The sequence below is a fragment of the Pseudarthrobacter sp. TE3704 genome (assembly GCF_056279405.1).
In genome coordinates, this window is the sequence record NZ_JBWCCJ010000002.1 from 55250 (window position 1) to 170592 (window position 115343).

Genomic DNA, 115343 nt, shown 5'->3' on the forward strand with positions numbered 1-115343 from the left:
TCACGGTCCTGATGCTCTCGGTCGTGATCGGGTTCTATGTGATCGGGAAAGTCCACCACGCCCTGCACACCCCGCTGATGTCCGTGACGAACGCGATCTCCGGGATCATCGTCGTCGGGGCCCTGCTGCAGGTCACCTCCGAGAACATCGTGATGCAGGTCCTTGCCGCCGTCGCGGTCCTGCTGGCCAGCATCAACATTTTCGGCGGCTTCGCTGTCACCCGGCGCATGCTCGCCATGTTCTCCGCCGGAAAGGCACGTTCATGAGCGCCATCACCGATGCAGCAGCAACACTTACGAGGAGCTTTACCGTGTCTGACACCGTCTCCGGTCCATTGACCGCCGACTCCATCGCGGGGGCGGCTTACATCGTCGCGGCCCTGCTGTTCATCCTGTCCCTCGCCGGGCTGAGCAAGCACGAGAAAGCCCGCGCCGGCGTCGCCTACGGCATCACGGGGATGGTCATCGCCCTCGCCGCCACCATCTGGCTGACCCTGCAGGACGCCTGGGGCACCGGCCACGCCCTGACCGGCCTGGGCTTGCTGGTCGCCGCGGTAGTGGTCGGCGGGGCGATCGGGCTCTGGCGCGCCCGGGTGGTCGAGATGACCGGCATGCCCGAGCTCATCGCCCTGCTGCACAGCTTCGTGGGCCTCGCCGCCGTGCTCGTGGGTTGGAACGGACACCTTGAGGCTCCTGCGTTGTCTTCGGAGCTGATGGCGATCCACCACGCCGAGGTCTTCATCGGTGTGTTCATCGGTGCCGTGACCTTCACCGGCTCGATCGTGGCGTTCCTGAAACTCTCAGCCCGGATGAAATCCTCACCCCTGATGCTGCCGGGCAAAAACGGGATCAACCTCGGCGCCCTCGTTGTGTTCGTCGCCCTGACCGTCTGGTACGTCAACGATTCCCAGCTCTGGCTCCTCGTCGTCGTCACCGTCCTTGCGCTGGGGCTGGGCTGGCACCTGGTGGCCTCCATCGGCGGCGGCGACATGCCCGTGGTCGTGTCCATGCTCAACAGCTACTCAGGCTGGGCCGCCGCTGCGGCGGGCTTCCTGCTGAACAACGACCTGCTCATCATCACCGGCGCCCTGGTCGGCTCCTCGGGTGCCTACCTGTCGTACATCATGTGCAAGGCCATGAACCGGTCCTTTATCTCCGTGATCGCCGGCGGGTTCGGCATCGCCGCCCCCGCCAGCAAAGGAGACACGGACCAGGGCGAACACCGCGAAATCACGGCCGAGGCGACGGCTGAGATGCTCACCAACGCCTCGTCCGTCGTCATCACCCCCGGCTACGGCATGGCCGTCGCCCAAGCCCAGTACCCTGTCGCCGAACTCGCCCACCAACTCCGCGAAAAAGGCGTGAACGTCCGGTTCGGGATCCACCCCGTCGCCGGGCGCCTGCCCGGACACATGAACGTCCTCCTCGCCGAAGCCAAAGTCCCGTACGACATCGTCCTGGAAATGGACGAAATCAACGACGACCTCGGCGACACCTCCGTAGTCCTGGTCATAGGCGCGAACGACACCGTCAACCCCGCCGCCGCCGAAGACCCCGGCAGCCCCATCGCCGGCATGCCCGTCCTCAAAGTCTGGGAAGCCGAAAACGTTATCGTATTCAAACGCTCCATGGCCGCCGGCTACGCAGGAGTCCAAAACCCCCTCTTCTACCGCGACAACTCCCAAATGCTCTTCGGCGACGCCAAAACCCGCGTCGAAGACATCCTTCGCGCCTTCTGATTACGAGACGAGAGACCATGACCCTGTCCCGAATATTTCGTAACTGCACTCCCAGCATGGCGACGCGGCTCAGTAAACCGGAGCCAATCATCAACACCGAACAAGCACAAGCACCAGCGCAGCTTGTCAGTTTCATCGACGAATTCCATGCATCAGCGTGGGTAGGACTCCACCACAGACACGAGTTTTTGCTCCATTACAAGCACGAGCTTTTGGAGCACCAGCATCCAGTGGCCGGTGGGCGTTGGTGACCTGACAGGTCACACTTAGGATTAACTGGCTGCCCGAGCGATGCAACAAAAACGAGTACGAGCCCCGTCCCGGAGGGACAGGGCTCGTACCCGTTTAAGTAGCGGGGCCGGCGGCGGCTGGGGGAGGTGCACGTGGTCTCAGCCGTACACCTTCGCCGCCGGCTCCGATGTCAACAGTACGGACGCGACCCGAGGGTTACCCGGGTAACGGGTACCCGATTCCCGTGGAAGCCTTACTTGCCCGAGCCTGCCGGGACCGTGCCCGGACTAATGCGTCTCCTTGATTTCGTGGATGGTCAGGTCCCGAAAGGTGGCGGCTCCTTCGTGGGCATAAAGGCGGATTCCGTTGTCGCCTTCAAGGGGGAAGACCCGGTGCGAGTGCACCACCCGTCCGTCTCCGATGAACATTTCCACGCTCGTGCGGTCCACGAGGATGCGGATGGTGAGCCGTCCCGTCGAGGGGTCAATCGGCGTCTGGGTTTCGCCGCCGGTCGGGTTGATTGTGGGACGCCTGTTCAGGTAAACGAAGGGGCCCCGCAGGAATGCGCCGGCGGCGACATGCCGGCCGCCGCCGGGTGCACGGCATACTTCCAGACCCACGTTGGCAGGTGGGGAAGCGGCGTCCCATGTGAGCTCGCAGGTAAGGTCGTAAGCGGCTGTGCGGACGTCGAGGTCGCGGGTGCCCCTGACAACAACGTCGCCCAGGAGATGCGTGCGTTTCACATAGTTTTGTAGCGCCGACGTGGGGGCGGAGACGAGATGGTACACACCGTCCGTGTGTTTGAGGCGGATGTCGCGCACGATCATGTCATCGCCGTTATAGCCGTCGGTCTCGAGGGTGGGCGTGTTGTGGGGGTAGTCCCAGAAGTTGGCCCACCCGATCGCCCGGCGGAGGGTCTGATCTTCCGCGCCCGAGGCGTCGTGATATGGATATGTAACTGCCCCATAAAAGTCGTAGCCATAGTCGAGCCATTCGGGCTCGGGGTGATCAGGCGTGAAAGATGTGCCGTCGAAGGTGCCTGTCCAGTACGCGTAGGTGGCGGGCAGGCCGCGGCCTTTGCCGTTGGCGCTCGTGCCGAGGATCCAATGCGGGCTGCCGTCGTCGGCAGTCATCCGAAAGATATCAGGGCATTCCAGCAGCCCAAGATCGGTACGCACGAACTCGCCCACGCGCTGCCAGGACCGCAGTTCGGCCGATGTGTAGAAGCCGAGCTTTTGCCCCTCGGCGTTCATCATGAACCATCGCCCGCGGTCGGCGTCCCAGATCACCTTGGGATCGCGGAAGTCATGCACTCCGGGGTTTGGCAACACGGGGGCTGTACCCGCGGGCTGGAACGAGCGTCCCCGGTCGGTTGAGTACCAGAGGTACTGAGCCTGGCGACCATTCGGCGCCTGCGTCACGAGGGCCATTACCGCACCCTCGCCATACCCGGCGGTATTCCGCTCGTCGACCACAAGGGATCCTGACCAGCAGTCGCCGTTGCCGTCGCTGAACTTGGGGATCGCGACGCCGCGGTCGGTGAATGCCACGTGATCCGTGGTGGTCGCGCGGCGCCACGACGTGCCTCCGCCGCCCTGCAGGTAGTCGGCGTTGTACAGGTAGTAGTAGTGGTATTCCCCGTCCATGTAGATGGGACGCTGGGGATCGTTCTTCCAGTTGTCGGGGACGCTGAAGTGATAGGTCGGGCGCATCCGGCGTGATCCCTTTGACAGTGAGCCTTTTGATCCGGAGTCAGGCGTCTTCGCCGGCACGGCTGCAGCGGGTTCGGCGAAGGAGGCTGAAAGTGCAAGCGAACCGCTGAGTGCAGCCACCCCGCTTCCGCTAAGGATTGCACGGCGGGAGACCGGGGGCGGCAGTTCAGTCATGCGGATGCCTTTTCTTGAACGTTCGACGGCGGGACGTTGGGTTGGGCCGGTTCGCCCGCCAGGGCGTGGCCGTCGGCACCGGCCCAGGGCCGGTAGAGGTGGCAACGCACCCAGTGGCGGTTTGCAGGGTCACCAACCTGATGGCGCACGGGTTCCTCGGCCGAACAGGCCTCGTTCGTGTCGCCGTCGTAAGCGCACGTCGTTGAAGCCATGACTGCTTGCCGCAGTTCGGCGCGGCGGACGGGATCGTATGAGCCTGCCCGCGCAGGATCCGGGACAGCCGACACCAGGAGTTGCGTGTAGGGGTGCGCGGGGTTTGCCAGCAGGTCCAGGGACTCGCCCTCCTCAACAACTTCACCGGCGAACATCACGGCCGTCCGGTCCGCCAGGTAGCGGGCGGACGCGAGGTCGTGGGTGATGTAGAGCATCGAGATGTCCTGCTCGTCGCGGAGCTTGCGCATCAGGTTCAGCACGCCGATGCGGACGGACACATCCAGCATGGAGGTGGGCTCGTCAGCCAGGATGACTTGCGGTTCAACGGCGAGGGCCCGGGCGATTGCAACGCGTTGGCGCTGGCCGCCGGAGAGCTCGTGCGGGTACGAGTTCAGCATGTCAGCCTGCAGGCCAACAGTGGTCATGAGGTCTTCGAGACGCCGCCGGGTCTCCTCCTCGGTACCGCCACTTTTCCCATGGATCGCCAGCGAACGCCGCAGGAAATGCTCGATCCTGTGGGCAGGGTTCAACGAACCGAAGGGGTCCTGGAAGACCATCTGCAGCTGGGACCGAAACGCACGCGACGCCTGGAAACGATCGCGTTTGAGGATGTCGACTCCGTCGATCAGGATCGCGCCGGAGTTCGGCTTCTCGAGCCGGGCCACACAGCGGGCCAGCGTGCTCTTGCCGGAACCGGACTCGCCAACAAGCGCCACGATTTCGCCGCGGTCCAGGGTCAAGTCGACACCATGCAGGGCGCGGACCGACGAGCGGGTGAACAGTCCTCCAATGGGGAACGACTTACCCAGGCCACGAATTTCAAGGGCGGGTGTGCTGGTGGTGGACCCGGCCGCCGGGAACGTCAGGGAGTGGCTCATCGTGCGGCTCCTTCCAGGTTTGCGGAATCAATGACTGAAGCGTCGGCACCAAACGGAGCCACGAAATGGCCGGGGGCCGCCTCGCCCAGGTCCGGGATGTTCCGGAACTTCACGCCGTCGGGCAGTCCCGCCAGCGGAACCCGCGGACCGGTGAGCGGCGGGAACGCGCCCATCAGCGCCTGCGTGTAGGGGTGAAGGGGGTTGGCGTAGACGTCCCGGGCTTTCGCGGTCTCCACGATCCTGCCGCCATACATCACGGCCATGCGGTGCGAGAGTTCCACCATGAGCGACATGTCGTGCGTGATAAAGAGGACAGAGAAGCCGAGCTCGCGCTGGAGGTCCTTGATCTGCGCCATGATCTCCTGTTGCACCACCACGTCCAGCGCGGTGGTGGGTTCGTCGAGGATCAACAGCGACGGCTTGAGTGCCACTGCCATCGCTATGACAGCGCGTTGACGCATGCCGCCCGAGAGCTGGTGCGGGTAGGACTTGAGGCGCGCCGGGTCTATCCTCACGAGTTCCAGCAGTTCAGCTGCGCGCCGCAGCGATTCCTTGCGCGAGTAACCGGCGTGGGTGGTAAAGATGTCCACGATCTGTTCGCCGATGGTCAGCACCGGGTTGAGCGAGTTCATGGCCGACTGGAAGACCATTGCCACGTCCTGCCAGCGGAAGCGCCGCAGCTCCTCCGGGCTCATGGCCAGGACGTCCTTGCCGCCAAAGGAAATGCTGCCGCCTGCGATCTTCGCAGGATCCTTCAGGAGCCGCATGATCGAATTGGCGATGGTTGACTTCCCGCAGCCGGATTCGCCGGCCAGCCCGAAGACCTCACCGGTGCCGATGCTGAAGGAAACACGGTCCACGGCGGTGGTGGAGCGGGTGTCGCCGATGTACTTGACGGTGAGGTTCCTGACCTCGAGGACTGGTTCGTGGGTTCCGAAGGAAACTTGGGAGATGGTCATTTGGCGGCGCTCCTTTCGGTGTCTTTCGGGGTTTTGATCTTCCGCAGCCGCGGGTTGGTGACCTCGTCCACGGCGTAGTTGATAAGGGCAAGGGCGAAGGCGACCAGCGCTATACAGACACCGGAGGGTACGAACACCCACCAGCTGCCGGTCAGCAGGGCGCCTTCGTTGCCTGCCCAGAAGAGGTTGTTGCCCCAGGAGACCGTGCTGACGTCGCCCAGGCCCAGGAACTCCAGGCCCGCCTGGGCGCCGATTCCATAGATCACGCATGCCAGCAAGGTGCCCATGACGATCGAGGCCATGTTGGGCAGGATTTCGCGGAACATGATCCGGCCCGCCCGTTCGCCGGACACCACGGCCGCGGCCACAAAGTCCTTGGAGCGGATGGATAGGGCCTGTGAACGCAATACGCGTGCCGAGCCGGCCCACCCGGTGACCACGAGGACAAGAATTACCGTGCCCAGGCCCGGCGGCAGGAACGCGGCCAGGATGACCAGGAGCGGCAGGCCGGGCAGGAGCAGGAAGATGTTGGTTACAAGCGACAGCGCTTCGTCGATGAACTTGCCGAAGTACGCGGAGGCCAGGCCCACCAGGATGCCGATGAAGGTGGATGCGAAGCCCACGGTCAACCCGACGAACAGGGAACTGCGGGAGCCGTGGACGGTCAGGGCGAGCACGTCCTGCCCTTTGGCCGTGGTGCCGAGCCAGTGCTCGGGAGACGGTTCCAGCGAGGCCATGGCGGTGATCCGCGACGGGTCGCCGGGGAACAGCACGGGGGCCAGCAACGCCAGGGCGATGAACACGAGCATCACGGCCATGCCTGCCAGGGCCTTTTTGTTGCTGAGGAGGCCGTGGATGAAGCTGCGGTTGGGCTTGCGGGCAGCCGGCGTTTTTCCGGCCGTCTTGCCGGGTTGCTGCAGAATTACGGTTGTCATGATCGGTCCCTCTAGTTGCTGCGCACGCGCGGGTCGAGGCGGACGTAGAGGATGTCCACCAGGAAGTTGGCCAGCAGCACGGCGGCGGTAATGGTCAGGAACAGGCCCTGCATCAGCGGGTAGTCGAGGCCCTGGACGGCGTTGAGGAGCTGGTAGCCGACGCCGGGGTAGGCGAACACCACCTCGGTGAGCAGCGCACCGCCCACCACGAATCCCAGGCCCATGCCGAAGCTTGTGACCGACGGGAGCATGGCATTGCGTGCTGCGTAGCGGAGCATGATGCGGCCCGGGCGGAGTCCCTTGGCTTCGGCCATGGTGATGTAGTCCTCGGAGTTCGTGGCGATCATGGTGTTCCGCATGCCCAGCATCCAGCCGCCGATGGAAACCAGGACGATGGTCAGCGCCGGAAGCACCAGGTGGGCCCCAACATCGCCAATGAACTCCCACGTGAACCCGGGCTCCAGGCCATCGGTGAAGGCGTGCCGGATGGGGAACCAGTTCAGCACCACGCCGAACAGGTACAGGGCACCCATCGCGAGCCAGAAGTACGGGAACGAACCGATGAACACGAGCAGCGGCGGGAGAGCGGAATCGATCGCGCCGCCGCGCCGCCAGGCGGCCATGATCCCCAGCAGGTTACCCACGACGGCGGCAATCACCAGTGCGGTTCCGCCGAGCAGGAGGGTCCAGCCGATCTGGGACGAAATGACCTCGGTGACCGGGGTGGGGAAACGTGAGATGGAGACTCCCATTTGCCCGGTGAAAATGTTGTGAAGGTAGTCGATGTATTGCTCCCAGAGGGGCCGGTCGTCAACGCCGAGCAGCTTGCGCAGGGCCTCGATCTGTTCCGGCTGCATTCTGTCCTGGGAGCGGGCGAACATGCGGGAGACGGGGTCCCCGGGCATGAAGCGCGGGAGCAGGAAATTCAGGGTGATGGATGCCCAGAAGGCGATCAGGTAGAAACCCAGGCGGCGCAGGATGAAGCGCACGGTTTCCCTCCATTTCGGGAATTGCGGAAAGTTTGGGGGCACGCCCGGCGGGAATTATCGCCCGCCGGGCGTGCAGTTCGGGGGCCCCGCCCGGGGCGGCCCGCTTCGCTACTTGCGCGGTTCCAGCGTGGTCAGCACGAGCACTGTGGTGGGCGACTTTACCGAGAGGGTGGCGTAAGGATTGTTCTCGGTGGGCCAGCCGGTGAAGCGGGTGTCGCTGTAGGCGCCCCATTCCGGACCGGAGAAGAGCGGCACCAGCGGTGCGGCGTCATCGTATTCTTCCTGCAGTTTGTTGGCGATGTCCTTTTGCTTGGACTCGTCCGCCTCCGCAGCGAATTCTGCGAGCAGGGCGTCTGCCTCGGCATCGCCAAAGCGGTGGTAGTTGTCGAACGTCTTGGTGCCGACGGGCTTGACGGTGGCTGTGCCCATGGAGGTGTTGAAGTACTTGTACGGGCTGGGGTCGTTGGCGCTCCAGACGATGCCGGAATCGAAGTCGCCGGTTTCGTAGCCGGCAACCACGGCAGCCCAGTCCGGGGACTCCACCTTCACGGTCACGCCAACCTCTGCCAGGTTCTGCGAGATCACGTTGGCCACGGACAGCCAGTCAGAAGAAGTGGCGCCCACGGAGATCTTGAACTCGAAGGGCTTGCCGTCCTTGAGGGTGCGCTTGCCGTCCGCTCCCTTGGGGTATCCGGCCTTGTCCAGCAGCTCGTTGGCCTTTTGGGCGTCCAGCTTGGTCCAGGTGCAGTTGTCCTTGACCTCGTTGTTCTTCCAGGCCTCGTAGTTGCCGGAGAGTCCGGTGCAGTCTGCGGGTTTGGCGTAGCCGCTCATGCCGATCTTGGTAACCTGCTCCCGGTCAACGGCCATGCTCAGGGCCTTACGGACGTCGACATCGTTGAAGGGGGCCTTGGTGGTGTTGAGCTGCCAGTTGATCATGGCGCCCGTGGCAGGGAACCAGTAGTGGCGGTGGTCCTTGTCCTTGGAAACAAAGGTCTTTTCGATGTTCGGGATGTACTGCGGAGCCCAGTCAACGTCGCCGTTCGCGGCGGCGAGGTTGGCGCCGTCGTTCCCTGCGAAGGCGAGCATCTTGATGCCGGCGATCTTTTGCTTTTCGGGCTGCCAGTAGTTGGGGTTCTTCTTCAGCACGAAGGACTGGGCCTGGAAAGTGTCTACCTCGGTGTAAGGGCCTGTGCCGACGGGCTTGGCGTTGGCGTCCTTCTCCGGGTCGGCGAGGGTGGACCAGATGTGCTTGGGCAGGATGGTGAGTTGTCCGACGTCGTGAAGGGCGGGGGACCAAGGCCTGTTGAAGTTGAAGGTGACTTTGTTGGTGCCTTCGGCGGCAACGGTGTCCAGATACTCGTAACCACCCTTGATCTTCTTCTGGAGCTCGAAGGTGTAGGCGACGTCATCCGCGACGAACGGTTGTCCGTCGGACCATTTCACGCCGTCGCGCAGGGTGAAGGTGATGGACTTGCCGTCGTCGGCCGCCTTCCATTCAGTGGCGAGCCACGGCACCGTTTCTCCCTTGGCAGGGTTGAAGATCAGCAGCGACTCGTAGATGGACTGCTGGACCATCGGGTTGACGGTGGGCGCGAACGGGTTGAAGTTCTGCACGAACGTGCCCATATCCTCGCGCGGAATGGTGAGAAAGGCGCTGGCGTTCGCAGCAGCGTCGGTGCCGCCAGGCTTGTTGGCTGCACAGCCGGTGAGCAGCAGTGCGCCTACCGCCAGTCCGGCCACCGTGGTGCGGGCAGCCCTCAGGAATCGGGGTTGTGACATGATGGTTATCTCTTTCCTGTCTTCATCAGCAAGGTGAAGGGGTGGGGGAGGGGTTGCTCTTCGCTATTGATTTCGCGGTCAGACCGAAGAGCGTTCTAGCAGCGGACAGCCGACTAATTGCTGGTCGGCAATTACCGGCTGTCCTGCTGTCAGAGCTGCGAGCGTCTGGACTCCCAGGGCGCCCATTTTTTCGAACGGCAACGCAACCGTGGTCAGCTTGGGCCTGAGGTAGGCCGCAATCAGTTCCTGGTTGTCGAAGCCGATCACGGCGATGTCCCCGGGGATGGTCAGGCCCCGTTCTTTGATGGCGTCGTAAGCGCCCATCGCCATGCGGTCGTTGAGGCAGAACAGCGCAGTTGGCCTGTCCTGTTGTGGATAGCGGTCCAGGATCCGGCACGCAGCTTCGTAGCCGCCGTCGGCCGTTGCGTATCCGGACACCACCAGTTCCGGGTCCAGATCCAGTCCGGCGGCGGCGAGTGCGTCGCGTGCACCTTGCAATCGCCCCACTGCAGCAGGAATGACCGGGTCGAGGTTGATGACTCCGATGCGGGTGTGGCCGGCTTGGAGCAGACGTTCGACGGCGACCCTGCCACCCGCACGCTCGTCAGGGACGATCGAGGGCAGCTTTCCATCCGCGTCGAAGCAGTTGATCAAGACTGTGGGTACTTCCTTGGCACTCTCCGGAACGTGGACGCCCCGGTGAAAAGTGGCTGCGTACAGAAGTCCTTCCACCCGCTGCTCCAACAGCTTTTCGGTTGCGGCATCTTCCAGGCCCTGGTTGGGTCCTACGGCATCAGCCTGGTCGGAGGGCGCGATGAGCAGGAACTTGCGGTCGAGCCAGGCTTGGTCTTGTGCACCCTTGATGATGTCGACGGCGAACGGGGCCGTCACGATCTCGGTGACAATCCCGTACCAATCACTGCGCTGGGACGCCAGTGCCCGTGCTCCGGCATTCGGGCGGTAGCCCAGGGCCTGAACAGCTTCGATGATCCGGGAGCGGGTTTCCTCGGAGATGCTGGCATTTTCGCGGTTGCTCAGCACGAACGAGACCGCAGTCCGGGAAACACCGGCGTGTTTGGCCACATCATTCATGGTGACACCCCGCTGCCGCGCAGCCGCGGCATGCTTCGAGGTGGTGGTGTTCGCCATTGAATGCTCCGGAGATCGTCGTGATATTGCTGAGGGAGTAACGCGCGTTACTAGTGTGTGTGATAGAGGTTACGCGCGTTACTCCGGCACTGTCAAGGGGCTGATTTTCGTTCCTGTGGGTGTTTCGCTACGCGAGCTGCGTGACCTGAAGGCTGTTGATGGTTGCCGAGCCGCCAACGGCGTAAACGGCGAGGTCGGTGCTGGTCCCGGCCGGGAAGATCAGTTCGGTCATGGTGACCCGGCCGCCTTGGGCAAAGACTTCAACGGAGCAGCGGTCCACGTAGATGGTGAGGTCGTAGGACCCGTCCTTCGGCAGGACAGGAGCGGTGTCAATGGAGAGGAAGGATGCGTGGAAGTCTGTCTTTCCGGATTCCCGCCGGTCCACGAACAGTTGGGCTTGGCCGGGCCGGATGCCCACACGGGTTCCCTTCGTGCCGTCCCCTCGCAGGATGATCCCGAATTCCTCTGCACTTCCCGGCGTGAAGCTGGCGTCAATGCGCTGGACCGTGCCGGCCGCGCCGGCCAGAACCTGCACGCCGTCGTGGATGGTGGTTTCGGGGAGGTGGAAAGACTCCGGCTGGGCCAGGGCAGCCAGGTCACCCGCGGGCTGCTGGACCAGGCACAGTTTTCCGTCGCTGGCCTGGAGTGAGATTTCGCGGGCGAGGCTCATCGGACTGCGCCAGGGCGTGGTGGGGATGTGGTTGGCGTAGTCCCAGTTGTTCATCCAGGCAATCATGAGGCGGCGGTTGTCTGGGGCGTCGCTGAAGGAGACGGCGGCGTAGTAGTCCCGGCCCCAGTCCAGCCACCGGTATTCGCCCAGCCGGTCAGCGTCCTGGAGGCCTTCGGTGACGGTGCTGGCGGAGGTGAAGGTGGTTCCGTCGAAGTCACCGATGAAGTATTGGCCGGCTGAGCCGTTGTTGGGCCCGCCGGGGTTGAGGTTGACGGTAAGGACCCACTTGAGGTTTGCCGGGTCGCCGTCCACGGGGAGGGGGAACAGGTCGGGGCATTCCCAGACGCCGCCCGTGGCGTTTGCGGGGCCGAAAGTGCTCAGCAGTTCCCAGTTTTTCAGGTCGTCGGACTTGTAGAGGACCACCTGGAAGTCTTTGGCTTCGACGGCGACCATCACCCAGTAGCTGCCTGCGTCGCCGTCGTACCGGATGACTTTGGGGTCGCGGAACTCGGCGGACCCGCGGTTAAGGACAGGATTGCCTGTGTGTTTTGTCCAGGTGTAGCCCCCGTCCAGGCTGTACGCCAGGGACTGGGCCTGGACGCCCTCATGCATGGAGCCCGGTCTGTAGGCGCTGGTGTAGATCGCCACAAGCGGGGCAACGGACCCGCTGCCGAATCCGCTGGTGTTCTGACGGTCATACACGACGCTGCCGGAAAAGATATCTTCGTCCTCGTCGCAGGCGATGGCTACGGGGTGTTCGGTCCACGCCAGCAGGTCGGTAGAGGTGGCGTGGCCCCAGGACATGTTTCCCCACACGTTTCCCAGCGGGTTGTTCTGGTAGTAGAGGTGATAGACGCCGTCGTGGAAAATCAGGCCGTTGGGGTCATTGAGCCAGGTGTCTTTTGCGGTGTAGTGCAGGGCCGGGCGGTAGGAGTCTGTGGTGGCCGTGCTGATCGGGGTGAGGGTATCCATGGGGTTCCTTTCGAAATGTGTGTGTTATTTGCTTGCGCCGGCCGTGAGGCCTTCGCGCAGGGTGCGTTGGCCGAAGATAAAGACGACCAGTGCGGGCAGCATGGACAGGATCACGCCGGCGAGGACCACCGATATGCTCCCGGTGCCGAGGTTGCCCTGCAGCGTGACGAGGCCGAGGGGAAGCGTGAAGTTCTGTTCGCTGATGGTGAGGATCAGGGGCCGGAAGAACTCGTTCCAGTGGAAGTTGAAGGCAAGGATCCCGACGATGGCCATGCCCGGGACCGCCAACGGTGCGTAAACGGAACGGAAGATCCGCCACGGCCCGGCACCATCCAGGGCGGCCGCTTCCGCAAAATCATTGGGCAGGCCCAGGAAGTATTGGCGCATCAGGAAAGTGCCGAAGGCGGTGGGAATGGCCGGCAGGATCAGGGCCAGCAGCGTATCGGACAGGCCCATCCCGCGAATGAGCATGAACACCGGGACGATGGTGACCTGCACCGGGACCATCATGGTGGCCAGCACCAACGAAAAGATGGCCTTCTTGCCGCGGAAGTCCAGGCGGGCGAACGCGTAGCCGGCCAGGGTGGCCGAAGCCATCTGGCCAAGCGCGATCAGCCCGGTCACCAGGGCGCTGTTCAGGACCAGGAGGCCGACGTTGATCTGCCTGAACACCTCCTGGTAGGCGGTGAAATCAGGATTGATGGGCAGGAAGGACGGCGGGAGGTTGAACGATTCCGACGGCGCCCGCAGCGACGTGGACAGGGTCCACAGGACCGGGCCGAGGGTCAGCGCGGCCGCCACGGCCAACGCGGTGTACCGGCCGACGGTTCCAGCCGCGGGCAGGCGGCGGTTGCGGGAGCGCTTGTGGCTGGTTGGCGTGCCGGTAGTGGAACCGGAAGTCTTGTCGGTCCCGGTGTGCAGGGTCTGGCTGGACATGAGGGACCTCACTGGTAGAAGACGAAGCGGCGGCTGAGGCGGAACTGCAGGGCGGTGACGGCAAGGATCAGCACGGTGAGGACCAGGCCGATGGCGGAGGCTTCGCCGAACTCCAGTTGCTGGAAGGCGGATTCAAAGATCACCATGACGGCAGTGCGGGTGGAATCACCGGGACCGCCGTTGGTCAGGACGTAGGGCTGGTCGAAGACCTGCAGGGCACTGATGATGGCCATGACGGAGGCGACGAGCACCGTTGGACTGATCAGGGGAAGGGTTACATTGCTGAACTGTTTCCAGCCTGTGGCGCCGTCCAGGTTCGCTGCCTCGTGCAGTTCCTTGGGAATGTTGGTCAGGGCGCCGAGAAAGAGCAGAAAGGAGAACCCGAAGTTCTGCCACACGTAGACCAGAACCACCACGGCCGCCGATGCCACGGGACTGGTCAGCCATGGCACTGCGGGAATACCGATCAGGGACAGGAGCCAGTTCACCACGCCGAACTGTTCGTTAAACATGTACCGCATGAAGATGGACACCGACGCGGCGGAGAGGACCAGGGGAAAGAAGAAGGTGGAACGGAGGAACACCCTCAGCCAGGACGGCATCCTGCCCTGCAGCATGGAAGCCAGGCCAAGGGCGATGCCGAGTTGGAGGATCACCGCGACGATGACGAACAGGATGGTGTTCAGGAAGGACACGCGGACGGTGGGGTCCTCTGCCAGCGAGGCGAAGTTGGCGAAACCGACGAACTGTGGTGCCGAAATGATGTCCCAGCGGAAAAAGGCCAGGACCAGCGAGCCGATGATCGGCAGGAAGGTGAACAGGGCCATTCCCAGCAGCGTGGGGGCCAGGAAAATCATGGCCAGCCATCGCTCGACGAACGAGCGGCGCGCGGCCGGCGGTTTTGCGGTCTGGCGTGAGGCGGTGGAAGTGGTGGTCATGGGTTCCTCCTCAGAGCCAGTTCGAGATCACGCTGCAGGGTGCCCATCGCGGCCCGCACATCAGCGGAGCTGCCGCTGACAGCGGTGGAAACATTTTTCATGAGGGCAGTTTCGACGGCGGCCTGCTGGGGCGGCGCGGGGATGGGGCCGGAGGTGGGGAACCGGTCGAGGGTGTCGTAGAACACTTTCCAATGCCGGGGCCCGGTGGCCGCGTAAAAGGACTCGTTGACCATTGAACGGCGGGTCGGAGTGGTGTTCGGTTTGGAAATGGCCATTTGCATCGCTTCCCGGCTGGAGCAGAACTTTACCCATTCCCAGGCTGCATCCTTGTCCTTCGCCGTGCGCATGATGGCGTAGCCGGCTGCGCCGAACTGGTGCCGCTGCGTCCGCCAGCGGGGGAAGAACTGCACATCGAACTGGTCGGCGGTCATGCCGGCGTCGTGCAGGCCCTGCGCCCAGTAACCGCCGGCCGGCGTGGTGCCGATGCGGTTGTTGCCGAACAAGCCCACCAGGGCGTTGCCGCCGCCTGCTTCAGGACGGACGCCAAGTCCTTCGGCAACGAGTTCGCGCAGGTAGTCGAAGGTCTCGATAACCCGCCCGTCTTCCGCGTTGGGGGCAAGCCATTGATAGCCGCCGCCACGTGTGGCGCGGGCGGGGTCGTTCGGGTAAAAACGGTCCCACATCCAATCCCCGCCGGAAGCCTTGGTTTCGGTGAGGAAGCTGGTGTCGTTGGCGTAGAGCCACGGCACAACCCCGCCGAAAAGCCGGTTGGTCCAGTAGTACGGGGTGAAGTCGGCCGGGCGGGCTTTCCGCAGGGCTCGGAGGGTGGCGCTGAAGTCGTCCTGCGTCCAGTCGTCCTTGGGGCGCTCGAGCCCGGCCTGGGCGAAGGTGGTGGTGTTCAGGTACATGTTCGCCGCGTTCCAGTCCAGCGGAAGCTGGTACAGACTGCCTTGGTACATAAAGGCTTCCAGCAGGCTCGGATGAACGTCATCGAAGTAGTCACTCATGTCGGCAGCGTCCCGGCGGACATAGTCATCCAGCGGCTCGGCGAGCTTGTCGGCGAACAGCTGGGCGCCCTCGGTGGCCACGTAGACGACGTCCGGCGGTGTTCCGGCGGCCACCATGGTGAGGATTTTGGAAAAGAAGTCTTTCCAGTCGGCGCCCTGGATGGCCTGCACCTGGACCGGAATATCAGGGTGGGCGGCGGTGAAGGCGTGAACCAGGCCCTGCCGGGCCGCCGCATCCGCTGCCGTTCCGAGGATGGCGATGTTTAGGGCCTTGCTGCCGCGGCCCGGAATATCTGTGCCTGTCAGTCGAGGCCAGGCTCCCAAGGTGGCTCCCGCCACAGCAAGTCCCGTAAGGCCCAGCATGGAACGCCGCGTGAGTTGCGAAATTCCGCGGCCGGACCGCGGCGCATGCGAGGGGGCTGGTTGCCCCGGTGTCTTTTCAGACGTCATTGTCGGCTCCTCCTAACACGTGTTAAGCAGAGTAGATTCGCGACCTAACACGTGTCAAGTAGTGGTGCAATTGTTCGTCAGGCCCTGCTCTGAGGTTTAGAAACCGCAGCGGCTGAAGGTCCGCTGGTCAGCCGGCCGGGACCGCTGCGGTTGAAGCCCGCGGGATGATCCGGCAGGGCATGTAGAGGGTTCCTGCTTCCGGGTTCCCCGCTGCCGGGGTTTGTCCTTCCACCGCATCCAGCAGCATGGACATGGCCGTTGCTCCGATTTCGGCGTGCGGAAGTGCCACGGTGGTCAGGGCGGGAACAAGGTTGGCGGCAAGGTTCTGCTGGTCGTCGTAGCCCACCACGGAGAGATCCTGCGGTACGCGCAGTCCTGCGGCAGCGGCGTACAGCAAGACACCGGTGGCCACCCTGTCGTTGGAGCAGATGATCGCCGTCGGCCGGTCTCTACCGCCCAGCACAGCGGAAGCGGCCCGGTAGCCTTCATCGATGTCCCATCCGGTCATATGGACGTGCTGCTGTTCACTGCCCAGCCCCGCCTCTTCCATGGCCTCCCGGTATCCCTGTTCGCGTTGCGGTGCGGCAGGTGAGCTGAGGGTTCCGGCCAACAGGGTGATGCGGCGGTGGCCCAGGTCAATGAGCAGCTGTGCCGCGGCGCGCCCGCCGTCGACCTCTGCCGGTATGACCGACTGGAGTTGGGAACCGGCATGGGTGCAATTGGCCAAAATGGCGGGCAAGGTGAGCATTGCCGGCGGGGCAGTAATTTCACGCAGGCTGCCGGTGGCGTACATGATCCCGTCTACCTGCCGATGCACGAGTTGCTGTGCCGCCGCGCTCTCGCGGGACGTGTCGTGTTCTGAATCGACCACCAGGACCATGTACCCGCGGGCCAGGGCCGTGCGTGAGGCGCCGCTGATCAGCCGGCCGGCGAAAGGGCTGGTGACGATGTCATCCGTAATGATGCCGATCGTTGATGTCTGCTGGTTGCGCAGGCTGAGGGCAACGGAGTTGGGCGTGTAATCAAGCTCCGCCGCGGCACGGAGGATGCGCTCCTGGCGTTCTGCAGTGACGTTGCCGTTTGCCCTGCCGTTGAGCACCAGTGATACTGCACTGCGGGACACGCCTGCCCGTCGTGCCACATCCAGTGCGGTAGCTTTTCGTTTCACCATGCCGATCTCCTCGCTTTGGATTCAGCATACCTAACTCGTGTGAGGTCCGGGCGGCGAGGTGGCCATGGGACTCAGCCGCGGGTTCTCAGCCGATGAAGGCAGTCATACGGATCGAAACGAGTACTCCCGGAAGATCGACGCCGAGCTTGGCGACGTAGCGCGTCGGAGGGTCATGCGGGAACCACCGCGCATACTCCTCATTCAATCCCGCGAAGTCCGAGGGAGCACTGAGCAGCACGCCGACCTCAACGACGTCTCCCAGCCCTGCCCCCGCTGCTTCAAGGATGGCCTCGCAGTTTGCAAGAGCCTGGCGTGTCTGGTCCTGGATGCTGTTGCCCGCAAGCTGGCCGCTGACCGGATCGGCGCCAACCGTCCCGGAGACAAAAACGAATGGTTTCGCTTTGACGCCCTGGCTGAAAAACGGTGAACCAGGTGCCTTGTCCGACCTGACGATCTCCCTCGGCATGGCCGATCCTTTCCCGGAGCCCGGTGGATGCTGGAAGCAGAATGGCAGTCATCGCTGGATACCGCAACCCCTTGCCCTCCTCAGTATCCGCCGGGCTTGGCCTGCGGAAACGCGGGTCGCGTCCCGGCGCGGTTCCACCACTGCAGAGGGCTGGGCATGTTTACTGAAGCGGGGGTGGGCAGTGTCATGTCCGGCTCCACATCCATGGCACCATCACCGCCCAACGAAAGCAGAACCATGGCCGAGAAAACCAGGCCCTTTTCACTTGCCCTGGCAGTGATCGCCGTTATGGGAAGTGCCTTTGCCGGTATCAGCAGCGCACAAGCTGCATCTCAGGTCTACAACCCTTGCCAGCGTCTGTCCGCCGGTCAGGTCAAATACTCAAGCTTCGGCGCCAACCGGGTGACGTTTGCAACCGCAGAGAGCCGCGAATCGAACAGGGTCACCATCACCGGATGCGTACGCTCCGGCAACCAATATATCCAGGAATGGCAGGACTGGGGCTACGCCGGACTGAAGGGCTTCGCCCCTCCCGGCCTCACCTGGGAGGACACCTACAAGTCTCCCTCCGGGTCCTACAGTGTGACCGAAGCCCTCGGCCGTTCCAACCCCGGAACCGCGCTCGCCTATCACACCGTCAACTCGAACTCCCGCTGGGGCGGCGAATACGGGCCCACCTACAACCAGTACTTTGAAGGCCGCGGCGGTCCCTCAGACGAGAACCTCTACACCTACATGAACCAGGGCTACTACGAGCAGGCCGCGGTCATCAACTACAACCGCCAGCCTGACATGCCGGTAACCCAGGGCGCCTCCTACGCGATCTTCCTGCACGCCGGCCGCACCACCTCCGCCGGCTGCATCTCCACCAGTCTCGAAGTGGTGAACCGTTTCCTTCGCAGCAACCGCCCCGGAGACCGCATCATTATGGGTGCGGTGGACGACGTCTTCACACCCCACTCCAGTGATCCGTTCGGCGCCGTCACGGAGAAATACGCTCAGTCGGGTGGACCGGCGGGCAGGCTCGGAAGTCCCACGTCCAGCGAAACAGGCGGACTGAAGGATGGGGGTGCCTTCCAGAATTTCCAGGGCGGTGCGATTATCTGGTCACCTGCAACCGGCGCACGGTTCTCCTGGGGAGCAACCCGCGACAAGTGGGCTTCCACCGGCTTCGAGAATGGTCCCCTCGGATACCCCATCACTGATGAAGTGGGCGGGCTCAAGGGCGGCGGCGTGTATCAGGTGTACCAGGGCGGCGTCATCATGTACTCGCCCGCATCCGGCGCGCGGCTGTCCTCGTTTGGCCCGATCCGCGACAAGTGGGCCGACACCGGATTTGAGAGCGGGGTCCTTGGCTACCCAATCAGCGACGTCATCACCGGCCTGAGGAACGGCGGCTCCTACCAGGCGTACCAGCACGGCGGAATCTTTTCCTCACCGGCAACGGGAACGCACGCGATCACACATGGGATCAACGGCAAGTGGCGGGCGCAGGGATCCGAGAACGGCCCGCTGGGCTACCCGACCACTGACGAAGTGCAAGGAATCAAGGACGGCGGATCATGGCAGGGTTTCGAGGGCGGGGCGATCATGTTCTCTCCCGCGTCAGGCGCCGCCATCAGCACAGGCGTCATCCGTGACAAGTGGGCATCCACAGGCTTCGAAAATGGCCGTATGGGCTACCCGGCCACTGACGTTGTCACTGGCCTGAAGGAAGGCGGCTCATTCCAGAACTATCAGGGCGGATCCATCCTTCATACGCCTGCCCATGGTACTCACCTTTCCATAGGAGCTATCCGCACCATCTGGGCTTCGCTTGGCTTCGAGAACGGCAGGATGGGCTACCTCACAACCGACGAATATCCGGTCCCGGGCGGGGTGGCCCAGGACTACCAGGGCGGCGTGATCACGGCTGGCCGCTGGGGCGTTTTCCCGGTTACGGGAGCCACCGCTGACGAATACAAGGCCAACACGTGGCTTGGCACTGCAACCACCGGGGCCAACCCTGGTAAGGATGGCGGCGCCTGGCAGGGCTTTGAACAGGGCGTCATCATGTGGTCCCCGGCGTCGGGCGCCCACATTTCCTTTGGACCCCTCAGGGACGTCTGGGCCCAACACGGGTTTGAAAACGGTGCATTGGGCTACCCGACGTCAAACGCACTCGGTATGAACAGCGGCGTGTACCAGACCTACCAGGGTGGCATCATTTTCTGGTCTCCCTCCACAGCAGGGCATGCCCTTCTTGCCGACTACACGAAGAAGTACAACGACGTCGACGGAGGGGGCATCCTCGGCTTCCCCACCTCGGGCAGGGTCAACGGTCTGAAGGACGGCGGCTCGTACCAGAACTTCCAGTGGGGCGCGTTGATCTCCAATCCCGTCGTCGGCGTTCGTGTCTCCGTCGGAAAGACCCGCGAAGCGTGGGCCGCTACCGGGTTCGAACACGGAAAGCTCGGCTACCCGACCACGGACAATTACGTCACCGCCGATGGCAGCACCGTTCAGGACTACCAGGGCGGGCGGATCACGGTGACCAAGGACGGCACCACGAAGGTCGAATATGGGGTGCCGGCACCAGCTGCCACGGTGGCCCCAGAAGCAGCTAGCCCCACTGCAACTGCCGGCACTCAAGCTCCGATGACGGAAACCGGCCCTGCTCCAACGGCAACTCCTACTCCTGAAGTGAGCAGCCCTGCTCCGACGGCAATCCCGACTCCTGAAGTAGACAGCCCGGACCCGACGGCGACCTCCACCAAGGATTCATAGGCAGGGCCCATAGAGGGTGCCGGCTGTCAGCGGCTCGGGTCGCATTGTCTGCCGCACCCCTAAGGACTCTTACCGCAATGGCGCGGCGGAATTCCTCGCCGGGGGCAGCACGAGAGTTAGGTGCCGTCGGCAGCGGCTTCAAGGCCGACGACGACGGACGCGGGTTCTGCAGCCAAAGGAAGATTTTGCTGGTCCCGGACTCCATCGATGCCGCCGCTGGGATCGCGGTCAAGGCGCGCGAACAGAGGATCGAGGAAGGGCTGCTCTGGTCCGAGTTCTGCGACGAGTTCGATCGTGGTGTGGGCAGCCTCCGCACATGTCAGACTGTCGATGAGTGATCTGGAGCTGGTGCTGTCGTTGTAATCGAACCAGCCGGGCCGCACGATTGTGTAGGGCTTACCGCTGGCGCGGATGAGGCGTTCGCTGCGGCGTTTCCAGTCGTAGTACTCCGCCCGTGTGATGGCCCGATGGCGGTCATCAGCTCAGAGAACAGACAGGACAAGATGCTATGACTGGACTACTGCTGCGCAACGAGAAGGACACATCATCGGAAACGGAACTGGGGTGATCGGCCCCGGAATCTACGGATCAGCGCTGGTCCCTGAGCTGGCCGCTGCCGGCACCCACACCGTGCCCGTGCGGCCCGCGTGTTTGCTGTCGTGTTGACCAACGACGGGAGGCAGGGGACCCGGCGCCGCCCGCTTCGGTTGCTCTTAGGCCTGCTGCTGGTCGGGGTGCTCGCAGCAATGCTGGTGCTCTTCGGACCCGGCTTGCTCAGTGGCTTCCGCACCGGGATCACCCCGGTGCTGTTGCCCCCGGACTGTACGGTCGCAACCTCGGAGGGGGAGGTCGGGCTCGACCGCGACGAGGCGCAGCTGGCAACGACCGCCGTCGCTCTCCTGGCCCGCGGGATGGAAGCACCGGACACCTCCGGCATCGATGATGGGGTGTTGCAGCGGCTGGCCGAGGGGCCAGCTGAAGACGCTGGTCCTTCACTGGCCTGCCGGGGTTCCGCCGCCGGGGACCTGCAGGAACAGCAGTTGGGTGCCGCCGGCCTGACACCCCGCGCCGAACATGTGCGCGAGGCCATGACCGAAGTGTTTGGCGACCAAAGCCTGGGCGGGTTCGCCCCGGGCGGCGTCGGCCAGGGGCACGGAGCGGACTCCACGCACTACGACGGCCGGGCGATCGACATCTTCCTCCGCCCCGTGGCCGAAGAGAACCGGCGTCAGGGATGGATACTCGCCCACTGGCTCGTCGCCCATGCCGAGGACCTGGACATCCAGTACGTGATCTTCGACGACCGGTTCTGGAGCGTACACAGCTCGAGCGGGCAATGGCACTCTTACGACGCACCTGAGCCCCGCAACGAGATCCTGCGCCACCTCGACCACGTACACGTAGACGTGCTGCGCGGAGGCTGACTGACGTCAACGCCGAACTCATCCAGCGACTAAACAACACGGAACGCCGGGTAGGGCGCTGTCAGTCCTCTTTCGGTGCAACGAAGCCAGGTTCTCCTGGAAAAGGGTAGGTGCTGTAGGGGAAGTTCTCCCTGGTGATGTCAAGGATTCCTGGATTCTTCTCAAACCACCGACGGGCCTTGTCATCTGTGACCTCGTACATGGGCTTTGGCAGCCCCTTGGGTTTCCGGAGCTTGCGTGCCCGCCATTCCTTCCGGAGTATTGCGGTGCTGGCCAACCAGCCGCCGGTACATATGAGGGTCAGGAATGCGAAGAACAGCGTCACCACCACGCCCATGCCCATGTCACCCGGATCGGGAAAGGACATGATGATCGTGAGGATCCCGAAGGGAATTCCAAATGGGGCCAGGATGGCAGGGACCGTCATGATCAGGGCGACCAAACTCTGGCCGATAACGCTGTTGGCCATGTTGGAGGATTCTGTGGCATTGTGCCCTCCGAGGCCCCATTCTTCCTCTGTGTAGGCGTAGACCACGTACTCCTTACTCCACCCTCCAGTCCCGTACCGGTACTTCGGCACATGCTTCTTGACGTACTCCTCAGTGCGCCTCTGCCTCTCAGCCTTGCGCAACTGCCTCTCGGCCTTGGTTCTCATGTTTGAGGGATCCCCGTGGAGCCAATAACGGCGAAGCGAAGGAACAGTAGAGAAGCGCGATAACCGCAATGAGTGTGGTGAAGGAGCTTGTTCAAGATTGTCCAATGGGCCGGAGGGCGCGCGGAGGCGGCGCGCCCCCAGCACGATGCAATCCCAGGTACCGGTGAACCACCGGCCTCTGTTGCTCACATAGTCTTCACCCTAGCGAAAAACGACCGGTAAGTGCCGGGGATCAGCCCATGCGGCTCACGCGGACACCGCCAACCGCTCCCGTCCACGGCGTATCGCCCGGGCTGGGCAGGGTCAGATGCGCGAAAACGTACCCCTGCTGAAGTTCAAGGACGTGCGACGTGCTCCCGGCACAGTCCAGTGCGAGCACTAATGGCCGGAAAGGCGCGCCGGGGTGCTCCTGTCCGACGGATATTTCCGCTCCGGAAGCACCAACACAGGCTGCGGTGACGGTGTACCGCCCGGCCGCCGGTACCCTCTCAGTTTTGCCGAACCCCCTGACCGGTCCGTCCAGTGGCCCAACCTCGGAAAGGAGGACTGGCTCCGGCAATTCCCCCAGGAGCCGGTCCAGCTGAGCGTAGTTCACGGCCTCAAGTTCGAGGATCCGCCGATCGTTGTAAGGTTTCGGGGCCCCTGCCATTGGCGTTGGGCCGGCTGTTGGCGTAGGCCCCTGTTCGTAGGCGGGTACCGGTGTGTGCACCGGCTCGGAGTATTCATAGGCGCATCCCGCCGTTCCGCTGATCGGGATCAGCAGGCACATGGCAAACGCGAGCCGGCGCAGCCTGTCCTTCATTTCCACCCTTCAATGGTGGGCAACCCGGCCGTCCAAAACAACCACAAGCATGACCAGTGAAGTACGCGACGAAATTGCTAATGATAATGATTTGCATCTAGGGTGTTGGGTCGGACTACTAACGCTTGGCGATCAGAAGGAAAGAACAAATGGGTTGGCAAAAGATGAGGGTGGCTGGCGCGTCCACCGTCGCACTGTTGATGATTGCGGGGTGTGCCGCTGGCGGCAACGACGCCCCGGAAACTACGCAGCCGCTGAGGGTGGTGGGGCAGTTTGAGTTCCACAGCCTTGACCCCTCCACGGCCGGCGGCTTCTTCACCCGGCTGCAGGTGGCAGAAACCCTGGTGGACGCGGACGTCCAGGGCGTCCTCCAGCCCGGACTGGCCGAAAGCTGGAGCGCCTCCGCAGACGGGCTGTCCTGGACCTTCGCGCTCCGTCCGGATGCCCTCTTCCATGACGGCACGGCTGTCAATGCCGAGGTGGCAGCGGCCGCGCTGACCACGGCACAGGGCAAGGCCGGCACCCCGCTGGCAACGGTTCCCCTCAAGGCGATCTCGGCAGAGGGCAATGCTGTCCGCGTGGACCTGGCGGAGCCGTTTGCACCCTTGCCGGCGGTACTGGCCCACACGAGCACCCAAATCCTCGCCCCCAGTTCCTACGGTCCCGATCAGGCAGTCACCAAAGTGGTGGGCTCAGGGCCATACCAGGTGTCGCACATCGTGCCGCCGGCCAAGGTTGAACTTGCGGCCTTCGAGCAGTGGCATGGCGAGAAGCCGGACATCTCCGAGGTTACTTATCAGGCCGTCGGGAGGGCCGAAAGCCGGGCTTTGATGGCCGAAAGCGGCCAGGCGGACGTTACCTTCGGCATGGACCCCACCAGCCTTCAGAAGATCAGGCAGGCAGGCAAGCTGGATATCGCCGCCGTGACCCTGCCCAGGAGCATCCTGCTGAAGGCCAACTCCGGCCACAAAATCCTCGGCGACGTCCAGGTGCGCCGCGCCCTCAGCTTGGCACTGGACCGCGAATCGATGGCAACGGCATTGTTGCGTGATCCGGAGATGGCGGCCACCCAGCTCTTCCCGCCATCCCTGCCGGACTGGCACCAGGCATCGGCCAAGCCCCTGGAGCACGATCCGGCCGCCGCCCGGAAACTCCTGGCCGACGCCGGCTGGGTCCCCGGCAGCGACGGCATCCTGGAACGAGACGGCAGGAAATTTACAGTCACCCTGCGGACCTTCCCTGACCGCCCGGAACTTCCCATCCTCGCCACGGCGATCCAGGCCAAGCTGAAAGAACTGGGAATCGCCGTGGATGTGAAGGTGGGCAACTCCAGCGAAATCCCGGCCGGGCATAAGGACGGATCCCTCGAGCTGGCGCTGTACTCCCGCAACTACGCACTGGTACCCGACGCACTGGTGACCCTGAGCGACGATTTCGCCCCCGAAGGCGGAGACTACGGTTCCATGGGCTGGAACGACCCCGCCCTCACCTCGGCTTTGCACGACCTGGCCAACGGCAACGACGCCGGGAAGGCAGCGGAGTCCCGCGGAAAAATCGCGGACATCCTGCAGGCCCAGTTGCCCGTCATCCCGGTGGCCTGGTACCGGCAGAGCGCCGTGGTCAGCGCCCGCGTCGACGGCGTGACGCTGGACCCGCTGGAGCGTTCATGGCGCCTGGGCGACCTGGCCTGGAAAAAGTAGGAGGGGGACATCATGACCTTATCCACCGCAGAGCCCCGTCCCTTATCCAGGCCCGCTGTTCCTCCCGCCGTGGCCACCACGGCAGGGGTCCTGGGCCGCCGCGCCCTCCAGGCGGCCGGGGTAGTCCTCGTCGTCTCCACCGCCTGCTTCGCCATTGTCCAAAACCTCCCAGGAGATATCGCTTTTCGGATTGCCGCCGGCCGCTACGGCTATGACCAGGTCACCGCTGCGTCCGCCGACACCGTCCGTGCTGAACTGGGGCTTGACCAGCCGGTCTGGCTCCAGCTCATGGACTGGCTGGCCGGCCTGGCGTCCTTCGACCTGGGTAATTCGCTGGTCACGGGGGCAAGCGTGGCCGGGGAACTTGGCCTTCACCTCGCGAGCAGCCTGCAGCTGGCGGCTGCCGCGCTGGTTCTTGCCTTGATCGCCGGGGGCACCGTGGGAGCCCTGGCAGCGGCCCGGCCGGGCGGCCTCCTGGACCGGCTCACCACAGTCTGGGTGTCCGCCGCGCGGGCCCTGCCGCCATTCCTGCTCGGGCTGCTCCTGATCCTGCTGTTTTCCGTCCACCTGGGCGTGCTGCCCGCCGCCGGCCATGGGGAAGCGAACAACATCGTTCTCCCGGCGGCGACACTCGCCGTCGGCCTCTCCGGGCTGTTCGCCCGGGTAACCCGGGATGCGATGGCGCAGATCCGCCAATCAGACTATGTCCGCTTCGCTGCCACCAAGGGGCTGGGCGGCTGGCTCGTGTTCCTCCGGCACATCTGCAGGAACACCGGCGTGACCCTGATCGCCTACGTCGGCGTGCAGGTCCTGGTTCTCATCGAAGGCGTTGTGGTGGTGGAAAGCCTCTTCGCCTGGCCTGGCCTGGGGCATGCCCTGGTCCATGCAATCTTCTGGCGGGACATCCCCATGATCCAGGCGACGGCACTGGCGCTGGCGCTCATGGTGGTCGCCATGAATACGCTCGTTGACCTCGCCACAGCAGCTGTTGATCCCCGGCCCCGCCACAAGGAGGCAGTACTGTGACCAACACCGCCGCCATGCACGAACTCTCCCCGGCGCCAGCCCAATACGCCAACCGGCCGCAGTGGCTGGCTGACCGGACAAAAACACAACTCATTTCCGCAGCCCTGCTGGCCGCCCTGGCCGTCTTCGCCATAGGCGGGCCCCTGGCCTGGCCGGACCACGCACTCCAGGACCTGTCCACGTTCCTGGACCCACCAAGCCCCGCCGAGCCGCTGGGCCGTGACCACCTGGGCCGCAGCGTCATCGCGCGGCTGGCCCACGCCACCCAGCTCTCCCTCATGATGGCGGTGCTGTGCGTCAGCGCCGCCATGCTCTTCGGCACCCTGGCCGGCATAGCGGCAGCATGGCGCGGCGGCTGGGTCGATTCGGTACTCCACGGCCTGTCCGAAGTCTTCATCGCGCTGCCGGCCCTGCTGGTGGTTCTCGTTGTCTCAGCCATCGCCAACGGTGACCTCTGGACGCTCTGCCTGGGACTCGCCTTGGCGCAGTGGGTGGAGTATTTCCGCATGGTCCGCGCCCGGAGCGGCCTTGTCCTGGCCGGCCCGGCGGTGGAGGCCGCAGGCCTGCTCCGGCTCGGACCCGCACACATCGTGCGCCGGCACCTCTTCCCTGAACTGCGGCCGCTGCTGACCACCATGGCGACCTTCGGCGTCGGCTCCTCCATCCTTGCGCTGTCCACGCTCGGCTTCGTGGGGATCGGCGTCCGGCCGCCCACACCCGAGCTGGGACTGATGATCACCGAAGCCTTCCCGTATTACCACGAGGCACCCTGGATGGCGCTGGCGCCGGTCCTGGTTCTCACCACTATCCTGATCGGGCTCCTGGGCCTGCGGAGCAAGGAGTCCCGAGCATGAGCCTGCGCCTGAGCAACCTCGTCGTAAGCCACGGCGGCAAAGTCCTGGTCGAGGCCGACCAGCTGGACTTCGAGCGCGGGCAACCCGTGACGATCGTTGGTGAGAGCGGCTCGGGCAAATCCCTGCTTGCCCACGCCATCATGGGGACGCTCCCACCGAACCTCACAGCCCGCGGCACCCTGACCGTGGACGGCCGCTCCTACGACGTCGGCGACCAGTCGAACCGGCGCGGCCTGTGGGGCCGGACCATGTCCCTTCTGCCCCAGGAACCCGTGCTGGCCCTGGACCCCACCATGCGGGCCGGCGAGCAGGTGGCTGAAGGAGCCCTTACCTTCAGTACGGACAAACGCGGCGCGCGGCGGGCTGCGGATACCCTCCTGTCCGCGCTGGGCCTGGGTAAGGCTGCACGGGCCTTTCCACACACGCTGTCCGGCGGCATGGCGCAGCGGGTGGCGTTCGCGGCGGCGACCATCGGCGGCGCTCCTGTTCTCATCGCGGACGAGCCTTCCAAGGGCCTGGACCAGCGCGCCAGGACGGAACTGGCGGAACTGCTCCGGAGCCACCTCGACGGCGGCGGCGTCCTGCTGACCATTACCCATGACCTCGACCTGGCCCGCGGGCTCGGCGGGAAGGTCCTGGTGATGAAGGCTGCCCATGTTCTGGAGCAGGGGCCCGCCGGGCAGGTCCTGGCACAGCCGGAACATCCGTACACCCGGCGGCTCCTGGCTGCCGAACCCTCCCACTGGAGGCACCCGTGGATGAGGAGCCCGTTGGATCTGGCGGACCGGACAGGCGCCGCTCTGGTCTCGGGAGAGGGCCTCAGCAAGTCCTTCGGCAGCCAGCAACTGTTCAGCGATCTCTCCCTGGAGGTCAGGGCAGGGGAGCGGATTGCGTTAAGCGGTCCGAGCGGAAGCGGGAAGACCACCCTTGGGAATGTACTGCTGCGCCTCCTTCGGCCCGACACAGGGACGGTGCGGCATGCGGACGTCCTCAAACGGGGCCGGCTCCAAAAGCTGTACCAGGACCCGGCCCTGGCATTTCCACCGCGTGTTCAGCTGAAGGACGCGCTGGGGGACGTGGTCGGCCGCCACGGCCTGGACCGCTCCCGCATTGAGGAGCTCATGGGCTCGCTGCGGCTTGCCCCCGAACTTCTGCACCGCAGGCCGGGGCAGATTTCCGGCGGGGAGCTGCAGCGGATTGCCATCATCCGGTCGATGCTCCTTGAGCCCGCCCTGGTCTTCGCCGATGAGCCGACATCCCGCCTGGACCTCATCACGCAGGAAGAAACGATGCGCTGCCTTATGGAGCAGGTGGACCGGCTGGACTGCGCGCTGGTTCTGGTAACGCACGACGACGGCCTTGCCGCCGCAGTGACCGACCGGAGTGTTGGGTTGGGGGCGGCTTCGCCGTTGCCGGTGCCGGTGCCCGACGTTCAGTTCGCAGGAGGCTAATGCGGGTGGCGGAGGGCTGAGGGTCAGGCGTTAACCAGGGCGAGCACGCGGAATGCATCACCCCTATCCTCGATTCCTGCGTATGCCAGTAACGGTGTTTGGGGTTCGCTTTGGGGATCCTCTAAGGTTGATCCCCGATGATAGCCCTTGACGAAACGTCCAGTCAGCCCCACGCCGGGTCGCCGCGTGGACCCGTGTTCGTCGACGCGTCCGGCCGGCGGCTGAGGCGGGTCAAGCTGATCGGCCTCGGAGCCCTGGGGCTTGTGGCGGCCTACGTCCTGCTCCTTTTAGTGGCGTTCATCAGCGGATCCAATGTCTCCGCGCCCTACCTGCCCCTTCCGGCCGCCGCCGAGGCCCCTGCTCCGCAGCCGGTGCCGTCGGCGCCCGCTTCCAGTGCGGCTGGCCTCCCGGCCGTGGAAGCCCCGGCGGCAGGGCCGCCAGCCCTGCCCGCCGCCCAGGCCGCGGTGGCTGCACCCCCGGCCGCGCCCGTGGCACCGCCGGTCAACAGCCCGCCGGTTCAGGCTGTGCCGCGTGTTGAAGCTCCAGCGCCTGCTGCGGAGCCGGCGGCGCCCGGCATGAGCGGGTCCGCCCCGGGCCAGGCAACCCGGCCGTCCGCCCCGCCACGCCCGTGAGTGTGCGCCGGAACAAGGGCGCTGTTCCTGTCAACGTAAGGGCTCATTGGTTCGTCCTCATGGCGGTCCTGTTTGCCCTGGGTATTGCCCTCGTGGTGCAGGGATACATGCACCACCTCGCCGGAGTCGGCTACGACTCAGCTCCTGCGAATGGACCCTCGGGCAGCGTCCCGAACGCCGTGTCGCAGGGCGGTCCCGTGGTCGACGCCCGTAACGGGGCTGTCCGCACAGTGACGCCACCGGACCGAACGGTCGCCCTGACCTTCGACGACGGCCCGGACCCCGTCTGGACACCACAAATCCTCGACGTCCTTCGCAAGCACCAGGTACATGCGACGTTCTTCGTCGTCGGTTCGGCCGCGATCGAGAACCCAGATATTGTGCGGCGCATCATGGCCGAAGGCCACGAAATCGGCGTCCATACGCTCACCCATGCCGACCTTGGCACCGCCGACGAGTGGCGCCGCCAGCTTGAACTCCAGGGTGCCCAGGACGCGATCATGGGCATCACCGGCCAAGCGGCGTCCCTGCTGCGTCCCCCGTACAGCTCCGGAAACGGTGCCGTGGCCGGCGGTACCTGGTCCGCGATGCAGGCATCGGCGGACGAGGGGTACCTCACCGTGTTGAGCAGCCTGGACAGCGGGGACTGGCGGCTGCCGGGCGCCGCGGAGATTGAACGCACTCTGGCTCCTTCCGGGCCGCAGGGGCAGGTGGTCCTGATGCACGACGGCGGAGGAGACCGGGAGCAGACAGTGGCCGCCCTGGACTCCGCCCTTGCACACTTCGCCGACAAAGATTTCCGGGTCACCACCGTTGGTGATGCGATCGGCGTCGACACCATGCGGCCGGCAACCGCTATGGAACAGGCCAGCGGGACGGCCCTGGCGTGGGGCATCCGCCTCAGCGGCTTCGTTGTCACGGCCATCTCGTGGGCGCTCGTTGCAGCCGGTGCCGTGACGTTCATCCGTGCCGTCCTCGTGGTCTTCTTCGCCGCGCGGCACAGCCGTGCCGCACGCCGCATCTCAACGGCCGGCCGCGGCCGCCGCCGGGTGGACGTGCTGGTCCGGCCGGAGGTTACAGGCGCGGTCACAGTGATCGTGCCGGCGTACAACGAGTCGGCCGGCATCGAAGCGGCGGTCCGGTCCATCGTGGCCTCCACCCACCCGGTGGAGATCATCGTCGTCGATGACGGATCCACCGACGGGACCGCCGACATCGTGGACGCGCTCGGACTGCCCGGCGTCACGGTGATCCGGAAGGAGAACGGAGGCAAACCGTCCGCGCTTAACGCCGGGCTGCAGGCCGCCACCCACAACCTTGTGGTGATGGTGGACGGCGACACCGTCTTCGAACCGGACACAGTCCATGCCCTGATCCAGCCCTTCGCCGACCCGCGGGTGGGTGCCATCTCGGGCAACACCAAGGTCGCCAACCGCGGTGGCATCCTCGGCGCCTGGCAGCACATCGAGTATGTCGTGGGCTTCAACCTGGACCGCAGGCTGTTCGACGTCGCGGAATGCATGCCCACTGTCCCCGGCGCCATCGGGGCCTTCCGCCGCGATGCCCTCCTCCGCGTCGGTGGAGTCAGCGATGACACACTCGCGGAAGACACGGACCTGACCATGTCACTGTGCCGGGACGGCTGGCGCGTTGTTTCAAGGACGACGCAAGGGCCTGGACCGAAGCGCCGGCGAGCCTCTCGGCGCTTTGGAAACAGCGGTACCGCTGGTGCTATGGAACGCTGCAGGCAATGTGGAAGCACCGCGGCGCGGTGGTGCAGGGAGGGGCAGCCGGCAAGCTGGGGCGGCGCGGCCTCGGCTACCTGCTCGTCCTCCAGGTGCTGCTTCCGCTGTTCGCGCCGGTCGTCGATATCTTCGCTGTCTACGGCCTGATCTTCCTCGATCCACTCCGGATCGTGGCGCTGTGGTTTGTCTTCCTGGCTGTCCAATTCCTCATGGCCGCCTACGCGTTCCGGCTCGACAATGAGCGCCTCCGCCCGCTGTGGACGCTTCCGCTTCAGCAGTTCGTTTACCGGCAGCTCATGTATCTCGTCGTCATTCAGGCCGTTGTCACCGCCGTGGCCGGCGTGCACCTGCGGTGGCACCGGATGGAGAGGTACGGCAGCCTGCGCGTCCCCACCGGACAATCCCAAGAGTAGGGGCCGCCTAGCGGACCAACCGGTAGCGAACATGCGTCACCAGGCTGGTGCCGCTGACTTCCGTCGGTTCAAGCCTGACGTTTCGGACGCCATCCATCAGACGCTCGCCCCCTCCGAGGATGAGCGGTGAGGTGTGGAGCCGCAGTTCGTCGATCAGCCCCGCCGAGAGATATTGCTGCACCGTTTTGGCGCCCCCGGCAATCGCGACGTCCTTGCCGGCCGCAGCTTCCCGCGCCCGGGCCAATGCTGCCTCAATCCCATCGGCCACGAAGTTGAATGTCGTGCCGCCCTGCATCTCAAGGGGAGGGCGCGGATGATGCGTAAGGACAAACACCGGTGCGTGGTACGGCGGATCCTCACCCCACCAGCCGCGCCAGTCTTCCGGCCAGGGCCCCGGGCCGGGGCCAGCGAACATGTTCCGGCCCATGATGAAGGCGCCTGCCCGGAGGATGCCCTCGATCGCCGCCGCGTTCGCCTCCGGTTCTTCGAACATCCAGCGGTGCAGGTCCTCGCCGCCCTCGCCCAATGGCTCGGCCAGGCTTTGATGCGGACCGGCGACGAATCCGTCGAGGGAAACGGTGAGGTCACACGTAACGCTGTTCATGGCTTCCTTCTCCAGTGCAAGGGACATTAGGAACGCCGGGCACCGCCAATGCTAGCGGGACCCGCCGGCGACTGGAAGGCGCGTGGGATTGTGCGGAGGTCCGGCCGCCGCGACCGCCATGGGCATCGGCAAAGTGGGCATGATGTCAGTGTGGCATCGAGGGGCTGCGCAGTCCGCTGTACGCCGCCACCGCCCCGGCCAGGAAAATGAGCGCGGCCACGTAGACCGGTCCGAGGTGGCCAAGGGTTGCCAGTCCCCAGGGGTAGTGGGCGGGGAGGGCCACGGCGAGTCCGACGACCGGGACGATAACGGCTGTGGTGAAGGCCCACCGTTCTCCACGGCGTACGCCGTACCAGGACAGACCCGCGACGGCGAGCCCGGCGGCCGCGATGAAGCCGCTGATCGTGATGTGGAGATGGCTGATGTAGTGGTACAGCTGCGGGCTGAACGCCTCAATCTCCGTTTTTCCCTTGTCCACTTGGTCGGGTCCTATGCCCAGCTCCAGGAATGCGCCTGTGAAATTGAGCACAAAGAAGACCGCGGCGTACCCCACGAATGCCAAACCGGCCAGTGTCATGAGGGCCGCTCCCGTCCTCAGCCGGGACTGCTTTCCCGGGGGAACCTGGATGTCAGGCATGGTCAGCACCCCTTTCTTGTATACGTAGGTCCTCGAATGAGAGTCCTGGGCTCGGTGGCCTGTCAAGAGACTCCCGAACAGGAAACGAATCTGGGCCTTGCAGAGGGGCGTAACCCGATGTGCGGCGGGCAACGGGCACTGGGTACTGTTCTTCGGATGCGAAAAGACAAGAAACACCTCGCTGCCCTCCTGATCACCCTCGTCCTGGCCGGCGGCCTGCTGACCGCCGGTTCCGCTCCTGCAGGCGCCGCTTCGTGGCCCTTTGGGTGGTGGAACTGGATCACCGCCGGTGCCCAATCGCCGGCTCCTTCGACGACTGCCTCAGCTCCCGCAACGCGGACGCCCGCACCGGTTCCGGCCACATCGAGCCCCGCTGCCGCGCCGGCGACGACGCCGCCGGCGGAAGCTCCCGCAGTTCCTGCTGAGGCTCCGGTTGCCGCAGCGCCCGCTCCGGCTCCTGCCGAGGTTCCGGTTGCCGCAGCACCGGCACCGGCTCCCGCTGAGGTTCCGGTTGCCGCAGCACCGGCACCGGCTCCCGCACCGGCACCGGCTCCCGCACCTGCTCCTCCGGTGGCGCCGTCCGCCACCGGCACGCCGTCCAACGCCGTCGCCCAGCGATCCTTCCAGCTCATCAATGAATACCGGGCCGCAAACGGCCTTGCCCCGTTGCGCTACAACAGCGGCCTCGAAGCGGTTGCCCAAAACTGGTCGAACACCATGATGAATGACATCAACACCCAGGGCAGCGCCGGTTTCCGGCACAACCCCGACGCGGCCGCCCAGATCCCGTCCGGCTGGAGCCGCACCGCCGAAAACATTGCCGTGAACGCCGACGCCGATGCGCTCTTCGCTGCCTGGAAGGCCTCACCCGGCCACAACGCCAATATGCTCAACGCTGCCCTGACCGACTTCGGGTTCGGCTCTGCCCGGCTCTCCGCCGGTTCGCCTTACGGGGCCCAGCTGGTGGCCACGCAAAACTTCGCCACCTACGCATAGTTAAACAAGGAACGACGGCGGCCCGGCCGCCGTCGTTCCTTGTCCCGCGCAGCTGCCGAGACAGTTTGCCGTGCGGCTGTCTGAGAGACGCCTCTCCCTAAAGAAGAAGGGGGATTTGTTCGTTGACTTTCCAGTGCAACGTGAGGATCCTCAGACTTACATATTCGGTGTAGTAATCCCTGCTGAAATCAGGCCGCCATGGGCAACGATGACTATGGAACTTTGGAACTGGACCTCCTGCGGTCCTGGCAACTGCGCCGTGATGGGGCGCTGGTCCATGTTGCCGCCCGGCAACAGCGGCTTATTGCGGCACTGGCGGTCCGTGGTCCCAGCCTCCGTAACTACCTTGCCGGCATGCTCTGGCCGGAGTATCCGGATGCCAAGGCACTGGAAAGCCTCCGGGTGGCCGTCCATCTGATGACACGGCAGGTGCCGGGCCTGCTCGTCAAGGACGGAGCCCTGCTCAGCCTCAACAGCCGGGTTGCTGTGGACCTGTACTCGGTTCGCGCCCTGCTGAAAGAGGCCGCCCTTTCGAGTACCGGCAGCACGTGGACCCTGTTGCGGAACCTGCGCGACGCGGAATTCCTGCCCGGCTGGTACGAGGACTGGGTGATCTTCGAGCAGAGCCGGCTGCGGCACGACCAGCTCCGCGCCTTCACGCTGGCGGCACGGGAGTCTGCTGCCCGCGGGGACCACGAGGACGCTGCGGAAGCGGCGTTGGCCGCCCTGGAAATCGAACCTCTCTATGAAAGCGCCGTCCGGGTGCTTGTTGCGTCAGAACTGGCACAGGGGAACCTGGCCTCCGCCCTGCTCGCCTACGACAAATACCAGGAGCAACTGCTGAAGGACATGGGTGTCCCACCCTCCGAGGGTTTGAGGCAGCTGATTGGCCAGACAGCCAGGCCGCCGGCCCCCCGCGCGGACGTGCCGCTAGTTCCTGCGCTGGACATCGGATTGGGTCAGCAGCCAGTGCTGCACAACGTGTAGCACTTTATCCCGGTCGGCAGCGGAAACCGTGATGCGCTCCTCGCCGCGGCCCGGGCCGTAGGTGATCCTGGCCCGGAACCTGGGTGGCTGCGCCCCATCTTCATGCCACGCCCGGATCACCAGCGTGCTGGCGTCGGGAACCGCAGACGTCCCGTTGTGGCCCTCGCCAGGTGCCGGCCCGACGTCGTTCATCCGCATGGTTTTCCCGCTTTCAGCCAAGCCCAGCGTTATCCAAGTAGACCCGGCACGGCGTTACTCCTGCATGACCAGCCCCGCGCCCTAACGGACGGCGTGCACGGGGGACAGTAACGCCGTCGTAACGGGCTGTCTGATCAGCTGTCCCCACAAGGTACATGCCCACGGGGGAGGGACACAGGCTTCCGGAAGAGGGTCAGCGCAATGGGCAATCCAGGCGGCGACGGCAGGCTGCCCATCATCTATGTGCGCGGCTTCGCCGGAAACGGCAGCGCCATCAACAGTGCGGTGGACGACCCGTTCTACGGCTTCAGCCAGGGATCAGTCCATGTCCGCTCGGACAGCCGCGGCCGGGCGCAGTTCCACCAGTTCGAATCGCCCATGCTGCGCCTCATCACGGACCACAAGTACGAGGTCCCGGTGCATGGGGACCAATGGGCATTCCTCCAGGGCGTGGAAACCGGTACGGTCAGTCCTGCGTCCATATGGATCTACCGCTTCTACGACAACTCCGCCGACACCTTAGCGGAGGAACCGGACAGCTTTTCGTTCGAAACGGCCGCACGGGACCTGTTCAAGCTGATCAAGCTGGTCCTTGACAGGACGGGGGCTCCGAAGGTCTTCCTGGTGGCGCACTCCATGGGCGGGCTGATCTGCCGCTCTCTCCTCCAGCGCGTGATCCCGGAAGAATCCGCCGGCGCGGACGGAAACATCGACCCCGCCGCCGGAACCAGGTACGTGGCCAGGGTCTTTACCTACGCCACACCGCACGGCGGAATCAGCTTCGCCATCGGATTCGGCCTGCTGGAGCGCATCCGGGATGCAACAGGAATCCACGGTGCCGACATCTTCGGCCCCGACCGCATGTATGACTACCTCACTCCTACGGCCCGGCGGCCTGTCCTGAAGCGCGACGGCTTCAAGGGAACGGAGATTCCGGCCGGCAGTTTCCCGGTAGATGAGCTCTTCTGCCTGGTGGGCTCAAATCCTGAGGACTATGACGTTGCACTGGGCTTGTCCTCCAAGGCAGTGGGTGCACGCAGCGACGGATTGGTCCAGATCGACAACGCCGCGGTCCGTGGCGCTCCGCTCGCCATCGTCCACCGGGCCCACAGCGGCCGGTACGGGATCGTCAACTCCGAAGAGGGGTACCAGAACCTGCAGCGCTTCCTCTTCGGCGACCTGAAAGTCCAGATTGAGCTGGTTGGGTTCACCGTCGGAAGGAATGCCCCGGACGAGGTGGAATTCCAGCTGGACGTTGCGTTGGCCATCCGCGGGCTGCCCGTCCTGGTCCATGAGCAGACTGCCGCCCATTTTTGCCCCATCCAGATTGAGCGCTGGAGGGAAGGGAACCCCATCGATTCGCCGCAGCCCCTCCTCACCACGTTCCTCTCCTCACAGGCACCCCGGCCCTTGGTGGGCGGAAAGATGGTGCCCAGGCTCCGGCACGCGCTGCGGCTGCGGCTGTTGTCCATGGTCGAAAAACAAGGCCGGTTTTTCTTCGATGACCACATGGAACAGACGGAAGACTGGCAGGACACGCTGGTGGTGGACATCCAGCCCCCGTCCCCCGGACAACCGCTGCCAAGGGGCTGGGCCGCCTGGAACAGCACCATCCCCACGGCGTTACGGGACTGGGACCCGGAGGACAAGGACCGCCTGGTGGACCGGGACAGGACCGCCAACAGGTGGAGCGGCCGGATTGACGTTCCGGACCTGATGAAGCCCCTTCTCGGGGACAACGCCGGCCTTCAGATCACCGTGACACCGCGGGCGCTGCCGCTGTAGCAGCGGGAAGGGAACCCGTAACGGTGACGTAACGTGCGGCGGCCTAGACTCGCTGCCTACCAGTCCAGTCCACTATGCCGGTTGAGCCAGGCGGAAGAAGGCCACGATGTCCCAGTTGCAGGGGTTTCACTACCACGCCGGGCGGGAAGGCGCGCAGGCGCGCTCCGCCGAGTCGTTCAGGAGCCAGCCGCCGGCCGGGGCACCGGACGCGCCTGCGCTTTCCTTCACCAGCAACGAGGCCGCCGCCCGGTACTACCTCGACCAACTGTTCCAGCAGGACGGCCGTCCTGCCATAAGGTCCCTGGTGGAGCCGGAACTGCCGGAGCGTGTTCCGGGGTTCGTGGTGGAAAGTGAGCGGGAAGTGCCCGCGTTGGGAACCCGCACCCTGCGCTTTTCGCAGACCTACTGGGACATCCCCATCTTCGGGGCAAGTGCGCTGGTGGAGCTCACCGCGTCCCGGGAACTCGTGAGCGTGAACGGACAACTCGGCGAAGCCCCGGAGGCCAGCCCCGTCGAATCCCTGAGCCGGCCCGAGGCGCTGGAACGGGTGGCGGCCTTCACCGGCGCGGACATTCCTGCTGAAGCCGGCGTGGGTGCCCGGCTGAACTTTTACAAAAAGGACGACGACGGGTCGTGGCACCTCGCGTGGTTTTTCACCGAGCTTCCCGCAGAACCGCCTTCTGCAGGTGACCCTGGTGCTGCCCCTGATGAAGGGCTTTTGGGCCACGGCCTGGGACGGCGGCCGGTCCCGCCCAGCTACAACTACCTGGTGGACGCCCATAACGGCGAGATCCTGTTCTGCTACAGCGCCGCTCCGACTGCCTTGGCGGTTCCCGCCCGGTGCAAGGGCATTGACGAGGACGATGAGGAGCAGACGTTCTTCGGTGAACTGGTTGCACCGAACGGCACCACGTGCCGGCTCAACGACCCCCGCCGCTTGGTCCGCACGTACGACCTGAAGTTCGCTGACATCGACAACAACCCGCGCGACCCCGACTTCCCCGTAGAGGCGGCCAGCAGCGACTACGGGACGACCAACCGGGCGGCAGTTTCGGCCCACGCCAACGCGTCCCGCGTGCTGGACTTCTACAACGTGGTGCTGCAACGCAACGGTATCGATGACCAGGGGATGGACCTCATCTCACTGGTGAACGTCACGGCATCGAGCATGCAGGCTCCGCCCGCCCTCCTGAATGCCTTCTGGTTCAGGCACCGGATGTGGTACGGCCAGATCCAGAAGAACGGGCGCCTGGTCAGCCTCTCCCGCTTCCTGGATGTCATCGCCCATGAACTCACGCACGGCGTCATCGAAACGACCTCAAACCTGGTGTACGCAACGCAGTCGGGTGCACTGAACGAATCCTTCGCTGACATTGCCGGTGTCATCATCAAGAACTGGTACGAAGCGCCGGACCGGGCGGACGTATCCACGTGGGACTGGGAAATTGGCCCCGGACTGCGGCCGGACGGGCGGCCGCTGCGGAATTTCGCCGACCCCTCACGCACCGGCCACCCCAAACATATGGACAACTTCCGGCACCTGGGGCCCGGTGAACTGCCCAGCGGAGCCAACGACCAGGGGTGGGTCCACTTCAACAGCAACATCCACAACAAGGCCGTCCACAACCTGCTGACGATGGAAAACAACGGGGCCCGGGTGTTCACCGTCGAGGACGTCGCAGTGCTGACGCACTTGGGAATGGCACGGCTGACACCCCTCGCGACGTTCCCGGAGGCCCTTCAGGCGCTGGTGGACGTGGGGCAGACCTACTTCGGCGGCGACGCGCAGAAGCAGGAGAAGCTGGACTGCATCCGAACGGCGTACCAGCTGGTCGGAATCGCCTGAGGCGATCCGCCGCTAGTGTTGCCCTTTGTCGATCACGAGTTTGTCAGGTGCCCACGATTGGATCCGGCGGGGGAGCGGGCCGCCGGCATCCGCGGCGACGGTCATTTGGGCCTGCCCGTTTCCAAGGTCTTCCCAGCGGCCGGGCATGGCCTGGCCGCGGTCATCCGGGCTGCTGCCGTGCCAGATGCAGGAGCCGTCCGCCCGTACCTCGATGGCGTCCCGCCAACGGGCTGGCCGCAAGGGGTAATCGCGCGGACGGAACACCATGGCGGAGGACGTATCCTCCTCGTGCGCGTGCAGCCAGATTCCCGTGACTTCCGGCGGGACTCCACTCATGGCTTCGCCCGTCCTGGCGCTGTGGTCATCGTCCCATCATCCACCAGTTGAGGCCGTAGCGGCACTGTTAAGCGCCGCGCGGATACCGTCCAGAATCGACTTGGTCCGCTGGTTGTCCTGGCGGAGGCGTTCGAGTTCCTGCCGCAGCCGGAGCACTTCGCCGTCCTCCTGCTCCTGATCCTGGCCGGACTGTGCAGAGGACGCCGTTACCACGGAGCCCGCCGTGACGGGTTCCGGCTGGGCTGCCCCCGAGGATGCCGCCGAGGCGCCAGGCAGGGCGAAAGCCGGTGTGGCCAGGAACGAAGCCCGGGCCCCTTCCAAGCACGCGTCCATGCGCCGGGACTGGCCTTTGGTGAACATAAACATGGCGGCGTCGTCGGTGTAGTCCATGTAGTTCATGAACATGTTGCCGTCCGGTCCGTTGTTGCAGCTGAGCTGGGGGAACGTGGGGCTGTTGAAGGTGGCGTCCGCCTGGTTCGGCGTGTCGTCGACGAAGTCGGTTCCACTGCACGACCCGCGGTCATCGCCCCAGATGTGGCGGAGATCCAGCCAGTGCCCTATCTCATGCGTTGCGGTCCGGCCAAGGTCGAAGGGGGCCTGCGCCGTCCCGCCCTTTCCAAAGCAGAAGCTTGCGACGACGACGCCGTCGGTGGTGGGCGGGCCGCCGGGGAACTGCGCATATCCAAGGATTGTCCGCCCTATGGTGTCCTTGAGGTCGTTGCATACCCAGACGTTGAGGTACTCGTCGCTGGGCCAGCCGTCTGCCCCGCCGGTGTTGCTGGACTTCACGTCGTCGAATTCGGTGGTGAAGAACTGCATGGTTGTCGGCGTCCGGGTGATTCCATCGGTCGGGTTGCCGTCCGGGTCCTGCGACGCGAGCCGGAATTCTATGTTGCAGTCCGCCACCCGGTCCGCCCATACGGCCGGAACGCCGGCAACGTCAGGGTTGCCGGCGCGGAAGTCCTCGTTGAGGACGTCCACCTGGCTCCGGACCTGGGCTTCGCTGATGTTCTGGGCAGGGTCAGCAGGATTGTGCACCACATGGACCACGATCGGGATGACCAGGACGCCGTGCCGTCCGACGCGACGGGTCTGTTCCTCATAGGCCAGCGCCCGGTTGTCGATCAGGGCGCGGCGTTCCTGGTAAGTGACGCTCTGGTTCAGCAGCCGCCGGTGTACTTCCATGGTGCCGCACAGTTCGCGGGTCCTCGGCTCCGTGGCGTTCAATTGGCTTGTCTCAAACATGGTTTCTTCTCCTTCACGTGATGGTCCGGCACTACACGTCCAGGCCGAGGGCCTGCGCAACGAAGGTGGCGTTCATCCGCAGGATCTCCATGGCAAGGCTGATGTCGAGTGTCACGAGCGTGTCCCGTTCGGTGTGGACCCGGTCGTTGGCCGAGTCGGTGCCCTCGATGGTCAGGACGGCCGGAATGCCGAGATCGATGAAGGGCACGTGGTCGCTGTTGAAAGGGTTAAGGCTGGTCTGGACGGCCAGGGAAGTGTGTTCCCGGGCGATGCCGGCCAACGCGTCCATGACCGGCTGTGACACCGGTGCACCTTCGAGCAGCACGGTGGGGTGGCTGGAGTTCAGGCAGGCAATCATGTCCATGTTGACCACGGCGCTGATGCGGGCGCGCTCGGCCCCATCGAGTCCGGCCACGTAATGGCGGCTTCCGAACAGTCCCTGCTCTTCGCCGCCGAACAGGATGAGCCGGAGGTCATGCCTGCCTGTACGGCCGGCGAGGGCCCCGGCGATGGCCAGCACGCCGGCTGTGCCCGACGCATTGTCGTCCGCGCCAGGTGCCTCTGCCGCCATGCCTTGGGTGTTGACGGAATCCAGGTGGGCGGTGACGAGTACTGCCTTCCGGTCCCCGCCGTCGCCGGTGCGGTCCGCGATGAGGTTGCGGCTTGTCCCGCCGGGCACTGGCACGGTCTGGACAGATGTGACAAACCCCAGATCCTGCAGGCGGTCCTTTGCCCACTCAAGTGCACCGATGAACTCTGCGCTCCTGGAGTGCCTGGTCCGCAGGAAAGCCAGCCTGTCGACGTCGTCCTTGAACGACTCACGCGACAGCGCAGCGGCCGCCGTGCCCGTGGCATCAGCGGCAAAGGCCCCGCGCCGGGGAGGCAGTTCATCGAACACTACTGCGCCTGCCGGCAGCGGCCGGACCGAGTAGCAGTACGCGTGCAGGCCTCCCGGCAGGGCACCGGGATCGGCGTCGACCACCAGGTAGCGTCCCTTGTCCACGACGATCCGGGCGTCCGGGTGGTCCTCCTGGAAAGTGCGGCCGATCTGGGTGACGAGGTGCAGGCGCTCCTCCGGAACGAATAGGCGGCCATCGCCGGCCATGCCGCCTTGCGGGGCGCGGGCTCCTGCCGCGGCGGGTGACCTAACCACCAGCACGTCGCCGAGCCTGGTCCATGTACCCCCGGTGGCCGCAACGCGGTCCATGACCGTGCTCCGGGTTGCAGGCGGAACATCCACGACGGTCGTCTCGACCGGCTCCCCATTCCCAAGGAACACCTGCACCAGCGGAACGAGTTCAGCCAACGTTTCCAACCCGCCGTCCGGCTGCCCGGGACCTCGCACGCGAACTGCCACCAGTCCGAGCAGGCCGGCGGCGCGAACGTGGTCGTTGTTCTCGGTAACGAAGAATATGTCCTTGAATTCAAGTGCCGGACTGATCTTCGATGCTGCCGTCCGGAAGACTGCCTCGTCCGGCTTGAATACGCCCACCTCCGTGGAAAGCGTGACCCGCTCCGCGACGGGCTCGAAGAACCCCCGGATGCCGAGGTCATCAAGCAGGCTGTAGTACTGCTGCTGGATGGTGCCTATATCCGATGGCTGGTCAGGCATGTGGAAGTCCGACACGAGGCCCAGGAGCGGCGCGGCCTGCCCGTCCCTGCCGAGGGAAGCGATGGCCTCCAGCGTCTCAAGTGCCCCGGGACGCAGGACGCCGTCGCTTTCGAGCGTGTCCCCAAGATCGAACAGGACGAGTTTCACGGCGCGGCGCTCCATTTCCGGCCCCTCACCACTGGATGTCCGCCAGGCTGCTTAGCGGTACCCGCTCGCCGGCGGTCCGCAGCGAAATACGGCCGTCAGCGTTCCTCAATGCTTCGGCGAAGCGCAGCCGGGTGCGTTCTTCCAGTTCCGCCGTGCTGACCTGGAACGCCCGGAACTCGTCCAGGTCGAGGGCTTCGAATGGGTTCAGGTTCTGGGTCAGCAGGAAGGCCCTGCTCTTGAACTCGCCGCCTGACATATAGGCGAGGATCTTCCAGTATTCCCGCGGCAGCCTGACGCCCCGGTACTCGCGGTCATTGTCCTGGAAGATGGGTCCCCCAAAAGCGGTCACCTTCAAATCCTGGACGTCTGCATCGGCGAAGACTGCGTCCTCCAGCCGCCCCCAGACCCCGTCCTTGCTGCTCTGGTTGAAGTCGTCCATCTGCGGCGCGATGTTCGTGAAAAAGAACGAGTCCTTGTTTGCGCTCCTGGCCTCCGTCTCTGAACCCCATACAAGGTCCGCACGGCGGGCGAGGTGCCCGCGGTCCAGGCGGTTGCCGCTGTACAGTTCATCGCCGTTCTGGAACTGGGCCGGGATGCGCGTGTCCTTGACGAATGGGATACCGTTCCGGCTCACCTTCCTGATGCTCCCGCCGTCGATGTTCCACGCGACCCACCGCGCAAACCCCCGCGACTTGCTGAGGGCGAGGGAGAAGTGCGTATAGGGAATCGCGGCGGAACCGTCGAGCTGGACGGCGTCGTCCGACAACGCGGCATCAAGAGCGGGCGGTTCCAGCTCGTTTCCGAGGAACCCGGACGCGTAGCCGCTGATGTGCAGTTTTTGGTTCTGGACCATGGCCGCAACCTAGTACCGGCGGCGTTATCCGCGCGTTACGGCGCCCGTCGGGTTACCGGGCGGAGCCCGCTTGGCCAGCCTACCGGTGCAACTGTGCCAGTGCTTCCGCAAGTGGCATGCGCATTGCGGGACCATGGCCGGGCAGGATGACCGAAGCGTCGACACCGGCCAGGCGGCGGGTTGCAGCGACGGCCGCTGCCGGATCCGCGTGATACATGGGGTGGAGCATTTGGGGGCCGGTAGTCCGGCTGAGTGGGTGGCCTCCAACAAATGAGTCCCCGACGGCGATCGCGCCTGCATGGGGTAACAGGACTGAGGCGTTGCCCGGGGTGTGGCCCGGCAGCAGGATTGCTTCCGGGGAGCCCGGCAGGCTCCGCAGCCCCGCCGGGTTCCACGCCCGGGCCTGCGTAGCCGGCTCCGCTTTCAGGGCCCCGGCTTGAATGACGTGGAGCATCCAGCGGAAGACGCGCGGGCGCCAGGCCCGGACCAGCACCTGGCCGAACGTGACCTGGTGCTTTTCCTTCCCCTGGACATGGGGCAGCTCCTCGGGGGCGCACAGGATGGGTGTCCCGAATGACGTGGAAAAAAATGCCGCGGAGCCGGTATGGTCCACATGGCCGTGGGTGATCAGCATGGCCTTGGCATCGGCCGGCTCCAGCCCCAGATAATGGATGGATTCAAGGACGAGGGGCCGGTCTGCGGGATAACCGCTGTCGATGAGGATAAAGCCGGCCTGGTCACGGACCACAGTCCAGTTGGCAGCCGGGCCTTCGACGAAATACACGCCGGGTGCCTGCTCTGAAGCGTGGTCCGCCGGCTCCCACCGGGTTAAATGCTGCACAGGTTCCAGACTATCTGCTGCCCCGGCCGGTCCCTCAAACCAGGGGCCACGGGTGCGGCAGGGATGGCTTCGCCGCGAAATCAGATAACGGTGCGCAGCTTAAACCCGGAGGAAAATCACAGTCGGTGGTCGATGGCCCGGACCCGTCCGTCATGGCCGCGCAGCACATGTCCGCGTCCCCATCGCATGGGCACCGCAGCCTTGATGGGCTCGGCGTGGGAGAAGCACACGACGACGCCTCCGGGGTGTGCCGAGCGCAGCACCTCGAGTGCGCCGACCATCCGTGACTACATCTCCCTGAAGCCCTAAGCGTAGATTCCCGGTGGCCGGAGGGCTACCGTAGTGGGGTGACTGACCGTCCAGATATCTTCACGGTTGGCGAACTGCGCGCCGCCGGCCACGTCCATAAAGACCTAAGGCGCGAAATCCGGGACAACCTGCTCGCTGCGCTGGCCAGCGGCCGGGATCCGTGGCCCGGCATGTACGGGTTCGGCCGCACGGTCCTTCCCCAGCTGGAGCGTGCCCTGATCGCAGGCCACGACGTTGTCCTGCTCGGTGAGCGCGGCCAGGGCAAGACCCGCCTGCTGCGCACCCTCGCCGGGCTGCTGGACGAGTGGTCACCGGTGATCGAGGACTCGGAGCTGAACGAACACCCATACCAGCCCATCACCGAGCAGTCCAGGGCCCGGGCCCTGACTGAAGGGGACCGGCTGCGGGTGGCGTGGCGCCACCGCTCGGAGCGTTATGTCGAAAAGCTTGCGACGCCGGACACCTCGGTGGCCGACCTCATCGGCGACGTCGACCCGATGCGCGTTGCCGAGGGCCGCCGCCTCGGTGACCCGGAAACCATCCATTATGGCCTTATTCCGCGCTCCAACCGCGGAATCATCGCCATCAACGAGCTGCCCGACCTCGCCGAGCGGATCCAGGTGGCGATGCTCAACGTGATGGAGGAGCGGGATATCCAGATCCGCGGCTACGTCCTCCGCCTGCCGCTGGACGTGCTGGTGGTGGCGTCCGCCAACCCTGAGGACTACACCAACCGCGGCCGGATCATCACCCCCCTGAAGGACCGCTTCGGCGCCGAAATTCGGACCCATTACCCCATAGAGCTCGATGACGAGGTAGCCGTGATCCGGCAGGAGGGCCGGCTCCTGGCCGACGTCCCGCCGGTGATCCTTGAGATCCTGGCCCGCTATACGCGCGCGCTGCGGCAGTCCCCGGCCATCAACCAGACCTCCGGAGTGTCCGCCCGGTTCGCCATCGCCGGCGCGGAAACCGTTGCCGCGGCGGCCCTGCGGCGGGCAAGCGTGCGGGGCGAGGACCAGGCTGTTGCCCGGATCATCGACCTGGCGCCCGCGGCCGAGGTCCTCACCGGGAAGATCGAGTTTGAATCGGGTGAGGAAGGGCGTGAGCAGGGTGTCCTTGACCACCTCCTGCGAACGGCCACTGCCGAAGCCGCGCGCGCGCATTTCCAGGGTATCGACCTCGGCCCCCTCGTGGCCGCGCTGGACGGCTACACCACCGTGACCACCGGTGAGCACGTCACCGCCCGGGAGTTCCTGCAGAACCTCCCGTCCCTGAACGGTTCAGGCCTCTATGACGAAATCAGTGCACGCCTGGGTGCGGAAAACGACGGGCAGCGTGCCGCCGCCGTCGAACTTGCGTTGGAAGGCCTCTACCTTGCCCGGCGGATCTCCAAGGAGTCCGACGACGAGGCGACGGTCTACGGCTAGGTACAGGAGGCATCGTGGCGGCTTACAACCGGTCCGCCAAATACGGCCGGTACGCCGGAGGGCCGGATCCACTCGCCCCGCCGGTGGACCTTGCGGAGGCGCTGGACGCCGTCGCCGAGGACGTCATGGCCGGATACTCGCCCCGGCACGCGCTGCAGGAGTTCCTGCGGCGGGGTGGCCGGAACCGGGAAGGGCTGGACGACCTCGCCCGGCGCGTCCGGGAGCGCCGCAGCGAACTGTTGGGACGGCACCGGCTGGACGGCACCCTCAACGAGGTGCAGAAACTGCTGGAGACGGCTGTGCTGGAGGAACGCAAGCAGCTTGCCCGCGACGTCACGATGGACAACGCCGACCGTGCGTTCCGTGAGATGCAGCTGCAGAATCTTCCCGCCTCCACGGCAGCGGCGGTCAACGAACTCGCCTCCTACGACTGGCAGTCGAGCACCGCACGCCAAGCGTACGAGAAGATCAAGGACCTGCTGGGCCGGGAGGTCCTGGACCAGCGCTTCGCCGGCATGAAGCAGGCACTCGAGAACGCCACCGAGGAGGACCGGGCCGCCGTGGCGGAGATGCTGCGGGACCTCAACGAACTGTTGGACAAACACCGGCGCGGCGAAGACACCGACGCCGATTTCCAGGACTTCATGGCCAGGCACGGCGCTTACTTTCCGGAGAATCCGCGGTCCGTCGAAGAGCTGATCGATGCGCTCGCCAAACGCGCCGCGGCGGCGCAGCGGCTCCTGCAGTCCATGTCCGCGGAGCAGCGGGAGGAGCTCATGCGGCTCTCCGCCCAGGCCTTCGGCTCGCCCGACCTCATGGCCCAGCTCGATCAGCTCGATGCAAGCCTGCGGTCCCTGCGGCCCGGTGAGGATTGGACCGGCTCGGAACGCTTCGAGGGCCAGGAGGGGCTCGGGCTGGGTGACGGTACCGGTGTGCTGCAGGACATCGCCGAGCTGGACGAGCTGGGCGAACAGCTGTCCCAGTCCTACAACGGGTCACGCCTGGACGATCTTGACCTTGATGCCCTCGCCCGCCAGCTGGGGCAGGACGCCGCCGTCAGCGCCCGGACCCTTGCCGGGATCGAGCGGGCCATGCAGGACGGGGGCTACCTGCGGCGCGGCGCCGACGGTGACCTGCGGCTGTCCCCGCAGGCCATGCGGCGGCTCGGGAAGTCACTTTTGCGGGATACGGCCAGGCAGCTTTCCGGCCGGCAGGGGCGGCGGGAAACCCGGGCGGCGGGCGCCGCCGGCGAACAGACCGGCTCCAGCCGCCAATGGGAGTTCGGGGACGCCGAGCCGTGGGACGTCACACGGACCATGACCAACGCCATCCGCCGCACCGTGGCGGACGGCGGTGATCCCGGCCGCGGCTTCCGCCTTGGGGTGGGCGACATTGAGGTGACGGAAACGGAGGCGCGCACCCAGGCCGCCGTGGTCCTTTTGGTCGACGTCTCCTTCTCGATGGCGGCTGAGGGCCGCTGGGTACCAATGAAGCGGACCGCGCTCGCCTTGCACCACCTGGTCTCGACCCGGTTCCGTGGCGACCGGCTGCAGCTTGTCACGTTCGGCCGCTATGCGCAGTCAATGGACATCGGCGAACTCACGGCACTGCCCGCCCTGCGGGAGCAGGGCACCAACCTGCATCACGGCCTGCTGCTGGCCGGCCGGTTCTTCCGCCGGCATCCGTCCATGCAGCCCGTCCTCCTGGTGGTGACCGACGGCGAACCCACCGCGCACCTGCTGGCTGACGGTGAGTCATGGTTCTGCTGGCCACCGGATCCGGAGACCATCCGCGTCACGGTTGCCGAACTTGACCGCCTTGCGCGTGCCGGCACGCAGGCCACGTTTTTCCGCCTCGGTTCGGACCCAAGCCTTGAGCGGTTCGTGCAGCGCCTGGCACGCCGCATCGACGGCCGGGTGTCAGCGCCTGACGTGGGGGACCTTGGCGCAGCGGTGGTGGGGGAGTACCTCCGCGCACACTTCCGCCGCCCCTACGACACGGACGACTGGATGTGACAGACGCCGGAGGCACTGGAGTGGCCGGAACATTTAGTCGTTGGAGACAGCACCGTCCCCGTGCGGAGTGTCCAGTCCCGCCTGAGCCACGAGTTCGGTCAGCCACGGCCGGTGTTCACGATGGAAACGGATGCCCTCCGGCAGCCCTTCCACAGAGGGTTCCGAACTGCTGATGTTGATGGTCATGCGGCCTCCGGCCATGGGCGCGTTGCTGATATGCAGGTCCCCAAACGACTCGGGCAGAGCCGGGTCCATCCAGAACCCGCCCCGTGACACGTGGGCGTCGTACCGCATCAGGCTGGTAATCAGCATGATCGGGGTGGTGGCCGCCCACGCCTGCGGCGAACAGGCGGTGGGATACGGCACCGGTTCGGCCACCTGTTCCCGGCTGAAACCGCAAAAGAGTTCAGGAAGCCGGCCATTGGAGTACTCCGCCGCTTCCAGCAGCGCCGTAGCGATCCGCTGTGCCTCCTCCACGTAGCCGTAGCGCATCAGGCCCGCTGCAATGATGGCGTTGTCATGGGGCCAGACCGAACCGTTGTGGTAGCTGGCGGGGTTGTACGCGCCCATATCGGTGGCAAGGGTGCGCACACCCCAGCCGCTGAACATCTCGGGCGACATGAGCCGTTCGGCCACCAGCGGGACTTTGTCGTCGTCCACGATGCCGTGCCACAGGCATTGCCCCATATTCGACGCGCACGCGTCCACCGGCCTCTTCCTGCCGTCCAGGGCGACGGCGAACCAGCCCCGCTCGGGCAGCCAGAACTCTTCGTTGAACCTCTTCTTCAGCCGGGCCGCCTCTTCGGTGAGCCGCGCGGCCATCGGTGCGTCCCCGCCGTCGTACGCCATCCATGCACGGGACAGCAACGCGCTGTACACCAAAGCCTGCACCTCGCACAGCGCAATCGGCGGCTCGGCCAGCGTTCCGTCGGCGAAGTTGATGCCGTCCCAGGAGTCCTTCCAGCCCTGGTTGAGGAGGCCCTGATCGTTGAGCCGGGAGTACTCGACGAAGCCGTCGCCGTCCTTGTCGCCGTAGTCCCGGACCCAGTCAAGCGCCCTGTCCGCATGGGGCAACAGGGCGGCAATGATGTCCTTGGCGAACCCCCAGCGGCTGACCGACCCGAGCGTCATAACGAACTGGGGCGTGGCGTCGACGCTGCCGTAATAGACGGACTTGCCCCCCAGCGCCAGCCCGCTGGAGACGCCCAGCCGGACCTCGTGCAGGATCTTCCCGGGTTCCTCCTCGCTCATCGGATCCACCACCTTGCCCTGGCGGTCAGCCAACGTCTGCAACGTGCCCAGGGCCAGCGAGGGGTCCACGGGGAGGGCCATTTCCGACGCCCACAGGGAGTCCCGCCCGAAGAGCGTCATGAACCACGGCGCACCCGCTGCCACCACGATCCGCTCCGGATGGGCGGGATCCTCGATCCGCAGCGCACCCAGGTCGTCATAGCTGCGCCGCAGGGTGCGTTCAATGGAACGGTTGCCCATGTGCAGCCTGGGAATCTTCGCCACCCACTCCCGGCGCCGGCGGTCACTCGGAGATTCCTGGAGTCCAGCCTGATGGACGGGCGGCGCGGCAGGAGCCCCGGTGCCGGCAGCGGCCGGCGTTGCGCTCAGCCGGGTGCTCCATTGCCCGCGCGGCGGGACAAGCGTCTGATAGGTGAGTGCGTCCGGGGTGGCGACGGCACCGCTGCCTTTGATGACCACCCGCTTCATGACGTCGTGCCAGACGGCCTCGATGGTGAGCGACTCGCCGTCGGAGCGCCGTGATTCCTCCCAGTGCCGCTGGACCCGTGCCTCCTTCACTTCGAACAGATCCGCGAAATCCGCTTCGACGCTGACGGAAACGCTGCATTCGGCCGGCTCGGACGAGTAGTTCCGGATGGTTATCTCCTCGAAGAGCCCGGCGGCCACCTCGCGCAGGCGCTCCACGATCAGCGGGCTGTCCGCATACCCGTCGGAGCGGGGAACGCGGCCGATGAACAAGGCGCGGTACGGTTCCTTTGTTTCCGCCGTCAGCGGTTCCAGGGCCTGGCCGTTCACCGCCAGGTTCCAGCGGGAAACAATGCGCGTATCCTCGTGGAACACCCCGTGCGGATGTTCCGGGTGCATGTCTCCATTGGCCAGCGAAATGCAGAAGGACGAGCCTTCCACCAGGGTGTTGGTTCCGGCTCCCACAGGTCCGGCAGCTGTGTCAGCGTTCCATCCGGCCACGTCCGCTCCTTCAAGGGTCAGGGCGGAGACGGCTCCCGGCAATCCGGCTCGAACGACCCGTGGCGCCGCCCGCGGAATCGAGGTTACGCCTAACGCCACCGCGATAAAAGGTGCTCCTCCGCCGGTCCTGCCGCCTGGCACCGGCGCCCTTGATCGCCGGAGTGCTGCGGGAATAGCATTGCCCGCACACCGACATCGATCAGAGCGGGGAACGGCCATGGATGAGCCGGCAGCAGTGGGGCCCGGCGGAAGCCTGATGGTTGACCTGATCATCTCCCTGGACGGGTATGCGTCAGCCGAGGGATGGCCTGGCTGGTGGGGGCTGGAGGGGCCGGAGTACTTGGCCTGGCTCGACCAGGAGGCTGAAAAGAACTACACCGTCCTGATGGGGGCGAACACCTACCGGCTCATGTCCGGCATGTCGGCGGCCGCCTCCGCGGACGGCTCGGGATTCCCGGAAAAGGAGGGGGCCAGCCTGACTGGCCTTGCTGCCGTGCCCAAAGTCATTTTCTCCTCCACCCTGCAGGAACCCCTGGACTGGCCCAACTCGCAGCTGGTCAGGGGTGACGCCGTGGAGGCCGTGTCGGAGATGAAACGGAGCGGCGATCGTCCACTGAGCACCCTGGGCAGCCTCAGCCTCTGCCGCTCGTTGCTGGCCGCGGGCCTGGTGGACCGGTTCCGGCTGGTTGTCTTCCCGGTGATCACCGGGAAGACGGGGCGGGAGCGGATCTACGACGGGTATCCCGACGTCGGGCTCGAGATGGTGGCCAGCAGGACTTTCGACGGCCGGCTCCAGCTGCTCGAATACGTGCCCACCGTGCTCGCCGGCCCACCGGGCACCGCCTCCTGAGCCGGACCCGCCAGCGTTTCTTCATCATCGCGGCCTCCTGGAACGCCGATCGGCACCAGGATGTCCCGTCCGGTTGGCTGACCCCTGCTTTGTGCTTCGCAGAAATTTGGCAGACTGCAGGAAGTAAGTCATCGGCGAAAGGGTAGTTTTCCACAATGGGCGCGATCGGATACCTTGCTGCTTCCGTCCCCCTGCGGCTGGCCAGCGCGGGTTCGGTGGTGGCGCTCCCCATCCTCGCCGTGGAGCGGCTGGGTGACGTCGCCGTCGGGGGCCTCCTCGTGGCCGCCTCGCTGGGTCCCAGCGTTCTTGCGGCCCCGCTGGTGGGTGCCGTCCTGGACAGTTCTTCCCGCCCGGGAAGGTGGGTTGCCGCGTCGGGGATGGTCACGGCGGCTGCCTTCGCAATGACGGCGTTCATCGGCAGTATTCCGCTGCCCGCCATCTTCGCGGTCCTGGTCCTGGCCGGCGCGGCCTCCCCGTTCTACATGGGCGGGCTCTCGAGTTTCGTTGCCGGTGCCATTCCGGACGTTCGGCAGGCGTTTGCCTATGACGCTCTTTCCTACAACGTGGCGGCGGTGGCCGGACCCGCCATCGTGGCGCTGATCGCGGTGTTCCTGCCGGCCCAGTCGGCGCTGGCGGTCCTGGCCGCCACCGCGGCGGTAGGCCCCCTCGCCCTGCGAGGAGTCCGCCTGCATCCCCATGCCCGCGCCCGCGGTTCGCTGTGGCAGGCGGTCAAAGCCGGCCTGCACAGGATTGTCAGCCACCGGCCGCTGGCAGTTGTCACAGCCTCCTCCACCTTCACCCAGCTCGGCCAGGGCGGCCTGGCCATCGCAGCGGTCGCGCTCTCGATCGAAAGGGTCGGTTCGCCCAGCGAGGGCGCCATGGTGGTGACCGCGTTCGCCGTCGGCAGCCTGCTCGGGGCCCTCCTGGAGACAGCCCGGCCTGCGCGGGGCCGTCCGCACATCGTCATGATGACCGGCTTCCTGGCAACGGGCCTGCTGACAGTGGCAGCGGCTTTCGACATCGGGACGGCCTGGACAGTCGTGGCCATCGGTCTCTCGGGCCTTTTCACGGCGTCCACCTCGGCCGCCATGCTGTTCCTCCGCAACCTGCACAGCCCGTCCCACCTCAAATCCCAGATCTTCACCGTGAGTGCAGGCTTCCGCGCCAGCGCCTCGGCTGCCGGTGCGGCGCTGGCCGGGTCGGCAACCGGATGGGGTGGCGCGGTGACCGTCGCTGCGGTCGGCATCGTCTGGATTGCCTCGGCGGCTCTGATGGGCGCCTATCCAAAGGGCGAAGAGTGAAAAAGCCCTCACGCGACGTGCCCCCACCCACCCGGGGCGGACGGGAGTCAGCTGTGCCGGTTCAGCCCTGCCTGCTCCACCAGCTCCGTCAGCCACGGACGGTGGCCGCGGTGGTAGACCATTCCCTCCGGCAGCCCCTGAACCGAGGGTACGGAGTGTGCGATATCGATCGTGATCCTGCTGCCGGCCATCGGGGCGTTGCTGATGTGCAGGTCACCGAATGATTCCGGGAGGGCCGGATCCATCCAGAAGCCGCCGCGCGAGACGTGCGCGTCGTACCGCATCAGGCTTGTGATCAGCTGGATGGGAGTGGTCGCTGCCCAGGCCTGGGGTGAGCAGGCCGTCGGGTAAGGCACCGGTGCCGCCAGCTGCTCGCGGCTGAAGCCGCAGAAAAGTTCGGGAAGCCGTCCGCCGGAATATTCGGCGGCTTCCAGCAGGGCCGTGGAAATCCGTTGGGCCTGTTCCACAAAGCCGTAGCGCATCAGCCCGGCAACGATGACCGCGTTGTCATGCGGCCAGACCGAGCCGTTGTGGTAGCTGGCGGGGTTGTAGGCGCCCATGTCACTGGCCAGGGTCCGGACGCCCCAGCCGCTGAACATCTCCGGGGACATCAGCCGCTCCGCGACCAGCGGCGCCTTGTCCTCGTCCACGAGGCCCACCCACAGGCAGTGGCCCATGTTGGACGTGCACGCGTCGACCGGCCGTTTCCTGCCGTCCAGTGCCACGGCGTAGTAGCCGCGCTCAGGCAGCCAGAACTGCTCATTGAAGCGCTTCTTCAGGTCCGCCGCCTGGGCGGCGAGCCGGGCGGCCAGGGCCTCGTCCCCGGCGTCGTGGGCTATCCATGCCCGCGCCATGTACGCGTCGTACACGTAGGCCTGGACTTCGCACAGCGCAATCGGTGGCTCGGCGAGTGTCCCATCGGCGAAGTTGATGCCGTCCCAGGAGTCCTTCCAGCCCTGGTTGATCAGTCCTTGCGGGTTGAGCCGTTCGTACTCGACAAACCCGTCGCCGTCCTTGTCGCCGTAGTCCCTGATCCAGTCAAGGGCCCGGTCCGCGTGGGGAAGCAGGGCTGCGATGGTATCGGCGGCAAAGCCCCAACGGCTGACGGATCCCAGCACGGCGACGAACAGCGGCGTGGCGTCCACACTGCCGTAGTAGACGTGCTTCCCGCCGAGGGACAACCCGCTGGACACATCCAGCCTGACCTCGTGCAGGATCTTGCCGGGCTCCTCTTCGGTGATGGGGTCCACCACCGTACCCTGCCGTTCGGCCAGTGTCTGCAGGGTGCCCAGGGCCAGCGAGGGGTCAACGGGCATGGACATTTCCGAGGCCCACAGCGAGTCCCGGCCGAACAGGGTCATGAACCAGGGCGCCCCGGCGGCAACCACCACGCGCTCCGGATGGTTCGGATCCTCGATGCGCAGGGCACCCAGGTCGTCATAGCTGCGCCGCAGGGTCCGCTCAATGGAGTGGTTGCCCATCTGCAACGCGGGAATCTTGGCCACCCATTCCTGCCGCCGGCGGTCCCGGGGGGAGGTTTCCCCGTCTTGCGCGTGAAGGAACGACGGCGGGGGAGGGCTGGCTGCCCCGCCGCCGGGGATGACGCTCAGCACGGTAGTCCACAGACTGTGCGGGGCAATGGTCACCTTGTAGGTCAAAGCGCTTTGCATGGCATCCGAGCCGGGGGCTTGGATTGAAACGCTTTTACGCACGTCTTCCCAGGTACCCACAATGGTCAGCAAGCCGGGTGCTGTTTCCTGGTTCTGCTGCCACAGCCGCCGGATCCTTGCTTCCTTGACCTCGAAAAGATCGGCAAAATCCGCCGCCGCCGCCATGGTGACGGTGCACTCAAGGGGCTCCATGGAGTAGTTGCGCAGCGTGATCTGCTCCTGGATGCCGGCACCTACTTCGCGGAGCCGCTCAACGATGAGGGGGCTGTCCGCGTAACTTTCGGAGCGGGCGACCCGGCTGACGAGAAGGGCCCGGTACGGCTCCTTTGTTTCGGCGGCGAGGGGTTCCAGCGGCTGGCCGTTGACCGTGAGCTGCCAGCCGGACACAATGCGGGTGTCCTGGAAGAAGACGCCGTGCGGGTGCTCGGGGACAATATCTCCGTTGGGAGACGAAATGCAGAACGACGTGCCTTCCACGAGCGTCACGGTCCCGGGGCCGAGAGGGCCCGCGGCGGTGTCAGCATTCCATCCAGCCATGGCCCCTCCAGGAGCAGTGAAGGCGGGGGAGGCGAAGCTGCAGGCGCATCCCTTTGACCGGCCGCCCCGTTGTGCAATCACGCTACTCCTGCCCGCCCCTCCCCGCCAGAACTTGCTTGCGGGGCACTAGTGAGGGGGCCGGGACAGCTTGGTTCGCGCTGCTAGCTCACGGTTTTTCACCCTCGTGCCATGTGGCCGTCAGGTCTTCAACCGCTTTTTGCATGTGCTGGTGGATCCCCTTGAGCAGGCCCTTCCTGTCACCGGCGGCCAGGAGATCCAGGAGGTTCTGGTGTTCCTGGACAAGGGTGTCAAGGCGGGGGTAGGACACTTTCAGGTTCAGGATGCACATCCTGGATTCGGCAGCGAGTGTCCGGTAAATCCTGTTGAGGCGGGAATTGCCTGCACCCTCCACGAAAGATATGTGGAACTGCATGTCCAGCCGGGCGATGGCCTGCCAATCGGACGCGGCCACCTGCTTCGCCATGTCGGTGACGATGGATTTTAGGTTGTCCACCGTCTCATCGACCCGTTCAGGCCCGGCATCCAGCAGGGTCTGCGCAGCGGTGGATTCCACGGCCTCGCGTACGGCGTAGATCTCCCTGATGTCATCGACGGTGAGCTCCAGGACAAACACGCCCCGGTTCCGGTGGCTGACAAGGAGGCCTTCCTGGGCGAGCCGCTGCAACGCCTCGCGGACAGGCCCGCGGGAAGACCGCAGCTGGCCGGCCAGGACGGATTCGTTGATCTGCTCTCCGGGCCGGAAGGTTCCCTGGACGATCTGTTCCCGCAGCTGGTCCGCGATCAGCTGCGCAGTTGGTCTTCCCTCGATGACGAAGAGCCCCTCCGGTGCCGCCATTGCTATCAACTCAACTTTCCTTGTTCCGGCCAGGACGCGTGGAAACTGGCGCTGCCGAATCGTCGACAATTTACAGATCCTAGGTAAAAGTGTACTGGCTTGCAGTGGACGCTGACGGTACCCGGCCCATGCGAAAGGCCACGTCCTTGTGGGACGTGGCCTCCCGCCGTCGAACTTCTTTGGTTGGCGAATTGCGTTGGTTGTCGGACCGTCTCGGTTAGACGGTCACCGCGTCCGGTTGATCCGGGGCTGTGAGATCCTCCACAGCTTTGCGCATGTGTTGCTCTATGGCATGGTGAAGGCCGGAGCGTTCGCCCGCCTCGAGCAGGTCCAGAATGGTCTGATGCTCATGGACCAGGGCATCGATCCGGGGATACGCCAGCTCAAGGTTATGGATACACATTCTGGATTCGGCGGCCAGGGTGTCGTAGATACGGATAAGGCGGGTGTTGGCTGCACCTGCCACAAACGTCGCGTGGAACTCCATATCCAGGCGGGCGATGGCATGCCAGTCTGAAGCGGCAACCTGTTTCGCCATGTTTCGCACGGTTGCCTGCAGTGCCTGGCAGGTCTCCTTTAATCGGGCGGCGTCGGCGTCGAGAAGGGTATCCGCGGCGACCGACTCCACAGCTTCACGCACTGCGTAGATCTCCCTGACGTCGTCATGGGACAGTTCAAGGACGAAGACGCCGCGGTTTCTCCGGCTGACCAGGATTCCTTCCTGGCACAGGCGTTGCAGCGCCTCCCGGACTGGACCCCTGGATGAATGAAGCTGGACCGCGAGTACAGATTCGTTGATCTGTTCCCCCGGGCGGAAGACCCCCTGAACTATCTGTTCCCGCAGCTGGTCAGCGATCAGTTGCGCAGTGGGCCTTCCCTCCAGGACAAACAGCCCTTCCATTGCCGCCATTGATACCCCTCCTCCCGTTGTCCGGTTAGCGCCGATGCCTACACGGCTATTGCTGTGTACTTGGTCTCGAGGAACTCCTCGATGCCGGTTTTCCCGCCCTCGCGGCCCAGCCCGGACTGCTTGACCCCGCCGAACGGCGCCGTGGGGTTGGAGACTAGGCCGGTGTTCACGCCAACCATGCCGACTTCAAGTTCAGCCGAAAACCGGAGGGCCTTGTCCATCGCTTCAGTGAACACATAGCCCACCAGTCCCCAGTCGGTGTCATTAGCCAGCTTGATGACTTCGTCTTCGCTGTCGAAGGCGGTGATCGCTGCCACCGGCCCAAAAATCTCGGTGGACATCAGCAGGGCATCCTTCGGGACGTCCACCAGGACGGTGGGGTTGTAGAAGTAGCCGGGGCCGTCGGGGCGGTTCCCGCCGGTGAGGATGCGTGCGCCCTTTGCGACCGCGTCCGCGACCAGGCTTTCAACCTTGTCCAGCCCCTTCTGCTCAATCAGCGGGCCCACGTCGTTGCCGGCTGCGGCCCCGTCGCCGACCTTGAGTTCAGACAACTTCTTGGCAAGTTTTTCGCTGAACTCCTCAACCACCGAGCGGTGCACGAAGAAACGGTTCGCGGCGGTGCAGGCCTCGCCCATGTTCCGCATCTTCGCCTTCATTGCCCCGTCTACAGCCTTTTCAATGTCCGCGTCCGCGAGAACGATGAAGGGGGCGTTGCCGCCCAGTTCCATCGAGGAGCGCATGACGTTGTCCGACGCCTGGCGCAACAGCAGCTTGCCCACCTCGGTGGAGCCGGTAAAGCTGACCTTGCGGGCGATGCCGCTGCTCATCCAGGGTCCTACGACGGTTGAGGCCTTTGTTGTGGGGACGACGTTCAGAACACCGTCCGGCAGGCCGGCCTGGCGGAAGATGTCGGCCAGCGCCAGGGACGTCAGCGGGGTCAGTTCTGCAGGCTTGAAGACCATGGTGCAGCCGGCCGCGACGGCGGGAGCGATCTTGCGTGCGCCCATGGCCAGCGGGAAGTTCCACGGGGTCACCAGCACGCAGGGACCCACCGGTTCCTGCGTGATCAGGATACGGGTGCTGCGGTCGACGGACGTGGTGCTGTCGCCGCCGATCCGCACAGCTTCTCCGGAGAACCACCGCAGGAACTCAGCGCCGTAGGCCACCTCGCCCTTGGCTTCGGCCAGCGGCTTGCCCATCTCCGCGGTCATGATCGCCGCAAGGCGGTCGGTGTTGGCCAGGACCAGGTCAAAGGCCCGCCGCAGGATGTCCGCCCGCTGCCGGGGGGTGGACTTGCCCCACTCTGCCTGGACGCGGCCGGCCGCCTGGATGGCAAGCTCCGCATCTGCCGGGCTGCCGTCAGCGACGTGGGCAATGATTTCGTGGGTTGCCGGGTTTTCCACGGGGAACGTGGCGGAGCCGGTGGCCGGTCGCCAGGCACCGTCAATGAAGAGGTCGGTACGAAGGTCTGCAGGGTCGAATGAAGTGCTCATATCAGGCTTTCAGGATCGGTGGGAAGGGGTCAGGAGGTGGCGGCTTTGAGGGCCTGGGTGAACCGCGAAAGGCCCTGCAGGATTTCGTCACTGCTCACATTCAGCGGCGGAATAATACGGATAACGTTGCCGTGCGGGCCGCAGGTCAGAAGCAGCAGCTCCTCCTTGATGGCCGCCTGTTGGACAGCCAGTGCGGTGGCAGTATCCGGAGCGGCGGCGGGCCCCGTGAACTCGATGGACTGCATCAGGCCACGGCCCCGTACATCTCCAATTGCCTCAAATTCGGTTTTGAGGACATCGAGTCCAGTGCGCAGCTGGTCGCCGCGGACCAGCGCATTCGTGACCAAGTTTTCGCGTTCAATGACATCAAGGGTGGCGACGCCGGCCGCTGCTGCCACGGCGTTCCCGCCATAGGTTCCCCCTTGGGATCCGGGCCAGGCTTTGCCCATCAGTTCGGCCGAGGCTGCAATGGCCGAGATCGGGAAGCCGCTGGCGAGGCCCTTGGCGGTGATGACCACGTCCGGCCTGATGCCTGCCCAGTCATGCCCCCAGAACTTGCCTGTGCGGCCCACTCCCGCCTGGACCTCGTCGACGATGAAGACGATGCCGTGCCGGTCTGCGCGCTCCCTGAGGCCCTGGAGGAAGGCCACAGGGGTCGGGATGTAGCCGCCGTCGCCGAGCACGGGCTCGATGATGAATCCGGCCGTATCGGCGGGGCTGCTGATGCTGACCAGGAGGTGGTCGAGCTCTCTAAGGGCAAAGGCCACTGCTGTTTCTTCGTCCCAGCCGTACCGGTAGGCGTGCGGGAAAGGTGAAATGTGGACCCCTCCCATCAGGGGTGAGAAGCCTGAGCGGAACTTTGTCCCGGCGGTGGTGAGGGACGCCGCCCCGACTGTCCGTCCATGGAACCCACCCTGGAACGAGATGATGTTGGGCCGGCCGGTGGCCATCCGGGCCAACCGGACCGATGCCTCCACTGCCTCTGAGCCGGAGGTGGCGTAGAAGACGCTGTCCAGCCCCGGGGGCAGGTATTGGCCGAGCTTGTCGGTCAGCGCAAGCAGGGGCTTGTGCATCACGGTGGTGTATTGGGCATGGATGATCTTTCCCACCTGCTCACGGGCCGCTGCGACGACGTCCGGGTGGCAGTGTCCGGTGCTGGTCACGCCGATTCCCGTCGTGAAGTCGAGGTATTTCTTGCCGTCGGTGGCGTGGATCCAGCTGCCGAGGGCGTGGTCGACGACGACGGGCGTGGCCTGCTTGAGGATGGGACTGAGAGTTGCCATGGCTCATACTTTCTGAAGAACTGTAGATTGTCAACAATTAGCAAAAACTGCGAAGGGATGACCCTTGGAGGTGGGACAGGTCAGGCGATGGTAAAACGATGTGGGCGTACGAAGCCCAGGCCGGAAAACAGCTGCTTGCCCAGGGCCTCATGGGCGGCAATTGCGCCGTACCCCGAAGCCATTTTGAAACCGGCGCCGGAGAAGCCAGTAGCGCAGTAGATCCGGCTCGCCTCCGTCAGCCGGCCCAACAGCGGATGCCGATCGGGTGTGTAAAGATCGGGGAAGGCGTCGGAGCGGACAATGCTTGGGACCAGGCCGGGAAAGAATTCGGCCACCGTCTCCGTTGTTTCCAGGATTTCGGCCGGCGTCAGCTCCCTGGCTACCGAATCGGCACGGGCGGCCGGCTGGCTGCGGCCATCAAGGGTTGCCTTGACCGTCACGCCATCGACGGCGGGCGCCCCGTACATCGAGCGGTCCCCGGAAATACGGATGAAGACAGGAAACCTTGCCGGTGAAAACTCCGCCGGATCCCGGGCGACGAACCAGGAGAGGAAATTCCTGCGGACTTCGGTGGCAGCCCTTAGGTGACCGGGCATCAGTCTCTGCGACCAGCCCCCGGAGGCGACAATGACGTTTTCGAAGGTCCAGGATGTCTCGCCGGAGGTGACCACCACACCGTCGCTGGTCTCCCGGATGCCGTCAATGGGCCTGTTCACCACGACAGTTGCCCCGTTTGCCTCTGCCGCTGCGACTGCTGCCGTAACGGCACGGTCGGTGCGCAAGGCGCCCGCATGGGGATCGAACACTGCGGAGTCGTCCGCCCGGAGGTTGTGCTGCGGGTAGCGTTCCGCCATGGCGTCCCGGCTGAGGAGCTCGTGCTCGGCCCCGGTCTGCCGTGTGGTTTCCAATAGGCTCCGCAGGTACGGCCCGTCAGTTGTTCCGATGGAGAGGCCGCCGCAGCGGGTCAGGATGTCCTGGCCGGTTTCGGCTTCCAGTTCGGCCCAAAGACGGCGTGAGCGATCCAGGATGGGGTAGTAATCGGGGATTCCCCGGTACAGCATGCGGAACAATCGGGTGTCACCGCCGACGGCGCTCCGACCGTGCCCGGGGGAGGCCGCCTCGAATCCGACCACGGCATCCGACAGGCGGGAGGCTTGCCAGAGGGCCATGGATCCGATGCTGCCCAGGCCGATGACGGCGAGTCTTCCGTCCATGGTTTAGAGGACCTGTTTCAGGAAGGCCTGGGTGCGGGTTTCTTTGGGGTTGGTGAGGATTTCGCGGGCGTCGCCGCGTTCGACGATGTAGCCGTCGTCCATGAAGATCAGGGAGTCGGCCACTTCGCGGGCGAAGCCCATTTCGTGGGTGACCACCACCATGGTCATGCCTTTTTTGGCGAGGTCCTTCATGACGGCGAGGACTTCGCCGACTTTTTCGGGGTCCAGGGCGGAGGTGGGTTCGTCGAAGAGCATGATCTCGGGGTCCATGGCCAGGGACCGGGCGATCGCGACGCGTTGCTGTTGTCCGCCGGAGAGTTGGGCGGGGTAGTAGTCGCCGAAGCCGGCCAGGCCGACGCTGGCGAGCAGTTCGTGGGCCCGCTTGGCTGACTCCTTCTTGTCAGCATGTTTGACCAGGACGGGGCCGGACATGATGTTTTCGTGTGCGGTCATGTTGGGGAAGAGGTTGAAGGACTGGAAGACCATGCCTACCCGGGTGCGCTGCTCGGCGAGTTTTTTGGGCGGCAGGGCGTGGTAGGCGTTCTCGGTTTCGTAGTAGCCGAAGTCTTCGCCGTTGACTTTCAGGACCCCGGAGTCGACGGTTTCCAGGCCGTTGATGCAGCGCAGGATGGTGGATTTGCCGGAGCCGCTGGGGCCGATGATGCAGCAGATCTCGCCGCTGGCGATGTCGAGGTTGATGTCTTTGAGGACTGTTTTGGGTCCGAAGGACTTGCGGATCTTCTGGGCGAGGATGGTTCCGTCGTTACTCATCGTGCAGCGCCTTCCGGGTCGGTGAGCACAACGGGTTTGGCCTTGCGGGGCAGCCGGGAGGTTGCGCGGGAGTATTTCTGTTCGAGCTTGGACTGCGGGTAGCTCAGCAGCAGGGTCATCACCAGGTACCAGAGGCTGGCGACGATCAGCAGCGGGATGGTCTCGTAGGTGCGGGCGTAGATCAACTGGGCGCTTTGGAGCAGTTCGGCCACGCCCAGGACGCTGACCAGCGAGGTTCCCTTGAACATGCCGATCACCTGGTTGCCGGTGGCGGGGATGATCGAGGGCATCGCCTGGGGGATGATGACCTTGCGCATCTTCATCGCCCCGCTCATGCCCAGCGAATCGGCGGCTTCGATCTGGCCCTTGCCCACGGAGGAGAACCCGCCGCGGATGATCTCTGCCATGTAGGCCGCCTCGTTCAGGGTCAGCCCGACCAGGGCCGCGGTGATGGGTGCCATCAGGGCGTTCGTGTCGATCGCGGTGCTGATATCGGTGAACGGGATGCCGATGGACAGGTTCGGGTACAGCGCCGCGACGTTGAACCAGAAGATCAGCTGCACCAGCACCGGGGTACCGCGGAACAAGGTGATGTAGACCCCGGCCGTGGCAGCGATCGGCTTGATCTTCGAACCCCGCATAATCGCCAGGGCCAGGCCCAGGAGCGTCCCCAGGGCCATGCTGGCAACCGTGAGGAAAATCGTGAGCATCAACCCGCGCAGGATCGATTCATGCGTGAAGTACTTCGCGACCACGTCCCACTTAAAGTTCGGGTTCGTTGACACCGAAAACAGGACACCGATGCCAATCAGGCTGCACACCACCCAGGCAACATACTCAAAGGTACTGCGCCGCTTGAGCCGGGGCTTCAGCGCTGAATCCTTCCCATTCATGCCGGGTTCACTTCTTTCGATGGTTAGTTGCTGCATGGAAGCCCCTGTTACTTAAGGTTCGCCGTGGTGATGCCCGCGCCGCCGAGGCCCCACTTGTCCAGCGACTCCTTGTATTCGGGACTGTCAAGGACAGACTGCGTGGCTGCCTGCAGGGCCGGCGTCAATGCAGAGCCCTTCTTAAGCCCCATGGCATTGATGTGGTCCGTGCGGGTGTCCAGCTGGGGAGCAAGGACCTCGAAGGTGTTCGGCTGCTGCTCGCTGGCCCAGGCCAGGGACGGGGTGGCGTCGACGACCCCGTCAACACGCTTGGACACCAGTTGCGTCAGGGATTCCTGGACGTTGGGCAGCGTGATGATGTTAATTGCCGGCTTGCCCTTTTCCTCGCAAGTCCACTTCGAAACGTTCGGCATGTGCTTCAGTTGCGCGTTCGACCCCTTGGTCACGGCAATATTCTTGCCGCACATCTCGTCGTTGCTGATGTTCAGCGGATTGCCATGGACGACCGCCACCGATATGCCGCTGTTGAGGTAGGTCACCATGTCCAGCACCTTCAACCGCTCCTCGGTGGGGGACATGGTGGTCACAGTGAAGTCGTAGCGGCCGCCGTCGATGCCGGGAATGATCGTGTCGAACTGGGTGTTCTCGAACTTCAGCTTGAGGTCAAGCTTCTTCGCCACGAGACGGGCGATGTCCGGATTCACGCCGATCGGGGTGGTGTTGTCATCGGCCAGGAACGTCGTGGGCGGGTAATGCAGGTCCATCGCGACCGTCAGTTCGCCCTTGGACTTGAAGGACTCTGGCAACAGCGCCACCGCGGCAGCATCCGGCTGAACGCCTTCTGAGATGTCAGCCGTGTCGGAGGTCTTGGACTTTGCTTCTCCGGGGGCCGACGTGCTGCTGGCCGCGCCGCCGCATGCACTGAGCGTCAGCAGCACGGCAAGCCCTGCGGCTGCAGTCTGAACTTTGTTGATGGTCTTCATGGTGCTTCCCTTCGAATGGTTTCAGCTGGAGTCTTCTGCTGAAACGGGTGCAATTCTGGTTTTCAGGACCGTCCCGCATGCCCTTTGTCGCGCCAATGCGGCAATGGGAGGTTCGGTTGTGCTTCCTGCTTTATGCGGAATGTGATCCTGATCTCGTTCCGCATCCAAGAGCAATGCAACTCCTGAAATCGCTGATTGTCAACAATTGACGATAATAAAGTTGATGTACCCGCCGGGCTAGGCGAAAGGGGCTCGTCCTGTCTGAACTGTTGACAATCTACAATTACGGGGCCTAGAGTCGAAGCGAAGCGGGCAGAAGAGGTTTCCGGCACCGGAAGACATCCCGCAGCCCGCACACATCACGGACACAGAGCCAGGAACAGCGCGGTTCACGTGTAAGACCCCAAGGAACGGACGAATCATGGCAGACACGAACCTCCGGCCGAAGTACATCTCTTTTGATGTGTACGGCACGCTCATCAACTTCGACATTGATCCCACCACCCGTCGGCTGCTCGATGGCCGCATTTCTGAAGAGCAGTGGCCTGCCTTCAAGAAGCAGTTCCGCGGGTACCGGTTCGACGAGGTCCTTGGCGACTTCAAGCCCTACGAGCAGATCCTCCAGGATTCCTTTGACCGCGTGTGCAGGCGCTGGGGCATCGGGCCCACTGAAGGTGCCGGCGCAGAATTCGCCGAGGCTGTACGGGGCTGGGTTGCCCACGAAGACGTGCCGGCCCCGCTGAAGCTTATGGGCGACAACTACAAGCTCGTGGCTCTGTCCAACGCCGACGACAACTTCCTGGACATCAGCATTCCCAAGCTCGGCGCTGACTTCCACGCCGTGCTGACCGCTGAGCAGGCCCAGGCCTACAAGCCGCGCTACCAGGCTTTCGAGTACATGCTGGATACCCTGAACGCCACGCCGGAGGACTTCCTGCACATCTCCTCGCACACCCGCTACGACATGCACCCGATGCACGACATGGGCTTCCGTAACCTCTGGATGCTGGACCGTGGCTATGACCCCATCGGCCCGGGCTACGGCCTCAACACCGCCAAGTCCCTGGACGAGATCAACAAGCACCTCGGTCTCTAGACCGACGTCGAGGCGAAAGGCGACACCGTGAAACTCATTCCTTACTGGCTGGACACAGCCAAAGCATCCGGAGACTACCGGCAGACCCCGGTACCTGAAAATGTCGATGTGGCCATCATCGGCGCAGGATTCACGGGGCTGTCCGCGGCCCTGGAATTTGCCAAGCAAGGCGCAAGCGTCGCCGTTTTCGAACGGCACACCGTGGGATGGGGCGCATCCGGACGCAACGGGGGAATGGCGACCACCGGGTTGGCCATCGGCTTCAGCACCGCAGTCAAGCGCTACGGGGGTGCCCGGGCAGTCGAGATGTTCCATGAATACAACGACGCCATCGACAGCATCGAGAAGCTGGTGCACGACAATGGCATTGACTGCGACTACAAGCGGTTTGGAAAGCTCTCGCTGGCGTTCCATAAGTCCCACTACGAGGGGATGCTCAAGTCGCAGGAACTGCTGGCGGGCCTGGCGGACCACCATGTCACGGTCATCCCTAAATCCGAAATCCACAGCGAAATCGGCACCGACTTCTACCAGGGAGCCATGCTTGACCCCCTCGGAGCAGGTCTGCATGTGGGAAAGTTCGTCCACGGTCTCGCGGGGGCGGCCGCGGCCGCCGGGGCGGACATCTGCGAGAACTCCGCCGTGACCGAGCTGAAGAAGGTCTCCGGCACCGTGCACGACGTTCACACCACCCGGGGCATCACCAGGGCGAAGCAGGTCCTGGTCGCCACCAGCGGCTACACCGGCAACATCACGCCATGGCTGCAGCGCCGCGTGATCCCGGTAGGCAGCTTCATCATCGTCACCGACCCGTTGCCCGAAGACGTGGTCAACCGGATCCTGCCGAACCGGCGGCAGGCCTCGGACAGCAAGATGCTGACCTACTACTTCCGGATCACCCCGGACAACCGGCTGCTCTTCGGCGGCCGGGCCCGCTTTGCCCTGTCCAGCCCTGACTCGGATGTCAAGAGCGCCGAAATCCTGCGCAAGGCCATGCTCGAACTCTTCCCGTACCTCTCGAACGCGAAAGTGGACTACATTTGGGGCGGCCTGGTGGACCTCTCCATGGACCAGATGGTGCACGCGGGCCAGCATGACGGCCTCTTCTATTCCCTCTGCTACAGCGGACACGGAGTACAGATGGCCGCCCACATGGGGAAGCGGATGGCCCATTACATGGCCGGAGACAAGTCCGCGAACGTCTGGGAAGACCTGAAGAATCCGCCAGTGCCGGGCCACTTCGGCCCACCCTGGTTCCTGCCCTTCATCGGCGCAGCCGCCAAAATCATCGACCGCGTCAAGTAACAGACAAGGGATCACATGTCGCCATCAACAATCCTCGATGAAGCGCGCCCGGAAACAGGGGACGGCCGGTCAGAATTTGCCAACCTTCCCGGCGGCGCCTTCCTCGAGGGCCAGTGGCAAACCTCCGGCCTGGAACTGGAGGTGCGCGACCCCCAGGACGGCCTCCTGCTGGGGCGGGTTTGCACATCCACACCCCAGGACGTCCGACGTGCAATCGGATACATCCACCATCATCTGCACGCCGGAGAGTGGCCGCTGCACGCCCGGCGGGAGGCGCTGGAAAAGGCGGTGCAGCTGCTGGGAGAGCAGGCCGAGCGGTTTGCCAACATCATTGCGGCAGAGAGCAGCAAGACCATCACCGAGGCCGAGCGTGAGGTGCGCCGCTGCATCGAAACGCTGCGGCTCTCCGCAGCAGCGTCCGGCACCCTTGCCGGGGAAACCCTGGGGTTTGATGACAGCACCTCCGGCGGCAACAGGATCGGCTGGTTCAGCCGCAAGCCGGTTGGCATTGTCGCAGCCATCACCCCGTTCAATGATCCGCTGAACCTGGTGGCACACAAGCTGGGCCCGGCACTGATCGGAGGCAACGGCGTCGTGCTTAAACCTTCCACGCGGACTCCCTTGACGGGGCTTGCCCTGGTCCGCTTGCTGCTCGAAGCGGGCGTCCCGCCGGGCCGGGTTGCGGTTATCGTCACCGGTCCGGGAGTTTCCGAAGCCCTGATCACCGACCCGCGGGTGGACCTGATTTCCTTCACCGGCGGCCCGGAAACCGCTGAGCGCATTGCAGCGGCGGCGGGAGCGAAGAAGATCCTGTCCGAGCTGGGCGGGAACAACGCCACCATTGTTTGCGCAGATGCCAACCCTGAAAAGGCCGCCGCGGCGGTGGTCGCAGGGGCGTTCGGGGTGGCGGGGCAGAACTGCCTGTCCGTGCAGCGTGTCTACGTGCACACCTCCCTGTTTGACCAGGTCCTGGAGCAGGTCACGGCGCGCACGAGGGCACTGAGGACAGGGCCAAAGCTTGACCGGACCACCGACGTCGGCCCGCTGATATCCAAGACGGAGGCCCGCCGGGTGGAGGAATGGGTGGAAGAAGCCAGGAACGCCGGCGCCACCGTGCATGCGGGCGGCCGCCGCCGCGGCACCTTTTTCGAGCCCACCGTGCTGACTAACGTGCCGTCCCACTGCAGGGTCATCCGCGACGAAGTGTTCGGGCCGGTGGTGACCCTCCTGCCGTTCATCGAGGTTTCGGACGCCATCTACGCGGCCAACGACACCGAATACGGCCTGCAGGCAGGGGTGTTTACCCAATCCATCGACCTTGCCCTGGCCATCGCCGATCGGCTGCAAGTGGGAGCGGTGGTCATCAACGAGACCAGCGACGTCCGTATTGATTCCATGCCGTTTGGCGGGTTCAAGAAGTCCGGCGTTGGCCGTGAAGGCGTGCGCCACGCCGTGCATGAGATGACCGAGCCCAAGAACACCATCATCAACCTCACAGAGCCGGGACCGGGCTGGCAACAGCTTGGCGGGCTGACAGAACGGACAGCATGAGCACGCACAGCATCGCCGTCATTGCCGGTGACGGCATCGGCAAAGAAGTGGTTCCGGCAGCCATCACCTGCCTCGAGCAGATCGCCGCGATCCACGGGCTGCACCTGGAGTTCACCCACTTCGACTGGGGATCGGACTACTACCTGCGGCACGGCAGGATGATGCCGCAGCACGGGCTCGAACAGTTGGCCTCGCATGACGCGGTATTTCTGGGAGCGGTGGGCTCCCCGGATGTTCCGGACACGGAATCGTTGTGGGGACTGCTGATCCCGATCCGCCGGGAGTTCCAGCAGTACATCAACCTCCGTCCGGTCAAAACGCTCGACGGCGTGGCGTCACCGCTTGCTTCTGACAAGCCGATCGACATCCTGATCGTGCGGGAGAACAACGAGGGGGAGTACTCCGAGGTGGGCGGCCGCATGTATCGTGGCCTGCCGCACGAGACCGCTGTCCAGGAAACCATCTTCACCCGCCTGGGAGTTTCCCGTGCTGCCCACTTCGCCGCGGGGCTTGCCGCTTCGCGCACGGGCAGACTGACCTCGGCAACCAAGAGCAACGGGATCATCCACACCATGCCGTTCTGGGACGAGGTGGTGGCCGAAACGGTCCGGGACTATCCAGGCGTGAGCGTGACGCATGAGCTGGTGGATGCGCTGGCCGCGCATCTGGTCCTCAAGCCGTGGACGCTGGATGTCATTGTGGCCTCGAACCTGCTGGGCGACATTCTCTCCGACCTGGGCAGTTCCGTGACGGGGTCCATCGGCCTGGCACCCAGCGCGAACCTCAACCCCGAGGGTGACTTTCCGTCCCTGTTCGAACCGGTCCACGGGTCGGCCCCGGACATTGCCGGGAAGGGCCTCGCCAATCCGGTGGGCCAGATCTGGTCCGGGGCCATGATGCTCGAACACCTGGGCCACCCGGAGGCGGCCGCCCACCTGCAGTCCGCGTTCGAATCCGCCCTGCGCGACGGGCACGGCACCCGGGACGTCGGGGGCACCTCCTCCACCGCCGAATTCACCGCCGCTGTTCTGGCCGCCATCGACACCCTCGCCCAGGCGGAACCGGCCCTGTGAAGAGGCTGCTTCGCGAGCGGCGCCCTGTCGTTGTTGCCCTCTATCGGGAAGAGCCTCCGCCCTTCCTTGCCGAGATTGAGGACCTTGCCGAGGTCCGGCTGGCTAAAGCCGACGGACTGGCCAAGGCACTGGATGGCGCGGATGTGCTCTACCAGTGGCACTCCTTCTCACCCGCCCTGAAGCAAAACTGGGGTGCTGCGGCGTCGCTGAAATGGGTCCACGTCTCCGCCGCCGGCGTCAGCCAGCTGCTCTTCGACGAACTCATCCTCAGCGGCATCACGTACACGAATTCCCGCGGCGTGCTCAGCCGCGCGATCGCCGAATTCGCCCTCGGCTTCGTGCTGGACATGGCCAAGGACGCCCCCGGTTCATTCCGGCTCCAGCAGCAGCAACGCTGGCAGCACCGGACCAGCCGCAAGATCCAGGGCCAGTCCGCCCTCGTGGTGGGCACCGGATCCATCGGCCGGGAAATTGCCCGGCTTTTCGGTGCCGTCGGCATGGCTGTGGACGGGGCCGGCCGTGCGGAACGGCCCGGGGACGGTGACTTCGGCCGCATCCATTCCTCTGCAGAACTGGCTCGCGCGGTACAGGGGTACGACTATGTGGTCCTCGCAGCGCCCCTGACGGACCGGACGCGGGGCATGGTCAACCACGACGTCCTGGCCGCGATGAAACCCGACGCCAGGTTGATCAACGTCGGGCGCGGCGAGCTGGTCCACACCCAAGCACTCACGGAAGCCCTGGCGTCCGGGTCCATCGCCGGAGCCGCCCTGGACGTCGTGCACCCCGAACCGCTGCCGGAAGGACACCCGCTGTGGGGGATGGGCAACGTCATCATCACCCCGCATATGAGCGGCGACACTGAGGACTACCTCGATGACCTCGGCAAACTCTTCGTGGACAACCTGGTGAGGTACCGGAACGGCGAGGCCCTCCACAACATCGTGGACAAAAGCCTCGGCTTCGTCGCCACCCCCGAGCCGTCCCCGCCCGGCGGTTAGCCCGCCGAAACCGGACCACGCGTAGCCGTACTGCGCAACGGCATGTCAGGATCAGGTATGCCCCACCGCCTGATGCTGCTCGACAGTGCGTCCTTGTACTTCCGCGCCTTCTACGGCATGCCCGACACCATCCGCCGCCCGGACGGGATTCCTGTCAATGCAGTACGTGGCCTGCTGGACATGATCGCCAGGCTCACCACCGACTACCACGCCACGCATCTGGTGGCGTGCTGGGATGATGACTGGCGTCCGCAGTGGCGGGTGGACCTTCTCCCCACCTACAAGTCGCACCGCGTGGCCGAGGCAGTCACGGACGCCCCCGACGTCGAAGTGGTCCCGGACGCGCTGGAGGCGCAGCTCCCCATGATCCGACGGACGCTGGATCTTGCGGGCATCGCCGTGGTGGGCGCCGCCGAGCACGAGGCCGACGACGTTGTGGGCACCTACGCGAGCCACGCGGACCTGCCCGTCGACGTAGTTACCGGTGACCGGGACCTCTTCCAGGTGTGCGACGACGGCCGCCAGGTCCGCGTGATCTACACCGCCCGCGGCATGCGCAACCTCGAAGTGATGACCGAAGAGACCGTGGTGCGGAAGTACCGGGTGCTGCCCCAGCAGTATGCCGATTACGCCACCCTCCGCGGCGACGCTTCGGACGGGCTCCCGGGCGTCGCCGGGATCGGGGAGAAGACGGCGGCGTCCCTGCTTTTGAAGTACGGCACCCTGGAAGGGCTGCTGGAAGCGGCCGACGACGACGGCAGCGGATTGGCCGGCCCGGTGCGGGCCAAACTCGCCGCCGCCGCCGACTACCTGAAAGTAGCCCCCGCCGTCGTCCGTTTGGTGCGGAACCTGGAGCTGCCCACCCTGGAGGAAGCCGGCGCGCAGTTGCGCCCCGTCACCGGGGATGCCCGCGCCGAACTTGAACGGCTTGCCGTCGAATGGAACCTGGGCGGCTCAGTCACCCGGCTCCTTGCAGCGCTCGACCTCAGGGGACAGGCGTAGGGCAGAGCCGGAACGCCGCCCAGCCCGTAATTACTGCTTCCGCAGAGCCCGCCCCAGGCGTTCGGCAGCCTCTTCGAGGCGCGGCACCGCGACGTCGCCGAAGGCAAGGCGAAGGTGGCGTGCGGCATCGGTGCCGGGGCCGGAAGCAAAGAACGAACCACGCTGGTACTCGATGCCCTCCGCGCTGGCAGCAGCCGCCAGGCGATCGGCGTCGATGCCCTCATCCCGCAGCCTGGGCCACAGGAACAGGCCGCCGCCGGGAACTGTGATGTCGAAGGCTCCGGGGGCCTCCCTCTCAAGCGCCTTTGCCAGAGCAACCGCCCGCGTCCGGTACAGCTCCCGCGCCCGTCCCAGGGTGGCATCGAAGAGCTCCGGTTCGGTAAGCAGCATGTGACCCACGATTGCCTGGACCAGCGTGGAACTGTGTGAGTCCTGCCTGCTGCGCAGCGCCACCAGGTCCTGGGCCAGGTGCTCCGGGGCCACCAGCCAGCCCAGCCGGAGTCCGGGACCTAGCGTCTTGGTGAAGGTGTTGACATGGATGACGTGGTCCGAGGTGTTGAAAGCCTCCACGCTCTCCGGACCGTCCGTATACCAGAGCTCCCGGTAGGGGTTGTCGGCGAGGATCACGAAGCCGTACTGCTCGGCGAGCCGCACCAGCTCACCGCGTGCTTCCGCGGGCAGCGTGCCTTGTGATGGGTTGTGGAAGTCCGGCACGGTATACAGCGCCGAGGGCCGTGCCCCTTTCCGCAGCCGGTCCGCCAACTCCTCCACGTCCAGGCCGGTGGGCCCTACCCGGACCGGCAGGATGTCCGCGCCGGACAGCTGCAGCCCGCGCAGGAACAGCGGAAAAATCGGGTTGTCCACCGCTACCAGGTCGCCGCGCTCCACCACGGCCTGGATGCCGAGGGACAAGCCGTGGAAACCGCCATTGGTGATGATGATGCGCTCCACCGGAACGCCTTCGCGCGCAGCGATCCACTCCCGCAGCGGTGAAATCCCTTCGGTCCGGGAGTACTGCAGGGCGGGCACGCCCTGCAGGGCAAGGACCCGGGCGGTGGCGGCGGCGAGTTCGTCCGCCGGCAGTACGCCGGGGTCCGGGATGCCGCCCAGGAGCTCGATCGCGTCCTCCCGTCGGTCCCGGAGGGTCGCGTCACCGAACCCCTGGGGTGCCGTAAAGCCCACGATCAGCGCGGGTTTGCGGGCGGGGGCGGGGAGGACGGTGTGGAGTGTCGTTGCGGTCATGATGCAGCCTTTGCCAGGTTGTCGGGGGTGGACGTGGACGCGGATTCCGGGCCGGGGGCAGCGGTGGCCGGGCCCGCTCCCGGAATCGCGCCGAGAAGCGCGCGGGTGTACGGGTGCTGCGGGGCGGTGAAGACCTGGTCAACGGTTCCCTGTTCCACCGTCTGGCCCCGCCGCAGGACGGACACGGTGTCCGCGACCTGCCGCACCAGGGCCAGGTCGTGCGAAACGAAAAGATACGTCAGGCCAAGGTCCCGCTGCAGCCGGGCAAGGAGCTCCAGGATGTCCGCCTGCACGCTGACGTCCAGTGCGGAGGTGGGCTCGTCCAGGACCACGACGTCGGGACGCACCACCAGCGCACGGGCTATGGCTACGCGCTGGCGCTGGCCGCCGGACAAGTGCGCCGGCCTGCGCTCCGCGGTCTCCGCCGGCAGTCCGACGGACAGCAGGGCTTCCCGGACGCGGTCATCGCGGCTGGACTTGGCTCCCACGGCGAACCGGTCCAGCGGTTCCCGGACAATCCGGCCCACCCGCCATGTCGGGTCCAGCGAGGTGAACGGGTTCTGGTACACCAGCTGCAGATGCCGGCGGACATCGCGGAGGTTGTCCCGCGACAGCCCGGAGAGGGACAGGCCCCCCACCGCGATACTGCCGGTGTCGGGCTGGTCCAGCCCCAGCAGCAGCCGGACGGCGGTTGTCTTCCCGGAACCGGATTCGCCAACCAGGGCATGGGTACGGCCGCGTTCCACGGAGAAGGACACCTTGTCCAGGGCCACCACCTCCCTGGTGCCGGCCTGGAAACGCTTGGAGATGCCGTCCACCACAATCTGCGCCTGCCCGGCGCGGGTGCTCCGGTCCAGGTGCTCCGCAGCGCGCTGGCTCCGGTAGCGGTCCGGGTTCAGGGCGGGAACGTCAGCCTGGAGGCTGCGGGCATAGGCGGTGCCCGGAGCGGCGAACACCTCCCGGGAGGAGCCCTGTTCCTGCACCGCCCCGTCTTTCAGGACCACCAAGGAATCGGCGCGTTCGGCGGCGATGGCCAAGTCGTGGGTGATCAGCAGGAGGCTGATGCCCAGCTCACGCCGCAGATCCCCGATCAGGTCCAGGATCAGCTTTTGGACGGTCACGTCCAGGGCGGACGTGGGCTCATCGGCCACGATCAGCGACGGCCGGGGCAGCACTGTCAGCGCTATCAGGACACGCTGGAGCATCCCGCCCGAGAGCTGGTGGGGGTAGGAATCGTAGATCCGGCGGGGATCCGGCAGGCCCACCTGCTCAAACACCTGAAGGATGGCGGCACGCCTGGCGCCCTGGTCTGTCCCGTCAAGCAGTGCGGCCGCTTCCTGCGCCTGGGCCCCGATGGTCCGGACCGGGTTCAAGGCGGAACCAGGGTCCTGGGGGATGAAGCCCAGCCGCCGGCCCCGTAGCTGCCTGAACTGCCGCTCCGGCAGTCCAAGCACCTCCTGGCCGGCCAGCCGCACACTGCCGCTTACCCGGGCGTCGCCGGGCACCAGCAACCGGAGGATCGCCTTGGCGATGGTCGACTTCCCTGATCCTGACTCGCCGATCAGCGCAAGGCTTTCGCCCCGGCCGAGGGAGAAACCGACGTTGTGCACCACCCCGTTGCCGCCGTACGCCACATTGAGGCCTTCGACGGCCAGCAGCGGCTCCGCTTCAAGTACCGGCACCGTAGTGTCCTTTCCGTTCGGGTTGAGTGCGCTCATTTGGAGTTCCGAAGCCATCGGCTGATCCGGTTGACGGCAAGCACCGTGGCCACAATGACGAGCGCGGGCGCGTAGACCAGCCAGGGCGCGGTGGGATAGGTCTTGCCGGACGCCACCAGGAGGCCCCAGTCCGACGCCGGGGGAGGATCGCCGTAGCCGAGGAAGGCAAGGGAAGCGATCACCAGGATGGATGTGCCGAACTGCAGGACTGCCAGCACCAGCACCGGGCGGTAGGCGTTCGGCAGAACATGCGTCATCAGTGCCTGTAGCCGGTTGCCGCCCGCAAGGTAGGAGGCTTCGACGAACGCTGCCTGGCGGACCCGGATGACCTCGGCACGCATCAGGCGGGCAAAAACGGCGACGGCGGACACGCCCGTGGCGATTGCTGCGTTGATGGTCTGGAAGCCCAGGGAGCTGACAATGACCACGGCAAGGAGGAAGCCGGGAATGGCCAGGAGGACATCGACGAAGCGGCCCAGCGCCGTGTCCAGCCAGCCGCCGCGGAAACCGCTGGCCAACCCGATGGCGCTGCCAAGCACCAGGCCAATGACCACCGCAACCAGGGCGCTGGTCACCGACGACGCCGTGCCGTAGACCACCCTGGCGTACTGGTCGCGGCCCAGGTAGTCCGTGCCGAACCAGTGCCCCGCGCTGGGAGCGGCCAGTTTGCTGGCCGTGTCCCCGCTGACCGGGCTGTAGGAGGTGAAGAGCCCGGGCAGCAGCGACCACAGCACCACCAGCAGGACCACGAGGAATGACAGCACCACAGTCGGCGGGATGCCGGGCCGGGTGATGCTCCCGGCACCCGCGGTGCGAAGCCGGGCAAACGTCAGGTCGGCGCTCATGCGTCCACCGCCTCTCGGATTTTGACCCTCGGGTCGAGCAACGGGGTGAGGAGATCGGCAGCGAGGTTGACGGCCACGAAGACGACCGCGGACAGCGCGACGACGGCCTGCAGGACGGGCTGGTCCTCACCGGTCACGGCGTTCTGGACCAGGGTGCCGACGCCGTCGCGCCCGAAGATTGTCTCGGTGATCACCGAGCCGCCCAGCAGTTCACCAACGATCAGCGCAATCATGGCCACCGACGGCAGCGCCGACGGTTTGACCAGGTGCTTGGCGAAAAGTCGTGCCTCGGTCAGTCCCCGTGAGCGGGCCACGAGGGCATAGTCCTGGCGTGATTCGTGATCGAGGCCGGCGATCAGCACCTCGGCCAGCGGCGCGGACACCGGTATGGCCAGGGTGACCGCGGCGAAGAACGTGGCGGCGGCGCTGTTCGGGTCGGTGGTGGTGAAGGAGTGCAGCTTGAAGGCAAACAGCTCGATCAGCACCAGGCCGATGACGAAGTTGGGCACGGACAGGAACAGTGACGGCAGCGACCGCAGCAGGCCGGCCCACTTGCCCGGGGCGTGATGTGCGCCGTAGGCGATGGCCACCGCGAACACCAGGGAGATGAGCAGTGCACTGCCGGCCAGGGTGAGCGTGGAGGGCAGGGCATCACCCACCAGCTGGGCCACTGGAAGGTTGGACTGCAGCGAAAAGCCGAGTTGTCCCGTCAGGAACCGGCCCAGCGAAAGTGCAAGCTGTGCTGCCGCCGGCTGGTCCAGTCCGTAGAACGCTACGATCCGCTGGATGTCCGCCTCGCTGAGGCCTGACTGCGGGTCCCGGAGCGTATTGGTGATGGCGTCACCGGGCAGGACGCTGATGATCAGGAACGTCAGGACATAGGCGAGGAGGATGACGACGACGGCCTGGCCTGCCCTGGTGAGGGCAAACCGGCGGTATTCGCTGGTCACTTGGCAACCCATGCGGTGTAGAAGTTCGCGTAGGCAAGTCCGTTGTACTGCACGCCCTTGACGGCGGGCGAGATGAGGTAGAGCCGCTGGACCAGCTGGTTCAGCGGGATGAAGTATCCCTGCTCCAGCACGTACTGCTGCAGTTCACCGGCCACCTTTTCGCGGGATTCCCTGTCGGAGGCGCTGGCGATTGCGGTGGAGAGGTCGTTGAGCTTCTGGTCGCTGGTACCAAGGTTGAACCAGTCTTCACCCTTGTTCTGGCTGGTCAGGACCCCGGCCACCGTGCCCACGTCGACGAAGCTCCGGGAGGTCTGGAACAGCGGCGGGCGGCTGGCCTGGATAGCCGCGTATCCTGCCACGTCCACCACCTTGAGGTTGACTTTGATCCCGATCCGCTCGAGCTGCTGCGCGATCAGTTCGTCTTCTGCCTTCGTGGAGGGGACGTAGGGATTCGGTGTCAGCGGGATTTCAAGGGTCTTCCCGTCCTTCACGCGGAAGCCATCCGCTCCGGGCTTCCAGCCGGCGTCGTCCAGCAGTTTCTTGGCGCGCTCGGGATCGAAGGCGAAGGAGCTGCTGTAGTCCCCGGCTTCGGGAACATTGCCCTGGATGAAGGTTGTGGCTGCGTCCCAGTCGTCCGTGTAGACCGTCTTCCGGATTTCCTCGCGGTCGATGCCGTGCTGGATGGCCTGGCGCACACTCGCTTCGTTGGTGGGGAAGGCCTGGGTGTTGACCTGGAAACCGTCCACGAAGCCCAGGTACTTGGGCGTACCCACCGTAAAACCCTGCGCCTTCAGCGACTCGATCTCCTGCGGTTCCACGTTGAAGGACACCTCGGCCTGGCCCGAGGCCACCGTGGACGTCCGGACAGAGGTGTCCTTGATGACCTTGTAGGTGATGGTGTCCAGGCGCGCCGGACCGGTGTGGCCGAGCGCGGAAGGTCCCCAGTTGTAGTCTTTGCGCTTCTCCAGCACGTAGCTGTCGCCCTGCTTCCAGGACTTGAGCACGAACGGCCCGCTGCCGATTTCCTGGGCGAGGTCCGCTTGCGCGTCCACCGGCAGGGCGAGCGTCTTGGGGGAGAGGAGGATGCACCCGTGGTAGGCGAGCGTCGCGATGAAGCCGAGGGCCGGGGAAGAGAAGGAGACCTTGACGGTGCTGCTGTCCGTGGCCTCGGCGCTGACGAAGTTGCTGGATGGGAAGAGGCCTACTTTGCTGATGCCCCGGTCCGGGTCCCCTTTGGCCCAGGCGTTCAGGTTGGCCACAACGGCTGCGGCGTCCAGGGGAGTGCCGTCGGAGAACGTGACGCCCTCTTTCAGGTGCAGGACGAAGTCCTTCGCCCCGTTGAGTTCCTCCCAGCTTTCGGCGATCCACGGGCTCAGCTGGCCCTTCTCATCGACGTAGACGAGCTTGTCGGTGATCTGGCCCCAGAGGTTGCCTTCGTAGCTTGAGATGGAGGTCTTGCTGGACACCCAGCCTGTGTCATAGCCCTGGATCAGGAACGTGATGTTTCCGCCGTCCACTGGGGTGCCGGCGTCGGACGAACTGGTGGCGGACACGCCGCCGCAGGCAGTGAGCAGTGCAGAGGCGGTGATGGCGCTGACGCCGGCGATGAAGGCGCGGCGCCTGAGTGTGGTGGGATGCATGGAAAGTTCTCCTCAGAATGGTAGGTGGGCCGTGGGGCTAGATAGCTTTGCCGGGGTTCAGCAGCCCGTCGGGGTCCAGGGCTGCCTTGATGGCGTGCTGTGCGCGGCGGATCCGTGCGGAAAGTTCCAGGGCGGCCCATTCCTGTTTGATGGTTCCCACGCCGTGTTCTCCGGTGACGGTTCCGCCGAGGTCGAGGGCAACCCGCACCAAGGCTGTGGCGGCGTCCTGGAGGGAGGCCGGGGGATGTGCGGGGTCGTCGCCGGGCTTGATGTCCATGCTGATCACCGGGTGGAGGTTTCCGTCCCCGGCGTGCGAAACTGCCGAGATTTTGACCCCGAACCGGGCCTCGAGTGCAGGGAAGGATTTATAGACGCTGGGCAGCTTGGACTTGGGGACGGCGATGTCCTCCCCGATGAACCACTGGCCCTCAGGAAAGCCTCGGCCGCTGCGGCGGAGCTCCCAGAGGCGGCGGCCCGCTTCCTCGCTTTCAACGGTCACGCGGCCTCCGCGCGCCGCCAGGGCTGCCTTGAGGTCCGATGCCTGCTCCTCGATGCCGTACCCGTCGATCTCAATGAGGATCAGGGCAGCGCCGCGCTCGCTGAGCGCCGTACCGGAGTGCACATCGATATTTTCGAGGCTGGGGGTGTCGAAGAACTCGATGGCCGCCGGGCGGACGGCGGACAGCGTGATCGCGGCCAGGCCGTCGGCGCCCTCAGCGGTACTGTCGAAGAAAGCGGTGAGGGTCTTTCGGGCCACGGGAATGGGGCGAAGGCGGAGGGTTGCGCGCACCACGATGCCCAGGATGCCTTCGGAGCCTACGAACAGGGACGTCAGGTCCAGGCCGGTCACGCCTTTGATCGACCGGTGGCCTACAGAGACAAGGCTGCCGTCGGCCAGGACGACGTCGAGGGCAAGGACGGATTCGCGGGTGACGCCGTATTTGGCGCAGCGCAGGCCGCCGGCGTTCGTGGCGATGTTGCCGCCGATGGAGGAGATGTCAAAGCTGGCCGGATCGGGTGCATAGAAGAGGCCGTATGGCTCGAGCCGGGCGTTCAACTCCGCGTTGATGATTCCCGGTTCCACCACGGCCACTTCGTCCAGCGGCGAAATCTCGATTACGCCGGCCATCCGTTCCGTGGAGAGCACCACCTGGTTAGCTTCGGCGGTGGCGCCGCCCGACAGCCCCGTCCCGGCGCCGCGGGGCACCACGGAGATGCCAAGCCCGGCTGCAAGGCGGACAACCTGCTGCACCTGCCGGGCGCTCGCAGGGAAAACGACGGCGGGACCGGGGTTGCCGCCGCCGGCCTCCGCCGTTTTGGCCGTCGCCGCATCAAAGCCGTAGCGGCGTGTTCCGGAGGCGGGAGCCAGTGCCTCGATGTCGGGGTGCCGGTCAACCAGTTCCCGGTAGAAGGTGTCAATGGCGCGTGCCGGTTCGACGGCGGGTGGCGCTTCGGTGTCAATGGATGTCATGCCGGTGTTTCCTTCAGGGCGACTGGACCGGGCAAAGTGATTCCCGGTCAACGAATTCGGATATCCCGGCCGCGAAATGACTGGGGTCTGATGGAAAATTAGCGCCGTCATGGAATAGGCCGCCACTTGGCATGACGCGCGGATCAACAATTCGCAATTGCAGGACACCGGAATTAGCGTTTCGTCAAAGGGCGACACTTTTCGAGGTATTGCCCTGCTGGTGACGGAATATTTACCGATATGTCTCCGTATGGCGGGGCGCGTCCAATCGTTGCGGAAGGGCTTGAAGAACCTGAATTGCGGATGGTTTGGTGAGGTAACGATCCACAGGAGAGGCCATTCCCATGACAGCCACATCAGATCTTGCTCCCCGGCGGCTCCGGGACATCTTTGGAAGTTTTGCCACCGGACTGACCGTGATTACCAGCGCCACGAAGGACGGGCCGGCCGGGTTCACGTGCCAGTCCTTCGCATCCCTTTCCCTGGATCCGGCCCTGGTAACCTTCAGCCCGGCCCGGACATCGAGCACATGGCCCGTGCTGCGGAAAGCAGGTTCCTTTACGGTTAACATTCTTCCGGCAGAGCACCAGCACCTGGCCGGTCAGTTTGCCCGTTCAGGCTCGGATAAATTCGCGGGAGTGGCCTACACGCCTTCTCCGTTGGGCAATCCAATTCTGGACGACGCCCTCGCCTGGATTGACTGCGAACTCCATGCGGAATACGACGGCGGCGACCACACCATTGTGGTGGGGGCAGTCCGGCACCTGAATGCCCGCCAGGACGCAGAACCGCTCCTGTTTTTCAAAGGCCGCTATGCAGGATTGACGCCGGCGAAAAGCCTCCTCGAGGCTGCCGGCTGACGCCTGCCGCAAAAGCTGACAATTCGCAGACAAAATGAGGCTGCCATATCCGCGGGGGATATGGCAGCCTCCTTCTGTCTGCGTGCCGGATATTCAGTAGGAAATGAAGGCGACGAGTTCGCCCACGCGGTCCTCGGGGTAGTTCTTGGCGATATCGGCCTGGCTCAGGACGCCCACCAGGTTGTGCCCGTCAATAACGGGAAGCCGGCGCACCTGATGGTCCTGCATGGTGCGGATTGCTTCTTCAATGGAATCATCGGCGCCAATGGTCACCGGCTTGCCCTCACCCAGTTCACCCGCCTTGACGCTGCGCGGGTCGCCGCCTTCGGCCAGGCATTTCACCACGATGTCGCGGTCCGTCACCATGCCCTTGAGCCGGTTGTCTTCACCGCAGATGGGAAGCGAACCGACGTCAAGTTCCTTCATTTTCCGGGCCGCTGCTTCCAGGGTTTCGTTTTCACCGATGCACTCCGCGCCACCGGTCATGATTTCCCGTGCCGTTGTCATGATGGCCTCCTTCATGAATGCCGTGCAGTGTCTCTTTTGCCTGCTCGGATGGCTCTTCGGAACCCTGCTGGTACGTGACGGCTCCGGAGAGCTGGCCGATAAAAAATGCTAAGCCTGCTGATTATTGATGTCCAGAGCAGTGGCGCCGCACCCCTGGTGGTGTCCGGCTGGCCGCTAGTACCTTGTTGCATCCGCGGGACCAAGTAGTAAGCTTGCTGAGCATTACTGGTAAGCATGCTGATTAACCGGATGAGGGAAGCAGGGGTAATGGGCACAGTATTCGGTGTTGCCTGGTCGCTGATGCTGACGGCCGGCGGAGCCGCCGTGGCTGCGGGTGCGCCCTTCGGCGCTGCCGGACTTGGCGGTCAGTACCTGGCCGGCCATGTCCTCCTTGGGGTGGGCATCGGCCACCTGCTGGCCATGGTGGTACGGTTTGCCGCCCGCCGGATCGTGAGAGGCGCCCGCACCCGCCCCGTCGCGGTCCAGGCACCGGAAGCGCGCATGGCCAGCGTGACGGTCCTGCCTGCCAGGCCTGCCGCCGTCCCGCCGCTCCGTGGCCGGCATGCCGCCTGAGGTGCCGGGATCCACAGGATCCGGCCCGGCCCGGCCAACTGCGGTACGGCGGCTCCTGGCAGCCGTCGCGGCACTGGCAGTTGCGGGTGCCGTGGCGGCCATTGTCGTTGCCGGGGTGATGGGTTTCCGGCTTTCCGACTCTGACGAAGCCACCCTCCGCGGCTTCCAGATCAGGGTCCTGAGTATCAGCCAGGCAGCAGCGGAAAACAGGATGGACGGAGCCCTGGCCGCACTCCAGGCGCTGGAGAAGGACCTGGACGCCGCCGCGCGCGAGGGCCGGATTTCGGCTCCGCGCCTGCTTGGCATTGAAACAGCTTTAGACGCAGTCCGCACGGAAATAGCCGGCCAGCTGGCGGCCCCGGCACCGGCACCGGCATCCGGCACGGCCGGGCCTCCCGTGGCAGCACCGGCCGACCCCATTGCGCCCCAGACGCAGCCGATCCAGCCGGTGTCCGGAGAGCAGACCGTAGCGCCCCCACCGGTGCCTGTTCCGGCGGGCCAGGAAGCGGCACTTCCGGAAGCAGCCAAGGATGCCAAGGGGAAAGGCAAGGGCCAAGGCAAGCCCTGACCGGGCCGGCAGTCACTCGCCGCCCCGGCCACCCCGGGTGAGGGAACGGGCAAGGGGAACCCGCGGAAGGGGAAGGGGTCCGGGCAGAATGGACGGGTGACTTCTTCAAACCCGCCCGGCCGGCGCAACACCGGGAAAGCCTTCGACCTCGGTGCCATCGGTGCCGGCCTGGCCTTCGCAGGTTCCCTTCCGGACCTGGGGGAGGCCCTGGACAACGGGCCGGCCGCTGGTTCGGCTGTGGTGCAGGCACCGCCCGGCACCGGGAAAACAACACTCGTCCCGCCGCTGCTCGCGAACCTCGTCTCCGGCACGGGCAGGGTTGTGGTCACCCAGCCGCGGCGGGTGGCGGCACGTTCCGCTGCGCGCAGGCTTTCCTTCCTGGACGCCAGCCGGCTTGGCGGCCGCGTGGGCTACACCGTGCGCGGCGAACGGCAGGCGGGTCCCGATACCCTCGTCGAGTTCGTGACGCCCGGCATCCTCCTGCGCCGCCTGCTGGCCGATCCCGGCCTTGACGGCGTTGCCGCCGTCGTCCTGGACGAAGTCCACGAGCGCGGACTGGAGACGGACCTGCTGATCGGCATGCTCGCCGAAGTCCGCCAGCTGCGCAGCGACCTCACCGTCGTGGCCATGTCGGCAACCCTCGACGCTCCCCGGTTCGCCGCCCTGCTGGGGGACCCCGACGGCGGTCCCGCGGCTCCCGTCGTCGACTGCCCGTCCGTGCTTCATCCGCTGGATGTCCAGTGGGAACCTGCACCGGGCCCGCGGCTGGACACCAGGGGAGTGGCCCGCAGCTTCCTCGACCACCTCGTGGAAACAGCGGCACGCGCCTACGCCCGCGCCCTGGCCGGGGACGGCTCCGTGGATGCCCTGGTTTTCGTCCCCGGCGCCCGGGAGGTCTCGCAGGTGGCGGCAGGCCTCCGCGGCCGGCTGGGGGAAGGCGTCGATGTGCTGGAGTTGCATGGCCAGGCAGGTGCGGCGGAGCAGGACCGGGCAGTGTCCGGACGGCGGCCGGGGGACAATGCCCGGATTATCGTTTCAACCGATCTGGCGGAGTCCTCACTGACCGTCCCGGGCGTCCGGCTGGTCATCGATTCCGGGCTGACCCGGGAGCCCCGGCGGGATGCCGGCCGTGGCATGAGCGGCCTGGTCACTGTCTCCTGCTCCCGGGCATCGGCGGATCAACGCGCAGGCCGGGCGGCCCGCCAAGGTCCGGGCACTGTGGTCCGCTGCTACGCGCAGCAGGCTTATGGGGCAGCGCCTGCCCATGTCACGCCCGAGATCAAGGTGGCGGACCTGACCGGCGCCGCATTGACGCTGGCGTGCTGGGGATCGCCGGGGGGCGAAGGGCTCGCCCTGCCGGACATGCCGCCGCGGCAAGCCTTGGATGACGCCGTCGAGATTCTCAGGGAACTGGGTGCCGTGTCAGCAGACGGCCACGCCACCGCAACGGGGCGCACCCTTGCCGGAATTCCTGCCGACCCGCGGCTTGCCCGCGCCCTGCTGGACGGCGCGGCAACCATCGGTGCCCGGGAGGCGGCCGAGGTGGTGGCCGCCATCGCCGGAGACCACCGTGCTCCCGGTGCTGACCTTCCGCGCCTGTTGTCCCAGCTCCGTGGCGACTCCGGGCCGGCGGGCCGGCGCTGGGCGGACGAGTCAAAGCGGTTGCGGGCCCTTGCCCGGGACGTGGGAAACCCCGGATCCTCCGGCGCCCCCACCCTTGGTGTGGCCGGCACCGAGGTGGTGGGTGCCGTCGTCGCCCTGGCCTTTCCGGACCGGGTGGCCCGGCTCGTGCCCGGTGACGGGCCTGCACGGTACCTGCTGTCGTCCGGGACGCGTGCCGGCCTGCCGGCGGGAAGCAGCCTATCCGGGTACGAATGGCTGGCCGTGGCCGAAGTGTCGCGGGCGGAGGGCAGGGACTCGGCCGGCACCGGCGCCGTCATCCGGACCGCTGCGCCGCTCAACGCCGAGCTCGCCCAAGCAGCCGCCTCGCACCTCCTGGCGGAAACGGTCGAGGCGCAGTTCGTCCAGGGACGTGTTACGGCACGGAAAGTCCGGCGCCTGGGTGCGATCGTGCTCGCAGACACCCCTGTCCGTCCCTCACCCGCCGAAGGCAAGGCGGCCGTGGCCGGAGCCCTGCACAAGGAGGGCCTTGCCGTCCTGGAATGGTCGACGGCGGCCGACGCCTTACGCCGCCGTCTTGCCTTCCTGCACCGGGAGCTGGGCGGGCCGTGGCCCGACGTCTCGGACGCCGCCCTCCTGCTGCGCCTGGACGACTGGCTGGGTCCCGAACTTGAAAGCCTTGCGGCGGGAGGCGCCGTCGCGGCGTTGGACCTCACCCAGCCGCTGCGCCGCCTGCTGCCCTGGCCGGAGGCCGGCCGGCTGGATGAGCTGGCCCCGGAATGGCTGGAGGTTCCCAGCGGCTCACGGATCAGGATTGACTACCCCCATCACGACGAGGACACCGCGCCGCCTGTGGTGGCCGTCAAGCTGCAGGAATGCTTCGGCCTGGCCGATTCGCCCCGGCTGGTGAACGGCACGGTTCCGGTCCTGTTCCACCTGCTGTCCCCGGCCCGGCGCCCGCTGGCCGTAACCGGTGACCTCACGTCCTTTTGGTCCGGTCCCTATGCCCAGGTCCGGGCAGAGATGCGCGGCCGCTATCCCAAGCACCCATGGCCGGAGGATCCCTGGACTGCCCCGGCCACAGCACGGGCCAAGCCGCGCAAGTAGGGGTTCCTTCCGGGCACATGCCACCGGCCTCCGGCGGCTGCGTGAGAACTCCGATACACACCTGAAACGTCGCGTCGACGTGCTGAAACATGCCTTGGCTACGCTCGGTGGTACGTGGACAGCGTGGTCCATACCCCACATGGAAGGACAAACCGATGTTTCTCTTTAACCTTTTGCTCGACGGCCGGCGCAGTGATGACAACCGGTCCTACAACGGCGGCAGCGGGAAGAACGATTTTCCCGAAGGCCGGCTCACCTCCACAGCGTGGGAGGGCTGGTGGCACGAGGAAGCAGCGTAACCGGATGGAGCCGGGCGGGCGTACCTAGCCGGCGGCCCGGATAAAGTCGGCCACCGGAGCGGCCAGCGAAGCCCCGATCTCACCGGCCGGCCGTTTGGCACCTGCGACGGCGAAGGAATGGTCGCCGCCGTCCATCCACTGAAGAACGGCGGACGGTCCTATGCGTGACACGACGTCCTGCAGGATTTCCGGCGTGGCAAACGTGTCGCGGGTGCCCTGCAGGAACAACATGGGCGTGATCATCCCGTACAGGTGTTCATCCCGCAGCTTCTCCGGCTTTCCGGGCGGGTGCAGCGGATACCCGAGGTAGATCAGTCCCGCCGCCGCCATTCCTTCGGACACTGCCATGGACGCCATCCGGCCGCCAAATGATTTGCCCGCCGCCCACAGGGGGCCGGAGTCCCCGTGGGTTGCTGCGCGTTCCGTAGCAGCTGCCATCGCCGCATTCCAGGTGGCAATAGCGGCCGGCGGGCGGTCCGGGAACCGCCGCCCGGCTTCACGGTAGGGGAAGTTGAAGCGCAGCGTTGCCAGGCCCAGGGAGTTCAGTGCATCCGTGAACCCGCGCAGGAAGGGGTGCTCCATTCCAGCGCCGGCACCGTGGGCGACCACCACTGTGGCCCAGGGATTGTCCGGGCGGGCATAAGCGGCGGAGACGGTGACCTCGCCAACGGCAAGCGGAATGTCTGATTCTTCGGCGGGCATGTCTCCATCATGCCGCAGGGACGTCCGGAAATGTGCCGGCATCCGGACGGCGGGGTGTACGTTGTCCCCATGGCGAGCGAACAGACAAAAATCACGGTTCCGGGCCCCCACGGCGAGCGCGAGATGCGCATTTCGAGCCCCAGCAGGGTCCTGTGGCCGGACCTCGGCCTCACCAAGCTGGACCTGGTCCAGTACCTCTGCGAGGTGGGCGAGGCGTTCATTGCCGCGAACGGTGACCGGCCCGTGGCGCTGCAGAGGTACTCGGACAACGTGGACGGCGAGCAGTTCTTTTCGAAGAACCCGCCCAAGGGGACCCCTGAATTCATGCGCTCAGTGAAAGTAGTCTTCCCGAGCGCCCGTTCGCATCCCATGCTCGTCCTGGATGAACCGGCAGCCGCAGTGTGGGCTGCGCAGATGAACACCGTGGTATTCCATCCCTGGCCGTCGCGGGCCGGAAACCCCGATAACCCGGACCAGTTGCGGATCGACCTGGACCCGCAGCCGGGGACGGACTTCGATGATGCGGTCCCCGCGGCCCTGGTGCTGAAGGAGGTCCTGGCCGAGGCCGGACTCGAGTGCTTCATCAAGACCTCGGGAAACCGGGGCCTCCACGTCTACGCGCCCATCCAGCCCACCCGGGAATTCCTGGATGTCCGGCACGCCGTAATTGCCGCCGCCCGGGAGGTGGAGCGGCGGATGCCGGAGAAGGTGACCACCGCCTGGTGGAAGGAAGAGCGTGGCCAGCGGATTTTCCTCGACTTCAACCAGGCCAACCGGGACCGCACCATCGCCGGTGCCTACAGTCCCCGGGCTTTGCCGCACGCCCCGGTGTCCTGCCCCATCACGTGGGATGAGCTGGAGAACGCCGATCCCAAGAACTTCACCATCCTGACCGTCCCGGAACGGCTCCGGACCACAGGGGACCCTTGGGCCGGCTTCCACAGGAATCCGGGCAGCATTGACACACTGCTCGAGTGGTGGGAGCGGGACAGCAAAGCCGGCCTGGGTGAGCTGCCGTTTCCGCCGGACTACCCCAAAATGCCGGGGGAACCGCCGCGGGTCCAGCCGAGCCGGGCGAAGAAGCAGGACTGACGGGACGCCGGGACCCGGCCGAAGCCTATTCGAAGCGGGAGGGGTCGCCCGCGCCCTGCCGGACCACCTCGGCCACGCCGCTGGAAAAGTCCACCACCGTGGTGGGTTCCGCGCCGCAGTCGCCGGCATCGATCACGGCGTCCACCTGGTGGTCCAGCCGTTCCTTGATGTCCCACCCCTGGGTCAGCGGCTCTTCCTCGTCGGGCAGCAGCAGGGTGCTTGACAACAGGGGTTCGCCGAGCTCGGCCAGCAGCGCCGACACCACCCGGTTGTCCGGGATCCTGACGCCCACGGTCTTTTTCTTCGGATGCAGCAGGCGCTTGGGGACTTCCCGGGTGGCCGGAAGGATAAACGTGTAGCTTCCCGGCGTAACCGACTTGATGCTGCGGAAGACGTCGTTGCCGATGTTCACGAACTGGCCCAGCTGGGCGAAGTCACGGCAGACCAGCGTGAAGTGGTGCTTGTCGTCCAGTTGGCGGATACTCCTGATCCGGTCCAGCGCATCCTTGTTCCCCAGCTGCGCGCCCAGCGCATAGCAGGAGTCCGTGGGGTAGGCGATCAGCCCGCCGTCGAGCAGGATGCGGACCGCCTGGGCAATCGCCCTGGGCTGGGGGTCCTGGGGATGAACGTCGAAGTATCTGGCCATGCCTCCGAGCCTACGTTCCGAAGGCGCCAACCCGCACGTCAAAGCCCCCTACCAGCGCGCCCTTCTTTGGGGCAGGATGTTGTCTGGTCCATGTCAGTCCCCACAGCAAGGAGAACAAGCCATGCCAACTGTCCTCAATCCGTACCTCAGCTTCCGGGACAACGCCCGCGAGGCGATGAACTTCTACCAGTCAGTGTTCGGCGGGGAACTGCGGGTCAGCACCTTCGGGGAGTACCAGGCCAGTGAGGATCCCGCGGAAGCGGACAAGATCATGCACGGCATGCTGACCACCCCGCAGGGCCTGGTCCTGATGGGGGCCGACACCCCCAATGGCATGGAGTACAGCCAGGGTTCAGCCATCTCCATCTCCCTCAGCGGCGAGGACGAGGCGGAACTCCGCGGCTATTACGAAAAGCTGAGCGGCGACGGCGGGTCGGTCACGGTTCCGTTGGAAAAGTCCCCCTGGGGTGACATCTTCGGAATGTGCACGGACCGCTATGGCGTTGCCTGGCTGGTCAACGTCAACGCTGCCCAGGGCACCACGGGCGCGCCCTGATCCTGCCGGACGCGCCCGATTGAGACGGGCTAGCCCTGTTTTGACGCCACGAAGTAGGCGTTGAACGGGTCTTCGTCCAGGTCCACCGCCCGGACGTCCTGGAAACCGGCGTCCCTGACCAGCCGTTCGGCCTGCTGGACGCCCCACACGGTCCCCAGCCCGTCCCCGCCCTGGGACAGTGAAACGGACATGCAGTGGGTGGTGGAGATGGCGTAGAGGAAGGCAGCCCAGGGCAGGTCGATGTTGTCCTCGAGGTTGCTGGAGGCCTTCATGTCCACCATCAGGAAGGTCCCGCCCGTCTTCAGTGCCTCCCAGATATTGCGGAGCACGGCGGCCGGGTGGGCCTGGTCGTGGACGGCGTCGAAAACGGTGACCAGGTCCAGTTCTTCCCGGAGGTCCAGGGCGGCGGCGTCGCGCAGCTCGAACCGGACGTTGGGCAGTCCCAGCCGTTGCGCCTCGGCCCGCCCGGCGTCAAGGGCTTCCGCGAAAAAGTCGTAGCCCACGAAGCTGCTGGCGGGAAAGGCCTGCGCCATCAGGTTCACTGCGTGGCCCGCACCGCAGCCGATATCGGCCACCCGGATGCCGGCGCGCAGGTGCTCAATCCTGCCGGACAGCGGAAGGATGGTGTCCACCAGCGAGGCATCATGGACCGAGGCGCTGTCTGCCGCCTGGATCTGGACGAAGCCCGGGTAGTCGGAATAGTCCAGGCCGCCGCCCGTACGGAATTTCTCCACCACCTTGCCGGCAACCTCGCCCATCAACGTTACGTACGTGAGCGTCCGCGCAAGGTTGGCCACTCCCGGTCCGCTGACGGAGGGGGCAATGTCCCGCCGCAGGAAATACGTCTTCGCACCGGGCTCGTAATCGATGAAGCGTGCAGTCACCATTCCGCCCAGCCACTCGCGGACGTAGCGCTCAATCAGCCCCGCCGCGTCGGCGATCTGGACGCTGGTGGCGGGAGGCAGGCCGGCCAGCGTTTCGAACAGTCCCGTCTGGTGGCCGATGCTCGCGAGCACGGCTACGGAACCGTCATTAAGGATGCCCACGAGCCGTTCCGCGGCAGCCTCCGCTGCTGCTTCGGCTGATTCCGTGGCTGGCTCCGCCTGGTACGTGGTCATGATCCGCCCTTTCCTTGTTTGTCCCCGGGCCCGTTGCCCGGACCTTTGGGTGTTCGGATACTCCGACGCTATGGCGGGGGAGCGGGCGCCCGCGTCGGGTGGAATGTGCATCTTTCCGCGCAGGGATGGGGCAGATGCTGCAGCCTGTTAGCGCCACGCGGAGGGCCCTAGAGCAAGCGGTGTTCCCGGGCCCAGCCGGCTGCGCCCGTCCGCGATGTCACGCCGATCTTTTGGAAGATGTTGGCCAGATGGCGTCCCACGGTCTTTTCGCTGAGGACCAAGGCGCCTGCCACATCCCGGTTGCTGGCTCCGCGGCTGACAAGGGCGAGCACCTCCGCCTCCCGCGCGGTGAGCCCGCCCGGCAGCCCTGGCTCGAGCCGCCGGACGTCCGGCAGTGCGCCAAGCTGCCGGTAGATGGCGAGGGCAGTGGCCATGTCTGCCTCCGCGGCGGCCTGTTGGTGCATGGATGTCCTGCACGCAGCGAGCAGTTCATGTACTTGGGCGATGCTGTAGCGGGCACGCTGGCTGCGGTAGATGCGGGCCGCGGATTCCAGTGCTGCCGCTGCTTCTGCCGGCATGCCGGAGGACAGCAGCAGGTGCGCCCGGGCATGGCTGGCCCAGGCGAGGAAGCCCGGCGAAGCGAACCGCTCCGCGATCTGTTCCAGCTCGCCGCAGTAGGCTGCAGCGAGGTCTGGCTGCCGGCAGGCGAGCGCGATTTCGGTTGCAGGAAGCAGGAGCCGGGCGCGGTCCAGGGGATTGCCCTCGCCCAGGGAACGGCTGAGTTGCTCCAGTGCCTGGCCGTGGTGCCCGGCGGCATGGAGCAGCAGCGCCTCACCCGGCTGCGGGTCCAGCCCCGTCCCGCGGACCCGGGAAAATGCCTGGGCGGCACCGGAGCTGTCACCGCGGAGGCGGAGGATGTCACCCAGTTCGTAGAAGCCGGCGCCGGCCATCCAGCCGTGGGCGGCGGCCAGTTCTTCGCTCAGTGGCCCGATTTCCCGGATGACGTCCTCCCACGCCCCCTCGGTGCTGAGCAGTTGGAGTTCGTGGACGCGCGTCACCCGGGCGTAGACGAAGGTGCGGGACAGGCCGGACGTCCAATGCTCCAGCGCCTGCGTCCATGCGCGCATTCGGGCGTAGTCGCCCAGCGCATGGCAGAGGTGGGTCACCGTGCAGTAGATGTCGCCGCTCCACTCGGCCGGCACTTCGCCGGCAAGGACGGGAAGCATGGCTTCGTCGATGTCGCTGAAGCCCGCCGCCGTCTGTCCGCTGCGCACCAAGGCCAGGCCGGACAATATCCGGGCGAAGCAGAGCAGTGCCGGGTCCCGGTGGGTCCGCCACAGTTCCACCAGGGCCGCGGACGCGCCGGCCACGGGTGCCGCGTCGCCGTCGAAGTCCAGGGACATGGACGCTTCCACGTACAGGAGGTAGCCGTAGGCGGGAATGTCCTCGAGGCCGTCGAGGTTCCGCCGGGCCCGGTTCAGCCACCCGGAGGCGAGCGCCAGGTCCCCGCGGGTGCCCCAGCGCAGGGAGAGGTTGATGGCCGTCATGGCAGCACCGGGGCGGTCGCCGGCGTCGTTGAGCCGCCGGTAGAGTTCTTCAGCCCCGGCCAGCGCCCCGGGCACGTTGCCCAGCCACCAGGCCGAGCTTGCCAGGGCTTCCAGGTCCCGGGTAGAAAGCGGCGCCTGGCGGGCTGCTGCCGCAAGGTTGTTGGCGGCCGCGGGCCAGTCCCGCCGGGCGAACGCTTCCCGCCCGGACGTCAGCAGCTGGTCCAGTTCTGGCATGCCCGTCTCCCGGATGACGCCTTTAGCGTACTGCCGCGCGCCCGGACGGAACAGCAGGATGCCGAACTCCTTGAGGCCGCAGCGGGCGACTGCGAGGATGGACGGGTGGAGTCACTTCTTGAGTTCCTCTCCGACAAATGGTGGCTGGTCTTTCCGCTCAGCGCGTTTGCCGGCCACTATGCCAACAGCTGGCGCAAAGCCAGTGAGCGCCGCCACCAGCGGAGGGTGGAACTGTACAAACTGAAGAACCGGGCCCGTGAGGCAGAAAAGGCGTCCACAGCTGAAGTGGAAGCCCTGATGGCCGCCCATGACGCCACCAACAGCCGCTGGCTGGACTACGAACTCGACGTCGGAAAACTCATCGACTTTCCGCTCATGACGGACGTCAGGGAACCCCTCACGGTCGCCTTCCTCCGCGCCAAACGCGACGCTGACGGCCAGCGGCCGGCCTCGGCCGCTGACATCACGTCTCCCGCACGGCTTGAGGCGTACCGCCATGCCGTCAACAGCTTTGCCGTGGCGCTCGAAGTTGCCGAACGGGAAGCCCGGCGGATCCGGGACAGCAAATTTTCCGGTCCCGAGCGTGAGCGGCTGGCCACGGCCCGGAAGCTGCTGATGATCGCGGAGAACCATGCTGCTACGCCGGCCGAACGCCAGGCAGCCTACAAGCGGGCCCGCCGGGAGCTAGACGGACTGATCGTCCTGCCGGACGTGACCATCGCCGCCTTGGAGGAACGGGTGGCGCCGGGACTGGATGCTGGACGGCAGCCGTCGGAGTCCGGGCCCGCCTGAGCGGCTGGAAGGGGCAGCGTGGCACGCACGCTCTACATCGACGTCGACGGCGTCATCTGTCCGTTTGGCCCGGAAGGAACTACCCCGTGGGGTTCTGCCTGGCACCGTGCCGACGCCGGTCTTCTTCCCGTTGCCTATGCAACGGAACTCGTGGCGGGACTCAATGCCCTGGCGCGGACGGACGGCGTGCGGTGCGTCTGGCTCACCAGCTGGGAGGACCTCGCCCCGCAGTACCTGTGCCCCGCCATCGGCGTGGAAGGCGGGGCCTGGCCATATCTGACGGCTACGGGCGAAGGCAGCGGGAACGGCTGGTGGAAGCTTCGCGCCATTCAGGAGGACGTGGAAACCACCGGCCCGGAGGCTGCCGTGTGGATCGATGACCAGCTGGCCTTCGAAGCGGAGGCGCAGTCCTGGGCTCGGCTCCTGGGACGGAGGATGCTGGCGGTCTCCCCGAATCCACGGCGGGGAATAGCACCTGATGAACTGGCAGCTGTCCGCTCTTTTCTCAGCCGGCCGTTGTTTTGACCTGATGCCACGGACGCGTACGATCGATAGGGTTTCACGCCGGTTGTGTTAACGCCACAGGTCATTCCAAGCGAACAGCTGGTGAATTATGCTGTGCAGCACAGCAACCGGGGGACAGAAACTGCTGAACGTCGACTCTGCAGATTGGGCAACAGGTGGATATCACCTTCATGGTGGCGCTGGTCATCGCACTGGCACTATTTTTCGACTTCACGAACGGTTTCCACGACACCGCGAATGCCATGGCCACGCCCATCGCAACAGGTGCCATCAAACCGAAGACCGCGGTGACCCTCGCTGCCATCCTCAACCTGGTGGGCGCGTTCCTGTCCACCGAGGTGGCCAAGACGGTTTCCGGCGGCATCATCCGTGAAGGCTCGGACGGCATCCAAATTACGCCGGACATCATTTTCGCCGGCCTCATGGGCGCCATCCTGTGGAACATGATCACGTGGCTCAAGGGCCTGCCGTCGAGTTCCTCCCACGCCCTGTTCGGCGGCCTCATCGGTGCTGCCATCGCGGGTATCGGCTTCAACTCGATCAATCTCGAAGGCCTTATGCAGAAGGTCATCCTCCCGGCGATCTTCGCCCCGCTCATCGCGGGCATTGTCGCGTACGTCTGTACCCGCCTTGCCTACGCCCTGACCTCGCGGCATGACCCGGAAACCGGCAGCAAGCTCACCCAGAAGCGCGGTGGATTCCGCACCGGTCAGATCTTCACGTCAAGCCTTGTGGCGCTGGCCCACGGCACCAACGACGCACAAAAGACCATGGGCATCATCACGCTGGTCCTGATTGCCGCAGGTACCCAGGATCCCGGTTCCGGTCCGCAGTTCTGGGTCATTGCCGCCTGCGCCTTCGCCATCGCCATCGGCACATATGCCGGCGGCTGGCGCATCATCCGCACCATGGGCGCCGGGCTTACCGAGGTCAAGCCGGCCCAGGGCTTCGCCGCCGAAACCAGCACCGCTTCGGCGATCCTGGCTTCCTCCCACCTGGGCTTCGCCCTGTCCACCACGCAGGTGGCCTCCGGTTCCGTGATCGGTTCGGGAATGGGCCGCAAGGGAACCAGCGTCCGCTGGAGCATGGTGGGCAAAATCGCCCTCGGCTGGCTCTTCACGCTTCCCGCGGCAGGCATCGTGGGCGCACTGACCGCCCTGCTGGTCAAGACGGGTGTGGTAGGTGTGCTGATCGCCGCGGTGGCCGGCACCGCAGCCGTACTCTTTATGTTCTTCTACTCACGTAAGTCCGCGGTGGGCCACCACAACGCCATCGAGGTCGAGGAAGCCGGGCAGGCTGTCCGGTTCGCCAAGAAGAAGGCCATGGCACGTGCCCGCGCGAATGCCAAGGCCAAGGCAAAGACAACGACGGATACCCCTGTCGTTGCCGATGCTGACACTGATGCCAACGCCGAGGCCGGCGCCAACACCTCCAAGGAGACTCAGCGATGAAGTGGTTGGAACTCCTGACCGTTGCCGGTGCCACCCTGATTGCCGCGGTCACCGTGGTGGTCCTGTACTCGCTGGGGGTCCGGCTGACTGCCATCGCCGCCGATGCCCAGCAGACGTCCCCCGGGATCAAGAAGTCCTTTGCGTACGTGTGCTTCGGGCTGTGCAGCCTGGCGGTCCTTTTCGGGCTCTACCTGATCATCCCGTACTTCTCGGGCTAGTCCGGGCCCCTCTGGGCAGTGCCTCGACGGTTGGCTAGGCTGGCTCCATGTCACGGATCCAATACTTCGTAGCTGCTTCACTGGACGGCTTCATAGCCACACCCACGGACGACCTCGGCTGGCTCCTGCAGTTTGACGGCTTCGATGGCGGCAACGAAAGTTATGAGTCGTTCATGGCCGGCGTGGGCTGCATCGTGATGGGCGGAGAGACGTACGCCTGGCTGATGGAACACGAGCCGGACAAGTGGGCCTACGCAGGCACGCCCAGTTATGTGTTCACCCGGCATGAGTACACCGCCCCTGCGGGCGCGGACATCACCTTCGTCCGGGGTGACGTCACGGAATTCGTCGGGGATTTCCGGCACGACGCGGGCGGCAAAAACATCTGGCTGGTGGGCGGTGGCAACCTCGCCGCCCAGTTCGCCGAGGCGGGCCTGCTGGACGAGATCATCCTTTCGGTCATCCCCGTGGTGCTGGGCGAGGGCAAGCGACTGCTGCCGCTCTCAGGGCCGACGCCGCCCCTTGAGCTGACTTCCTCACGCGCCCTGGGGAGGGGCATTGTGGAGTCGCGGTACCTGCTGAAGGCGCCCGCGGACAACAGCGCCTGACGTAACGTGCGGTGGTTGAGCCTGTCGAAACCCGAACCCGATGCGCCTGGCCGTTCACGTGCGGGCGTGGAGGAACCTCGCCAGACCGTCTTCACCCGGGGACAGCCCGCTGGGGACGAAGTCCACATGGCCGCGGACAGCATCAGACAGTGTCGGGTAGAGGCGCCCGTTGCTTTGTGGTTCAGGTTCCACCTCCGGTCTCCGTTGTTCAGGCCAGTGTGGTGGTTCCCAGTCCTGCTCTTCGCTTTTGTATCTTCGGCCGGACGGTGAGATCCAGCCGGGTGGATCATTCTTCGTGGCCGGGGTTGGTTTCCAGGCGCTGGTGTGTCGGAGCTTGTGGTGTTTCGGGCAGGGCTGTCCCAGGTTGCTGATGCCGGTGGTGCCCCCGTGATGCCAGGCGAGGATGTGGTCGGCTTCGTTGTCGAGGGAGTGGTTGCTGCAGCCCGGGAAGGGGCACTTGCCGTCCCGCATCCGCAGCCAGTTCCGCATCGCGGTGCCGACCCGGTAGCTCGTGCGGCCGATCTCCAACGGCGCCCCGTCACGGGGATCCACCAGCACCCGATAAAACGACCCGGCCCCGTTGGCGACGAGGTCCCGGGCCATCGACGCCGGAATTGGGCCGTGCCCGTCCAGCATCGCCGGCTCGTCGGTCAGTCCTATCAGCGAGAACACGGGCACCGTGACCAGCACCTGCGGCCTGATCCACGACGACGGCCCGGAAGCCCCTTCCTCCCCGCGGGCTGCGTCTGCCCCATCAGCACCGTCGCGGCCGTAGCGGACGGCGCCGGTGCTGTTCCCGTCGAGGAGTGCTGCGGTGAATTCGTCGGCGCGCCGCTGGGAAAGGGTGCGCCGCTCGTTCGGGCCCTCCAGCCGGCGCGTCGCGGCGGTGCAGTGGTTCCAGATCGCAGTGGCGGTTACCGCGGGCAGGTAGGCGGAGATCCAGGCCATCGCGTCGTTGTCCGGGCAGTGCTCGACGCGCCGGTCCGCGACGGACCTGGCGTGGCGCTTCTCCAGGCTTTCCGGGTGGTGCCGTTCCCGCCACATCCGGGCTTTGGCTCTGAACCGGTACGCGGGCATCTCCCCGACCGGACAGCCCCCGGCCGGGTTGGGTGCGCCCGGGTCAAGGAAGTGCGCCTCCAGCGCGCTGGCCGCCGCGGGGTCAAGGGTCACCGTTTGTTCCACCATTGTCCGGGCGTGGGCCCAGGAGACCATCCCTGACTGCAGGGCCGCCAGCGTACGGGGCAGGGAGGTGGTCAGGGCATGGGACTCAGCCAGCAGGGCACCAGCGGCCCGGTCCCCAATAGCCAGCGCACACCCGACCTCAGCGACCAAGCTCCTGTCCTGCGCCATAGCCGCGTATGCTGAGGCGGCCGGAGCGTCCAAGGCCTTCAGGGCCGCGGTCAACACCGCCACGGCCTGCACCTTCAACGCGGCCAGCTTCGCTTCGCACCGGGCTACCCCGGCAAGGACATCCAAGGCTCCGTCAGCAGCCCGCCCCAACGGGTCATCATCAACTCCAGCCGGAGCCTCAGCCCTGCCGGGGGCAAGGGAGACAGCACCGGAAACGGCGAAACCGCTGCCAGCCAGCACAGCAGTAAACGCAGCAACAGAGGCGTCAACCGCTTCCTCTGCCTGCACCACCACAGGGTTCGTTTGCATACCGAAAGCATCCCAGGAGGGTACGACAATCAGTCCGTTCCGGGCCGGTCAACGCTACGAGCTATGGGGCGCCGTGTCCCGTGCCGGGTCCGCTGCGAAAACGACGTGGGGGAAAGTCCCGCTATCCCTGGGGCGGCTCGGCGTTGTCCCGGATCATGTTGGTGATCCTTGCCGTGGAAAGCCGCCTGCCGTGCTCATCCGTCATCACGATCTCGTGCGTGGCCAGTGTCCGGCCCAGGTGGATGGCCGTGCACGTCCCGGTGACAACCCCTTTAGAGATGGACCGGTGATGGGTGGCGCTGACCTCGATGCCTACCGCGTGGCGGCCCTGCCCGGCATGCATGCCCGCCGAAAACGAGCCCAGCGTTTCGGCGAGCACAACATGCGCGCCGCCGTGCAGGATTCCTGCCACCTGCGTGTTTCCCTCTACAGGCATGGTGGCGACGGTCCGTTCCGGGCTCATCTCGAGGAAATGGATCCCCATTTTCACCACCAGGGCCCCGATCCCAAACCGGCCCAGCCAGCCGTGCAGGTGATCCGGGACGCCCGCGGCCGTCAGCTCGTCAGCGAATGGTCCGGGCGTGAAATTGTCCATCATGCCAACTAGGCTGGCACCTGTGAGTGAAACAACCAAACCGGCCCCTTTTCCGTCCCAAGTTCTTCCGCAGGACCCCGCCCTGGAAGGCGGAAGCGCCCAGGGCGGCACCGCCGTCAAGGAGAAAGTTCCTGCCTCCGCCGGTGAATCCGTTTCAGCTACCGCTGCCCCCGTGGTGCCCATGACGGGCCAGCCGAGGCTCCTGGTGTTGGACGGCCACTCCATGGCTTTCCGTGCCTTCTTCGCCCTGCCCGCGGACAAGTTCTCCACGATGAACGGGCAGCACACGAACGCCATCCACGGCTTTACGTCCATGCTGATTAACCTGATCAAGGAACAGCAGCCCACCCACATCGCTGTGGCCTTCGACGTTTCGGACGAGACCACGCACCGCAAGTCCCAGTACAGCGAGTACAAGGGCGGCCGGAATGAGACTCCCCGGGAGATGAGCGGCCAGATCGACCTCATCGCGCAGGTCATGGAGGCCTGGGGCATCAAGACCATCAAGCTGCCGGGCTACGAGGCGGATGACATCCTTGCAACCCTTGCCGCAATGGGTGAGAAGGCAGGATTTGAGGTGCTGCTGGTTTCGGGTGACCGGGACGCGTTCCAGCTCATCACGGACAACGTCTTCGTGCTCTATCCCAAGAAGGGCGTGAGCGACATCCCGCGGATGGACGCCGCTGCCATCGAAGCCAAGTACTTCGTCAGCCCGTCCCGGTACTCAGACCTTGCCGCGCTGGTGGGGGAGACCGCGGACAACCTTCCCGGTGTGCCCGGCGTCGGCCCGAAGACCGCGGCCAAGTGGATCAACCTTTACGGCGGACTCGAAGGCGTCCTTGAGCACCTGGACTCCATCGGCGGGAAGGTGGGCGACGCCCTGCGGGAGAACGTCGACAACGTGAAGCGGAACCGGATGCTCAATCAGCTCCATACGGACCTGGAGCTTCCCGTCACGCTTGATGACCTGTACCAGCCGCGCCCGGACCAGGCAGCGCTGGAGGATCTGTTCGACCAGCTTGAGTTCAAGACCATCCGCAGCCGGCTCTTCGCCCTCTACAGTGACCAAGAAACACCGGCTGCCGAGCGGGAGAGCATCGACGCCCCGGAGTACACCACACCTGCCAGCGCCGCCGAACTGGAGGCATTCCTGGCCGCGGGGGCGGGGCAGCGCTCGGCCCTGGCGGTGGACCTCATTCCCGGACGGATCGGCGAGGACGCCGCAGCGCTGGCCATCGTCCGGGACGATGCCGCTGTTTACGTCGACCTGTCCGGCCAGGATGCGGAGACCGAGAACGTGCTGGCCGGCTGGCTGCGGGACCCCGAAGCGCCCAAGGTGATGCACGGCTTCAAGGCCGCCCTGAAGGCACTGACGGCACGCGGGCTGGAGCTGGAGGGCGTGGTGGACGACACCTCGATTTCCGGGTACCTCATCCAGCCCGACCGCCGCTCCTACGAACTCGACGAACTCGCCCAGCACCACCTCAATGTCGGCATTCCTGCCGCCACCGCCAAGGCCGGACAGCTGGAACTGTCATTTGACGGGGACGATACCGCCGCCGCGGACGCACTGGTCCAGGCAGCCGCCGTCGTGCAGTCCCTCAGCCGATACTTCGAGACCGAGCTCAATGAGCGCAAGGCGGAGGAGCTGCTGTCCACCCTCGAACTGCCGGTTAGCCGGGTCCTGGCCGACATGGAACTTGCCGGCATCTCCATCGACATGGACCGCATGGATGAGCAGCTTGCCAATCTTGCCAGGGTCATCGACCACGCCCAGGAGCAGGCGTTCGCGGCCATCGGCCACGAAGTGAACCTGGGATCGCCCAAACAGCTGCAGACCGTCCTGTTCGACGAGCTCCAGCTGCCCAAGACCAAGAAGATCAAGTCCGGCTACACCACAGACGCCGCCTCGCTGAAGAACCTCCTGGAGAAAACCGGGCACGAGTTCCTGGTCCAGCTCATGGCGCACCGTGAGGCATCCAAGCTGCGGCAGATGCTCGAGTCGCTGAAGAAGTCCGTGGCGGAAGACGGCCGCATCCACACCACCTACGCCCAGAACGTAGCGGCCACCGGCCGGATCTCCTCGAACAACCCCAACCTGCAGAACATCCCCATCCGCAGTGAGGAAGGCCGCCGGGTCCGCGGAATCTTCGTGGTCAGCGAGGGCTACGAATGCCTGCTGTCCGCCGACTACTCGCAGATCGAGATGCGGATCATGGCACACCTGTCCGGCGACGAGGGCCTGATCCAGGCCTACCGCGACGGCGAGGACCTGCACCGGTTCGTGGGCTCGAACATCTTCCACGTGCCCACCAGCGAAGTCACCAGCGCCATGCGATCGAAGGTCAAAGCCATGTCCTACGGGCTCGCGTACGGGCTGACGTCCTTCGGCCTGTCCAAGCAGCTGGAGATCTCCGTCGACGAGGCCCGCACCCTCATGAAGGACTACTTCGACCGGTTCGGCGCCGTCCGAGACTACCTGCGCGGCGTAGTCGACCAGGCCCGCGTGGACGGGTACACCGCCACCATCGAAGGACGCCGCCGCTACCTGCCGGACCTCACCAGCACGGACCGGCAACTGCGGGAAAACGCTGAACGCATCGCCCTCAACAGCCCCATCCAGGGCTCGGCCGCGGACATCATCAAGCGCGCCATGCTGGGAGTCCATGCCGGACTGCAGGCCCAGGGCCTGGAGTCCCGGATGCTGCTGCAGGTCCACGACGAACTCGTCCTCGAAGTGGCCACGGGGGAGCGCGAGGCCGTGGAGAAGCTCGTCACCGAGCAGATGGGCGCCGCAGCGGACCTCAGCGTGCCCCTGGAGGTCCAGATCGGCGTCGGACCCAGCTGGTACGACGCCGGCCACTAACGCGTGCGCTCCGCGTGACCGGCGTGTTTATGCTGGCCAGGCGCCGGAATCATTGACTAGGCTCGGACAAATGGCTGATCTGAGCGGAAACTATGAAATCCGGCGCTTCGGCGCGGTATCCAAAGGACAGGACGGCTACACCGAAGCGGACACCTGGAGCCGGGCCGTGTCCTTCGGGTTCCACGAGTCCACCCGGACGCCAGAGCATGTGGCAAAGGCCCTGGCCACTTACGAGGCAGACGGACGTGTCCTCACCGGGGTGTACCAGACGGGGACGGTGGCGCCGTCGTCGATGCCCGCGGAAGTGCCAGTGGCCACTTTCGCGACGTTCCGCAAGACCCTCAACATCGGGTTCGGCCGGACCCTGGACACCCAGCTGGTCACCTCGGTGACGGTGCGGACCTCGCACCGCCGCCGGGGCCTGCTGCGCCGCATGATGGGCGAGGACCTGCGGCTGGCCAGGGAGGACGGCATCGCCATGGCAGCGCTCACCGCTTCCGAAGGGACCATCTACGGACGTTTCGGCTACGGTGTGGCCAGCTTCGAGCGGGCGGTCAAAGTGGACACCACCACGCGGTTCAACCTGCAGCACCAAGCCACGGGAAGTGTGGAGGTTGCCGACCCCAAAGCCCTGCTGGACCTGGCTCCCGCGGTCTTTGAGCGTGTGCACGGGCTGACCCCGGGATCCATCGGCCGGCAGGAGTGGTACCGCCAACTGGCCTCCGGGTCAATGGGCCACGAAGGCAAGGAGGATCCCGCCGTCAAGGTGGCCCTCCACTATGGCCCTGGCGGTGACGTTGACGGCTACGTCTCGTACAAGTTCCTGGGCTGGGACATCAAGCCGTACACCGTGGAGGTCGTGGACCTGCTGGCAGCCACCAATGACGCCTACCTCGAACTGTGGCAGTATCTGGCGGCCATCGACCTCGTGGAGTGCGTCTCCTGGAATGTGGCCCCGCTGGACGACCCCCTGGCCTGGGCCCTCACCGATCCCCGCTGCATCGAATCCTCGGACAGCAGGGATATGCTCTGGCTCCGGATCCTTGACGCTCCCAAAGCCCTTGCAGCCCGGCACTACCCGGCTGACGGCAAGCTCGTCCTCGACCTCCGTGACCCGCTGGACCTCACCGCGGGAACCTACGCGCTGGCAGTCGACGGCGGCAAGGCCGCCGTCGAACGCCTGCCGGACGGCGCCGCGGCAGACCTGGCGCTTGACGTCTCCGCGCTGTCCTCGGTCTACCTGGGCGGCGTCTGCCCCGTCACGCTGGCGGCAGCAGGAAAAATCCGGGAAAACACGGACGGCGCCGCGCTCAAAGCCCGGCAGATGTTCGCCGTGGAGCGGGCCACGCACTGCATGACGCACTTCTGACAGGGATGTGTCAACGGTGCCGCTTTGACCCTTGTTGCAGCCTGCGACTAGAATAAATGGGCGTGTACCACGTGCACGTTTTCTACAATCCACAAAATCAGGATGACCCGGAGGATCCGTCGGATTCACCGCGAATCGCGCCTGCGTTCCATAACGCGGGCGCGCCGGTTTGCCTGACCGACTAACTATCCACAACGGAGCCCCTACTACATGACCATCACCTCCACCGAGAAGCCCGGTACCCCCGTAGTCGCGATCAACGACATCGGTACCGCTGAGGACTTCCTCGCAGCTGTCGACGCCACCATCAAGTACTTCAACGACGGAGACCTCGTCGAAGGTACCGTCGTCAAGGTCGACCGCGATGAAGTCTTGCTCGACATCGGTTACAAGACCGAAGGTGTCATCCCCTCCCGCGAGCTGTCCATCAAGCACGACGTTGATCCCGGAGACGTCGTCTCCGTTGGCGATCAGGTCGAAGCCCTGGTGCTCACCAAGGAAGACAAAGAAGGCCGTCTGATCCTCTCCAAGAAGCGTGCTCAGTACGAGCGTGCCTGGGGCGACATCGAGAAGGTCAAGGAAGAAGACGGTGTTGTCACCGGTACCGTCATCGAGGTTGTCAAGGGTGGTCTTATCCTCGACATCGGCCTGCGCGGCTTCCTGCCCGCATCCCTCGTCGAGATGCGCCGTGTGCGCGACCTTGCTCCGTACATCGGTCAGCAGATCGAAGCCAAGATCATCGAGCTGGACAAGAACCGCAACAACGTTGTGCTGTCCCGCCGTGCATGGCTCGAGCAGACCCAGTCCGAGGTCCGCTCCACGTTCCTCAACAAGCTGGAAAAGGGCCAGGTCCGTCCCGGCGTCGTTTCCTCCATCGTCAACTTCGGTGCATTCGTGGACCTGGGCGGCGTAGACGGCCTGGTTCACGTTTCCGAGCTGTCCTGGAAGCACATCGACCACCCGTCCGAGGTTGTCGAAGTTGGCCAGGAAGTCACCGTCGAGGTTCTCGAGGTGGATCTGGACCGCGAGCGCGTCTCCCTGTCGCTCAAGGCTACGCAGGAAGATCCGTGGCAGACCTTCGCCCGCACCCACGCCCTCGGCCAGGTTGTTCCGGGTAAGGTCACCAAGCTCGTTCCGTTCGGTGCGTTCGTCCGCGTCGAAGACGGCATCGAAGGCCTCGTGCACATCTCCGAGCTGGCTGTCCGCCACGTGGAGCTGGCCGAGCAGGTTGTCTCCGTTGGCGACGAACTGTTCGTCAAGGTCATCGACATCGACCTCGAGCGCCGCCGCATCTCGCTGTCCCTCAAGCAGGCCAACGAGGGCGTCGACGCCGACAGCACCGAATTCGATCCCGCTCTGTACGGCATGGCCGCAGAGTACGACGAAGAGGGCAACTACAAGTACCCCGAGGGCTTCGATCCCGAGTCCAACGAGTGGCTTGAAGGCTACGAGAACCAGCGCGCCGCCTGGGAGCAGCAGTACGCTGACGCCCAGACCCGTTGGGAAGCCCACAAGAAGCAGGTTGCCCAGCACGCTGCCGACGACGCTGCTGCTGCAACGTCCGGTGACGGCGACTCCGGCGCCACCAGCTACTCCTCCGAGCCTGCTGCCGCCGACACCGGCGCCGGCACCCTGGCTTCGGACGAGGCTCTTGCGGCTCTGCGCGAGAAGCTGACCGGCAACTAATTGCCACCGGCACCGGGCTGTCCCGGTGCCAACGCAACAGGCCCCCTGCGGAATGCAGGGGGCCTGTTGCGTTTAGCCGCCGGGCGGCGTGTCCTGACGGCGGGCGTTTCCTAAAGTTCGACGACGGCGCCCACCGTCCCGTCGTCGTCGTGCGTCAGGTCGCAACCAAGCCCGGCCAGGAGGCGTTGCGCGCCCAGGTTCCCCGCCAGGGTGCGCGCAACCACCCGCGCCAGGCCAGCCTGGCGCGCCTCGTCAAGGACCAGCCGCAGCGCAGCACTTCCGATCCCCTGGGACCGGAAACTCCTGCCGAGCCAAATGCCCGTTTCGGCTGCAGTGGCGCAGCCGCCGTCGTCGATCCGGCGGAGCCGCACAGACCCTGCGAGGGTGCCGCCGGACACGACGCCCCACGTCTTCTCACCCGCCTCCCCGTCCAGACCGTCCGCGGCGGCGCGGTGGTAGCTGCGGAACCAGGCGGTGCGTTCCGGGTTCCAGCCCGGCCCGCCCAGCGGCGGTGCAACCTCATCCGGGGACGCGTCGCGCTTTGCCAGGGCCAGGAGGGCTTCCATGACGGCGTCGTCCACGTCCACCAAGGAAACGTCAGGGGAGCGGGACATCAACCCACTCCGTCCCTTCGGGGGTGAGCATGGCATTGCCGGCAGTCAGGGACCGCAGGCGTTCGGCTGCAGCCTCGATGGAGGCCGGCTCGTCCGGCAGGGCCACGCGCAGCACGGTGTCCCGGCCGCCGTAGCTCGTCTCGCCCATGACAAAGCCCGCTGCGCGCAAATCGTTTTCCAGCCGGCCGGCCGATGCGGGCGGCACCGCCGTGGAACAGATCCGCAGCCGGCTCCGGCGCACCATGGAAACCGCGGCAAGGGCCGATGAGACGGATTCGGAGTAGGCGCGGACCAGGCCGCCGGCCCCGAGCAGCACCCCTCCGAAGTAGCGGACGACGACGGCACTGACGTCGCTGAGGTCGGCCACCCCGGGCATTGTCTCCCTTTTGGCGAGTGCTTCGAGCATGGGAATGCCCGCCGTGCCGGACGGCTCGCCGTCGTCACTGGAACGCTGCACATCCCGGTCCGGTCCGATGATGAAGGCGGAACAGTGGTGCCGGGCGTCGTGGAATTCGCGGCGGAGGGACGCCACGAGGTCCCGCGCGTCGTCCTCCGTCCCGGCGCGCCGCAGGACGGTGATGAACCGGGAGCGCTTGATCTCGAGTTCGTGGCGGACATCGGGGCCGGCAGCAAGGGTGGTGTAGGCGGTGGTCCTGCTGTCTTGCTCCTGCATCCGCCCAAGTCTAGCGAGGTGCCGGGTCCACGCCACCCAGGATATGGCGGTGGTGGCGAGGGATAGGGTGGGAGGGTGCTGAAGATCGGGTTGACGGGCGGAATCGCGTCCGGAAAGTCAGTGGTGGCCAGGCGGCTCAAGGAGCGTGGCGCGGTGCTGGTGGACGCTGACGCCTTGGCCCGCGAGGTGGTGGAGCCCGGTACGAAGGGGCTGCGGCGCATCGTGGCGGAGTTCGGGGGCGCAATGCTCGGCGACGGAGGACGGCTGGACCGTGCCCGCCTGGGCGAGGTGGTGTTCGGAAATGCCGAACGGCTCGCCGTCCTCAACGGGATCGTCCACCCGCTGGTCCGCTCGCGTGCCGCAGCCATCGTGGATGACGCCGCCAGCGATGCCGTGGTGGTCCAGGACATACCGCTGCTCGTGGAAACCGGCCAGGGGAGCGCCTTCCACCTCGTGCTGGTGGTCGATGCACCCGACGATGTCCGCGTGCAGCGGATGCTGGAACACCGCGGCATGACGGCAGAAGCTGCCCGTTCGCGGATGGCAGCCCAGGCATCGCGGGAGGAACGGCTGGCTGCGGCGGACGTGGTCCTCGACAACTCCGGCACGCTGGAGCAGCTGACCAAGCAGGTGGACGAGCTGTGGGACGGGCGGCTGGCGCCGTTCGCCCACAACCTCGCCGCAGGGACCCGCGCGGCGAGGACCGTCGGGCCTGTCCTGGTCCCGTACCGGGAGGAATGGGCACAGCAGGCGGCGAGGATCATGGCGCGGCTCATGACCGTGGCCCCCGGGCGCTTCCTGGCTGTGGACCACATTGGGTCCACCTCCGTCCCCGGGCTCGCCGCGAAGGACGTCATCGACCTGCAGATTGCGGTATCCAGCCTGGACGACGCCGACAGTGCTGCGCCGCTGCTGGCGGAAGCCGGCTTCCCCCTGGTTCCCGGCGCCGGATCCGATACACCTAAACCGGCGGAGCCGGACCCCCGGCTGTGGCAGAAACGCTTCCACGCCAACGCCGACCCCGGCCGTCCGGTCAACCTTCACGTCCGCGTTGCCGGCTCGCCCGGATGGCGTTTCGCCCTGATGTTCCGGGACTGGCTGCGGGACGACCCCGCTGCCCTCCGGCTCTACGCGGCGCACAAGGAAGATCTCGCCGGGCGCTTTGCCGGTTCGGGGAGCACCAGGGCGTATGCGGAGGCCAAGGAACCGTGGTTTACGGATGTTGCGTGGCCGGGAATGAGCGCCTGGGCCGAACTCACGCAGTGGCAGCCGCCGTCGTCCGCGTCCTGAAGCCGCCCAGCGGACCGGCGCCTGTTCGCCCGTAACGGACTCGCCCCGCCAGTGTCGGTGCCCGGTTGTAGATTAGATCCATGAGCCTTGCGCAGGAGATCAACCGTGTTGTAGCGCCCTTCGAGGTCATCAGCGAATTCAAGCCCGCGGGAGACCAGCCGGCCGCCATCGCCGAGCTGACGGAGCGCATCAAGAACGGTGAGAAGGACGTGGTGCTCCTCGGTGCCACGGGTACCGGTAAGAGTGCCACCACCGCGTGGCTGATCGAGCAGGTCCAGCGCCCCACCCTGGTGATGGTGCAGAACAAGACCCTCGCGGCGCAGCTGGCCAACGAGTTCCGGGAGCTCCTGCCCAACAACGCGGTGGAGTACTTCGTGTCTTACTACGACTACTACCAGCCCGAAGCCTACGTGCCGCAGACGGACACCTTCATCGAGAAGGACTCCTCCATCAACGAGGAAGTGGAGCGGCTGCGCCACTCCGCCACCAACGCGTTGCTGACCCGCCGCGACGTTGTGGTGGTGGCTACGGTGTCCTGCATCTACGGCCTGGGCACCCCGGAAGAGTACATCGCCGGCATGGTCACCCTCCGCAAGGGCCAGGAGATGAACCGGGACGTGCTGCTGCGGAAGTTCGTCTCCATGCAGTACGCCCGCAATGACATGGACTTCCACCGGGGCACCTTCCGTGTGCGCGGCGATACAGTCGAAATCATCCCCATGTACGAGGAACTGGCGCTCCGCATCGAGTTCTTCGGCGACGAGGTGGAAAACATCTACACCCTGCACCCCGTCACCGGCGAGGTCCTCCGCGAGGAGACGGAGATGTACGTCTTCCCGGCATCCCACTACGTTGCGGGGCCGGAGCGGATGACCCGCGCCATCAAGTCCATCGAGGATGAACTCGCCGCGCGGCTTGCGGCCCTGGAGGGGCAGAACAAGCTGGTGGAGGCGCAGCGGCTGCGGATGCGCACCACCTACGACCTCGAAATGATGCAGCAGATGGGCTTCTGCAACGGCATCGAAAACTACTCCCGCCACATCGACGGCCGGGCCGGCGGCACCGCCCCGCACTGCCTCATCGACTACTTCCCGGACGACTTCCTGCTGGTGGTGGACGAATCCCACGTGACCATTCCGCAGATCGGCGCCATGTACGAAGGCGACATGTCCCGGAAGCGGACCCTGGTGGATCACGGCTTCCGGCTGCCGTCCGCCATGGACAACCGGCCGCTCAAATGGGACGAGTTCCTGGAGCGCATCGGCCAGACCGTCTACCTTTCCGCGACGCCCGGCAAATACGAGCTCGGCAAGGCGGACGGTTTCGTCCAGCAGATCATCCGCCCCACCGGACTGGTGGACCCGGAAGTCATCGTCAAACCCACCAAGGGCCAGATTGACGACCTCCTGGGCGAGATCCGGACCCGGGTGGAGAAGGACGAGCGCGTCCTGGTCACCACGCTGACCAAGCGCATGGCCGAGGACCTCACGGACTACCTGCTGGGCCACGGCATCAAGGTGGAGTACCTGCACTCGGACGTGGACACACTGCGGCGTGTCGAACTGCTGCGGGAACTCCGGCTGGGCAGTTTCGATGTGCTGGTGGGCATCAACCTCCTCCGGGAAGGCCTCGACCTTCCCGAGGTGTCGCTGGTGAGCATCCTGGATGCGGACAAGGAAGGCTTCCTGCGTTCGTCCACGTCCCTGATCCAGACCATCGGCCGCGCCGCCCGCAACGTCTCCGGCCAGGTGCATATGTACGCGGACCGCATCACGGATTCCATGGCCCACGCCATTGACGAGACCAACCGGCGCCGCGCCATCCAGGTGGCCTACAACAAAGAGCACGGCGTGGACCCGCAGCCGCTGCGGAAGAAGATCGCCGACATCACAGACCAGCTGGCACGGGAAGACGCGGACACCCAGGAGCTGCTCAACAACAACCGCCTGGCCAAGGGAGCCAAGCGGACCAAGTCCGGGGCCAAGGGCGCAGCCCAGGTCCGCGCCGACGGCCTCGCCGCCGCTCCCGCGGAGGACCTGGTGGGCCTGATCGAACAGCTCACCGAGCAGATGCACGGCGCAGCCGCCGAGCTGCAGTTCGAAGTGGCCGCCCGGATCAGGGACGAAGTCAGCGAACTCAAAAAGGAACTGCGCCAGATGCAGGCGGCCGGCCACGCCTGAGCACCACCTGGGCACCTCCTGGGCACGCTCCGGCAAACATCCGGCGCGGCTGGGTGTGCCACAGGAGTGGCATCACTGCAGGCTAAGGTACAGTTAACGTCACGTAGGGGAGTATCCCAAGCGCTACGATCGTCAACACGCAGGGCATAGTTGCTCCGCCGGGCGTAGCGGGCCGCCGCATCAGCACCGAGTGCGCAGGCAGGCCGGAGAGACTTACACCGCATCTCTGTACCCTGCGAAAGGCTACCCTGTGCTCGAATTGCCCGTGTGGTTCGAGGTCGGCTCTCTTGTCGTCCTCGGCCTGATCCTCCTGATCGACCTCCTGCTTGTGGTGCGCCGTCCCCACGAACCCTCCATGAAGGAAGCCGGACTGTGGGTGGCGTTCTACGTCTCGCTCGCGCTCGTGTTTGCCGGCGCCATGTTCGCCTTCACCGGGCCTGAATACGGCGGTCAGTTCGTCGCCGGCTGGGTCACCGAATACAGCCTCAGCATCGACAACCTGTTTGTCTTCATCATCATCATGGCCAGGTTCTCCGTACCCCGGAAGTACCAGCAGGAAGTGCTGATGGTGGGCATCATTATCGCCCTGATCCTGCGCGGCATCTTCATCCTGCTCGGCGCCATCGTCATCGAGCAGTTCAGCTGGGTGTTCTACATCTTCGGAGCGTTCCTGCTGTGGACCGCCTGGAAGCAGGCCCAGGACGAAGGCGAAGACGAAGAAGACCGGGAAAACCCGCTCATCGCGAAGATCCGCAAGGTCATTCCCATGTCGGAGAAGTTCGACGGCGGCAAGCTGCGCACCACCGTGAACGGCAAGAAGGTCTTCACCCCGATGCTGATCGTGTTCATCACCATCGGCCTCACCGACCTGCTGTTCGCCGTGGACTCCATCCCCGCCATCTTCGGACTCACCCAGAGCCCGTTCATCGTGTTCACCGCCAACCTCTTCGCCCTCATGGGCCTGCGCCAGCTGTACTTCCTGCTGGGCGGCCTGATGAACCGCCTGATCTACCTGAAGCACGCACTGTCCTTCATCCTCGCGTTCATCGGCGTCAAGCTGGTCCTGCACGCCATGCACGTGAACGAACTGCCGTTCATCAACGGCGGCCAGCACATCGAGTGGGCCCCGGAGATCCCCACGTTCGTCTCCCTGGCCGTGATTGTCGGCACCATCATCATCGCGGTGGTTGCCAGCCTGCTCAGCTCCAAGGCGAAGGAAACCCACCTGGATCCGCGCCTCGAGGAAGACGTACGCCGGAGCCACAGCGACGTTGACTAGCCGCTGACCGCCCCTGTTTGACCACAATCCCGGCCGCTCCCAGCGGCCGGGATTGTTGCTTAAATTTGCCCCTTTGGGAGCCCGGCGCCGAGGACTATGCTCTGTCCATGGCCCCCACAGTGATAAGCGAACAGGACGTGCGACGGGTCCAGCGGCGTACCGTGGCTCTGCTGGCCGCGGCCCAGGTCTTCGGTGGAATTGGCACGGGCGCCACGGTTTCCATCGGCTCCATCCTCGCCGTTGAGCTCTCGGGCTCCAGCGCGTGGGCCGGTGCAGTGGCAACAGTCATGACCCTCGGCGCCGCCCTGGCGGCGCTGCCGCTGGCCTCACTGGCGGAGCGCAGGGGCCGCCGGGCGGGCCAGCTGGCGGGCTTGTCCGCGGCCTTGGCGGGCACCGTGCTAATGGTCCTGGCCGTCGTGACCGGAATCTTCGGCCTGCTGGTGCTGGGTGCGGCCGGCATTGGAGTCGGGACCGCCGCAAGCCTGCAGGCGCGTTTTGCCGCCGTCGACCTTGCCGACGGCGAGCACCGCGGCAGGGCACTGTCAACCGTCGTCTGGGCCGTCACTGTCGGAGCCGTCGCCGGCCCCAACCTGATCCAGCCCGGCACGGTGGTGGGCGCGGCCCTGGGGCTGCCGCCGGTCGCCGGACCGTTCGTCATCTCCGGCGCCGGACTGTTGGTGGCAACCGTCCTCGTCTGGGTCGGACTCCGGCCGGACCCGCTCCTCCTCTCCCGTGAACTGGCCGCACGGGCTGAAGGCCCGGCTGCACCCGGAGTGCCCCAGGCAGGGAGCGTCGCCGCCGCGGCCAACCAAGGCAGCAGGCCGCCCGGATCCCTGGCCCGTGGCATGCGCGCCATCCGCGCCTCACGGATGGCGCTCCTGGCCGTGGCAGCCGTCGTCGCGGCCCATGCCGTCATGGTAGGCGTCATGTCCATGACGCCCCTGCACCTGCAGCACCTGGTGGAAGGCCCCGGCGCATCGCACGCCGGGCATACCGCCTCCGGCGACGTACTGGTGATCATCGGCTTCACCATCTCTCTGCACATTGCCGGCATGTTCGCCCTGTCACCCGTCATGGGCTGGCTGACGGACAAGGCGGGCAGGACGGAGACCATCATGATTGGCTTCGCCCTGCTGATTACAGCCGTCATCGTGGCGGGCTTCGGCCAGGGCTCCACCACAGCGGTGGCCGTCGGCCTGGTGCTGCTGGGCATGGGCTGGTCGGCCGCCACCGTGTCCGGGTCCACCCTGCTGGCAGAGAGCGTCGGGCAGGAGGCCCGGGTTGTGGTGCAGGGCGTGTCCGACATGCTGATGGGGGCAGCCGGGGCCGTGGGCGGGGCCGTCTCCGGCCTGGTCCTGAGCTGGACCGGTTACCTGGGGCTCAACATGCTCGGTGGCGTGGTGGGCGCCTGTGTCCTGGCGGCAGCCTTCCTGACCCTCGTTACCCGGCGGCGGGCGTCAGCGGCGGCCTGACCTGGCCATCCCCAGCAGCCGGGCAAAGATCCCTTCACCGTCGTCGGCGATGCCATCGTGATGGAAGTCGCCCGTTTCCCAGACCTGGAGCCCGCGGACGGCAGCAGCCGTTTCAAGGGACAGCTTCCGGTCCACGTAGATATCGTCCGAGTAGACGGCCGCCGCCACCGGAACCCGGTTCGCGGCGAGCTGCCGGACGTCATAGAGCGGCGTCCAGTCCTGCTTGGCCGCCAGCAGCCCGGCCACCTCGCGGAGGGGCCGCAGCGCAGGATCCTGGTCGAAGTACCAGGGGTAGACCATTTCGCCGGTCAGCAACAGCGGTTCTGCGTCCGGCCGGAACTCCGGGTACTCGTCCAGCACCCGCCAGGCGGACCAGTCCGTCGCCTGGCCCTGGCCGTAGATGGATTCATGCATCAGGGCGTACAGCGGGTTGGAACGCCGCGAGACGATGCCCTGCATCTGTTCCAGGAAGGGGTCCGAGAGCCGGGGGCCTGCCGCGGTCTCCGTGAAGGCGTCCTCCAGCAGGTAGTGCAGGCTGTCCACCCGGGTGTTGCCGCCCAGGAACGCCCCCGCCATTTGGAAGCGCTCCACGGTGAGCGGTCCGCCGTCGGGCAGGAACTCCGGCGTGCTCCGCAGGTGGCGGGCAATCCGTTCCACCATGGCGCGGTCCTCGGGGTACCAGCTGAAGTACTCTGCATTCCGCGCCGCCACGCGCTGGAACGTGGCCCGGTAGACGTCATCGGCCGGTCCCGTCAGCGGCGCCAGGCCGCCGGTGATGAGCACTTCCCGCAGTCCCTCCGGGGCGAACGACAGGTAGGTCAGCGCGCAGAAGCCGCCGTAGCTCTGGCCGTAGATGCTCCAGGGCGGTGAGCCCAGCGTTTTCCGAATCAGCTCGGCGTCGGCCACGATCGAATCAGCCCGAAAGTGTTCCAGGTATGCGGCCTGCTCTTCGGCTGACCCGCGCAGCGGCAGGGTGTTCCGGTCTACCGGTGTGGATAGCCCGGTTCCCCGCTGGTCAAGCATCAGGATACGGAAGTCCTTCGCCGCGGCCTTGCTCCAGCCGCCCAGGGAACCGAACCTGTTGCCGCGGCCGCCCGGTCCGCCCTGCAGGAACAGCAGCCAGGGAAGGTTTTGCGCTTCCTCCTCGCTGTGCGCCGCCGATACATACTCGCGGGCGAAGACGGTGATGGTCTCGGGAGTGGCGGCGGATCCCACGTGGTCCAAGGGCACGGTGAAGTAGTGCTCCGCTGTGCGCATGCCGCGGAAGGCATGCGCAGCCCGGACCTCGTGGCCCGCCGTCGCTCCCTGCCCGGGCCGGAACAGGCGTGTGAGGGCCTTGACGGCGGCCGGCTGCCGTACGTCAGCCATTGGCTGCGGCGGGGACAACGCTGCCGAACTGTTCCAGGGCATCTCCGGTCAGGCGGAAGGTGGACCACCCGTCCATCGGCCTGGCGCCGAGGCTCCGGTAGAAGTTGATGGACGGCTCGTTCCAGTCAAGGACACTCCATTCCACCCGGGCATAGCCGTTCTCCACCGCAATCCCGGCGAGGTGCTGCAGGAGGGCCTTGCCGTGGCCTTCGCCGCGGGCCTCCGGGCTTACGTACAGGTCTTCCAGGTAGATGCCGTGCACACCCTCCCACGTGGAGTAGTTGAGGAACCACAGCGCGAAGCCCTGAACGTCGCCGGCTTCGTTTTCAGCCATGGCGGCGAAGACGCGCGGGTTCTCCCCAAAGAGGACCTGCCGCAGCATTTCCGGGGTGTTGCGGACGGCGTCCGGTTCTTTCTCGTAGTGCGCCAGTTCGTGGATCATCCTCAGGATCGCGGGCACGTCTTGCTCTGTTGCGGGGCGGATTAAGCTCATTGTTCGAGCTTACCGCCGTGGTTGTCGCCGCTGCCGCAGGGCCGCGGCAGCGTCAGAGCCGGTTGACGTCGGTCACCCGCACCACGGCAGTTCCGGTCTCATCCGACGCCGCAAGGTCCACCTCCGCGGAAATGCCCCAGTCATGGTTCCCCGCGGGATCATCGAAGATCTGCCGTACCTTCAACACTCCGGGTTCCTCGGTAATGATCAGCAGGTTTGGGCCGCGGGCGTCCGGCCCGGTTCCAATGTCGTCATGCTCGTCAAAGTAGTCGTCGAGAACGTCTTCCCACCGGTCCCGGTCCCAGCCGGAGGCGCCGTCCAGCTCGCCGAGAGCCGCAGCGTCCTCGTCCGCGAACAGTTCCACGCGGCGGAACATCTCGTTGCGGACCATCACCCGGAAGGCCCGGATGTTCGAGGTAAGCGACGGCGGGGGAGGCGGCGGCGCGTCGTGCGGGGTGGGAGCGGCACCGGAGGTCAGTTCCTCCCATTCGTCCAGGAGGCTGGAGTCAACCTGGCGCACCAGTTCGCCCAGCCAGGCAATCAGGTCTTCGAGGTCATCCCGGAGCATGTCCTGGGGAACCGTCTGCCGGAGCGCCTTGAACGCGTCCGCGAGGTACCGCAGCACGATGCCCTCCGAACGGGCCAGACCATAGAACTGCACGAACTCGCCGAAGTTCATGGCACGCTCGAACATGTCCCGCACCACTGACTTCGGCGCCAGCTCAAAGTCGCCCACCCAGGGGGCGGCCTTCCGGTACACCTCGAATGCCTCACCGAGGATTTCGGCGAGGGGCTGCGGGTATGTGACCTCGTCCAGCATCGCCATCCGCTGGTCGTACTCGACGCCGTCCGCCTTCATGGCGGCCACCGCTTCGCCGCGGGCCTTCTTCTGCTGCGCGGAAAGGATCTGGCGCGGCTTCTCCAGCGTCGCCTCGATCACGGACACCACGTCCAGGGCGTACGACGGCGACTCCGGGTCAAGGAGCTCCAGCGCAGCGAGTGCGAAGGGGGAGAGCGGCTGGTTGAGCGCGAAGTTCGGCTGCAGGTGCACGGTGAGCCGGACCGTGCGCCCGTTCGCTCCCTGCTGCTCTTCGGGTATCCGCTCCACAACTTCGGCAGCGAGCAGCTCCCGGTAGATACCCAGTGCCTTCTTCATCAGCCGCAGCTGGGAGGACCGCGGCTCGTGGTTTTCCGTCAGCAGCCGGCGCGCAGCGGCAAAAGGATCGCCGGGCCGCTCCATCAGGTTCATGAGCATCGCGTGCGTTACCGTGAAGCTTGAACTCAGCGGATCCGGCACCGACTCCACCAGCCGCTTGAACGTTGGCTCACCCCAGGACACAAAACCTTCCGGCGGCTTCTTCTTGACCACCTGGCGCAGCTTTTTCTGGTCGTCGCCGAACTTGGCAACGGCCTTGGCCATCGCCTTGACGTTTTCGGTGACGTGCTCGGGGGCCTGGACCACCACCGTGCCGGCGGTGTCATATCCCGCGCGGCCGGCACGCCCTGCGATCTGGTGGAACTCACGCGAGTTCAGCAGCCGGGTGCGGACGCCGTCGTACTTGCTAAGCGCTGTGAGCAACACCGTGCGGATGGGGACGTTGATGCCCACGCCGAGGGTGTCCGTGCCGCAGATGACTTTGAGCAGCCCCGCCTGGGCCAACTGCTCCACCAGCCGCCGGTACTTGGGCAGCATGCCCGCGTGGTGCACGCCGATGCCGTGGCGCACCAGCCTGTTGAGGGTCTTGCCAAAGCCGGCGGCGAACCTGAAGTTGGCGATCAATTCGGCAATTTTGTCCTTCTCCTCGCGGGTGCAGACATTGATGCTCATCAGGTTCTGGGCCCGGTCGATTGCCTCGATCTGGCTGAAGTGCACCACATAGACCGGGACCTGCTTGGTGGCGAGCAGCTCCTCCAGCGTCTCGTGGACCGGGGTCTCGTGGTAGTAGTAATGCAGCGGAATGGGCCGTTCGGCCGAACTCACGGTGGTGGTGGGTCGGCCGGTCAGATCGGTCAGTCCCTTTTCGAACCTCGCCACGTCGCCCAGCGTCGCGGACATCAGCAGGAACTGGGCCTGCGGGAGTTCCAGCAGCGGCACCTGCCAGGCCCAGCCGCGCTGCGGGTCGGAGTAGAAGTGGAACTCGTCCATGATGACTGCGCCCAGTTCGGCTGCCGCACCCTCGCGCAAAGCAGTGTTGGCCAGTATTTCAGCGGTGCAGCAGATGATCGGCGCGTCCTGGTTGACCCCGGAGTCCCCGGTGATCATTCCCACGTTCTCCGCGCCGAAGATCTCGCACAGGGCAAAGAACTTCTCCGACACCAGCGCCTTGATGGGCGCCGTGTAGTAGCTGCGCCTGCCCTGCGCCATGGCCTGGAAATGCGCGGCGATGGCCACCAGGGATTTACCGGAGCCGGTGGGGGTAGCCAGGATGACGTTGGCCCCGGTAGCCAGTTCCATAATGGCTTCGTCCTGCGCCGGATACAGCGCCAAGCCACGGCTTTCCGTCCACTCGACGAAGCGGGTGTACAGGTCATCGGGATCGACGGCGGCCTGGAGGTTCCCGGCGGGCAGATGGGTCAGCTGGTCAACGAGTTTCATTGATTTCCAGCTTAGTGCCAGGGCGCGCCGGGAAATCCGTCCCGGCCGGGCTAGGCTTCGCGATAGCAGTGACAGCACCAGACAGTGGAGAAGCCTATGGAATGGGATCCGGCCAAATACGTTCAGTTCGGCGATCACCGGGACCGGCCGTTTTTCGACCTCACCGGAAGGGTCCACGCCGACAGGCCGGCCCGGGTGGTTGACCTGGGCTGCGGCCCGGGGAACCTCACCGCAACGCTCGCCGAACGCTGGCCGGACGCGGAAGTGGTGGGCCTGGACGCCTCGGCGGACATGCTGACCAAGGCGGCGGACCACGCTGCACGGCATCCGTCGCTGCATTTTGAGCAGGCGGATATCACCCATTGGACGCCCCCGGCAGGGACGGATGTGGTGGTCAGCAACGCGGCCCTTCAATGGGTGCCCGGGCACCAGGAGTTGATGCGGTCATGGCTGGCCGCACTGCGCCCCGGCGCCTGGTTCGCGCTGCAGGTACCGGGGAACTTTAACGCACCGTCCCATGCACTGATGCGGGACATCGCCGCCTCGGAGCGGTGGGCACCGAAACTCGGCGGGGTGCTGCGCGGCGACGAATCGGTGGGGGAGCCGGCGGATTACCTGGACATCATGCTCGACGCCGGGTGCTCGGCAGACGCCTGGGAAACCACCTACCAGCAGGTGCTGCCAGGCCCGGACCCGGTCCTGGAGTGGGTCCGGGGTACCGCGTTGCGTCCCGTGCTGAATGTGCTCTCACCGGAGGACGGGGCCCAGTTTGAAGCCGAGTATGCTGCGTCCCTGAGCGGGGGATATCCGCAGGGCAGGCACGGCACAATCTATCCTTTCCGCAGGATCTTCGCGGTAGGCCGCAAGAACGAGTGACCGGCGTCCAGTCGCTGGATGATCTCTACTGGACTGGTCATGTTGTTGACGGCGGCTGAATGTGATCTGGCCTACAATGACGAACGTGGCCAATTGGGGGAGGCGACCATCGTTGTCGGCTTTCCTGACCTTACGGGAGGTGCGTTGCTGATCGGATTGATGGGGCGGCTCCTCAAGGGTCACAGATGGCCCCTCGCCGCCATCGTGCTGCTGCAGCTGGTCCAGGCCGCCGCGAACCTCCTGCTTCCCACCGTGAACGCCGCGATCATCGACGACGGCATTGTGGCCGGCAACACCGGGGTGATTTCCCGCCTCGGGGTCCTGATGGCCGGCATCGCCGCGGTCCAGGCCGGCGCGGCCATCGGGGCCGGCTACCTTGGGGCTGTAACGGCCATGGGGATGGGGCGCCAGCTCCGGTTGGAGATTTTTTCGAGCATCCAGTCGCTGTCCTCCCAGGAGGTGGCACGTTTCGGGGCGCAGAGCCTGGCCACGCGGACAACCAACGACACCCAGCAGATCCAGGCATTCGCGGTGCTGGTGTTCACCATGCTGATCGCCGGGCCGGCGATGGGGCTGGGCGGCATTGTCCTCGCCCTGCAGCAGGACGTGGGGCTGTCCGCAGTGGTCATCGTCGTTGTGCCGTTGCTCCTGCTCATCATGTCAATGATCGTCCGGCGCCTGGTCCCGCTCTACCGTCAAGGGCAGGACCTGCTGGACAAGGCAGGCGGCATCCTGCGTGAGCAGATCATCGGTGCCGGGGTAATCCGTTCCTTTGTGCGCCAGGAGCACGAGATTGGGCGCTTCGCGCGGGCGAACAGCAGCCTTACTGCCAACAACCTGCAGTCAGCTCTGCTGGTTGCGGCCATGCTGCCGTTGATCATGCTGGTGGTGAACCTGTCGTCGGTGGCAGTTGTGTGGTTCGGCGGCCAGCGCATCCAGTCGGGCCAGATGAACATCGGTGCGCTCACGGCCTTCATCAGCTACATCATGCAGATCCTGCTGGCCATCATGATGGCCATGTACGTCCTGATGACTGCACCCCGCGCCGCTGCCTGCGCGGAGCGGATCACTGCCGTCCTGGACACCGAACCCTCGGTGCTGGAGTCCCCGGGCCCCCGTGCGCATACCCTTCACGCCGCTCCGGCCGGCTGGCCGGCTACGTCCGCGCAGCCGGGAACCCTTGAGTTCAGGGGGGTCGGATTTTCCTATCCGGGGGCAGAAGCGCCGGTCCTCTCCGAAATCAGCTTTACGGCCATGCCGGGAACCACCACTGCCATCGTGGGATCCACGGGCAGTGGAAAATCCACGCTCCTGAACCTGATCCCGCGTTTCCTTGATTCCACCGAGGGGGAGATCCGGCTGGATGGCGTGAACATCAAGGAGCTGCCGTTGGACACGCTTCGCGGGGCCATGTCCATAGTCCCCCAGCACTCCCATCTGTTTTCGGGCACTATTGCCGACAACCTGCGCATGGCTGCCCCCGACGCATCGGACGAGGAACTCTGGGCAGTCCTGGAGAAGGCGCAGACCATGCGCTTCATGCGCGACCTGCCCTTGGGGCTGGCCACTCCTGTGGGCCAGGGCGGAACCACGCTGTCCGGAGGGCAGCGGCAGCGCCTGTGCATGGCGCGTGCCCTGCTGCGCACAGCGCCCCTTTATCTCTTTGATGACAGCTTTTCCGCGCTGGACTACGACACGGACACCAGGCTGCGGCAGGCGTTGGACGCGGAACTTCCGTCAGCCACGGTGATTGTTGTGGCAGAGCGTGTTTCGGCTGTGGAAGGCGCACACCTGATCCTGGTGCTCGACGGCGGGCGCATCGTGGCGCAGGGGACCCACCAGGCGCTGCTGGAGACATCCGGCACATACCGCGAAATCGCCGAATCGCAGCTGGCACTGGACGGACCGCTGTGACGGCGGCCGCCGTCGGGACATCCACGGACGGGTTCTGGCGCACATCGGGCAGGCTCCTTGGGCTGCTGCGCCCGTTCCGCGGCCTCATGCTTGGCGCAGTGGCCGCAACCTGTGCTTTCGCGGGCCTCAACGTGGCAGCTCCGAAGTATCTTGGCGACGCCACCGACGTCGTCGTAGACGGTATCTTCCTGGGCACCACCGACCAGGAACGCCTGGTCATCCTGCTGTCCACTGTGGCGGTGATGTACGTCTTCGCGTCCCTCTTCAACTGGATCCAGGGCGCCCTGACGGCCCGCTCCGTGCAGGGGCTGATGTACGGGCTGCGGGCTGCGGTGGAGGACAAGCTGCACCGCCTGCCGTCCACATATTTCAGCGAGCGTTCCCGGGGCGATGTCCTGAGCCGGGCAACCAACGACATCGACAACATCTCCCAGGCCATGAACCAGCTCCTCACGCAACTGATCATGTCCGTGCTGATGCTGTGCGGATCGCTGGCCATGATGTTGTGGATCTCGCCCATGCTGGCGGCCATAGCCCTCGCCAGCGTGCCCCTCTCCACCTGCATCACCGTTCTCGTTGCGCGCCGGTCACAGGCGCACTTCGAACGGCAGTGGAAGGAAACCGGGGAGCTCAACGCGCACGTTGAGGAGTTCATCACCGGCCACGAGGTCACCAAGGCCTTCGGGCAGCAGTCCCGGGCAGCCGACATCTTCGCCCAAAGCAACCGGCGGCTGGCGCGCGCGGCCACCAAAGCCCAGTACTCGGTGGGGGTGGTCCAGCCCCTGATGGTGCTGATGGCCAACCTGAATTACATCGCCGTTGCAGTTGTCGGCGCTCTCCAGGTCATT

The 115343-nt window shown here is 65.7% G+C and carries 99 protein-coding genes (2 of these 99 running past the window's edge); 47 read left to right on the forward strand and 52 right to left on the reverse strand.

Annotated elements, in window-relative coordinates:
* Window positions 1–266, forward strand: the end of a protein-coding gene (locus ACZ9BC_RS04225; protein WP_476244894.1) for a Re/Si-specific NAD(P)(+) transhydrogenase subunit alpha. It extends 1291 nt beyond the left edge of the window; the window shows 266 of its 1557 coding nt (coding positions 1292–1557); the start codon falls outside the window, past its left edge; it ends in the stop codon at window positions 264–266.
* A complete protein-coding gene (gene pntB / locus ACZ9BC_RS04230; protein ID WP_476244895.1) occupies window positions 263–1738 on the forward strand; it encodes a Re/Si-specific NAD(P)(+) transhydrogenase subunit beta in 1476 nt (491 codons plus the stop codon). The genes ACZ9BC_RS04225 and pntB overlap by 4 nt, the downstream gene beginning before the upstream one ends.
* Window positions 1739–2256: 518 nt before the next feature.
* Here pntB and ACZ9BC_RS04235 read toward each other — a convergent pair.
* From ACZ9BC_RS04235 to ACZ9BC_RS04295, 13 genes are all read right to left on the reverse strand, one after another.
* Window positions 2257–3855, reverse strand: coding sequence for a glycoside hydrolase family 32 protein (locus ACZ9BC_RS04235; RefSeq protein ID WP_476244896.1), 1599 nt, complete (start codon window positions 3853–3855; stop codon window positions 2257–2259).
* On the reverse strand, window positions 3852–4946 hold the full coding sequence (locus ACZ9BC_RS04240; protein WP_476244897.1) for an ATP-binding cassette domain-containing protein: 1095 nt from the start codon (window positions 4944–4946) through the stop codon (window positions 3852–3854). Before ACZ9BC_RS04240 ends, ACZ9BC_RS04235 begins: the two co-directional genes overlap by 4 nt.
* The gene (locus ACZ9BC_RS04245; protein WP_476244898.1) at window positions 4943–5905 is read right to left on the reverse strand and encodes an ABC transporter ATP-binding protein; all 963 of its coding nucleotides are present in this window, start codon (window positions 5903–5905) and stop codon (window positions 4943–4945) included. Before ACZ9BC_RS04245 ends, ACZ9BC_RS04240 begins: the two co-directional genes overlap by 4 nt.
* Entirely contained in the window at window positions 5902–6840 is a 939-nt protein-coding gene (locus ACZ9BC_RS04250) for an ABC transporter permease (RefSeq protein WP_476244899.1), read from the reverse strand. The genes ACZ9BC_RS04245 and ACZ9BC_RS04250 overlap by 4 nt, the downstream gene beginning before the upstream one ends.
* An 11-nt stretch (window positions 6841–6851) precedes the next feature.
* Window positions 6852–7829, reverse strand: coding sequence for an ABC transporter permease (locus ACZ9BC_RS04255; RefSeq protein WP_476244900.1), 978 nt, complete (start codon window positions 7827–7829; stop codon window positions 6852–6854).
* 108 nt (window positions 7830–7937) lie between these two features.
* Complete coding sequence (locus ACZ9BC_RS04260) at window positions 7938–9608, reverse strand: ABC transporter substrate-binding protein (protein WP_476244901.1); 1671 nt, start codon at window positions 9606–9608, stop codon at window positions 7938–7940.
* A gap of 78 nt (window positions 9609–9686) precedes the next feature.
* Window positions 9687–10757 carry a LacI family DNA-binding transcriptional regulator gene (locus tag ACZ9BC_RS04265; protein ID WP_476244902.1) on the reverse strand — a complete coding sequence of 357 codons (1071 nt, stop codon included), beginning with the start codon at window positions 10755–10757 and terminating at the stop codon, window positions 9687–9689.
* Between the two features lie 127 nt (window positions 10758–10884).
* Window positions 10885–12399 carry a glycoside hydrolase family 32 protein gene (locus tag ACZ9BC_RS04270; RefSeq protein ID WP_476244903.1) on the reverse strand — a complete coding sequence of 505 codons (1515 nt, stop codon included), beginning with the start codon at window positions 12397–12399 and terminating at the stop codon, window positions 10885–10887.
* A 24-nt stretch (window positions 12400–12423) separates the two neighbouring features.
* Window positions 12424–13335 carry a carbohydrate ABC transporter permease gene (locus ACZ9BC_RS04275; RefSeq protein ID WP_476244904.1) on the reverse strand — a complete coding sequence of 304 codons (912 nt, stop codon included), beginning with the start codon at window positions 13333–13335 and terminating at the stop codon, window positions 12424–12426.
* An 8-nt stretch (window positions 13336–13343) separates the two neighbouring features.
* Entirely contained in the window at window positions 13344–14273 is a 930-nt protein-coding gene (locus tag ACZ9BC_RS04280) for a carbohydrate ABC transporter permease (protein ID WP_476244905.1), read from the reverse strand.
* The gene (locus tag ACZ9BC_RS04285; protein ID WP_476244906.1) at window positions 14270–15730 is read right to left on the reverse strand and encodes an extracellular solute-binding protein; all 1461 of its coding nucleotides are present in this window, start codon (window positions 15728–15730) and stop codon (window positions 14270–14272) included. The genes ACZ9BC_RS04280 and ACZ9BC_RS04285 overlap by 4 nt, the downstream gene beginning before the upstream one ends.
* 127 nt (window positions 15731–15857) lie before the next feature.
* Entirely contained in the window at window positions 15858–16901 is a 1044-nt protein-coding gene (locus tag ACZ9BC_RS04290) for a LacI family DNA-binding transcriptional regulator (protein ID WP_476244907.1), read from the reverse strand.
* 85 nt (window positions 16902–16986) lie between these two features.
* A complete protein-coding gene (locus ACZ9BC_RS04295; RefSeq protein ID WP_476244908.1) occupies window positions 16987–17367 on the reverse strand; it encodes a RidA family protein in 381 nt (126 codons plus the stop codon).
* 156 nt (window positions 17368–17523) lie between these two features.
* Between ACZ9BC_RS04295 and ACZ9BC_RS04300 the strand changes: the two genes are divergently transcribed.
* The gene (locus ACZ9BC_RS04300) at window positions 17524–20133 is read left to right on the forward strand and encodes a hypothetical protein (protein ID WP_476244909.1); all 2610 of its coding nucleotides are present in this window, start codon (window positions 17524–17526) and stop codon (window positions 20131–20133) included.
* 116 nt (window positions 20134–20249) lie between these two features.
* Here ACZ9BC_RS04300 and ACZ9BC_RS04305 read toward each other — a convergent pair whose 3' ends face one another.
* Window positions 20250–20594 carry an NAD(P)H-binding protein gene (locus ACZ9BC_RS04305; RefSeq protein ID WP_476245389.1) on the reverse strand — a complete coding sequence of 115 codons (345 nt, stop codon included), beginning with the start codon at window positions 20592–20594 and terminating at the stop codon, window positions 20250–20252.
* Between the two features lie 201 nt (window positions 20595–20795).
* Between ACZ9BC_RS04305 and ACZ9BC_RS04310 the strand changes: the two genes are divergently transcribed.
* Window positions 20796–21557, forward strand: a complete 762-nt coding sequence (locus ACZ9BC_RS04310) for a VldE C-terminal domain-containing protein (protein ID WP_476244910.1) — start codon at window positions 20796–20798, stop codon at window positions 21555–21557.
* Between the two features lie 61 nt (window positions 21558–21618).
* Here ACZ9BC_RS04310 and ACZ9BC_RS04315 read toward each other — a convergent pair whose 3' ends face one another.
* Window positions 21619–22212, reverse strand: a complete 594-nt coding sequence (locus tag ACZ9BC_RS04315; RefSeq protein WP_476244911.1) for a hypothetical protein — start codon at window positions 22210–22212, stop codon at window positions 21619–21621.
* 232 nt (window positions 22213–22444) lie between these two features.
* Complete coding sequence (locus tag ACZ9BC_RS04320; RefSeq protein WP_476245390.1) at window positions 22445–23014, reverse strand: hypothetical protein; 570 nt, start codon at window positions 23012–23014, stop codon at window positions 22445–22447.
* 149 nt (window positions 23015–23163) lie between these two features.
* On the opposite strand from ACZ9BC_RS04320, the gene ACZ9BC_RS04325 reads away from it, so the two are divergent.
* The 7 genes from ACZ9BC_RS04325 (at window position 23164) to ACZ9BC_RS04355 (ending at window position 30835) form a co-directional block, all read left to right on the forward strand.
* Complete coding sequence (locus tag ACZ9BC_RS04325) at window positions 23164–24714, forward strand: ABC transporter substrate-binding protein (RefSeq protein WP_476244912.1); 1551 nt, start codon at window positions 23164–23166, stop codon at window positions 24712–24714.
* A 12-nt stretch (window positions 24715–24726) separates the two neighbouring features.
* Entirely contained in the window at window positions 24727–25740 is a 1014-nt protein-coding gene (locus ACZ9BC_RS04330) for an ABC transporter permease (protein WP_476244913.1), read from the forward strand.
* The gene (locus tag ACZ9BC_RS04335; RefSeq protein ID WP_476244914.1) at window positions 25737–26594 is read left to right on the forward strand and encodes an ABC transporter permease; all 858 of its coding nucleotides are present in this window, start codon (window positions 25737–25739) and stop codon (window positions 26592–26594) included. Before ACZ9BC_RS04330 ends, ACZ9BC_RS04335 begins: the two co-directional genes overlap by 4 nt.
* Complete coding sequence (locus ACZ9BC_RS04340) at window positions 26591–28045, forward strand: ABC transporter ATP-binding protein (RefSeq protein WP_476244915.1); 1455 nt, start codon at window positions 26591–26593, stop codon at window positions 28043–28045. The genes ACZ9BC_RS04335 and ACZ9BC_RS04340 overlap by 4 nt, the downstream gene beginning before the upstream one ends.
* A gap of 137 nt (window positions 28046–28182) precedes the next feature.
* Window positions 28183–28677: a hypothetical protein gene (locus ACZ9BC_RS04345; RefSeq protein WP_476244916.1), complete on the forward strand. Its 495-nt coding sequence runs from the start codon at window positions 28183–28185 to the stop codon at window positions 28675–28677.
* A gap of 59 nt (window positions 28678–28736) precedes the next feature.
* Complete coding sequence (locus ACZ9BC_RS04350; RefSeq protein ID WP_476244917.1) at window positions 28737–30569, forward strand: polysaccharide deacetylase family protein; 1833 nt, start codon at window positions 28737–28739, stop codon at window positions 30567–30569.
* A complete protein-coding gene (locus tag ACZ9BC_RS04355) occupies window positions 30515–30835 on the forward strand; it encodes a hypothetical protein (protein WP_217700308.1) in 321 nt (106 codons plus the stop codon). The genes ACZ9BC_RS04350 and ACZ9BC_RS04355 overlap by 55 nt, the downstream gene beginning before the upstream one ends.
* Before the next feature lie 7 nt (window positions 30836–30842).
* Here the strand turns inward: ACZ9BC_RS04355 and ACZ9BC_RS04360 are convergent, their stop codons facing one another.
* A complete protein-coding gene (locus tag ACZ9BC_RS04360; protein ID WP_476244918.1) occupies window positions 30843–31439 on the reverse strand; it encodes a dihydrofolate reductase family protein in 597 nt (198 codons plus the stop codon).
* A gap of 145 nt (window positions 31440–31584) precedes the next feature.
* On the reverse strand, window positions 31585–32076 hold the full coding sequence (locus tag ACZ9BC_RS04365) for a hypothetical protein (RefSeq protein WP_476244919.1): 492 nt from the start codon (window positions 32074–32076) through the stop codon (window positions 31585–31587).
* A gap of 156 nt (window positions 32077–32232) precedes the next feature.
* Here ACZ9BC_RS04365 and ACZ9BC_RS04370 point away from each other — a divergent pair, with 156 nt between their 5' ends.
* From ACZ9BC_RS04370 to ACZ9BC_RS04385, 4 genes are all read left to right on the forward strand, one after another.
* A complete protein-coding gene (locus ACZ9BC_RS04370) occupies window positions 32233–33072 on the forward strand; it encodes a CAP domain-containing protein (RefSeq protein WP_476244920.1) in 840 nt (279 codons plus the stop codon).
* Between the two features lie 198 nt (window positions 33073–33270).
* Window positions 33271–34059, forward strand: coding sequence for an AfsR/SARP family transcriptional regulator (locus ACZ9BC_RS04375; RefSeq protein ID WP_476244921.1), 789 nt, complete (start codon window positions 33271–33273; stop codon window positions 34057–34059).
* Between the two features lie 399 nt (window positions 34060–34458).
* The gene (locus ACZ9BC_RS04380) at window positions 34459–36042 is read left to right on the forward strand and encodes an esterase/lipase family protein (protein WP_476244922.1); all 1584 of its coding nucleotides are present in this window, start codon (window positions 34459–34461) and stop codon (window positions 36040–36042) included.
* A gap of 106 nt (window positions 36043–36148) precedes the next feature.
* Window positions 36149–37888 carry a M4 family metallopeptidase gene (locus ACZ9BC_RS04385; protein ID WP_476244923.1) on the forward strand — a complete coding sequence of 580 codons (1740 nt, stop codon included), beginning with the start codon at window positions 36149–36151 and terminating at the stop codon, window positions 37886–37888.
* Between the two features lie 12 nt (window positions 37889–37900).
* Here the strand turns inward: ACZ9BC_RS04385 and ACZ9BC_RS04390 are convergent, their stop codons facing one another.
* The 6 genes from ACZ9BC_RS04390 to ACZ9BC_RS04415 form a co-directional block, all read right to left on the reverse strand.
* Entirely contained in the window at window positions 37901–38224 is a 324-nt protein-coding gene (locus ACZ9BC_RS04390) for a hypothetical protein (protein ID WP_476244924.1), read from the reverse strand.
* Window positions 38225–38260: 36 nt separating this feature from the next.
* On the reverse strand, window positions 38261–39469 hold the full coding sequence (locus ACZ9BC_RS04395) for a zinc metalloprotease (protein ID WP_476244925.1): 1209 nt from the start codon (window positions 39467–39469) through the stop codon (window positions 38261–38263).
* A gap of 31 nt (window positions 39470–39500) precedes the next feature.
* Complete coding sequence (locus tag ACZ9BC_RS04400) at window positions 39501–41228, reverse strand: M20/M25/M40 family metallo-hydrolase (protein ID WP_476244926.1); 1728 nt, start codon at window positions 41226–41228, stop codon at window positions 39501–39503.
* Between the two features lie 25 nt (window positions 41229–41253).
* Window positions 41254–42081 (reverse strand): DNA/RNA non-specific endonuclease, encoded by an 828-nt coding sequence (locus ACZ9BC_RS04405; RefSeq protein ID WP_476244927.1) that lies wholly within the window; start codon window positions 42079–42081, stop codon window positions 41254–41256.
* 79 nt (window positions 42082–42160) lie between these two features.
* On the reverse strand, window positions 42161–42922 hold the full coding sequence (locus ACZ9BC_RS04410) for an MBL fold metallo-hydrolase (protein ID WP_476244928.1): 762 nt from the start codon (window positions 42920–42922) through the stop codon (window positions 42161–42163).
* 116 nt (window positions 42923–43038) lie between these two features.
* Window positions 43039–43203, reverse strand: coding sequence for a hypothetical protein (locus ACZ9BC_RS04415; protein WP_476244929.1), 165 nt, complete (start codon window positions 43201–43203; stop codon window positions 43039–43041).
* Between the two features lie 66 nt (window positions 43204–43269).
* On the opposite strand from ACZ9BC_RS04415, the gene ACZ9BC_RS04420 reads away from it, so the two are divergent.
* Window positions 43270–44658 (forward strand): sigma 54-interacting transcriptional regulator, encoded by a 1389-nt coding sequence (locus ACZ9BC_RS04420; protein WP_476244930.1) that lies wholly within the window; start codon window positions 43270–43272, stop codon window positions 44656–44658.
* A gap of 14 nt (window positions 44659–44672) precedes the next feature.
* The gene (locus ACZ9BC_RS04425) at window positions 44673–46673 is read left to right on the forward strand and encodes a vWA domain-containing protein (protein ID WP_476244931.1); all 2001 of its coding nucleotides are present in this window, start codon (window positions 44673–44675) and stop codon (window positions 46671–46673) included.
* 33 nt (window positions 46674–46706) lie between these two features.
* Here the strand turns inward: ACZ9BC_RS04425 and ACZ9BC_RS04430 are convergent, their stop codons facing one another.
* Window positions 46707–48890 (reverse strand): amylo-alpha-1,6-glucosidase, encoded by a 2184-nt coding sequence (locus ACZ9BC_RS04430; protein WP_476244932.1) that lies wholly within the window; start codon window positions 48888–48890, stop codon window positions 46707–46709.
* A gap of 217 nt (window positions 48891–49107) precedes the next feature.
* Here ACZ9BC_RS04430 and ACZ9BC_RS04435 point away from each other — a divergent pair, with 217 nt between their 5' ends.
* Window positions 49108–49740: a dihydrofolate reductase family protein gene (locus ACZ9BC_RS04435; protein WP_476244933.1), complete on the forward strand. Its 633-nt coding sequence runs from the start codon at window positions 49108–49110 to the stop codon at window positions 49738–49740.
* A 155-nt stretch (window positions 49741–49895) separates the two neighbouring features.
* Complete coding sequence (locus tag ACZ9BC_RS04440; RefSeq protein ID WP_476244934.1) at window positions 49896–51041, forward strand: MFS transporter; 1146 nt, start codon at window positions 49896–49898, stop codon at window positions 51039–51041.
* 47 nt (window positions 51042–51088) lie between these two features.
* Here the strand turns inward: ACZ9BC_RS04440 and ACZ9BC_RS04445 are convergent, their stop codons facing one another.
* The 9 genes from ACZ9BC_RS04445 to ACZ9BC_RS04485 all read right to left on the reverse strand — a co-directional run bounded on the left by ACZ9BC_RS04445 (window position 51089) and on the right by ACZ9BC_RS04485 (window position 61648).
* Window positions 51089–53248 (reverse strand): amylo-alpha-1,6-glucosidase, encoded by a 2160-nt coding sequence (locus tag ACZ9BC_RS04445; RefSeq protein WP_476244935.1) that lies wholly within the window; start codon window positions 53246–53248, stop codon window positions 51089–51091.
* A 166-nt stretch (window positions 53249–53414) separates the two neighbouring features.
* Entirely contained in the window at window positions 53415–54104 is a 690-nt protein-coding gene (locus ACZ9BC_RS04450) for a GntR family transcriptional regulator (RefSeq protein ID WP_079595989.1), read from the reverse strand.
* 217 nt (window positions 54105–54321) lie between these two features.
* Window positions 54322–55014, reverse strand: a complete 693-nt coding sequence (locus ACZ9BC_RS04455) for a GntR family transcriptional regulator (protein WP_476244936.1) — start codon at window positions 55012–55014, stop codon at window positions 54322–54324.
* A gap of 38 nt (window positions 55015–55052) precedes the next feature.
* Entirely contained in the window at window positions 55053–56507 is a 1455-nt protein-coding gene (locus ACZ9BC_RS04460) for an NAD-dependent succinate-semialdehyde dehydrogenase (protein WP_476244937.1), read from the reverse strand.
* Between the two features lie 29 nt (window positions 56508–56536).
* Window positions 56537–57790: an aspartate aminotransferase family protein gene (locus ACZ9BC_RS04465; protein ID WP_476244938.1), complete on the reverse strand. Its 1254-nt coding sequence runs from the start codon at window positions 57788–57790 to the stop codon at window positions 56537–56539.
* Between the two features lie 80 nt (window positions 57791–57870).
* Window positions 57871–59004 (reverse strand): N-methyl-L-tryptophan oxidase, encoded by a 1134-nt coding sequence (gene solA, locus ACZ9BC_RS04470; protein WP_476244939.1) that lies wholly within the window; start codon window positions 59002–59004, stop codon window positions 57871–57873.
* A gap of 3 nt (window positions 59005–59007) precedes the next feature.
* Window positions 59008–59775 (reverse strand): amino acid ABC transporter ATP-binding protein, encoded by a 768-nt coding sequence (locus ACZ9BC_RS04475; protein ID WP_476244940.1) that lies wholly within the window; start codon window positions 59773–59775, stop codon window positions 59008–59010.
* Window positions 59772–60668, reverse strand: coding sequence for an amino acid ABC transporter permease (locus tag ACZ9BC_RS04480; protein ID WP_476244941.1), 897 nt, complete (start codon window positions 60666–60668; stop codon window positions 59772–59774). Before ACZ9BC_RS04480 ends, ACZ9BC_RS04475 begins: the two co-directional genes overlap by 4 nt.
* A gap of 47 nt (window positions 60669–60715) precedes the next feature.
* Window positions 60716–61648 (reverse strand): ABC transporter substrate-binding protein, encoded by a 933-nt coding sequence (locus tag ACZ9BC_RS04485; RefSeq protein ID WP_476244942.1) that lies wholly within the window; start codon window positions 61646–61648, stop codon window positions 60716–60718.
* A gap of 421 nt (window positions 61649–62069) precedes the next feature.
* Between ACZ9BC_RS04485 and ACZ9BC_RS04490 the strand changes: the two genes are divergently transcribed.
* Genes ACZ9BC_RS04490 through ACZ9BC_RS04515 form a run of 6 tightly spaced genes read left to right on the forward strand, consistent with a single transcriptional unit; the run spans window position 62070 to window position 68676 of the window.
* The gene (locus ACZ9BC_RS04490; RefSeq protein ID WP_476244943.1) at window positions 62070–62744 is read left to right on the forward strand and encodes a haloacid dehalogenase type II; all 675 of its coding nucleotides are present in this window, start codon (window positions 62070–62072) and stop codon (window positions 62742–62744) included.
* A 27-nt stretch (window positions 62745–62771) separates the two neighbouring features.
* Complete coding sequence (locus ACZ9BC_RS04495; RefSeq protein ID WP_476244944.1) at window positions 62772–64049, forward strand: NAD(P)/FAD-dependent oxidoreductase; 1278 nt, start codon at window positions 62772–62774, stop codon at window positions 64047–64049.
* A 15-nt stretch (window positions 64050–64064) separates the two neighbouring features.
* Window positions 64065–65600 carry an aldehyde dehydrogenase family protein gene (locus ACZ9BC_RS04500; protein ID WP_476244945.1) on the forward strand — a complete coding sequence of 512 codons (1536 nt, stop codon included), beginning with the start codon at window positions 64065–64067 and terminating at the stop codon, window positions 65598–65600.
* The gene (locus ACZ9BC_RS04505) at window positions 65597–66673 is read left to right on the forward strand and encodes a tartrate dehydrogenase (RefSeq protein WP_476244946.1); all 1077 of its coding nucleotides are present in this window, start codon (window positions 65597–65599) and stop codon (window positions 66671–66673) included. The genes ACZ9BC_RS04500 and ACZ9BC_RS04505 overlap by 4 nt, the downstream gene beginning before the upstream one ends.
* Window positions 66670–67674, forward strand: a complete 1005-nt coding sequence (locus ACZ9BC_RS04510; protein ID WP_476244947.1) for a D-2-hydroxyacid dehydrogenase — start codon at window positions 66670–66672, stop codon at window positions 67672–67674. Before ACZ9BC_RS04505 ends, ACZ9BC_RS04510 begins: the two co-directional genes overlap by 4 nt.
* Before the next feature lie 57 nt (window positions 67675–67731).
* The gene (locus ACZ9BC_RS04515) at window positions 67732–68676 is read left to right on the forward strand and encodes a 5'-3' exonuclease (RefSeq protein WP_476244948.1); all 945 of its coding nucleotides are present in this window, start codon (window positions 67732–67734) and stop codon (window positions 68674–68676) included.
* 30 nt (window positions 68677–68706) lie between these two features.
* On the opposite strand, the gene ACZ9BC_RS04520 is transcribed toward ACZ9BC_RS04515, so the two are convergent.
* The 6 genes from ACZ9BC_RS04520 to ACZ9BC_RS04545 are packed head-to-tail and all read right to left on the reverse strand — an operon-like array spanning window position 68707 to window position 76542.
* Window positions 68707–69918, reverse strand: coding sequence for an aminotransferase-like domain-containing protein (locus ACZ9BC_RS04520; RefSeq protein WP_476244949.1), 1212 nt, complete (start codon window positions 69916–69918; stop codon window positions 68707–68709).
* A complete protein-coding gene (locus ACZ9BC_RS04525) occupies window positions 69915–71636 on the reverse strand; it encodes a dipeptide ABC transporter ATP-binding protein (RefSeq protein ID WP_476244950.1) in 1722 nt (573 codons plus the stop codon). The genes ACZ9BC_RS04520 and ACZ9BC_RS04525 overlap by 4 nt, the downstream gene beginning before the upstream one ends.
* Window positions 71633–72481: an ABC transporter permease gene (locus ACZ9BC_RS04530; protein WP_275731080.1), complete on the reverse strand. Its 849-nt coding sequence runs from the start codon at window positions 72479–72481 to the stop codon at window positions 71633–71635. The genes ACZ9BC_RS04525 and ACZ9BC_RS04530 overlap by 4 nt, the downstream gene beginning before the upstream one ends.
* The gene (locus ACZ9BC_RS04535) at window positions 72478–73431 is read right to left on the reverse strand and encodes an ABC transporter permease (protein WP_476244951.1); all 954 of its coding nucleotides are present in this window, start codon (window positions 73429–73431) and stop codon (window positions 72478–72480) included. The genes ACZ9BC_RS04530 and ACZ9BC_RS04535 overlap by 4 nt, the downstream gene beginning before the upstream one ends.
* Window positions 73428–75071 (reverse strand): ABC transporter substrate-binding protein, encoded by a 1644-nt coding sequence (locus ACZ9BC_RS04540; protein WP_476244952.1) that lies wholly within the window; start codon window positions 75069–75071, stop codon window positions 73428–73430. The genes ACZ9BC_RS04535 and ACZ9BC_RS04540 overlap by 4 nt, the downstream gene beginning before the upstream one ends.
* A gap of 37 nt (window positions 75072–75108) precedes the next feature.
* A complete protein-coding gene (locus ACZ9BC_RS04545) occupies window positions 75109–76542 on the reverse strand; it encodes an FAD-binding oxidoreductase (RefSeq protein WP_476244953.1) in 1434 nt (477 codons plus the stop codon).
* Between the two features lie 344 nt (window positions 76543–76886).
* Between ACZ9BC_RS04545 and ACZ9BC_RS04550 the strand changes: the two genes are divergently transcribed.
* Window positions 76887–77402, forward strand: coding sequence for a flavin reductase family protein (locus tag ACZ9BC_RS04550; protein WP_275731091.1), 516 nt, complete (start codon window positions 76887–76889; stop codon window positions 77400–77402).
* A 93-nt stretch (window positions 77403–77495) separates the two neighbouring features.
* Here the strand turns inward: ACZ9BC_RS04550 and ACZ9BC_RS04555 are convergent, their stop codons facing one another.
* Complete coding sequence (locus ACZ9BC_RS04555) at window positions 77496–77909, reverse strand: CBS domain-containing protein (RefSeq protein ID WP_079596004.1); 414 nt, start codon at window positions 77907–77909, stop codon at window positions 77496–77498.
* Between the two features lie 267 nt (window positions 77910–78176).
* On the opposite strand from ACZ9BC_RS04555, the gene ACZ9BC_RS04560 reads away from it, so the two are divergent.
* From ACZ9BC_RS04560 to ACZ9BC_RS04575, 4 genes are all read left to right on the forward strand, one after another.
* A complete protein-coding gene (locus ACZ9BC_RS04560) occupies window positions 78177–78482 on the forward strand; it encodes a hypothetical protein (RefSeq protein WP_476244954.1) in 306 nt (101 codons plus the stop codon).
* The gene (locus ACZ9BC_RS04565; protein WP_476244955.1) at window positions 78472–79050 is read left to right on the forward strand and encodes a hypothetical protein; all 579 of its coding nucleotides are present in this window, start codon (window positions 78472–78474) and stop codon (window positions 79048–79050) included. The genes ACZ9BC_RS04560 and ACZ9BC_RS04565 overlap by 11 nt, the downstream gene beginning before the upstream one ends.
* A 96-nt stretch (window positions 79051–79146) precedes the next feature.
* Complete coding sequence (gene hrpB / locus ACZ9BC_RS04570) at window positions 79147–81777, forward strand: ATP-dependent helicase HrpB (protein WP_476244956.1); 2631 nt, start codon at window positions 79147–79149, stop codon at window positions 81775–81777.
* A gap of 155 nt (window positions 81778–81932) precedes the next feature.
* Window positions 81933–82076 carry a hypothetical protein gene (locus ACZ9BC_RS04575; protein WP_476244957.1) on the forward strand — a complete coding sequence of 48 codons (144 nt, stop codon included), beginning with the start codon at window positions 81933–81935 and terminating at the stop codon, window positions 82074–82076.
* 24 nt (window positions 82077–82100) lie between these two features.
* On the opposite strand, the gene ACZ9BC_RS04580 is transcribed toward ACZ9BC_RS04575, so the two are convergent.
* On the reverse strand, window positions 82101–82778 hold the full coding sequence (locus ACZ9BC_RS04580; protein WP_476244958.1) for an alpha/beta hydrolase family protein: 678 nt from the start codon (window positions 82776–82778) through the stop codon (window positions 82101–82103).
* A gap of 69 nt (window positions 82779–82847) precedes the next feature.
* On the opposite strand from ACZ9BC_RS04580, the gene ligD reads away from it, so the two are divergent.
* Window positions 82848–83870: a non-homologous end-joining DNA ligase gene (ligD, locus tag ACZ9BC_RS04585; protein WP_476244959.1), complete on the forward strand. Its 1023-nt coding sequence runs from the start codon at window positions 82848–82850 to the stop codon at window positions 83868–83870.
* 25 nt (window positions 83871–83895) lie between these two features.
* Here the strand turns inward: ligD and ACZ9BC_RS04590 are convergent, their stop codons facing one another.
* A complete protein-coding gene (locus ACZ9BC_RS04590) occupies window positions 83896–84516 on the reverse strand; it encodes an L-threonylcarbamoyladenylate synthase (protein WP_476244960.1) in 621 nt (206 codons plus the stop codon).
* 121 nt (window positions 84517–84637) lie between these two features.
* On the opposite strand from ACZ9BC_RS04590, the gene ACZ9BC_RS04595 reads away from it, so the two are divergent.
* Window positions 84638–85072 carry a VOC family protein gene (locus ACZ9BC_RS04595; protein ID WP_476244961.1) on the forward strand — a complete coding sequence of 145 codons (435 nt, stop codon included), beginning with the start codon at window positions 84638–84640 and terminating at the stop codon, window positions 85070–85072.
* A 29-nt stretch (window positions 85073–85101) separates the two neighbouring features.
* On the opposite strand, the gene ACZ9BC_RS04600 is transcribed toward ACZ9BC_RS04595, so the two are convergent.
* Window positions 85102–86190: a class I SAM-dependent methyltransferase gene (locus ACZ9BC_RS04600; protein WP_476244962.1), complete on the reverse strand. Its 1089-nt coding sequence runs from the start codon at window positions 86188–86190 to the stop codon at window positions 85102–85104.
* Between the two features lie 167 nt (window positions 86191–86357).
* A complete protein-coding gene (locus ACZ9BC_RS04605; RefSeq protein WP_476244963.1) occupies window positions 86358–87971 on the reverse strand; it encodes a helix-turn-helix transcriptional regulator in 1614 nt (537 codons plus the stop codon).
* Window positions 87972–88076: 105 nt separating this feature from the next.
* Between ACZ9BC_RS04605 and ACZ9BC_RS04610 the strand changes: the two genes are divergently transcribed.
* The 5 genes from ACZ9BC_RS04610 (at window position 88077) to ACZ9BC_RS04630 (ending at window position 91565) form a co-directional block, all read left to right on the forward strand.
* Window positions 88077–88763 carry a hypothetical protein gene (locus ACZ9BC_RS04610; RefSeq protein WP_476244964.1) on the forward strand — a complete coding sequence of 229 codons (687 nt, stop codon included), beginning with the start codon at window positions 88077–88079 and terminating at the stop codon, window positions 88761–88763.
* Window positions 88764–88781: 18 nt separating this feature from the next.
* Window positions 88782–89288, forward strand: coding sequence for an HAD domain-containing protein (locus tag ACZ9BC_RS04615; RefSeq protein ID WP_476244965.1), 507 nt, complete (start codon window positions 88782–88784; stop codon window positions 89286–89288).
* Window positions 89289–89443: 155 nt separating this feature from the next.
* Entirely contained in the window at window positions 89444–90739 is a 1296-nt protein-coding gene (locus ACZ9BC_RS04620) for an inorganic phosphate transporter (RefSeq protein WP_476244966.1), read from the forward strand.
* The gene (locus ACZ9BC_RS04625; protein WP_079596015.1) at window positions 90736–90957 is read left to right on the forward strand and encodes a hypothetical protein; all 222 of its coding nucleotides are present in this window, start codon (window positions 90736–90738) and stop codon (window positions 90955–90957) included. The genes ACZ9BC_RS04620 and ACZ9BC_RS04625 overlap by 4 nt, the downstream gene beginning before the upstream one ends.
* Window positions 90958–91004: 47 nt before the next feature.
* Window positions 91005–91565, forward strand: a complete 561-nt coding sequence (locus ACZ9BC_RS04630) for a dihydrofolate reductase family protein (RefSeq protein WP_476244967.1) — start codon at window positions 91005–91007, stop codon at window positions 91563–91565.
* A gap of 54 nt (window positions 91566–91619) precedes the next feature.
* On the opposite strand, the gene ACZ9BC_RS04635 is transcribed toward ACZ9BC_RS04630, so the two are convergent.
* Together ACZ9BC_RS04635 and ACZ9BC_RS04640 are read right to left on the reverse strand one after the other, a co-directional pair.
* Complete coding sequence (locus ACZ9BC_RS04635; RefSeq protein ID WP_476244968.1) at window positions 91620–93224, reverse strand: HNH endonuclease signature motif containing protein; 1605 nt, start codon at window positions 93222–93224, stop codon at window positions 91620–91622.
* Between the two features lie 121 nt (window positions 93225–93345).
* Window positions 93346–93822 (reverse strand): hotdog fold thioesterase, encoded by a 477-nt coding sequence (locus ACZ9BC_RS04640; protein WP_181884702.1) that lies wholly within the window; start codon window positions 93820–93822, stop codon window positions 93346–93348.
* A gap of 220 nt (window positions 93823–94042) precedes the next feature.
* Between ACZ9BC_RS04640 and polA the strand changes: the two genes are divergently transcribed.
* The 3 genes from polA to rpsA all read left to right on the forward strand — a co-directional run bounded on the left by polA (window position 94043) and on the right by rpsA (window position 99740).
* Window positions 94043–96685 (forward strand): DNA polymerase I, encoded by a 2643-nt coding sequence (gene polA, locus ACZ9BC_RS04645; protein WP_476245391.1) that lies wholly within the window; start codon window positions 94043–94045, stop codon window positions 96683–96685.
* Window positions 96686–96755: 70 nt separating this feature from the next.
* Entirely contained in the window at window positions 96756–98054 is a 1299-nt protein-coding gene (locus ACZ9BC_RS04650) for a GNAT family N-acetyltransferase (protein WP_476244969.1), read from the forward strand.
* A gap of 210 nt (window positions 98055–98264) precedes the next feature.
* The gene (gene rpsA / locus ACZ9BC_RS04655; RefSeq protein WP_079596020.1) at window positions 98265–99740 is read left to right on the forward strand and encodes a 30S ribosomal protein S1; all 1476 of its coding nucleotides are present in this window, start codon (window positions 98265–98267) and stop codon (window positions 99738–99740) included.
* Window positions 99741–99850: 110 nt separating this feature from the next.
* Here the strand turns inward: rpsA and ACZ9BC_RS04660 are convergent, their stop codons facing one another.
* Complete coding sequence (locus ACZ9BC_RS04660; protein WP_476244970.1) at window positions 99851–100354, reverse strand: GNAT family N-acetyltransferase; 504 nt, start codon at window positions 100352–100354, stop codon at window positions 99851–99853.
* Entirely contained in the window at window positions 100338–101027 is a 690-nt protein-coding gene (locus ACZ9BC_RS04665) for an IMPACT family protein (RefSeq protein WP_476244971.1), read from the reverse strand. Before ACZ9BC_RS04665 ends, ACZ9BC_RS04660 begins: the two co-directional genes overlap by 17 nt.
* A gap of 75 nt (window positions 101028–101102) precedes the next feature.
* Between ACZ9BC_RS04665 and coaE the strand changes: the two genes are divergently transcribed.
* The 4 genes from coaE (at window position 101103) to ACZ9BC_RS04685 (ending at window position 107248) form a co-directional block, all read left to right on the forward strand.
* A complete protein-coding gene (coaE, locus tag ACZ9BC_RS04670; RefSeq protein ID WP_476244972.1) occupies window positions 101103–102317 on the forward strand; it encodes a dephospho-CoA kinase in 1215 nt (404 codons plus the stop codon).
* 80 nt (window positions 102318–102397) lie between these two features.
* On the forward strand, window positions 102398–104497 hold the full coding sequence (uvrB, locus tag ACZ9BC_RS04675; protein WP_079596024.1) for an excinuclease ABC subunit UvrB: 2100 nt from the start codon (window positions 102398–102400) through the stop codon (window positions 104495–104497).
* A gap of 250 nt (window positions 104498–104747) precedes the next feature.
* Window positions 104748–105776 carry a TerC family protein gene (locus ACZ9BC_RS04680; RefSeq protein ID WP_476244973.1) on the forward strand — a complete coding sequence of 343 codons (1029 nt, stop codon included), beginning with the start codon at window positions 104748–104750 and terminating at the stop codon, window positions 105774–105776.
* Window positions 105777–105883: 107 nt separating this feature from the next.
* Window positions 105884–107248, forward strand: a complete 1365-nt coding sequence (locus ACZ9BC_RS04685) for an MFS transporter (RefSeq protein ID WP_476244974.1) — start codon at window positions 105884–105886, stop codon at window positions 107246–107248.
* Here the strand turns inward: ACZ9BC_RS04685 and ACZ9BC_RS04690 are convergent.
* From ACZ9BC_RS04690 to ACZ9BC_RS04700, 3 genes are all read right to left on the reverse strand, one after another.
* Window positions 107234–108505 carry an alpha/beta fold hydrolase gene (locus tag ACZ9BC_RS04690; protein ID WP_476245392.1) on the reverse strand — a complete coding sequence of 424 codons (1272 nt, stop codon included), beginning with the start codon at window positions 108503–108505 and terminating at the stop codon, window positions 107234–107236. The two genes, ACZ9BC_RS04685 and ACZ9BC_RS04690, sit on opposite strands and share 15 nt — an antisense overlap.
* A gap of 103 nt (window positions 108506–108608) precedes the next feature.
* Complete coding sequence (locus ACZ9BC_RS04695) at window positions 108609–109109, reverse strand: N-acetyltransferase family protein (protein ID WP_476244975.1); 501 nt, start codon at window positions 109107–109109, stop codon at window positions 108609–108611.
* A gap of 52 nt (window positions 109110–109161) precedes the next feature.
* A complete protein-coding gene (locus tag ACZ9BC_RS04700; protein WP_476244976.1) occupies window positions 109162–111705 on the reverse strand; it encodes a DEAD/DEAH box helicase in 2544 nt (847 codons plus the stop codon).
* A 96-nt stretch (window positions 111706–111801) separates the two neighbouring features.
* Here ACZ9BC_RS04700 and ACZ9BC_RS04705 point away from each other — a divergent pair, with 96 nt between their 5' ends.
* From ACZ9BC_RS04705 to ACZ9BC_RS04715, 3 genes are all read left to right on the forward strand, one after another.
* Window positions 111802–112581, forward strand: coding sequence for a trans-aconitate 2-methyltransferase (locus ACZ9BC_RS04705; RefSeq protein ID WP_476244977.1), 780 nt, complete (start codon window positions 111802–111804; stop codon window positions 112579–112581).
* A gap of 159 nt (window positions 112582–112740) precedes the next feature.
* Window positions 112741–114495, forward strand: coding sequence for an ABC transporter ATP-binding protein (locus ACZ9BC_RS04710; protein ID WP_476245393.1), 1755 nt, complete (start codon window positions 112741–112743; stop codon window positions 114493–114495).
* Window positions 114496–114581: 86 nt separating this feature from the next.
* Window positions 114582–115343 carry the start of an ABC transporter ATP-binding protein gene (locus tag ACZ9BC_RS04715; protein WP_476245394.1) on the forward strand. 957 nt of this gene lie beyond the right edge of the window, so 762 of the gene's 1719 nt are visible here — the first part of the coding sequence; its start codon is at window positions 114582–114584; its stop codon lies beyond the right edge, outside the window.

Excerpts from the sequence above, each read along its gene's own strand:
- pntB (WP_476244895.1), top strand. The coding sequence starts at position 263 with ATGAGCGCCATCACCGATGCAGCAGCAACACTTACGAGGAGCTTTACC.
- ACZ9BC_RS04235 (WP_476244896.1), bottom strand. The coding sequence starts at position 3,855 with ATGACTGAACTGCCGCCCCCGGTCTCCCGCCGTGCAATCCTTAGCGGA.
- ACZ9BC_RS04240 (WP_476244897.1), bottom strand. The coding sequence starts at position 4,946 with ATGAGCCACTCCCTGACGTTCCCGGCGGCCGGGTCCACCACCAGCACA.
- ACZ9BC_RS04245 (WP_476244898.1), bottom strand. The coding sequence starts at position 5,905 with ATGACCATCTCCCAAGTTTCCTTCGGAACCCACGAACCAGTCCTCGAG.
- ACZ9BC_RS04250 (WP_476244899.1), bottom strand. The coding sequence starts at position 6,840 with ATGACAACCGTAATTCTGCAGCAACCCGGCAAGACGGCCGGAAAAACG.
- ACZ9BC_RS04260 (WP_476244901.1), bottom strand. The coding sequence starts at position 9,608 with ATGTCACAACCCCGATTCCTGAGGGCTGCCCGCACCACGGTGGCCGGA.
- ACZ9BC_RS04265 (WP_476244902.1), bottom strand. The coding sequence starts at position 10,757 with ATGGCGAACACCACCACCTCGAAGCATGCCGCGGCTGCGCGGCAGCGG.
- ACZ9BC_RS04270 (WP_476244903.1), bottom strand. The coding sequence starts at position 12,399 with ATGGATACCCTCACCCCGATCAGCACGGCCACCACAGACTCCTACCGC.
- ACZ9BC_RS04275 (WP_476244904.1), bottom strand. The coding sequence starts at position 13,335 with ATGTCCAGCCAGACCCTGCACACCGGGACCGACAAGACTTCCGGTTCC.
- ACZ9BC_RS04280 (WP_476244905.1), bottom strand. The coding sequence starts at position 14,273 with ATGACCACCACTTCCACCGCCTCACGCCAGACCGCAAAACCGCCGGCC.
- ACZ9BC_RS04285 (WP_476244906.1), bottom strand. The coding sequence starts at position 15,730 with ATGACGTCTGAAAAGACACCGGGGCAACCAGCCCCCTCGCATGCGCCG.
- ACZ9BC_RS04290 (WP_476244907.1), bottom strand. The coding sequence starts at position 16,901 with ATGGTGAAACGAAAAGCTACCGCACTGGATGTGGCACGACGGGCAGGC.
- ACZ9BC_RS04295 (WP_476244908.1), bottom strand. The coding sequence starts at position 17,367 with ATGCCGAGGGAGATCGTCAGGTCGGACAAGGCACCTGGTTCACCGTTT.
- ACZ9BC_RS04300 (WP_476244909.1), top strand. The coding sequence starts at position 17,524 with ATGTTTACTGAAGCGGGGGTGGGCAGTGTCATGTCCGGCTCCACATCC.
- ACZ9BC_RS04315 (WP_476244911.1), bottom strand. The coding sequence starts at position 22,212 with ATGAGAACCAAGGCCGAGAGGCAGTTGCGCAAGGCTGAGAGGCAGAGG.
- ACZ9BC_RS04320 (WP_476245390.1), bottom strand. The coding sequence starts at position 23,014 with ATGAAGGACAGGCTGCGCCGGCTCGCGTTTGCCATGTGCCTGCTGATC.
- ACZ9BC_RS04325 (WP_476244912.1), top strand. The coding sequence starts at position 23,164 with ATGGGTTGGCAAAAGATGAGGGTGGCTGGCGCGTCCACCGTCGCACTG.
- ACZ9BC_RS04330 (WP_476244913.1), top strand. The coding sequence starts at position 24,727 with ATGACCTTATCCACCGCAGAGCCCCGTCCCTTATCCAGGCCCGCTGTT.
- ACZ9BC_RS04340 (WP_476244915.1), top strand. The coding sequence starts at position 26,591 with ATGAGCCTGCGCCTGAGCAACCTCGTCGTAAGCCACGGCGGCAAAGTC.
- ACZ9BC_RS04345 (WP_476244916.1), top strand. The coding sequence starts at position 28,183 with ATGATAGCCCTTGACGAAACGTCCAGTCAGCCCCACGCCGGGTCGCCG.
- ACZ9BC_RS04350 (WP_476244917.1), top strand. The coding sequence starts at position 28,737 with ATGGCGGTCCTGTTTGCCCTGGGTATTGCCCTCGTGGTGCAGGGATAC.
- ACZ9BC_RS04360 (WP_476244918.1), bottom strand. The coding sequence starts at position 31,439 with ATGAACAGCGTTACGTGTGACCTCACCGTTTCCCTCGACGGATTCGTC.
- ACZ9BC_RS04365 (WP_476244919.1), bottom strand. The coding sequence starts at position 32,076 with ATGCCTGACATCCAGGTTCCCCCGGGAAAGCAGTCCCGGCTGAGGACG.
- ACZ9BC_RS04370 (WP_476244920.1), top strand. The coding sequence starts at position 32,233 with ATGCGAAAAGACAAGAAACACCTCGCTGCCCTCCTGATCACCCTCGTC.
- ACZ9BC_RS04375 (WP_476244921.1), top strand. The coding sequence starts at position 33,271 with ATGGGCAACGATGACTATGGAACTTTGGAACTGGACCTCCTGCGGTCC.
- ACZ9BC_RS04380 (WP_476244922.1), top strand. The coding sequence starts at position 34,459 with ATGGGCAATCCAGGCGGCGACGGCAGGCTGCCCATCATCTATGTGCGC.
- ACZ9BC_RS04385 (WP_476244923.1), top strand. The coding sequence starts at position 36,149 with ATGTCCCAGTTGCAGGGGTTTCACTACCACGCCGGGCGGGAAGGCGCG.
- ACZ9BC_RS04390 (WP_476244924.1), bottom strand. The coding sequence starts at position 38,224 with ATGAGTGGAGTCCCGCCGGAAGTCACGGGAATCTGGCTGCACGCGCAC.
- ACZ9BC_RS04395 (WP_476244925.1), bottom strand. The coding sequence starts at position 39,469 with ATGTTTGAGACAAGCCAATTGAACGCCACGGAGCCGAGGACCCGCGAA.
- ACZ9BC_RS04405 (WP_476244927.1), bottom strand. The coding sequence starts at position 42,081 with ATGGTCCAGAACCAAAAACTGCACATCAGCGGCTACGCGTCCGGGTTC.
- ACZ9BC_RS04415 (WP_476244929.1), bottom strand. The coding sequence starts at position 43,203 with ATGGTCGGCGCACTCGAGGTGCTGCGCTCGGCACACCCCGGAGGCGTC.
- ACZ9BC_RS04435 (WP_476244933.1), top strand. The coding sequence starts at position 49,108 with ATGGATGAGCCGGCAGCAGTGGGGCCCGGCGGAAGCCTGATGGTTGAC.
- ACZ9BC_RS04440 (WP_476244934.1), top strand. The coding sequence starts at position 49,896 with ATGGGCGCGATCGGATACCTTGCTGCTTCCGTCCCCCTGCGGCTGGCC.
- ACZ9BC_RS04445 (WP_476244935.1), bottom strand. The coding sequence starts at position 53,248 with ATGGCTGGATGGAATGCTGACACCGCCGCGGGCCCTCTCGGCCCCGGG.
- ACZ9BC_RS04450 (WP_079595989.1), bottom strand. The coding sequence starts at position 54,104 with ATGGCGGCACCGGAGGGGCTCTTCGTCATCGAGGGAAGACCAACTGCG.
- ACZ9BC_RS04455 (WP_476244936.1), bottom strand. The coding sequence starts at position 55,014 with ATGGCGGCAATGGAAGGGCTGTTTGTCCTGGAGGGAAGGCCCACTGCG.
- ACZ9BC_RS04460 (WP_476244937.1), bottom strand. The coding sequence starts at position 56,507 with ATGAGCACTTCATTCGACCCTGCAGACCTTCGTACCGACCTCTTCATT.
- ACZ9BC_RS04465 (WP_476244938.1), bottom strand. The coding sequence starts at position 57,790 with ATGGCAACTCTCAGTCCCATCCTCAAGCAGGCCACGCCCGTCGTCGTC.
- solA (WP_476244939.1), bottom strand. The coding sequence starts at position 59,004 with ATGGACGGAAGACTCGCCGTCATCGGCCTGGGCAGCATCGGATCCATG.
- ACZ9BC_RS04475 (WP_476244940.1), bottom strand. The coding sequence starts at position 59,775 with ATGAGTAACGACGGAACCATCCTCGCCCAGAAGATCCGCAAGTCCTTC.
- ACZ9BC_RS04480 (WP_476244941.1), bottom strand. The coding sequence starts at position 60,668 with ATGAATGGGAAGGATTCAGCGCTGAAGCCCCGGCTCAAGCGGCGCAGT.
- ACZ9BC_RS04485 (WP_476244942.1), bottom strand. The coding sequence starts at position 61,648 with ATGAAGACCATCAACAAAGTTCAGACTGCAGCCGCAGGGCTTGCCGTG.
- ACZ9BC_RS04490 (WP_476244943.1), top strand. The coding sequence starts at position 62,070 with ATGGCAGACACGAACCTCCGGCCGAAGTACATCTCTTTTGATGTGTAC.
- ACZ9BC_RS04500 (WP_476244945.1), top strand. The coding sequence starts at position 64,065 with ATGTCGCCATCAACAATCCTCGATGAAGCGCGCCCGGAAACAGGGGAC.
- ACZ9BC_RS04505 (WP_476244946.1), top strand. The coding sequence starts at position 65,597 with ATGAGCACGCACAGCATCGCCGTCATTGCCGGTGACGGCATCGGCAAA.
- ACZ9BC_RS04515 (WP_476244948.1), top strand. The coding sequence starts at position 67,732 with ATGCCCCACCGCCTGATGCTGCTCGACAGTGCGTCCTTGTACTTCCGC.
- ACZ9BC_RS04520 (WP_476244949.1), bottom strand. The coding sequence starts at position 69,918 with ATGACCGCAACGACACTCCACACCGTCCTCCCCGCCCCCGCCCGCAAA.
- ACZ9BC_RS04525 (WP_476244950.1), bottom strand. The coding sequence starts at position 71,636 with ATGAGCGCACTCAACCCGAACGGAAAGGACACTACGGTGCCGGTACTT.
- ACZ9BC_RS04530 (WP_275731080.1), bottom strand. The coding sequence starts at position 72,481 with ATGAGCGCCGACCTGACGTTTGCCCGGCTTCGCACCGCGGGTGCCGGG.
- ACZ9BC_RS04540 (WP_476244952.1), bottom strand. The coding sequence starts at position 75,071 with ATGCATCCCACCACACTCAGGCGCCGCGCCTTCATCGCCGGCGTCAGC.
- ACZ9BC_RS04545 (WP_476244953.1), bottom strand. The coding sequence starts at position 76,542 with ATGACATCCATTGACACCGAAGCGCCACCCGCCGTCGAACCGGCACGC.
- ACZ9BC_RS04550 (WP_275731091.1), top strand. The coding sequence starts at position 76,887 with ATGACAGCCACATCAGATCTTGCTCCCCGGCGGCTCCGGGACATCTTT.
- ACZ9BC_RS04555 (WP_079596004.1), bottom strand. The coding sequence starts at position 77,909 with ATGACAACGGCACGGGAAATCATGACCGGTGGCGCGGAGTGCATCGGT.
- ACZ9BC_RS04560 (WP_476244954.1), top strand. The coding sequence starts at position 78,177 with ATGGGCACAGTATTCGGTGTTGCCTGGTCGCTGATGCTGACGGCCGGC.
- ACZ9BC_RS04565 (WP_476244955.1), top strand. The coding sequence starts at position 78,472 with ATGCCGCCTGAGGTGCCGGGATCCACAGGATCCGGCCCGGCCCGGCCA.
- ACZ9BC_RS04575 (WP_476244957.1), top strand. The coding sequence starts at position 81,933 with ATGTTTCTCTTTAACCTTTTGCTCGACGGCCGGCGCAGTGATGACAAC.
- ACZ9BC_RS04580 (WP_476244958.1), bottom strand. The coding sequence starts at position 82,778 with ATGCCCGCCGAAGAATCAGACATTCCGCTTGCCGTTGGCGAGGTCACC.
- ligD (WP_476244959.1), top strand. The coding sequence starts at position 82,848 with ATGGCGAGCGAACAGACAAAAATCACGGTTCCGGGCCCCCACGGCGAG.
- ACZ9BC_RS04590 (WP_476244960.1), bottom strand. The coding sequence starts at position 84,516 with ATGGCCAGATACTTCGACGTTCATCCCCAGGACCCCCAGCCCAGGGCG.
- ACZ9BC_RS04595 (WP_476244961.1), top strand. The coding sequence starts at position 84,638 with ATGCCAACTGTCCTCAATCCGTACCTCAGCTTCCGGGACAACGCCCGC.
- ACZ9BC_RS04600 (WP_476244962.1), bottom strand. The coding sequence starts at position 86,190 with ATGACCACGTACCAGGCGGAGCCAGCCACGGAATCAGCCGAAGCAGCA.
- ACZ9BC_RS04605 (WP_476244963.1), bottom strand. The coding sequence starts at position 87,971 with ATGCCAGAACTGGACCAGCTGCTGACGTCCGGGCGGGAAGCGTTCGCC.
- ACZ9BC_RS04625 (WP_079596015.1), top strand. The coding sequence starts at position 90,736 with ATGAAGTGGTTGGAACTCCTGACCGTTGCCGGTGCCACCCTGATTGCC.
- ACZ9BC_RS04630 (WP_476244967.1), top strand. The coding sequence starts at position 91,005 with ATGTCACGGATCCAATACTTCGTAGCTGCTTCACTGGACGGCTTCATA.
- ACZ9BC_RS04635 (WP_476244968.1), bottom strand. The coding sequence starts at position 93,224 with ATGCAAACGAACCCTGTGGTGGTGCAGGCAGAGGAAGCGGTTGACGCC.
- ACZ9BC_RS04640 (WP_181884702.1), bottom strand. The coding sequence starts at position 93,822 with ATGATGGACAATTTCACGCCCGGACCATTCGCTGACGAGCTGACGGCC.
- polA (WP_476245391.1), top strand. The coding sequence starts at position 94,043 with ATGGCTTTCCGTGCCTTCTTCGCCCTGCCCGCGGACAAGTTCTCCACG.
- ACZ9BC_RS04650 (WP_476244969.1), top strand. The coding sequence starts at position 96,756 with ATGGCTGATCTGAGCGGAAACTATGAAATCCGGCGCTTCGGCGCGGTA.
- rpsA (WP_079596020.1), top strand. The coding sequence starts at position 98,265 with ATGACCATCACCTCCACCGAGAAGCCCGGTACCCCCGTAGTCGCGATC.
- ACZ9BC_RS04660 (WP_476244970.1), bottom strand. The coding sequence starts at position 100,354 with ATGTCCCGCTCCCCTGACGTTTCCTTGGTGGACGTGGACGACGCCGTC.
- ACZ9BC_RS04665 (WP_476244971.1), bottom strand. The coding sequence starts at position 101,027 with ATGCAGGAGCAAGACAGCAGGACCACCGCCTACACCACCCTTGCTGCC.
- uvrB (WP_079596024.1), top strand. The coding sequence starts at position 102,398 with ATGAGCCTTGCGCAGGAGATCAACCGTGTTGTAGCGCCCTTCGAGGTC.
- ACZ9BC_RS04685 (WP_476244974.1), top strand. The coding sequence starts at position 105,884 with ATGGCCCCCACAGTGATAAGCGAACAGGACGTGCGACGGGTCCAGCGG.
- ACZ9BC_RS04690 (WP_476245392.1), bottom strand. The coding sequence starts at position 108,505 with ATGCGCACAGCGGAGCACTACTTCACCGTGCCCTTGGACCACGTGGGA.
- ACZ9BC_RS04695 (WP_476244975.1), bottom strand. The coding sequence starts at position 109,109 with ATGAGCTTAATCCGCCCCGCAACAGAGCAAGACGTGCCCGCGATCCTG.
- ACZ9BC_RS04700 (WP_476244976.1), bottom strand. The coding sequence starts at position 111,705 with ATGAAACTCGTTGACCAGCTGACCCATCTGCCCGCCGGGAACCTCCAG.
- ACZ9BC_RS04705 (WP_476244977.1), top strand. The coding sequence starts at position 111,802 with ATGGAATGGGATCCGGCCAAATACGTTCAGTTCGGCGATCACCGGGAC.
- ACZ9BC_RS04710 (WP_476245393.1), top strand. The coding sequence starts at position 112,741 with ATGGGGCGGCTCCTCAAGGGTCACAGATGGCCCCTCGCCGCCATCGTG.